The 113141-nt window shown below is 73.5% G+C and carries 104 protein-coding genes, 1 tRNA gene and 1 pseudogene (1 of these 106 only partly in view); 37 read left to right on the top strand and 69 right to left on the bottom strand.

What is annotated here, in order from left to right; all coding sequences use genetic code 11:
- The 7 genes from pheT to infC all read right to left on the bottom strand — a co-directional run.
- Positions 1 to 1648, bottom strand: partial view of a phenylalanine--tRNA ligase subunit beta gene (gene pheT / locus MUK52_RS25265; RefSeq protein WP_284580228.1) — the 5' portion only. 881 nt of this gene lie to the left of the window's left edge; 1648 of the gene's 2529 nt are visible here — the first part of the coding sequence; its start codon is at positions 1646 to 1648; its stop codon lies beyond the left edge, outside the window.
- A complete protein-coding gene (gene pheS / locus MUK52_RS25260; protein WP_114056845.1) occupies positions 1648 to 2778 on the bottom strand; it encodes a phenylalanine--tRNA ligase subunit alpha in 1131 nt (376 codons plus the stop codon). The genes pheT and pheS overlap by 1 nt, the downstream gene beginning before the upstream one ends.
- A 145-nt stretch (positions 2779 to 2923) precedes the next feature.
- Complete coding sequence (locus tag MUK52_RS25255; protein WP_114056846.1) at positions 2924 to 4141, bottom strand: sensor histidine kinase; 1218 nt, start codon at positions 4139 to 4141, stop codon at positions 2924 to 2926.
- Between the two features lie 56 nt (positions 4142 to 4197).
- Complete coding sequence (locus tag MUK52_RS25250) at positions 4198 to 5061, bottom strand: TrmH family RNA methyltransferase (RefSeq protein WP_114056847.1); 864 nt, start codon at positions 5059 to 5061, stop codon at positions 4198 to 4200.
- A gap of 136 nt (positions 5062 to 5197) precedes the next feature.
- Positions 5198 to 5590 carry a 50S ribosomal protein L20 gene (rplT, locus tag MUK52_RS25245; protein WP_114056848.1) on the bottom strand — a complete coding sequence of 131 codons (393 nt, stop codon included), beginning with the start codon at positions 5588 to 5590 and terminating at the stop codon, positions 5198 to 5200.
- A 102-nt stretch (positions 5591 to 5692) separates the two neighbouring features.
- On the bottom strand, positions 5693 to 5887 hold the full coding sequence (gene rpmI / locus MUK52_RS25240) for a 50S ribosomal protein L35 (RefSeq protein ID WP_114056849.1): 195 nt from the start codon (positions 5885 to 5887) through the stop codon (positions 5693 to 5695).
- A gap of 110 nt (positions 5888 to 5997) precedes the next feature.
- Entirely contained in the window at positions 5998 to 6690 is a 693-nt protein-coding gene (infC, locus tag MUK52_RS25235) for a translation initiation factor IF-3 (RefSeq protein ID WP_114056850.1), read from the bottom strand.
- Between the two features lie 356 nt (positions 6691 to 7046).
- On the opposite strand from infC, the gene MUK52_RS25230 reads away from it, so the two are divergent.
- Positions 7047 to 7424, top strand: coding sequence for a DUF1844 domain-containing protein (locus MUK52_RS25230; protein WP_114056851.1), 378 nt, complete (start codon positions 7047 to 7049; stop codon positions 7422 to 7424).
- Between the two features lie 93 nt (positions 7425 to 7517).
- Here MUK52_RS25230 and MUK52_RS25225 read toward each other — a convergent pair whose 3' ends face one another.
- Genes MUK52_RS25225 through MUK52_RS25215 form a run of 3 tightly spaced genes read right to left on the bottom strand, consistent with a single transcriptional unit; the run spans position 7518 to position 10218 of the window.
- Positions 7518 to 8258, bottom strand: coding sequence for an SseB family protein (locus tag MUK52_RS25225; RefSeq protein WP_114056852.1), 741 nt, complete (start codon positions 8256 to 8258; stop codon positions 7518 to 7520).
- 2 nt (positions 8259 to 8260) lie between these two features.
- A complete protein-coding gene (gene mycP, locus MUK52_RS25220; protein WP_114056853.1) occupies positions 8261 to 9478 on the bottom strand; it encodes a type VII secretion-associated serine protease mycosin in 1218 nt (405 codons plus the stop codon).
- Positions 9475 to 10218 (bottom strand): hypothetical protein, encoded by a 744-nt coding sequence (locus MUK52_RS25215; RefSeq protein ID WP_284580222.1) that lies wholly within the window; start codon positions 10216 to 10218, stop codon positions 9475 to 9477. The genes mycP and MUK52_RS25215 overlap by 4 nt, the downstream gene beginning before the upstream one ends.
- 1600 nt (positions 10219 to 11818) lie before the next feature.
- On the opposite strand from MUK52_RS25215, the gene MUK52_RS25210 reads away from it, so the two are divergent.
- The gene (locus MUK52_RS25210; protein ID WP_114056856.1) at positions 11819 to 13024 is read left to right on the top strand and encodes an amino acid deaminase/aldolase; all 1206 of its coding nucleotides are present in this window, start codon (positions 11819 to 11821) and stop codon (positions 13022 to 13024) included.
- Between the two features lie 28 nt (positions 13025 to 13052).
- Here the strand turns inward: MUK52_RS25210 and MUK52_RS25205 are convergent, their stop codons facing one another.
- Genes MUK52_RS25205 through MUK52_RS25195 form a run of 3 tightly spaced genes read right to left on the bottom strand, consistent with a single transcriptional unit; the run spans position 13053 to position 16639 of the window.
- Complete coding sequence (locus MUK52_RS25205) at positions 13053 to 13850, bottom strand: 3-oxoacyl-ACP reductase (RefSeq protein WP_284580219.1); 798 nt, start codon at positions 13848 to 13850, stop codon at positions 13053 to 13055.
- A gap of 4 nt (positions 13851 to 13854) precedes the next feature.
- On the bottom strand, positions 13855 to 15219 hold the full coding sequence (locus MUK52_RS25200; RefSeq protein ID WP_284580217.1) for an aldehyde dehydrogenase family protein: 1365 nt from the start codon (positions 15217 to 15219) through the stop codon (positions 13855 to 13857).
- Between the two features lie 55 nt (positions 15220 to 15274).
- Positions 15275 to 16639 carry a glutamine synthetase family protein gene (locus MUK52_RS25195; protein WP_114056859.1) on the bottom strand — a complete coding sequence of 455 codons (1365 nt, stop codon included), beginning with the start codon at positions 16637 to 16639 and terminating at the stop codon, positions 15275 to 15277.
- 77 nt (positions 16640 to 16716) lie between these two features.
- Here MUK52_RS25195 and MUK52_RS25190 point away from each other — a divergent pair, with 77 nt between their 5' ends.
- The 5 genes from MUK52_RS25190 (at position 16717) to MUK52_RS25170 (ending at position 20426) form a co-directional block, all read left to right on the top strand.
- On the top strand, positions 16717 to 17463 hold the full coding sequence (locus MUK52_RS25190; RefSeq protein WP_114056860.1) for a FadR/GntR family transcriptional regulator: 747 nt from the start codon (positions 16717 to 16719) through the stop codon (positions 17461 to 17463).
- A gap of 112 nt (positions 17464 to 17575) precedes the next feature.
- The gene (eat, locus tag MUK52_RS25185; protein ID WP_284580213.1) at positions 17576 to 19051 is read left to right on the top strand and encodes an ethanolamine permease; all 1476 of its coding nucleotides are present in this window, start codon (positions 17576 to 17578) and stop codon (positions 19049 to 19051) included.
- Positions 19052 to 19120: 69 nt separating this feature from the next.
- Positions 19121 to 19831, top strand: a complete 711-nt coding sequence (locus tag MUK52_RS25180; protein WP_284580211.1) for a gamma-glutamyl-gamma-aminobutyrate hydrolase family protein — start codon at positions 19121 to 19123, stop codon at positions 19829 to 19831.
- A gap of 68 nt (positions 19832 to 19899) precedes the next feature.
- On the top strand, positions 19900 to 20100 hold the full coding sequence (locus MUK52_RS25175; RefSeq protein WP_114056862.1) for a DUF5988 family protein: 201 nt from the start codon (positions 19900 to 19902) through the stop codon (positions 20098 to 20100).
- Positions 20101 to 20111: 11 nt separating this feature from the next.
- Positions 20112 to 20426, top strand: coding sequence for a DUF1876 domain-containing protein (locus MUK52_RS25170; RefSeq protein WP_114056863.1), 315 nt, complete (start codon positions 20112 to 20114; stop codon positions 20424 to 20426).
- A 34-nt stretch (positions 20427 to 20460) separates the two neighbouring features.
- Here MUK52_RS25170 and MUK52_RS25165 read toward each other — a convergent pair whose 3' ends face one another.
- Entirely contained in the window at positions 20461 to 21384 is a 924-nt protein-coding gene (locus MUK52_RS25165) for a LysR family transcriptional regulator (RefSeq protein WP_114056864.1), read from the bottom strand.
- A 70-nt stretch (positions 21385 to 21454) separates the two neighbouring features.
- Here MUK52_RS25165 and MUK52_RS25160 point away from each other — a divergent pair, with 70 nt between their 5' ends.
- The gene (locus MUK52_RS25160; protein WP_284580207.1) at positions 21455 to 22609 is read left to right on the top strand and encodes a TDT family transporter; all 1155 of its coding nucleotides are present in this window, start codon (positions 21455 to 21457) and stop codon (positions 22607 to 22609) included.
- 18 nt (positions 22610 to 22627) lie between these two features.
- Here the strand turns inward: MUK52_RS25160 and MUK52_RS25155 are convergent, their stop codons facing one another.
- Positions 22628 to 23353, bottom strand: coding sequence for a helical backbone metal receptor (locus MUK52_RS25155; RefSeq protein WP_284580206.1), 726 nt, complete (start codon positions 23351 to 23353; stop codon positions 22628 to 22630).
- 6 nt (positions 23354 to 23359) lie between these two features.
- The gene (locus tag MUK52_RS25150; RefSeq protein ID WP_114056867.1) at positions 23360 to 23971 is read right to left on the bottom strand and encodes a helix-turn-helix domain-containing protein; all 612 of its coding nucleotides are present in this window, start codon (positions 23969 to 23971) and stop codon (positions 23360 to 23362) included.
- Positions 23972 to 24222: 251 nt separating this feature from the next.
- Between MUK52_RS25150 and MUK52_RS25145 the strand changes: the two genes are divergently transcribed.
- The 3 genes from MUK52_RS25145 to MUK52_RS25135 all read left to right on the top strand — a co-directional run bounded on the left by MUK52_RS25145 (position 24223) and on the right by MUK52_RS25135 (position 27181).
- A complete protein-coding gene (locus MUK52_RS25145) occupies positions 24223 to 25128 on the top strand; it encodes a 5'-3' exonuclease (RefSeq protein WP_114058824.1) in 906 nt (301 codons plus the stop codon).
- A 49-nt stretch (positions 25129 to 25177) separates the two neighbouring features.
- Complete coding sequence (locus tag MUK52_RS25140) at positions 25178 to 26011, top strand: siderophore-interacting protein (protein WP_114056868.1); 834 nt, start codon at positions 25178 to 25180, stop codon at positions 26009 to 26011.
- 186 nt (positions 26012 to 26197) lie between these two features.
- On the top strand, positions 26198 to 27181 hold the full coding sequence (locus tag MUK52_RS25135; protein ID WP_284580203.1) for a pseudouridine synthase: 984 nt from the start codon (positions 26198 to 26200) through the stop codon (positions 27179 to 27181).
- Here the strand turns inward: MUK52_RS25135 and MUK52_RS25130 are convergent.
- From MUK52_RS25130 to MUK52_RS25070, 13 genes and pseudogenes are all read right to left on the bottom strand, one after another.
- Positions 27178 to 27858: a TetR/AcrR family transcriptional regulator gene (locus MUK52_RS25130; protein WP_284580201.1), complete on the bottom strand. Its 681-nt coding sequence runs from the start codon at positions 27856 to 27858 to the stop codon at positions 27178 to 27180. The genes MUK52_RS25135 and MUK52_RS25130 overlap by 4 nt on opposite strands.
- A gap of 90 nt (positions 27859 to 27948) precedes the next feature.
- Positions 27949 to 30786 (bottom strand): DEAD/DEAH box helicase, encoded by a 2838-nt coding sequence (locus MUK52_RS25125; RefSeq protein ID WP_114056870.1) that lies wholly within the window; start codon positions 30784 to 30786, stop codon positions 27949 to 27951.
- Between the two features lie 90 nt (positions 30787 to 30876).
- On the bottom strand, positions 30877 to 31764 hold the full coding sequence (locus MUK52_RS25120; RefSeq protein WP_284580198.1) for a diacylglycerol kinase: 888 nt from the start codon (positions 31762 to 31764) through the stop codon (positions 30877 to 30879).
- A 17-nt stretch (positions 31765 to 31781) separates the two neighbouring features.
- Complete coding sequence (tatC, locus tag MUK52_RS25115; RefSeq protein WP_114056872.1) at positions 31782 to 32747, bottom strand: twin-arginine translocase subunit TatC; 966 nt, start codon at positions 32745 to 32747, stop codon at positions 31782 to 31784.
- A 79-nt stretch (positions 32748 to 32826) separates the two neighbouring features.
- On the bottom strand, positions 32827 to 33120 hold the full coding sequence (gene tatA / locus MUK52_RS25110; RefSeq protein ID WP_284580194.1) for a Sec-independent protein translocase subunit TatA: 294 nt from the start codon (positions 33118 to 33120) through the stop codon (positions 32827 to 32829).
- Between the two features lie 211 nt (positions 33121 to 33331).
- Positions 33332 to 33532, bottom strand: coding sequence for a hypothetical protein (locus MUK52_RS25105; protein WP_114056874.1), 201 nt, complete (start codon positions 33530 to 33532; stop codon positions 33332 to 33334).
- A 26-nt stretch (positions 33533 to 33558) separates the two neighbouring features.
- Positions 33559 to 33834 (bottom strand): hypothetical protein, encoded by a 276-nt coding sequence (locus MUK52_RS25100; RefSeq protein ID WP_114056875.1) that lies wholly within the window; start codon positions 33832 to 33834, stop codon positions 33559 to 33561.
- 86 nt (positions 33835 to 33920) lie between these two features.
- A complete protein-coding gene (locus MUK52_RS25095; protein ID WP_114056876.1) occupies positions 33921 to 34889 on the bottom strand; it encodes a helix-turn-helix transcriptional regulator in 969 nt (322 codons plus the stop codon).
- A 160-nt stretch (positions 34890 to 35049) separates the two neighbouring features.
- Complete coding sequence (locus tag MUK52_RS25090; RefSeq protein WP_114056877.1) at positions 35050 to 36006, bottom strand: helix-turn-helix transcriptional regulator; 957 nt, start codon at positions 36004 to 36006, stop codon at positions 35050 to 35052.
- A 137-nt stretch (positions 36007 to 36143) separates the two neighbouring features.
- Positions 36144 to 36521, bottom strand: coding sequence for an FKBP-type peptidyl-prolyl cis-trans isomerase (locus MUK52_RS25085; RefSeq protein WP_114056878.1), 378 nt, complete (start codon positions 36519 to 36521; stop codon positions 36144 to 36146).
- Between the two features lie 66 nt (positions 36522 to 36587).
- Positions 36588 to 37538 (bottom strand): FKBP-type peptidyl-prolyl cis-trans isomerase, encoded by a 951-nt coding sequence (locus tag MUK52_RS25080; RefSeq protein WP_114056879.1) that lies wholly within the window; start codon positions 37536 to 37538, stop codon positions 36588 to 36590.
- Positions 37539 to 37640: 102 nt separating this feature from the next.
- Complete coding sequence (pafA, locus tag MUK52_RS25075; RefSeq protein ID WP_114056880.1) at positions 37641 to 39002, bottom strand: Pup--protein ligase; 1362 nt, start codon at positions 39000 to 39002, stop codon at positions 37641 to 37643.
- A 9-nt stretch (positions 39003 to 39011) separates the two neighbouring features.
- Positions 39012 to 40311: pseudogene (locus tag MUK52_RS25070) on the bottom strand (MFS transporter).
- Between the two features lie 136 nt (positions 40312 to 40447).
- Between MUK52_RS25070 and MUK52_RS25065 the strand changes: the two are divergent.
- Positions 40448 to 41455: a LacI family DNA-binding transcriptional regulator gene (locus tag MUK52_RS25065; RefSeq protein WP_114056882.1), complete on the top strand. Its 1008-nt coding sequence runs from the start codon at positions 40448 to 40450 to the stop codon at positions 41453 to 41455.
- Positions 41456 to 41563: 108 nt separating this feature from the next.
- On the opposite strand, the gene prcA is transcribed toward MUK52_RS25065, so the two are convergent.
- The 6 genes from prcA to arc form a co-directional block, all read right to left on the bottom strand.
- Entirely contained in the window at positions 41564 to 42328 is a 765-nt protein-coding gene (prcA, locus tag MUK52_RS25060) for a proteasome subunit alpha (RefSeq protein WP_114056883.1), read from the bottom strand.
- A 46-nt stretch (positions 42329 to 42374) separates the two neighbouring features.
- Entirely contained in the window at positions 42375 to 43214 is an 840-nt protein-coding gene (prcB, locus tag MUK52_RS25055; RefSeq protein WP_114056884.1) for a proteasome subunit beta, read from the bottom strand.
- Positions 43166 to 43579 carry an endonuclease VII domain-containing protein gene (locus MUK52_RS25050; protein WP_350206414.1) on the bottom strand — a complete coding sequence of 138 codons (414 nt, stop codon included), beginning with the start codon at positions 43577 to 43579 and terminating at the stop codon, positions 43166 to 43168. The genes prcB and MUK52_RS25050 overlap by 49 nt, the downstream gene beginning before the upstream one ends.
- Positions 43580 to 43802: 223 nt before the next feature.
- Positions 43803 to 44015 (bottom strand): ubiquitin-like protein Pup, encoded by a 213-nt coding sequence (locus MUK52_RS25045; RefSeq protein ID WP_045947082.1) that lies wholly within the window; start codon positions 44013 to 44015, stop codon positions 43803 to 43805.
- 205 nt (positions 44016 to 44220) lie between these two features.
- Entirely contained in the window at positions 44221 to 45732 is a 1512-nt protein-coding gene (gene dop / locus MUK52_RS25040) for a depupylase/deamidase Dop (RefSeq protein WP_114056886.1), read from the bottom strand.
- A gap of 249 nt (positions 45733 to 45981) precedes the next feature.
- Positions 45982 to 47748: a proteasome ATPase gene (gene arc / locus MUK52_RS25035; RefSeq protein WP_114056887.1), complete on the bottom strand. Its 1767-nt coding sequence runs from the start codon at positions 47746 to 47748 to the stop codon at positions 45982 to 45984.
- A gap of 265 nt (positions 47749 to 48013) precedes the next feature.
- Between arc and MUK52_RS25030 the strand changes: the two genes are divergently transcribed.
- Positions 48014 to 48343, top strand: a complete 330-nt coding sequence (locus tag MUK52_RS25030) for a ferredoxin (RefSeq protein ID WP_114056888.1) — start codon at positions 48014 to 48016, stop codon at positions 48341 to 48343.
- A 4-nt stretch (positions 48344 to 48347) separates the two neighbouring features.
- Here the strand turns inward: MUK52_RS25030 and MUK52_RS25025 are convergent, their stop codons facing one another.
- The 3 genes from MUK52_RS25025 to MUK52_RS25015 all read right to left on the bottom strand — a co-directional run bounded on the left by MUK52_RS25025 (position 48348) and on the right by MUK52_RS25015 (position 51293).
- The gene (locus MUK52_RS25025) at positions 48348 to 48944 is read right to left on the bottom strand and encodes a hypothetical protein (protein WP_284580179.1); all 597 of its coding nucleotides are present in this window, start codon (positions 48942 to 48944) and stop codon (positions 48348 to 48350) included.
- A gap of 219 nt (positions 48945 to 49163) precedes the next feature.
- Entirely contained in the window at positions 49164 to 50075 is a 912-nt protein-coding gene (locus MUK52_RS25020; RefSeq protein ID WP_114056890.1) for a tRNA (adenine-N1)-methyltransferase, read from the bottom strand.
- Between the two features lie 18 nt (positions 50076 to 50093).
- A complete protein-coding gene (locus tag MUK52_RS25015; RefSeq protein ID WP_246042647.1) occupies positions 50094 to 51293 on the bottom strand; it encodes a site-2 protease family protein in 1200 nt (399 codons plus the stop codon).
- A gap of 197 nt (positions 51294 to 51490) precedes the next feature.
- On the opposite strand from MUK52_RS25015, the gene MUK52_RS25010 reads away from it, so the two are divergent.
- Together MUK52_RS25010 and MUK52_RS25005 are read left to right on the top strand one after the other, a co-directional pair.
- Positions 51491 to 52405 (top strand): RecB family exonuclease, encoded by a 915-nt coding sequence (locus MUK52_RS25010; RefSeq protein ID WP_284581773.1) that lies wholly within the window; start codon positions 51491 to 51493, stop codon positions 52403 to 52405.
- A 68-nt stretch (positions 52406 to 52473) separates the two neighbouring features.
- The gene (locus MUK52_RS25005) at positions 52474 to 53148 is read left to right on the top strand and encodes a response regulator (RefSeq protein WP_114056892.1); all 675 of its coding nucleotides are present in this window, start codon (positions 52474 to 52476) and stop codon (positions 53146 to 53148) included.
- An 84-nt stretch (positions 53149 to 53232) separates the two neighbouring features.
- Here the strand turns inward: MUK52_RS25005 and MUK52_RS25000 are convergent, their stop codons facing one another.
- The 4 genes from MUK52_RS25000 to metH form a co-directional block, all read right to left on the bottom strand.
- A complete protein-coding gene (locus tag MUK52_RS25000; RefSeq protein ID WP_114056893.1) occupies positions 53233 to 54816 on the bottom strand; it encodes an ABC transporter substrate-binding protein in 1584 nt (527 codons plus the stop codon).
- Positions 54817 to 54887: 71 nt separating this feature from the next.
- On the bottom strand, positions 54888 to 56492 hold the full coding sequence (locus tag MUK52_RS24995) for an ABC transporter substrate-binding protein (protein WP_114056894.1): 1605 nt from the start codon (positions 56490 to 56492) through the stop codon (positions 54888 to 54890).
- Positions 56493 to 56959: 467 nt separating this feature from the next.
- Positions 56960 to 57661: an HAD family hydrolase gene (locus MUK52_RS24990; protein WP_114056895.1), complete on the bottom strand. Its 702-nt coding sequence runs from the start codon at positions 57659 to 57661 to the stop codon at positions 56960 to 56962.
- Between the two features lie 113 nt (positions 57662 to 57774).
- Positions 57775 to 61287, bottom strand: a complete 3513-nt coding sequence (gene metH / locus MUK52_RS24985; RefSeq protein WP_114056896.1) for a methionine synthase — start codon at positions 61285 to 61287, stop codon at positions 57775 to 57777.
- A gap of 253 nt (positions 61288 to 61540) precedes the next feature.
- Between metH and MUK52_RS24980 the strand changes: the two genes are divergently transcribed.
- From MUK52_RS24980 to MUK52_RS24960, 5 genes are all read left to right on the top strand, one after another.
- The gene (locus tag MUK52_RS24980) at positions 61541 to 62308 is read left to right on the top strand and encodes an IclR family transcriptional regulator (RefSeq protein ID WP_114056897.1); all 768 of its coding nucleotides are present in this window, start codon (positions 61541 to 61543) and stop codon (positions 62306 to 62308) included.
- Positions 62309 to 62624: 316 nt separating this feature from the next.
- Complete coding sequence (locus MUK52_RS24975) at positions 62625 to 63407, top strand: MIP/aquaporin family protein (RefSeq protein WP_114056898.1); 783 nt, start codon at positions 62625 to 62627, stop codon at positions 63405 to 63407.
- A gap of 79 nt (positions 63408 to 63486) precedes the next feature.
- Complete coding sequence (gene glpK, locus MUK52_RS24970; RefSeq protein WP_174250434.1) at positions 63487 to 65013, top strand: glycerol kinase GlpK; 1527 nt, start codon at positions 63487 to 63489, stop codon at positions 65011 to 65013.
- Between the two features lie 38 nt (positions 65014 to 65051).
- Complete coding sequence (locus MUK52_RS24965) at positions 65052 to 66659, top strand: glycerol-3-phosphate dehydrogenase/oxidase (RefSeq protein ID WP_284580169.1); 1608 nt, start codon at positions 65052 to 65054, stop codon at positions 66657 to 66659.
- Positions 66660 to 66785: 126 nt separating this feature from the next.
- Entirely contained in the window at positions 66786 to 67760 is a 975-nt protein-coding gene (locus MUK52_RS24960; protein ID WP_114056901.1) for a PAC2 family protein, read from the top strand.
- Between the two features lie 314 nt (positions 67761 to 68074).
- Here the strand turns inward: MUK52_RS24960 and mshC are convergent, their stop codons facing one another.
- The 6 genes from mshC to MUK52_RS24930 form a co-directional block, all read right to left on the bottom strand.
- Positions 68075 to 69304 carry a cysteine--1-D-myo-inosityl 2-amino-2-deoxy-alpha-D-glucopyranoside ligase gene (gene mshC, locus MUK52_RS24955; RefSeq protein ID WP_284580165.1) on the bottom strand — a complete coding sequence of 410 codons (1230 nt, stop codon included), beginning with the start codon at positions 69302 to 69304 and terminating at the stop codon, positions 68075 to 68077.
- A 110-nt stretch (positions 69305 to 69414) separates the two neighbouring features.
- Positions 69415 to 70281 (bottom strand): SCO1664 family protein, encoded by an 867-nt coding sequence (locus MUK52_RS24950; protein WP_284580160.1) that lies wholly within the window; start codon positions 70279 to 70281, stop codon positions 69415 to 69417.
- A complete protein-coding gene (locus MUK52_RS24945; protein WP_114056904.1) occupies positions 70245 to 70835 on the bottom strand; it encodes a DUF3090 domain-containing protein in 591 nt (196 codons plus the stop codon). Before MUK52_RS24945 ends, MUK52_RS24950 begins: the two co-directional genes overlap by 37 nt.
- An 87-nt stretch (positions 70836 to 70922) precedes the next feature.
- Positions 70923 to 71660: a histidine phosphatase family protein gene (locus MUK52_RS24940; RefSeq protein WP_114056905.1), complete on the bottom strand. Its 738-nt coding sequence runs from the start codon at positions 71658 to 71660 to the stop codon at positions 70923 to 70925.
- Positions 71661 to 71779: 119 nt separating this feature from the next.
- Entirely contained in the window at positions 71780 to 72559 is a 780-nt protein-coding gene (locus MUK52_RS24935; protein WP_284580157.1) for a ferritin-like domain-containing protein, read from the bottom strand.
- 220 nt (positions 72560 to 72779) lie between these two features.
- Positions 72780 to 73829, bottom strand: coding sequence for an LLM class F420-dependent oxidoreductase (locus tag MUK52_RS24930; RefSeq protein ID WP_114056907.1), 1050 nt, complete (start codon positions 73827 to 73829; stop codon positions 72780 to 72782).
- A gap of 100 nt (positions 73830 to 73929) precedes the next feature.
- Between MUK52_RS24930 and MUK52_RS24925 the strand changes: the two genes are divergently transcribed.
- Together MUK52_RS24925 and MUK52_RS24920 are read left to right on the top strand one after the other, a co-directional pair.
- Positions 73930 to 74922, top strand: coding sequence for an aldo/keto reductase (locus MUK52_RS24925; protein WP_284580155.1), 993 nt, complete (start codon positions 73930 to 73932; stop codon positions 74920 to 74922).
- The gene (locus MUK52_RS24920; RefSeq protein ID WP_502963595.1) at positions 74919 to 77291 is read left to right on the top strand and encodes a helix-hairpin-helix domain-containing protein; all 2373 of its coding nucleotides are present in this window, start codon (positions 74919 to 74921) and stop codon (positions 77289 to 77291) included. The genes MUK52_RS24925 and MUK52_RS24920 overlap by 4 nt, the downstream gene beginning before the upstream one ends.
- A gap of 73 nt (positions 77292 to 77364) precedes the next feature.
- On the opposite strand, the gene MUK52_RS24915 is transcribed toward MUK52_RS24920, so the two are convergent.
- Entirely contained in the window at positions 77365 to 78006 is a 642-nt protein-coding gene (locus tag MUK52_RS24915) for a hypothetical protein (RefSeq protein WP_114056909.1), read from the bottom strand.
- 47 nt (positions 78007 to 78053) lie between these two features.
- On the opposite strand from MUK52_RS24915, the gene MUK52_RS24910 reads away from it, so the two are divergent.
- Positions 78054 to 78242, top strand: coding sequence for a DUF5703 family protein (locus MUK52_RS24910; RefSeq protein WP_073774709.1), 189 nt, complete (start codon positions 78054 to 78056; stop codon positions 78240 to 78242).
- Between the two features lie 71 nt (positions 78243 to 78313).
- On the opposite strand, the gene MUK52_RS24905 is transcribed toward MUK52_RS24910, so the two are convergent.
- From MUK52_RS24905 to MUK52_RS24895, 3 genes are all read right to left on the bottom strand, one after another.
- Positions 78314 to 79123: a chaplin gene (locus MUK52_RS24905; protein WP_284580144.1), complete on the bottom strand. Its 810-nt coding sequence runs from the start codon at positions 79121 to 79123 to the stop codon at positions 78314 to 78316.
- A gap of 99 nt (positions 79124 to 79222) precedes the next feature.
- On the bottom strand, positions 79223 to 79456 hold the full coding sequence (chpH, locus tag MUK52_RS24900) for a chaplin ChpH (protein ID WP_114056911.1): 234 nt from the start codon (positions 79454 to 79456) through the stop codon (positions 79223 to 79225).
- Between the two features lie 129 nt (positions 79457 to 79585).
- A complete protein-coding gene (locus MUK52_RS24895; protein ID WP_114056912.1) occupies positions 79586 to 80911 on the bottom strand; it encodes a M20/M25/M40 family metallo-hydrolase in 1326 nt (441 codons plus the stop codon).
- A gap of 171 nt (positions 80912 to 81082) precedes the next feature.
- Here MUK52_RS24895 and MUK52_RS24890 point away from each other — a divergent pair.
- Positions 81083 to 81170 (top strand) — tRNA-Leu (locus MUK52_RS24890).
- A gap of 146 nt (positions 81171 to 81316) precedes the next feature.
- Here MUK52_RS24890 and MUK52_RS24885 read toward each other — a convergent pair.
- The 3 genes from MUK52_RS24885 to MUK52_RS24875 form a co-directional block, all read right to left on the bottom strand.
- Complete coding sequence (locus MUK52_RS24885; protein WP_114056913.1) at positions 81317 to 82753, bottom strand: amino acid permease; 1437 nt, start codon at positions 82751 to 82753, stop codon at positions 81317 to 81319.
- Positions 82754 to 82984: 231 nt separating this feature from the next.
- Positions 82985 to 84529, bottom strand: coding sequence for an APC family permease (locus MUK52_RS24880; RefSeq protein WP_284580138.1), 1545 nt, complete (start codon positions 84527 to 84529; stop codon positions 82985 to 82987).
- Positions 84530 to 84634: 105 nt separating this feature from the next.
- A complete protein-coding gene (locus tag MUK52_RS24875) occupies positions 84635 to 85582 on the bottom strand; it encodes a hypothetical protein (RefSeq protein WP_114056915.1) in 948 nt (315 codons plus the stop codon).
- A 230-nt stretch (positions 85583 to 85812) separates the two neighbouring features.
- On the opposite strand from MUK52_RS24875, the gene MUK52_RS24870 reads away from it, so the two are divergent.
- Positions 85813 to 86238, top strand: a complete 426-nt coding sequence (locus MUK52_RS24870; protein ID WP_284580136.1) for an ASCH domain-containing protein — start codon at positions 85813 to 85815, stop codon at positions 86236 to 86238.
- Between the two features lie 36 nt (positions 86239 to 86274).
- Here MUK52_RS24870 and MUK52_RS24865 read toward each other — a convergent pair whose 3' ends face one another.
- Positions 86275 to 87930: an FAD-binding dehydrogenase gene (locus MUK52_RS24865; RefSeq protein WP_114056917.1), complete on the bottom strand. Its 1656-nt coding sequence runs from the start codon at positions 87928 to 87930 to the stop codon at positions 86275 to 86277.
- A gap of 84 nt (positions 87931 to 88014) precedes the next feature.
- Between MUK52_RS24865 and MUK52_RS24860 the strand changes: the two genes are divergently transcribed.
- The 7 genes from MUK52_RS24860 (at position 88015) to MUK52_RS24830 (ending at position 93222) form a co-directional block, all read left to right on the top strand.
- Positions 88015 to 88545 (top strand): NUDIX hydrolase, encoded by a 531-nt coding sequence (locus tag MUK52_RS24860; RefSeq protein ID WP_284580133.1) that lies wholly within the window; start codon positions 88015 to 88017, stop codon positions 88543 to 88545.
- 93 nt (positions 88546 to 88638) lie between these two features.
- Entirely contained in the window at positions 88639 to 89040 is a 402-nt protein-coding gene (locus tag MUK52_RS24855; RefSeq protein WP_114056919.1) for a YidH family protein, read from the top strand.
- On the top strand, positions 89037 to 89366 hold the full coding sequence (locus MUK52_RS24850) for a DUF202 domain-containing protein (RefSeq protein WP_284580131.1): 330 nt from the start codon (positions 89037 to 89039) through the stop codon (positions 89364 to 89366). The genes MUK52_RS24855 and MUK52_RS24850 overlap by 4 nt, the downstream gene beginning before the upstream one ends.
- Before the next feature lie 89 nt (positions 89367 to 89455).
- Entirely contained in the window at positions 89456 to 89752 is a 297-nt protein-coding gene (locus MUK52_RS24845) for a hypothetical protein (protein WP_114056921.1), read from the top strand.
- A 102-nt stretch (positions 89753 to 89854) separates the two neighbouring features.
- On the top strand, positions 89855 to 90766 hold the full coding sequence (locus MUK52_RS24840; RefSeq protein ID WP_114056922.1) for an MBL fold metallo-hydrolase: 912 nt from the start codon (positions 89855 to 89857) through the stop codon (positions 90764 to 90766).
- A 183-nt stretch (positions 90767 to 90949) separates the two neighbouring features.
- Complete coding sequence (locus MUK52_RS24835; RefSeq protein WP_284580127.1) at positions 90950 to 91990, top strand: phosphotransferase family protein; 1041 nt, start codon at positions 90950 to 90952, stop codon at positions 91988 to 91990.
- Between the two features lie 11 nt (positions 91991 to 92001).
- Positions 92002 to 93222 carry an acyl-CoA dehydrogenase family protein gene (locus MUK52_RS24830; RefSeq protein WP_284580123.1) on the top strand — a complete coding sequence of 407 codons (1221 nt, stop codon included), beginning with the start codon at positions 92002 to 92004 and terminating at the stop codon, positions 93220 to 93222.
- 9 nt (positions 93223 to 93231) lie between these two features.
- Here the strand turns inward: MUK52_RS24830 and MUK52_RS24825 are convergent, their stop codons facing one another.
- From MUK52_RS24825 to MUK52_RS24815, 3 genes are all read right to left on the bottom strand, one after another.
- Positions 93232 to 93837, bottom strand: a complete 606-nt coding sequence (locus MUK52_RS24825; RefSeq protein WP_114056925.1) for a TetR/AcrR family transcriptional regulator — start codon at positions 93835 to 93837, stop codon at positions 93232 to 93234.
- A gap of 84 nt (positions 93838 to 93921) precedes the next feature.
- Positions 93922 to 95676 (bottom strand): class I adenylate-forming enzyme family protein, encoded by a 1755-nt coding sequence (locus MUK52_RS24820; RefSeq protein ID WP_502963594.1) that lies wholly within the window; start codon positions 95674 to 95676, stop codon positions 93922 to 93924.
- Positions 95661 to 96434: an SDR family oxidoreductase gene (locus MUK52_RS24815; protein WP_284581770.1), complete on the bottom strand. Its 774-nt coding sequence runs from the start codon at positions 96432 to 96434 to the stop codon at positions 95661 to 95663. The genes MUK52_RS24820 and MUK52_RS24815 overlap by 16 nt, the downstream gene beginning before the upstream one ends.
- A 95-nt stretch (positions 96435 to 96529) precedes the next feature.
- On the opposite strand from MUK52_RS24815, the gene MUK52_RS24810 reads away from it, so the two are divergent.
- From MUK52_RS24810 to MUK52_RS24800, 3 genes are all read left to right on the top strand, one after another.
- Positions 96530 to 97822: an exo-beta-N-acetylmuramidase NamZ family protein gene (locus MUK52_RS24810; RefSeq protein WP_114056927.1), complete on the top strand. Its 1293-nt coding sequence runs from the start codon at positions 96530 to 96532 to the stop codon at positions 97820 to 97822.
- 82 nt (positions 97823 to 97904) lie between these two features.
- Positions 97905 to 99320: an alpha/beta fold hydrolase gene (locus tag MUK52_RS24805; protein WP_284580119.1), complete on the top strand. Its 1416-nt coding sequence runs from the start codon at positions 97905 to 97907 to the stop codon at positions 99318 to 99320.
- 148 nt (positions 99321 to 99468) lie between these two features.
- The gene (locus tag MUK52_RS24800; RefSeq protein ID WP_114056928.1) at positions 99469 to 100146 is read left to right on the top strand and encodes a hypothetical protein; all 678 of its coding nucleotides are present in this window, start codon (positions 99469 to 99471) and stop codon (positions 100144 to 100146) included.
- A gap of 321 nt (positions 100147 to 100467) precedes the next feature.
- Here MUK52_RS24800 and soxR read toward each other — a convergent pair whose 3' ends face one another.
- On the bottom strand, positions 100468 to 100911 hold the full coding sequence (gene soxR, locus MUK52_RS24795) for a redox-sensitive transcriptional activator SoxR (protein WP_114056929.1): 444 nt from the start codon (positions 100909 to 100911) through the stop codon (positions 100468 to 100470).
- A gap of 98 nt (positions 100912 to 101009) precedes the next feature.
- On the opposite strand from soxR, the gene MUK52_RS24790 reads away from it, so the two are divergent.
- The gene (locus tag MUK52_RS24790) at positions 101010 to 101474 is read left to right on the top strand and encodes a MaoC family dehydratase (RefSeq protein ID WP_114056930.1); all 465 of its coding nucleotides are present in this window, start codon (positions 101010 to 101012) and stop codon (positions 101472 to 101474) included.
- A gap of 13 nt (positions 101475 to 101487) precedes the next feature.
- On the opposite strand, the gene MUK52_RS24785 is transcribed toward MUK52_RS24790, so the two are convergent.
- Entirely contained in the window at positions 101488 to 102117 is a 630-nt protein-coding gene (locus MUK52_RS24785; RefSeq protein ID WP_114056931.1) for a TetR/AcrR family transcriptional regulator, read from the bottom strand.
- A 60-nt stretch (positions 102118 to 102177) separates the two neighbouring features.
- Positions 102178 to 102366: a hypothetical protein gene (locus MUK52_RS24780; RefSeq protein ID WP_114056932.1), complete on the bottom strand. Its 189-nt coding sequence runs from the start codon at positions 102364 to 102366 to the stop codon at positions 102178 to 102180.
- 55 nt (positions 102367 to 102421) lie between these two features.
- On the opposite strand from MUK52_RS24780, the gene MUK52_RS24775 reads away from it, so the two are divergent.
- Positions 102422 to 103066: a TetR/AcrR family transcriptional regulator gene (locus tag MUK52_RS24775; protein ID WP_114058830.1), complete on the top strand. Its 645-nt coding sequence runs from the start codon at positions 102422 to 102424 to the stop codon at positions 103064 to 103066.
- Positions 103067 to 103102: 36 nt separating this feature from the next.
- On the opposite strand, the gene MUK52_RS24770 is transcribed toward MUK52_RS24775, so the two are convergent.
- From MUK52_RS24770 to MUK52_RS24740, 7 genes are all read right to left on the bottom strand, one after another.
- Positions 103103 to 104182 carry a Zn-dependent alcohol dehydrogenase gene (locus MUK52_RS24770; protein WP_284580113.1) on the bottom strand — a complete coding sequence of 360 codons (1080 nt, stop codon included), beginning with the start codon at positions 104180 to 104182 and terminating at the stop codon, positions 103103 to 103105.
- Positions 104183 to 104327: 145 nt separating this feature from the next.
- Positions 104328 to 105740, bottom strand: coding sequence for an aldehyde dehydrogenase family protein (locus tag MUK52_RS24765; RefSeq protein ID WP_284580111.1), 1413 nt, complete (start codon positions 105738 to 105740; stop codon positions 104328 to 104330).
- A gap of 102 nt (positions 105741 to 105842) precedes the next feature.
- Positions 105843 to 107351, bottom strand: coding sequence for a CitMHS family transporter (locus MUK52_RS24760; protein WP_284580108.1), 1509 nt, complete (start codon positions 107349 to 107351; stop codon positions 105843 to 105845).
- Positions 107352 to 107424: 73 nt separating this feature from the next.
- Positions 107425 to 109680 (bottom strand): molybdopterin-dependent oxidoreductase, encoded by a 2256-nt coding sequence (locus tag MUK52_RS24755; RefSeq protein WP_284580106.1) that lies wholly within the window; start codon positions 109678 to 109680, stop codon positions 107425 to 107427.
- A gap of 134 nt (positions 109681 to 109814) precedes the next feature.
- Entirely contained in the window at positions 109815 to 110435 is a 621-nt protein-coding gene (locus tag MUK52_RS24750) for a TetR/AcrR family transcriptional regulator (RefSeq protein WP_114056937.1), read from the bottom strand.
- 71 nt (positions 110436 to 110506) lie between these two features.
- Positions 110507 to 111772, bottom strand: a complete 1266-nt coding sequence (locus MUK52_RS24745) for a hypothetical protein (protein WP_284581769.1) — start codon at positions 111770 to 111772, stop codon at positions 110507 to 110509.
- Between the two features lie 137 nt (positions 111773 to 111909).
- Complete coding sequence (locus tag MUK52_RS24740) at positions 111910 to 112746, bottom strand: cupredoxin domain-containing protein (RefSeq protein ID WP_284581768.1); 837 nt, start codon at positions 112744 to 112746, stop codon at positions 111910 to 111912.
- Positions 112747 to 113141: the final 395 nt, after the last annotated feature.

The following is a 113141-nucleotide window of genomic DNA, read 5'->3' as shown; positions in this document are numbered from 1 at the left end:
CCCGGGAGGCGTCGTGCGCGGGCAGCTGGAGCTGGTCGAAGACCTGCTCGCCGATGAACGGGTAGTTCAGCGCCTCGACGTAGCCGGCGCCGGCCAGGGCGCGGCCGACCCGGCGGTGCAGCTGCTGCCGGGCGGTCAGGCCGCGGCCGGAGGGCACCTGGGGCAGCGTGGAGGGCAGGTTGGCGTAGCCCTCCAGCCGGATGACCTCCTCGGCGAGGTCGTTCGGCTCGGCGAGGTCGGGCCGCCACGAGGGGACGGTGACGACGAGCTCGTCCTGGCCGTAGACGTCGCAGCCGACCTCCTGGAGGCGGCGGACGACCGTCTCCCGGCCGTACGCGACGCCCGCCACCCGGTCGGGGTGGTCGGCGCGCATCGCGACGGTCCGCGGCGCGCCCGGCGCGGTCAGCTCGGTGACGCCCGCCTCGGCGGTGCCGCCGGCGAGCAGCACCAGCAGGTCGACGGTGCGCTGCGCGGCGGCCGAGGCGGCCTGCGGGTCGACGCCGCGCTCGAAGCGCTTGGAGGCCTCCGAGGACAGCCGGTGCCGGCGGGCCGTGCGCGAGATGGCGATCGGGTCGAAGTGGGCGGCCTCGATGACGACGTCCGTGGTGCCGGCGACCTGGCCGGTCTCCGGGTCGGCGGCGGCGTCGGCGATCTCCGTGTTCGCGCCGCCCATGACGCCGGCGAGGCCGATCGGGCCGCTGTCGTCGGTGATCACCAGGTCCTCGGCGTCGAGGGTGCGCTTGACGCCGTCGAGGGTGGTGAGGACCTCGCCCTGCTCGGCGCGCCGCACGCCGATCGCGCCGTCGAGGCGGGCGCGGTCGTAGGCGTGCAGGGGCTGGCCGAGCTCCAGCATCACGTAGTTGGTGACGTCCACGGCGAGGGAGATCGGGCGCATGCCGGCCTTCTGCAGGCGGCGCTTGAGCCAGATCGGGGACTTCGCCTCGGGGTCCAGGCCGGTGACGGTGCGCGCGGTGAAGCGGTCGCAGCCGGCCGGGTCGGAGACCTTGACGAGGTAGCCGTAGGAGTTCGGGGCGGGCACGTCGAGGAGCGCCGGGTCGCGCAGCGGCAGGCCGTACGCGGTGGCGGTCTCGCGGGCGACGCCGCGCATCGACAGGCAGTAGCCGCGGTCGGGGGTGACGGCGATGTCGAGGACCTCGTCGCGCAGCTCCAGCAGCTCGATCGCGTCGGTGCCGGCCTCGTGCTCCGGCGGCAGCACGATGATGCCGTGCGTGCCGTCGTCGCCCATGCCGAGCTCGTCGCCGGAGCAGATCATGCCGCTGGAGGTCCTGCCGTACGTCTTGCGCGAGGCGATCGCGAAGTCGCCGGGCAGGACGGCGCCGGGCAGGGCCACGACGACCTTGTCGCCGACGGCGAAGTTCCGGGCGCCGCAGACGATCTCCTGGGGCTCGCCGGTGCCGTTGGCGGTGCCGACGTCGACGGTGCAGAAGCGGATCGGCTTCTTGAACTCGGTCAGCTCCTCGATCGTCAGCACCTGGCCGACGACGAGGGGGCCGGTGAGGTCGGCGCCGAGCTGCTCGACGGTCTCGACCTCCAGACCGGCGTCGATGAGCTTGGCCTGCACGTCACGACCGGTTTCGCCCGCAGGCAGGTCGACGTACTCCCGCAGCCACGAAAGCGGGACCCGCATCAGATCTCCATCCCGAACGGCCGGGTGAACCGGACGTCACCCTCGACCATGTCTCGCATGTCTTCCACGTTGTGCCGGAACATCAGCATCCGCTCGATGCCGAAGCCGAAGGCGAAGCCGCTGTACTTCTCCGGGTCCACGCCGCAGGCGGTGAGCACCTTGGGGTTGACCATGCCGCAGCCGCCGAGCTCGATCCAGCCCTCGCTGGAGCAGGTGCGGCAGGGGCGGTCGGGGTTGCCCACCGACGCGCCGCGGCACACGTAGCACTGCATGTCCATCTCGGCGGACGGCTCGGTGAACGGGAAGAAGTTCGGGCGCAGGCGCGTGGTGACGTCGTCCCCGAAGAGCGACTTGACCATGTGGTCGATGGTGCCCTTGAGGTCGGCCATGGTCAGGCCCTCGTCGACGGCGAGCAGCTCGACCTGGTGGAAGACCGGGGTGTGCGTCGCGTCGAGCTCGTCGGTGCGGTACACGCGGCCCGGGCAGACGATGTACACGGGCGGCTCGCGGCGCTCCAGGAGCGAGCGGGCCTGCACCGGCGAGGTGTGGGTGCGCAGGACGACACCGGACTCGTCGCCCTCGACGCCCTCGGGGCCGCGGACGAAGAAGGTGTCCTGCATCTGCCGCGCGGGGTGGTCGGGCGTGAAGTTGAGGGCGTCGAAGTTGAACCACTCCGCCTCGACCTCGGGGCCCTCGGCGACCTCGTAGCCCATGGCCGTGAAGATGTCCGCGATGCGGTCCATCAGCGTGGTCAGGGGGTGGCGGGCGCCGGCCGGCACGCGGTCGTAGGGCAGGGTGACGTCCACCGCCTCCTCGACCAGTACCCGCTCGTCGCGCTCTGCCTCCAGCTGGGCGAGGCGCTCCGCGAACGCCTTGTTCACCGCGCCGCGGGCCTGGCCCACGCGCTTGCCCGCCTCGGCCTTGGCCTGCGGGGGCAGCGCGCCGATCTCGCGGTTGGCGAGGGCGAGCGGCGAGGTGCCGCCGGCGTGGGCGGTCTTCGCGTGCGCGAGTTCGTCGAGGTCGCCGGCGGCCGCGAAGGCGGCGAGCGCCTCGTCCCGCATGCGCTCGATCTCTTCCGGTTTCAGTGCCTCGACCTCGACAGGGTCGTACGACTTGTTCGGTGCCGACATCTCTTCCCGTGCTTCCGATGGGCTGGCTGGAGGTCCCCGCTCGACGACGAGCTCGACACAAGGACGCAAAGGTGCCAAAGGACGAGTCTACGGGCCGCGGGGGGCGGAGGAGCCCGTGGGCCGCCTGGCGAGACGCTCCGCAGGATTACTGCGAGAGGTACGCCGGCGCGCCGACGGGCAGGATAAATCGGAATTCCGCGCCGCCGCCGGGTCCGCGGCCGACGGTGATCGTGCCGCCGTGCGCCTCGACGATGCCCTTGACGATGTACAGGCCCAGGCCGGTGCCGCCGCGTTTGCTGCCCCGCCAGAAGCGGGTGAAGACGCGGCCCATCGACTCCTCGGGGATGCCGGGGCCCTCATCGGTCACGGTGACGGCGGTTCCTTTCTCGGTCTTGCCCGCTGTGTTCGTCAGGCTGGTCGGCGACACGTCGATGGTGACGGTTCCGTCGCCGTGGCGCACCGCATTTTCCAGCAGGTTGCCGAGGATCTGGTCGATCTTGTCGGGGTCGGCCCACAGGTCGGGCAGGGCGCGGCTGACGCGGACGAGGAACCGCTCGGGCGCCTGGCCGTTCGCGGTGAGCGCCTGGACGTGGCGGCCGACGGCGGTGGCGATGTCGACGGGCTGGCGGCGGACTTCGAGGCGGCCGGAGTCGATGCGCGAGATGTCGAGGAGCTCGGCGATCAGCCGGGTGACGCGGTTGGCGTCGGCGTCGACGGTCTCCAGCATGAGGCGCTTCTGGTCGTCGGTGAACCGCTCCCACTTGGCGAGGAGGGTCGCGGTGAAGCCCTTGACGGAGGTCAGCGGGGAGCGCAGCTCGTGGGCGACGGTGGCGATCAGCTCGGCGTGGCTGCGCTCGGTGCGGCGGCGGGCCTCGGTGCCGCGGAGCGTCACGACGAGGCGGCGGAGCGGGCCGGCGGGCTGGGAGCGGACGTAGCGGGCGGAGACGAGGACCTCGCGGCCGCCGGGCAGGAGGAGGTTCCGCTCGGGCTGGCCGCGGCGGGTGGCGAGCCCGCCGTAGGGGTCGGTCAGGGCCCACCAGCGGCGGCCGTCGAGGTCTTCCAGCGGCAGGGCCCGCTCGATGCGGGCGCCGAGCGCCTCGGCGGGGGCGAGGGCGGTGATGCGGGCGGCGGCGGAGTTGAAGCAGATGACCCGGCCGGAGTCGTCGGCGACGACGAGCCCGTCGGGCAGGTCGTCGGGGTCGATGCCGAGCGCCGCGAGGCCCGCCGGGTCGGCGGGGCCGGGCGTGCCCGGCGCTGCGGCTCCCGGGCCGGGCGGGCCCGGGAGCTGTGCGGGAACGGTCGCCAGGGACGGCGCCCCCGCCGCGTCCGCGGCCCCTGGCGAGCTGTTCGTACCGACGGTCATGTCCCCGTACCCCACATCTCCGAGTAGCGCAGTGGGCCCCCCGGGCCGCCACATTACTAGCTGGGGGTCACGGAGCGGCACCCTCCGGACGCCCGCTGTGCACGGGCGGAGGCGTAGAGGCACACGGCGGCGGCCGTCGCGAGGTTCAGGCTCTCGGCCTTGCCGTGGATCGGGACGCGTACGACGGCGTCCGCGAGGGCGCGGGTCTCCTCGGGCAGGCCCCACGCCTCGTTGCCGAAGACCCAGGCGGACGGGCCGCCCATGGTGCCTGCGTCGAGCTCGGCGTCGAGGTCGTGCTCGCCCGCCCCGTCGGCGGCGAGGATCCGCACGCCGGCCGCCCGCAGCCCGGAGACGGCCTGCTCGACGGGGACGCCGACGGCGACGGGGAGGTGGAAGAGGGAGCCGACGGAGGCCCGTACGGACTTGGGGTTGTACAGGTCGACGGAGGCGTCGGTCAGGACGACCGCGTCGGCCCCGGCGGCGTCGGCGCAGCGCAGGACCGTGCCGGCGTTGCCGGGGTCGCGGACGTGCGCCAGGACGGCGACGAGCCGGGGCCGGGCGCGCAGGATCTCCTCGAACGGCGAGTCGAGGAAGTGGCAGACCCCGACGAGCCCCTGCGGGGTGACGGTCTGCGAGACCTCGGCGAGGACCTCGTCCGAGGCGTGGTGGACGCGCGCGCCGGAGGCCCGGGCCTCGGCGACGATCTCCGGGTAGCGCTCGGCGGCCTCGGCCGTGGCGAACAGCTCGATCAGGGTCGGGCCGCCGGGGCCGCGGTGCCCGACCGCCTCGCGGACGGCCTGCGGCCCCTCGGCGAGGAAGCGGCGCTCCTTGGTGCGGAAGTTGCGCCGGGCGAGGCGCTTGGCGGCGGCCACCCGAGGGGATCGGGGGGAGATCGGCTCGGCGGGGGCGGGGGTACCCATGGGCGGTCGGCTCGCTTCCGTGCGTACTGCGGGTGTGACTGGGCGGGGCGGCGGCCACAACGCACGGACCCGCAGGCACGGGGCCTGCGGGTCCGGGCTGAAGCCTGTCGAGGGCTTGCTGCGCGAAGCGTGTCGCTTAGGCGGCAGCGGCGGCCTTCGGGGCGTTCACGTCGGCCGGGAGCGCCTTCTGGGCGACCTCGACCAGCGCGGCGAACGCGTTGGCGTCGTTGACGGCCAGCTCCGCGAGGATCTTGCGGTCCACCTCGATGTTGGCGGCCTTCAGACCCTGGATGAGGCGGTTGTACGTCATGCCGTTCTGGCGGGCAGCGGCGTTGATGCGCTGGATCCACAGCTGACGGAAGTCGCCCTTGCGCTTCTTGCGGTCGTTGTAGTTGTAGACCAGCGAGTGGGTGACCTGCTCCTTGGCCTTGCGGTACAGGCGCGAACGCTGACCGCGGTAGCCGGAGGCCGCCTCGAGGATCGCCCGGCGCTTCTTGTGGGCGTTTACTGCCCGCTTGACGCGTGCCACTTCTTGACTCCTTGTAGCGGGGCCGCGGGTGTCTTCACACGGCCCGGAAATTCGATGGGATCCCGGTCTTGGCGTCCCGCTCCCGGTGGGGGAGCGGCGACGTCAGATGCCGAGAAGCTTCTTGATCTTCGCGGCGTCGCCCGGGGCCATCTCGGCGTTGCCCGTGAGGCGACGCGTCAGCTTGGACGACTTGTGCTCGAGCAGGTGGCGCTTGCCGGCGCGCTCGCGGAGCACCTTGCCGGAGCCGGTGACCTTGAAGCGCTTCTTGGTACCGCTGTGCGTCTTGTTCTTCGGCATGGCGCCGTTATCTCCTCGTCGGTGGCGTTCCCACCGGTCCGGTACCGGACCGGCTTGCGGGAGCGTCATGTTGTGTCGGTGATCCGGGACCGGATGCCCCGGAACCAGGCCTAGGCCTGCGCCTCGGGAGAGGCGTCGCCGGCTTCGGCGGAGGCGACCCCGGTGTCCCCTTCGGGCGCTTCCTTGGCGGCAGCGTCCGCGGCAGCACCCTGGCGCTCGGCCTTGCGGGCGGCCTGCGCCTCGCGGGCTTCGGCCATCGCCTCGGTCTTCTTCTTGTGCGGACCGAGAACCATGATCATGTTTCGGCCGTCCTGCTTCGGGTTCGACTCGACGAAACCGAGGTCCTGGACGTCCTCCGCCAGACGCTGCAGCAGCCGGTAGCCGAGCTCCGGCCGGGACTGCTCGCGACCGCGGAACATGATCGTGATCTTGACCTTGTCGCCCTGCTTGAGGAACCGAACGACGTGACCCTTTTTGGTGTCGTAGTCGTGCGGGTCGATCTTCGGCCGGAGCTTCATCTCCTTGATGACCGTGTGCGCCTGGTTCTTGCGCGCCTCACGGGCCTTCATCGCCGACTCGTACTTGAACTTGCCGTAGTCCATGAGCTTGCAGACCGGCGGGCGTGCAGACGCTGCGACCTCGACCAGGTCCAGGTCGTACTCCTGCGCGAGTTCAAGCGCCTTCGCAAGCGGGACGATGCCCACCTGTTCGCCGCTGGGACCGACGAGTCGCACCTCAGGGACACGAATCCGATCGTTGATGCGGGGCTCGGTGCTGATGGATCCTCCTCGGTAGCACCACACGGCTGTCAGGTTCAGACAGCCGCTGACGTCTTTGTGTCACGGGGACCAACCGCGGCCGGGCACGAAAAATGCCCCACCGTTCACAGGCAGGGGCTCCAAAACAACCGGAGCACCGCCGGGCGCGAACCGCGGGGCGCAGCATCGGACGGCTTTCCATCATCCGTACGGAACGATGGATGCCGCCTGACCGGTGACCCGCCGCCCCGGAAGGCGGTCGGGTGGGAGAACGGAGCCTCCACTTGTGGGCCGGGGACATACGTCTCCGGCCGGTCGTCCCTCCAATATAGCAGTCCGCGCCGGGCGCGCTCGCCAGGAGCCGCGGCAGGCGCCTCCCGGGCCCGGCTTATCGTGGGGGCATGACTGACGCGACCCCCACCCCCGCCACCGCGGCCGACCCGGCCCCCGACTACGACGCCATGACGCGCGACATCGCGGACGTGCCCGCCGTCGAGGTGATCACCACGGTGGCCGTGCACCTGCTGAGCGCCGCGGCGGTCAACCTGGGCCTCGACAAGCCGGACTCCGAGCACAAGGACCTCGACGAGGCCCGCAAGCTGATCACCGCCCTTGCCGGCCTGGTGACCGCCAGCGCCACCGAGATCAGCTCCTTCCACGCCGCACCGCTGCGCGACGGCCTGAAGTCCCTCCAGCTCGCCTTCCGCGAGGCGTCCGTCGTCCCGGACGAGCCGGGCCAGGGGCCGGGCGAGAAGTTCACGGGACCGGTCTTCGGCTGACGGGCCGGGCGTACGGGAACGAACCGGAGGGCCGGGGCGGCAGCCGCCCCGGCCCTCTCGCGTACGCGCCCCCGGGCTCCGGGGGTCAGCGGGTCAGCGGGTGAAGAGGGCTTCGCCCGGCGGGGCCGGCGCCGACTCCGGGAGCAGCGCCAGGTCCAGCCCGCGCACCAGCCGGGCCCGCAGCGTCTCGTCCGCGGCGAGCGCCCCGGCCACGCTCCTGGCCGCGGCCCCGGGCTCCGCGCCGGCGGCCAGCACGATCGCGAGCGTGCCGTCGGCGTCGGGGCCGCCGGGCCCGAGGTGCGCCCGCAGCACCGCGGGCTCCGCGGCCACCGCGGCCCGTACGGCCTCGTGCACGGCCGGGTCGGTCAGCGGATCGGTGTCCGTGCGGCCCTCGGCGAGCGCGAGCAGCGCCCGGCCGGTGAGCTCGTACGCGACGGGGCCGGCCATGTCGAGGACGACCGTGTCGGCCTTCTCGTGCGCGGCGGCCGCCAGCGCCTGGTGGAGCGGGACCGCGACCGGCCGGGCCGCCGGGTCCCACAGCGCGAGCGAGGCGGTGGAGGTGAAGGCGGGCAGCGCCCGCCGGTTCCCCGCCTGAAGGGTGGGCACAGCCATGTCGCTGGTCTTCTCCCGCCTGAGCCCGGTCTCCGGATCGGTCTCGACCTCGCCGAGGACCGCGACCACCGGGACCAGGAGCCGGGCGCCCTTGAGCGCGGCCAGCACCTCCGGCTCCCTCTCCCGGTCCTCGGACCAGGCGGCCAGGGCCGCGCTCAGCCGGGGGTCGGCGGAGCCGTCGTCGTCGGAGTAGCCGGGGTCGGGGATGTTCTTGTTCGCCACAGTTACCCGACCCTATCCCCCTGGTCTGCGCTCCCGCGCGGCGGCCGGGCGGGGCGGCCGGACGGGCGCCGGGCCAGCACGGCCGCCAGCACCAGCAGCCCCAGCCCGGTGCCCGCCGCCGCGGGCAGCACCGGCCCGGCGGCGGCCGCGTCCGCCGGGGCCGGCTCCGGTCCCGGGCCGAAGTGCGCGCTGCCCGCGGCGGCGGGCCGGGGCACGGCGGGCTCGGGGCGCAGCGCATCCGCGGCCTGCAGCGCGGCGGCGGGATCGACCAGGCCGTGCCCGCGGGCGTCGTTCCGGCCGCCTGCGGGGGCGTCGGCGGCGGTGTCCTCCAGCAGCTTCTTGATCTGCGCCGGGGACAGCTCGGGGTGGGCGGCCCGGACGAGCGCCACCGCCCCGGAGACGAATGCGGCGGCCGCGCTGGTCCCCCAGCCCTCGTAGTAGGAGCGGTCGGGGTCGGCGATGACGATGTCGACACCGGGCGCGCAGACGCTGGCGTACCAGCTGCGCGTCGAGAACGGCGCCTTCCGGCCGCGGCGGTCGACCGCCGCGACGGCGATCACCCCCGGGTAGGCGGCCGGGTAGGAGGCGTGGTTGCCCTCCCGGCCGCCGTTGCCGGCGGAGGCGACCACGACGACGCCCTTCGCCAGCGCGTACTGCACCGCCTCGTCCTCGGCGGCCTCGTGGTGCGCGGAGTCGCTGTCGTCGCCGAGCGACAGGTTGATCACGTCCGCCCCGTGGTCGGCGGCCCACCGGATCCCCTCGGCGAGCGCACCGCCCTTGCTCTCCCGCGCCTCGGCCCGGCCCGGATCGCCCTCCTCCAGGATCACGCGGACCGGCAGGATCCGGGCCTGCGGGGCCACCCCGAGGACACCGGCCCTGCGGTGCCGGCCGTGGCCGTGCCCGGCGATGATCCCCGCCATGGCCGTCCCGTGCCGCGCCCAGGCCCGGTCGCCGGGGCCCGCGCCCATGCCGACCAGGTCGGCGCCTTCGAGGACCTGCCCGGCGAGGTCCGGGTGTCCGGCGTCGACACCCGTGTCGAGGACGGCGACGGTGACCCCGCCGCCCTGCGTGGTCCCCCACGCCTCCTCTGCGCGCAGCGCCGTCAGCCCCCACTGCCGGTCCCGTACGGCATCGGTGTCCGCGGCGGCGGGCGCGGCGGGCACCCCGACGGCCAGGACCGCGCCGATGACCAGGGCCGCACCGGCCTTGCCCCGCCTCACCGCGCGGACCCGGCCGGAACGGCGAGCGAGCTGAGGCCGGCCCGCACCAACTCCCCGACGGCCTTCGCCTCGTGGCCGAGCCCGGACTGCGCGACGGCCCCGGAGGCATCGGCGCGCACGGCCTCGTCGGCCGGGACGGGCGCGTCGAGGACGCGGCCGTCGGCGAATGCGGCGACCGTGTAGACGACGACGGGCCCCTCCGGCAGGACGGCCGCGGTCCAGGCAGCGCGGCGCTCGTCGGCGAACCCGAACCCGGGCGGCGCCCCGAGCCGCCCCTGCAGCCCGGCCATGGCGGACGCCTCGCCGGGGGTGAACACCATGCCTACGGCGACGAGGGAGCTGCGGGTGGCATCGGTGTACGAGGCCCGCAGCACGCGCGTACACCCGGTCCCGGCGAACGCCGCCTGCCACTCGGCGGCCAGCGCGGCCGCACAGTCGGCGTCGGGGGCGACGGCCACGCGGGTCCAGGTCCGGTCGGCCCCGCCGGGCCCGGCACCGGGTCCGGCGAGCACGGGCGGGAAGAGGGCGTCGACGGGGGCGTCCCGCCACAGCGAACCGGCCTTGCGGTAGGCGGCGTCGGCGGACGGCACCCGTCCGGCGGCATGCCGCTCGGCCCACCCCGTCAGAGCCGTCCCGGCGAGCAGGCCCGTCCCGACCACGGCGCACAACACGGCGACGAGCCGCTGCGGCTGCCCCCGCCGCCCGGCTCCCCGAGACGGAACCGACTCGGACTCGGCCAAAACCGCCTCATACGGCGCCGACGCACTCATCCGACGACTCCGCCCCCCGTTCCGTACGGCTGCCGCAGCTACTTTACGCGGAGGGCGGGGTGCGAGGCGTGGGCGGCGGGGTGGGCGGGGCCGGGATCGGGGTGGGGCCGTGGTGCTGTGCGCGGGGGTGGTGGTCGGGGCGGTGTCGGGGGTTGGTCGGGGTCGGGGTGGTGGCTGGGGGCGGGGTGGTGGCTGGGGGCGGGGTGGTGGCTGGGGGCGGGCCGCCAGTCCAGTGTCAGCGCGGGCCGGGGCGGGCCGTCAAGGGCGCTCCCGTTGGTCGCGTCGCTGCGCGATGGCCCTTCGGGCCACCCTTGACTGCCCGCCCCGTCCCGCACCGACAGAAGACTGTCGCCCCACCCCCAGCAGGAACAACGCCCAGGGGGACCCATACCGGGAAGGCCCCAGCCGCGCAGAGGACGACCACGGCTCCGCCACGGTCCTTTCCGTCCCGGCAGCATCAGGCGCCTCACCAGCCGCCCTGGGCGCCCGAGATCGCTACGCGGTTCCGCGGGGTTGGCGGCTGCGGCCTGCTCGTGCTTGCGGAGGCGCCTCAGATCGCTACACGGCCGGGCTGGGTGGGCGGCCGCGGACCGTGTGCGGCGGCAGCGAGGGCGCCTCAGATCACTGCGGGTGTCCGTGAGAGGGGGCGGGTGCGACACAGCCGGGGCGGGCGGGGTTGACGGGGTGGGGGAGGTGGCCTGTGGGGGCGGCAAGGGGACGTGTTGTGGGTAAACGACGCCCCAGACATCGTTTCGGCACACGAAGCCCCGTTCGCGCTCAGATTCCCTTGACTGCGAGCCTCCTGGACACGCAGGACCACTGTGGTCAGCCCGACTCCTACAGGCACCCCCTTCTGCGGCTTCCCACGGCTTCCTACGGCTTCCTGCGATCCGTCGTGCATCGGCCGGCACCAGACCGCCGACAGCCACCAACCGAGCGCCTCGTGAGGCTGGTTGCTGCGCATCGGCAACCATGGACGGGCTGAGGACGCCGACCTGGGGCAGCGCACGGTGGACAGGGGCGTTCGCCGGCCCCGGACAGCCGCAGTCGCCCACCCGGCCCAGCCGTGTAGCGATCTGAGGCGCCTCCGCAGGCACGGGCATGCCGCGGCCGCCTACCCAGCCCGGCCGTGTAGCGATCGGCGGCGCCCGGAGGGCTGACGGGGTGTGAGGTATGGCTGGGGTGGGAGGGCGTGGCGGAGCCGTGCCCGCCCTCTGCGCGGCTGGGGCCCTCCCGGTATGGGTCCCCCTGGGCGTTGTTCCTGCTGGGGGTGGGGCGACAGTCTTCTGTCGGTGCGGGACGGGGCGGGCAGTCAAGGGTGGCCCGAAGGGCCATCGCGCAGCGACGCGACCAACGGGAGCGCCCTTGACGGCCCGCCCCGGCCCGCGCTGACACTGGACTGGCGGCCCGCCCCCAGCCACCACCCCGACCCCGACCAACCCCCGACACCGCCCCGACCACCACCCCCGCGCACAGCACCACGGCCCCACCCCGATCCCGGCCCCGCCCCTGCCCCTGCCCTCCCCCGCACCCCTACCCCCCGGTATCCCCCCGTGGCAAGCTGCCGCCCATGACACCTACCCCCGGTCTCGATCGGGCTCGGTATGACCGGGCCACCGCGCATCTCGAAGCGCCCTTGGCCATCGTCGATCTCGATGCGTTCGACGCCAACGCCGACGATCTCGTGCGCCGGGCCGGCGGCAAGCCGGTGCGGGTGGCGAGCAAGTCGGTGCGCTGTCGGGCGCTGTTGGAGCGGGTGCTGGCGCGGCCCGGTTTCGCCGGGGTCATGTCGTACACGCTGGCCGAGTCCCTGTGGCTGGCCCGGTCCGGGTTCAGCGACGTGCTGCTGGCCTACCCGTCGGCGGACCGGGCCGGCTTCGCCGAGCTCGCGGGCGATCCGAAGCTGGCTGCGGCCGTGACGGTCATGGTGGACGACGTGGCGCAGCTGGAGCTGATCGATGCCGCTCGCGCGGGCGGCTCGCAGGAGGTGCGGGTCTGTCTGGAGCTGGACACCGGGTTGCGGCTGCTGGGCGGGCGGGTGCGGGTCGGTGCCCGCCGGTCGCCGCTGCGGGAGCCGGCAGCGCTGGCGGAGCTGGCGCGGGCGGTGGCCGCGCGGCCCGGGTTCCGGGTCGTGGGGGTGATGGGGTACGAGGGGCACGTCGCCGGTGTCGGTGACGCGGTGGCGGGGCGGCCGCTGAGGTCGCGGGCGATCCGGCTCATGCAGGCGGCGGCGCGGCGGGAGCTGGCGGTGCGGCGGGCGGAGGCGGTGCGTGCCGTACGGCAGGTCGTGCCGGGGCTGGAGTTCGTCAACGGCGGTGGGACGGGCAGTGTGCAGCAGACGGCCGCGGAGGATGCGGTGACGGAGGTCGCCGCGGGGTCGGGGCTGTACGTGCCGCGGCTGTTCGACAACTACACGTCGTTCCGCGGGCGTCCCGCGGCGCTGTTCGCGCAGCCGGTGGTGCGGCGGCCCGGGGTGGGGGTGGTGACGGTGCTGGGCGGCGGGTATCCGGCGTCGGGGGCGGCGGGTGCGGACCGGCTGCCGGAGCCGTATCTGCCGCGGGGGCTGCGGTACGACCCGTTGGAGGGGGCGGGTGAGGTGCAGACGCCGCTGCTGGGCGCGGCGGCGGACGATCTGCTGATCGGCGACCGGGTGTGGTTCCGGCATGCGAAGGCGGGCGAGCTGTGCGAGCGGTTCGACGTGCTGTACCTGGTGGAGGGGGACCGTGTCGCGTCGGCGGTGCCGACGTACCGGGGCGAGGGCCGCACGTTCCTGTAGCGGCGGCCCCCGCCCCGTGCGTGCCTTCCTACAGCGGCGTGACGTAGGCCCCGGAGATGCCGCCGTCCACCAGGAAGTCGGTGGCGTTGATGAAGGAGGAGTCGTCGCTGGCGAGGAAGGCGACGGCGGCCGCGATCTCCTCGGCTTCGGCGAAGCGGCCGAGCGGGATGTGGACGAGGCGGCGGGCGGCGCGCTCGGGGTCCTTGGCGAACAGCTCCTGCAGCAGCGGGGTGTTGACCGGTCCGGGGCAGAGGGCGTTGACGCGGATGCCTTCGCGGGCGAACTGGACGCCGAGTTCGCGGGACATGGCGAGGACGCCGCCCTTGGAGGCGGTGTAGGAGATCTGGGAGGTGGCGGCGCCCATGACGGCGACGAAGGAGGCGGTGTTGATGATGGAGCCGCGGCCCTGGCGCTGCATGTAGGGCAGGGCCGCCTTGCAGCACAGGTAGACGGAGGTGAGGTTGACGTCCTGGACGCGCTTCCAGGCGTCGAGGCCGGTGGTGAGGATGGAGTCGTCGTCGGGGGGCGAGATGCCGGCGTTGTTGAAGGCGATGTCGACGGAGCCGTAGGTGTCGTAGGCGGTCCTGAAGAGGGCTTCGACGTCTTCGGGGCTGGTGACGTCGACCTTGGCGAAGGTGCCGCCGACTTCTTCGGCGGCGGCCTTGCCGGCGGTTTCGTCGATGTCGCCGCAGACCACGTTGGCGCCTTCGGAGGCGAGGCGGCGGGCGGTGGCGAGGCCGATGCCGCTGCCGGCGCCGGTGACGACGGCGGTGCGGCCGACGAGGCGGCGGCAGACGATCTCTTCGGTGGTCCGGTCGGTGGTCATGGGTTCAGGCCTCCGTGCTGATGAAGACGTTCTTGGTCTCGGTGAATGCGGTGAGGGCGTCGGGGCCGAGCTCCCGGCCGAGGCCGGACTGCTTGTAGCCGCCGAAGGGGGTCCAGTAGCGGACGCTGCTGTGGGAGTTGACGGAGAGGTTGCCGGCGGCGACGGCGCGGGAGACGCGCAGGGCACGGCCGACGTCGCGGGTCCACAGGGAGCCGGAGAGGCCGTACTCGGTGGCGTTGGCGAGGCGGACGGCGTCGTCCTCGTCGTCGAAGGGGAGGACGACGGCGACGGGTCCGAAGACCTCTTCGACGGCGACGGGCGCGGTGGGGTCGGCGCCGGTGACGAGGGTGGGCGGGTACCAGAAGCCGGGCCCGTCGGGTGCGGTGCCGCGGACGGCGGTGAGGTCGTCGGTGACGTAGGACCGTACGCGGTCGAGCTGGGCCTGCGAGATGAGGGGGCCCATCTGGGTCTTCTCGTCGGCGGGGTCGCCGACGGCGACGCCTTCGACGAGGGGGGCGAGGAGGTCGAGGAAGCGGTCGTGGACGGTGCGCTGGACGAGGATGCGGGTGCGGGCGCAGCAGTCCTGGCCGGTGTTGTCGAGGAAGGACATGGGGGCGGCCGCGGCGGCGGCTTCGAGGTCGGCGTCGGCGAAGACGATGTTGGGGCTCTTGCCGCCGAGTTCGAGGGTGACGGGCTTCACCCGGTCGGCGCACTTGGCCATGATCTGCCTGCCGGTACGGGTGGAGCCGGTGAAGACGATCTTCGCGATGCCGGGGTGTCCGACGAGGGCGTCGCCGGCGGTGTCGCCGCGGCCGGGGAGCACCTGGAGGAGGTGTTCGGGGAGCCCGGCTTCGAGGGCGAGTTCGGCGAGGCGCAGGGCGGTGAGGGGGGTGGCCTCGGCGGGCTTGAGGATGACGGCGTTGCCGGCGGCGAGGGCGGGTGCGAGTCCCCAGGCGGCGATCGGCATGGGGAAGTTCCAGGGGGCGATGACGCCGATGACGCCGAGGGGTTCGAGGAAGGTGACGTCGATGCCGCCGGGGACGGGGATCTGGCGGCCGGTGAGCCGTTCGACGCCGCCTGCGGCGTAGTCGAGGAGGTCGCGGACGTTGGCGGCTTCCCAGCGGGCGTTGCCGATGGTGTGTCCGGCTTCGAGGACTTCGAGCCGGGCGAGCTCCTCGTTGTGGGCGTCGACGGCGGCGGCGAAGCGGCGCAGCAGGCGGGCCCGGTCGGCGGGGGCGGCGGCGGCCCAGGTGCGCTGGGCTGCGGCGGCCCGGGTGACGGCGGCGTCGACGTCGTCCCGTGTGGCGGCCGGGACGGTGGCGACGGTTTCGCCGGTGGCCGGGTTGAGGACTTCCAGCGCGTCGGACACGTGGTGCCTTTCGGAGGGGTTTCGGGGGTCGGGGGCGGGGCGTGGCCGGGGCGGGTCAGAGGCGTTCGAAGGAGCGGCGGCGCTCCCAGTCGGTGACGGCGGAGTCGTAGGCGTCGAGTTCGACGCGGGCCATGTTGAGGTAGTGGGCGACGACTTCGGGGCCGAAGGCGGCCTTGGCGATCTCGCTGTTGTCCCAGAGTTCGGCGGCTTCGCGCAGGGTGGTGGGGACGTGGGCGTAGCCGCCGGTGTAGGCGTTGCCGTGGCAGGGGTCGGGGAGTTCGAGGCCGTTCTCGATGCCGTGCAGGCCGGCGGCGACGAGTCCGGCGACGGCGAGGTAGGGGTTGACGTCGCCGCCGGGGAGGCGGTTCTCGAAGCGGGTGGAGCGGCCGTGGCCGACGACGCGGAGGGCGCAGGTGCGGTTGTCGTGGCCCCAGGCGACGGCGGTGGGGGCGAAGGAGCCGGGGCGGAAGCGCTTGTAGGAGTTGATGTTGGGGGCGTAGAGGAGGGAGAAGTCGCGGAGTGCGGCGAGCTGGCCGGCGAGGAAGTGGCGCATGAGGGGGGACATGCCGTCGGGGCTGTCGCCGGCCATGGCGTTGCGGCCCTCGGAGTCGGTGAGGGAGAGGTGGATGTGGCAGGAGTTGCCTTCGCGCGCGTCGAACTTGGCCATGAAGGTGAGCGAGACGCCTTCCTGGGCGGCGATCTCCTTGGCGCCGGTCTTGTAGACGGCGTGCTGGTCGCAGGTGGTGAGCGCCTCGTCGTAGCGGAAGGCGATCTCGTGCTGGCCGAGGTTGCACTCGCCCTTGGCGGATTCGACGGTCAGTCCGGCGCCCTGCATGTCGTTGCGGATGCGGCGGAGGAGGGGCTCGATGCGGCCTGTGCCGAGGACCGAGTAGTCGGTGTTGTACTGGTTGGCGGGGGTCAGCGCGCGGTAGTCGGCGTTCCAGGCCTGTTCGTAGGTGTCCTTGAAGACCATGAACTCCAGCTCGGTGCCGACCATGGCGGTGTAGCCGTGTCCGGCGAGGCGGTCGAGCTGGCGGCGGAGGATCTGGCGGGGGGCGGCCACGACCGGGGTGCCGTCGTTCCATGCGAGGTCGGCGAGGAGGAGGGCGCTGCCGGGGTGCCAGGGGATGCGGCGCAGGGTGGCGGTGTCGGGGCGCATGGCGAAGTCGCCGTAGCCGCGCTCCCAGGAGGACATCTCGTAGCCGTCGACGGTGTTCATGTCGGTGTCGACGGCGAGGAGGTAGTTGCAGCCCTCCGTGCCGTGTTCGAGGACCTCGTCGAGGAAGAACTGTGCGGCGAACCGCTTGCCCTGGAGGCGTCCCTGCATGTCGGGGAAGGCGAGGACGACGGTGTCGATCTCGCCGCTCGCGACGAGGGCGCGGAGCTCCTCGGGGGCGAGCGGCGGCGTGCGGTCTACCACGGGGATCTCTCCTTCGGTGAGCCGAGGGGGCCTAAGGTATTGAACAGAACCATTGCTTGGGAAGGGGAGGGGCCGAGATGGCCGACACGGCGAGCGGGGGCGGCGCGATGGCGCGGCTGAACCCGGTCCTGCGGCAGGTGCGGGCGGGCAGCGGCTTCGAGGAGGCGCTGGAGCAGATCCTGCAGGTGGTGCGGCTGGGCCTGGTGCCGGCCGGGGAGCGGCTGCCGCCGGAGCGGGAGCTGGCGGAGCGGATGGGCATCAGCCGGGTCACACTGCGCGAGGTGCTCAAGGTGCTCCAGGAGCAGGGGCTGGTGGAGGCGCGGCGGGGCCGGTACGGGGGGACGTTCGTCCTGCCGCGCCCGGACACCCCGGTCGGCGGCGGCGAGGACGAGCTGCGCCGGCGCGTCGCGGGGGTCGACCTGGAGGACGTGCTGCGCTTCCGCGAGGTCCTGGAGGTGGGGGCGGCCGGGCTGTGCGCCGCGCAGGGGCTGTCCGAGGAGGAGTCGGAACGGCTGCTGGCGGCGCTGGCGGCGACGCAGGACGCGCCGCTGGCGGACTACCGCCGCCGGGACACGCTCTTCCACCTGGCGCTGTGCGAGCTGGCGGGCTCGCCGACGCTGACGGCGCAGTACGCGGCCGTCCGGGCCGCCGTCAACGACCTGCTGGACTGCATACCCCTGCTGGTGCGGAACCTGGAGCACTCGCAGCAGCAGCACGCCGCCCTGGTGGAGGCGGTCCTGGAGCGGGACGCGGACGCGGCCCGCGAGGTGATGCGGGAGCACTGCTGCGGCACGGCCGCGCTGCTGCGCGGCTTCCTGGCCTGAGGGTGCGCACGCCCGGCCCGGCCCGCCTGTTTTGCGCGGGGGTCTTGCGCATCCCGCACTCCTACGGCAAAGGTACGCGGCACAACCATTGTCCTGGGCAGCGGGAGCGCACATGGCCGAAGACACCGGGGCACGGCTGGACACCGCCGTGCCGCAGACCGCCCGATCCGCCGCCGGGGGCGGCGACGCCTACCTGGAGCGCCGCACGCTGCGCCGCGGCAGCGCCGGCTGGCTGCTGCTGACCGGCCTCGGCGTCGCGTACGTCGTCTCCGGCGACTTCTCCGGCTGGAACATCGGCCTCGCCCAGGGCGGCTTCGGCGGCCTGGCCGCCGCCACGGTCCTGATGGGCGCCATGTACGCCTGCCTGGTCTTCTCCCTGGCCGAGCTGTCGGCCATCCTGCCGACGGCGGGCGGCGGCTACGGCTTCGCCCGGCGCGCCCTCGGCCCCTGGGGCGGCTTCCTGACCGGCACCGCGATCCTCATCGAGTACGTGCTCGCACCCGCCGCGATCTCCATCTTCATCGGCGACTACGTCGAGTCCCTGCACCTCTTCGGCCTGACCTCCGGCTGGCCCGTGTACCTGGCCTGCTTCGCCGTGTTCATCGGCATCCACCTGTGGGGCGTCGGCGAGGCACTGCGCTTCTCCCTCGTCGTCACCGCGGTGGCCGTGACCGCGCTCGTGGTGTTCGCCGTCGGCGCGTTCACCGAGTTCGACGCCTCGCGGCTGGACGACATCGCCGTGGACACCACCGCGTTCGGGGCCAACTCGTGGCTGCCGCTGGGTCTGCTGGGGATCTGGGCGGCGTTCCCGTTCGGGATGTGGTTCTTCCTCGGCGTCGAGGGGGTGCCGCTGGCGGCAGAGGAGGCCAAGGACCCGGTCCGGTCGATGCCGCGGGCGCTGTCGATCTCCATGGGCGTCCTGGTGCTGCTGGCACTGCTCACCTTCCTCGCCTCGACGGGGGCGCGCGGCGCCGACGCGATCAAGGACGCCGGGAACCCGCTGGTGGTGGCCCTGGAGGGCAACCCCGGACTGTCGTGGCTGAAGACGTTCGTCAACTACGCGGGCCTCGCCGGCCTGGTGGCCTCGTTCTTCTCCCTCATCTACGCCGGCTCGCGCCAGCTGTTCGCGCTGTCGCGGGCGGGCTACCTGCCCCGCTTCCTGTCGCTGACCTCCCGGCGCAAGGCCCCCTACCTGGGGCTGCTCATCCCGGGCGCGATCGGCTTCGCGCTGGCCGCGGCGACGGGCGACGGGCCGCGGATGCTGAACATCGCGGTGTTCGGCGCGACGATCTCCTACGCGCTGATGGCCCTGTCCCACATCGTGCTGCGGCGCCGCGAGCCGCACCTGGAGCGCCCGTACCGGACGCCCGGCGGCACGGCGACCTCGGCCACGGCGTTCGTCCTGGCGCTGGCGGCGCTCACGGCCACCTTCCTGGTGGACAGGGACGCCGCCTTCATCGCCCTGGGTGTGTACGCCGTCGCCCTCGCCTACTTCGCGGTCTACAGTCGGCACCACCTGGTGGCCTCCGCGCCGGAGGAGGAGTTCGCCGCGCTGGCCCGCGCAGAGGCCGAGCTGGCCCGGGACTGACCGCCGGTCCCCGGGTACCCCCACTCCCCCGCTCCCCCGTCGACCGACCCGCCACCGGAGGTTGCCCCCGTGCCCAGGCCGCTCATCGGCATCACGACCTACGTCGAGGAATCCGCCCGCTACCGCGTGTGGGACGTCGCCGCGTCCCTCGTGCCCTCCGGCTACTACGAGCTCGTCCAGGCGGCGGGCGGTGCGGCCGTGCTGCTCCCGCCGGACTGCGCCCCGGGGGCCGCGGCGGAGGTGCTGGGCAGGCTGGACGGCCTGGTCGTCGCGGGCGGCCCGGACGTGGACCCGGCCCGCTACGGCGCGCCGCGCGACCCGCGCACGGGCCCGGCCGGGACGGCGCGGGACGAGTGGGAGCTGGCCCTGATCGGGGCGGCCCTCGACGCGGGCGTGCCACTGCTCGGCATCTGCCGCGGCATGCAGGCGCTCAACGTCGCCCTCGGCGGCACCCTGGTCCAGCACATCGACGGACACCTGCACCAGCCGGGCGTCATGTCCTGGCACCCGGTCCGCCCGGTGCCCGGTACGCGCTACGCGGCGCTCGTCCCGGAGGAGGCGGAGGTGCCCACCTACCACCACCAGGCCGTCGACCGGCTGGGCCGGGGCCTGGTCGCGTCGGCGCACGCGGTCGACGGCACGGTCGAGGCGGTCGAACTGCCCGGCCCCGACCGGTGGGTGCTCGGCGTGCAGTGGCATCCGGAGCACGACAAGGACACCCGGGTGGTGGGGGCGCTCGTCGGGGCCGCGGCCGCCCGCACGCCCGTCGAGTCGCGCTGAGCGGCGGCCGGTCCGGCCGCCGCATGCGCCGACGTGCGGGCCGCCCGGCAGGTCGGAAGACTGGAGGCATGACGAACAAGGCTGTGCTGGAAGGCGGGCCGGCGGACCTGTCCGAGCGGGTCGTCGACGCCCCCTCTCCCGGCGAGGACGTGAAGGTCCCGCACCGCGGCGGGTACGAGCACTTCCGGGCCACGGCGCGCCGGCAGGACGGCCCGGAGGGCAGTCTGCCCGTGTTCGAGTGGTGGGAACGGACCGAGATCGCAGAGTGACGGGGCGCGCCATGACACACACCGCGGAATGGACGGTCGGAGTCTCGCTCACGGAGGAGGGCGGGACGACCCGTGCCCGCGCCGTGCTGGACACGGGGACGGCGAAGCTGGTCGGCCGCGGCTCGGCGCGCTGCAACCCGGAGGACGTCGAGGTTCCGGCGATCGGCGACGAGCTCGCGGCGAGCCGGGCCATGCGGGATCTGGCGGGGCAGCTGATGCGGGCCGCCGACCGGGACCTGGCGGCGATGGGCGCCGTACCGGAGCCGCCGCGCACCGGCTACGGGTGGCCGCAGGACGCGGACGACCCGACGCGGCGCGGCCGCTGACGCGCCCCCGGGCCGGTGCGTACGGGCCGGCCGGTCAGGGCCGGACGCGGGTGAGCGACAGCAGGTCCCGGGCCGGGCCGGCCGGGCGGGAGCCGGCGGGCCACACCGCCCGCAGGGCCCGCCCCAGGGCCGCGCCCGTGACGGGGACCTGGACCAGGCGGCGGGCGGCGAGCTCGTCGCCGAGGGCGAGCTCGGACAGGACGCAGGGGCCGGCGCCGCTTACGGCCGCGGCCTTGACGGCGGTCGTCGAGGCCAGTTCCAGCAGCGGCGCGGCGAGCCCGCCGCAGTCGGCCAGCGCCCCGTCGAGCACCTGCCGGGTACCCGAGCCGCGCTCGCGGAGGATGAGCGGGGTCGAGGCCAGTTCGGCCGCCTCCACGCCCTTGGTGCGGCGCGCCCACGGGTGCTCCGGGGCGACGGCGACCACGAGCCGGTCCTCGGCGATCACCGCCGCGTCCAGCCCGTCGGGGACGGTCAGGCCCTCGACGAAGCCGAGGTCCGCGTCGTGAGCGAGGACCCGCCGCGCGACCAGCGCCGAGTTCCCGGCCTGGAGGGAGACGGCCGTGCCGGGCCGCTGCCCGCGCAGGGCGATCAGCCAGCCGGGCAGCAGGTACTCGGCGATGGTCATGCTGGCGGCCACGCGCAGCCGCGAGTCGCGGCGCCCGCGCAGGGCCTGGGCGCCGGCGTCGAAGGCCTCGGCGGCCTCCACCACCCGGCGGGCCCAGTCGGTGACGAGCGCGCCCTCCGCGGTGAGGGTGGAGCCGCGGGGCGAGCGGTCGACGAGGGCGACGCCGAGCCGGGCCTCCATCGCGCGGATCCGGCTGCTGGCGGCGGGCTGCGTGATGCCCATGTGCTTGGCGGCGCCGCTGAGGCTGCCCAGGCGCGCGACGGCGAGCAGCAGCTCCAGCGCGCCCAGGTCCGGCACCCGGTGCACCAGCGGAACCCACTCCTCGTTACCCATAAAGTCAGTTTATGGCCTCATAGGTGTGCGGCCTCTGCCGCCCGGGGCTTTGCCGGGTGAGGCTGGGCCCATGGCCAGCACCACCGTCCCTCCCCGCGCGTCCGCCACCCGCACCGCGCCCGCCGCCGCTCCCGGGGCCCACCCGGCCCGCGCAGCGCGCCGGCCCCTTCCCGCCCTGCGCCACTTCGGCCCCAACTGGTACGCCTGCGTGATGGGCACGGCGATCATTGCCACCGCCGGGGCGGCGCTCCCGCACCAGCTGCCGGGGCAGCGCACGGCATGCGTCGCCGTGTGGGCGCTGTCCGTCGCGGTACTGGCGCTCGTCCTGGCCGCCCGGGCGGGCCACTGGCTGCACCACCGGGACCAGGCGCGCGCCCACCTCCTCGACCCGGCGGTCGCCCCGTTCCACGGCTGCCTGTCGATGGCGCTGCTGGCCGTCGGCGCGGGCACGCTCACCGTCGGGCGGGACGTGCTCGGGGAGCGGGCGGCGCTCGCCGCGGACGCGGTGCTCTTCGGCGCCGGCACGGTGCTCGGCCTGGCCACGGCCGTGGCGGTGCCGTACCTGATGGTGGTGCGGCACGAGGTGCGGGCCTCGCAGGCATCCCCGGTGTGGCTGCTGCCGCTGGTCTCCCCCATGGTGTCCGCGGCGGTCGGCCCCCTGCTGGTACCGCACCTGCCGGCCGGGCAGGCGCGGGAGGCGCTGCTGCTGGGCTGCTTCGCGCTGTTCGGGATGAGTCTGCTGGCGACGCTGCTGGTGCTGCCGCTGCTGTTCGGGCGGCTGCTGGTCGGCGGGCCGCTCCCGGCGGTGCTGACGCCGACCCTGTTCCTGGTGCTGGGGCCGCTGGGGCAGTCCACCACCGCGGCCGGGCAGCTCGCCGACGCGGCCCCGGGGGCGATCGGCGCCCCGTACGCCGGCGCGCTGGCCGGTTTCGCCGTCGTGTACGGAGTCCCCGTGCTCGGTTTCGCGCTGCTGTGGCTGGCGCTGGCCGGTGCGCTGCTGGTGCGGGCGGCCAGGAGGGGGATGGGGTTCGCGATGACCTGGTGGGCGCTGACCTTCCCCGTCGGCACCTGCGTCACCGGCGCGGCCGGACTGGCCCGGCACACGGGGCTGGCCGCGTACGGGTGGCTGGCCTGGGCGCTGTTCCTGTGCCTGGCGGCCGCCTGGCTGGCGGCCGCCGTGCACACGGTGCGCGGCCTGGCGGCGGGCCGCCTCCTCCCCCGCTGACGGCCGGGGCGGGGCGGTTCAGCGGGCCGCGGCCAGCTCCGCGGCCAGGACCCGGGGCGCCTCGGCGAGCGAGGGCCCGTACCAGGTGAGGTGGCGGCCGCTGACGAGCGCGGCCGGGCGGCCGGGGAACGCCTCCGGGCCGTCCTCGCGGGTGAAGGCGTACGGCTCGTCCGGCAGCACCACCAGGTCGCAGCCGGCGGCGGCCCGGTCCGCCGGATCCACCCGCGGGTAGCGCTCGGCGTGCCCGGCGTAGACGTTCTCCACGCCGAGCCGGGCCAGGAGGTCCCCGGCGAAGGTGTCCCGGCCGAGCACCATCCAGGGCCGCCGCCACACCGGTACGACGGCCCTCAGCGGCGCGGCCGGGCGCGGCAGGCCGGCCCATGCCCGCTCCGCCTCGTCGAGCCAGCGGGGCCGGGGCAGTCCGAGCGCCCCCGTCAGGAGCCGGTCCAGTTCGTCCAGCGCCTGCGGCAGCGTGCGCACCTCGGTGACCAGGACGTCGAGGCCCGCGGCGCGCAGGGCGTCGAGGTCGGGGGCCCGGTTCTCCTCCTCGTTGGCGATCACCAGGTCGGGGCGGAGCGCGGTGATCGCGGGGACGTCGGGGTTCTTGGTGCCGCCGATGCGGACCGCACCCCGCCGGTCGAGGCCGGCGGGGTGGGTGCACCAGTCGGTGACGCCGGCGAGCAGGCCGGGTGCGGTGGCCGCGACGGCCTCGGTCAGCGAGGGGACGAGCGAGACGACGCGCACGGCCGGTCAGTGTCCCGGCGAGGGCGGCTCGGAGGAGGCGTGGATGTGCTCCCCGACGGCGACGACGAGTATCCGGGTGTCCTCGGTGACGGCCCTCCAGCGGTGGCGGACGCCGCCGGAGAGGAACAGGGCGTCGCCGCACTCCAGGCGGTAGGCGCGGCCCTCGGCCTCGACCTGGCAGGCGCCGGAGACGACGTACATGAGCTCGTCGTTGCGGTGCTGGTACTCGCGGCCGGCGTCCTGGTCGCCGGTGAACTCCATGGCGTGGAGCTGGTGGTGTCCGCGCACGAGGGGGCGCACGCCGGGGAGCGGGGTCAGCCCGGACTCGTCGCCGGCGCGTACGAGGTCGACGGTGCGCGCCGTGTCGGAGGCCGCGAGCAGTTCGACGGCCGTGGTCTCCAGCGCGTCCGCGACCCGTTCGAGGGAGCGCATGCTGGGGCGGGCCCGTTCGTTCTCTATCTGGCTGAGGAAGGGCACCGACAGTCCGCTGCGCGCCGATACGGCGGCGAGGGTGAGGTGGAGGGCCCGGCGCCGCTTGCGCACGGCCACGCCCACCCGGAGCGGTTCCTTGGCGTCCTTGTCCCGTTCCTTGTCCTCCGAGCCGTCCCTGTCGTCCATGGCGGGGCTGCCCTCCCCTTTGTCAGGTCTGTCGGCGTACGTCGGCGTCCGTCGCACGGGAGTGTGCTGTAAGCACCTTACGCAGCAACCGCCCCCGGTTTCGCGTGCAGGAGCGGACGGGGCTACGCCGCGCGTGAAACCGGTGTTCGCCTCCCGGTCATGCGTGCGTCTCTTTCCGGTCTTTTCCGCCGCAGCCGCGCCCGTCGGCGGGGTGCGGCATGATCGCCGTCATGACGAGCACTCGACGGCTGATGCTGCTGGACACCGCCTCCCTCTACTTCCGCGCCTACTTCGGCGTACCGGAATCCGTGAAGGCCCCGGACGGCACTCCGGTGAACGCCGTGCGCGGGCTGCTGGACTTCATCGGGCGCCTGGTCCAGGACCACCGCCCCGACGATCTCGTGGCCTGTATGGACGCCGACTGGCGGCCGCACTGGCGGGTGGAGCTGATCCCCTCGTACAAGGCGCACCGCGTGGCCGAGGAGACGGCGGCCGGGCCGGATGTCGAGGAGACCCCGGACACGCTGGCGCCGCAGGTCCCGATCATCGAGGCGGCCCTGGACGCCTTCGGGATCGCCCGGGTGGGCGTGCCCGGGTACGAGGCGGACGACGTGATCGGCACGCTCACGGCGCGCGCCACCGGGCCCGTGGACATCGTCACGGGCGACCGGGACCTCTACCAGCTGGTGGACGACGGCCGGCAGCGCCGCGTGCTGTACCCGCTGAAGGGCGTCGGCACCCTCCAGGTCGCCGACGGGGAGTGGCTGCGGGCGAAGTACGGGGTGGACGGCCCCGGGTACGCGGATCTGGCCCTGCTGCGCGGCGACCCGAGCGACGGGCTGCCCGGGGTGCCGGGGATCGGCGAGAAGACGGCGGCGAAGCTGCTGGAGGCGTACGGGGACCTGGCGGGGATCGTCGCGGCGGCGGCCGACCCCGGGTCGAAGCTGACGCCGACGCAGCGCCGGCGGCTGCAGGAGGCCGGCCCGTACCTGGCGGTGGCGCCCAAGGTGGTGCGGGTCGCCACGGACGTGCCGCTGCCCGACTTCGACCCGGCGCTGCCGTCGGAGCCGGCGGAGCCGGAGCTCCTGGACGCGCTGGCGCGGAGGTGGGGTCTGGGCGGGGCGGTGGCGCGCCTGCGTGCGTCCCTGCTTGCCTGAGATGCTAACTTAGGCAATCCTAAGTTTCAGGTGAGTCAGGGGAGACGCCGTGGCAGAAGGACGCGCCCGCGAGGTAGGCACTGCAGTCGTCGTGCGTACCGAGCGGCTCACGCCGCACATGGTGCGGGTGGTTCTGGGTGGCGCCGGACTGGCCCGATTCAGCGCGGGCGAGTTCACGGACCACTACATCAAGCTGCTGTTCGCGCCGGAGGGGGTCACCTACCCGGCGCCGTGGGACCTGCAGCGGATCCGTGCGCAGTTCCCGCCGTCCGCGTGGCCGCGGCAGCGCGCGTACACGGTCCGCAGCTGGGATCCGGCGCACCTGGAGCTGACGATCGACTTCGTCGTCCACGGCGACGAGGGGCTCGCCGGCCCGTGGGCCGCGCAGGCGACGCCGGGCGAGCTGGTCCGCTTCCTCGGCCCCGGCGGCGCGTACGCGCCCGACCCGGCCGCCGACTGGCACCTGCTCGTCGGTGACGACAGCGCCCTGCCCGCCATCGCGGCGGCGATGGAGCGGATGCCGGCCGGCGCCCGCGTCCACGCGCTGGTGGAGGTGGAGGGCCCCGAGGACGAGCAGAGGTTCGCGACCCCCGACGGCATCGTCCCGGTGTGGCTGCACCGCGCCGGGCGCCCGGTCGGCCAGGCCCTGGTCGAGGCGGTGACGTCGATGGACTTCCCCTCCCGCGACGTGCACGCCTTCGTCCACGGCGAGGCCGGCTTCGTCAAGGAGCTGCGGCGCCACCTGCGCCTGGAGCGCGGAATCCCCAAGGAGCGGCTGTCGATCTCCGGGTACTGGCGCCTGGGCGAGACCGACGAGGGCTGGCGCGCGATCAAGCGCGAGTGGAACGCCCGCATCATCGCCGAGCAGGACGCCGCGGCCTGACCCCGGGGCCCGGCCGGCCGACGGGCGGGCCGGGCTGCCGGGCCCCACACCGGGCTCGTGCGCACCAGCCTCGCGCCCGCCGCGGCCGCACCGGTCGCGGCGGCGCCCGGCCCCCTCCCCCGCCCGGTCCGCAGCCGCACGGGCGCCTCGACCCGCCGGTGGCCGAGCGGCCGTAGCCTGGACGCGATGAGAAAGACCCGCATACCGCCCTCCCCGCTCCCCCAGGTCGCCGGCATCGACCCCGTCCGGCTGCGGCTGCCCGCCGACCGCGAGGGCCGCTGGCCCGACCTGGGCAGCTACCTCACCGAGCGGTACGCCGGCACCCGCGGCGCCGCATCCGTGCCCCGGCTGCTGGCCGCCGGCCGGATCCTCGGCGCGGGCGGGCGCGTCCTGCGCGCCGGCGACCCGTACGAGCCGCATTCCTACCTGTGGTTCCACCGGGACATGGACCCCGAGCCGGTGGTGCCGTTCCCGATCGGCGTCGTCCACCGCGACGCGCACCTGCTGGTCGTCGACAAGCCGCACTTCCTGGCGACCACCCCGCGCGGCAGCCACATCGTGCAGACCGCCCTGGCCCGGCTCCGCGCCGAGCTGGACCTGCCCGAGCTGAGCCCGGCGCACCGGCTGGACCGTCTCACCGCGGGACTGGTGATGTTCAGCATCCGCCCGCAGGACCGCGGCGCCTACCAGCAGCTGTTCGCCGAGCGGCGCGTCCGCAAGGAGTACGAGGCCCTCGCCGCCCACGACCCGGCCGTGGAGCTGCCCCGCACGGTCCGCTCCCGCATCGAGAAGGTCCGCGGGGTCATCGGCGCGAGCGAGGTCCCCGGCGAGCCGAACGCCGAGAGCACTGTCGAACTCACCGCCGCCCGCGGCGGGCTCGGCCGCTACCGGCTCACCCCGCACACCGGCCGCACCCACCAGCTGCGGGTCCACATGAACGCCCTGGGCCTGCCGATCCTCGGCGACCCGGTCTACCCCCAGATCACCGACCCGGCACCGGACGACTTCCGCCGCCCCCTGCAACTCCTGGCCCGCACGCTGGCGTTCACCGACCCGGTCACCGGCGCCGTGCACCGCTTCGAGAGCAGCCTGCGCCTCACCGCCTGGGACGACCGCGCCGCATGGGAGGCCGGACCGGGCGGCACCGCCCCGGACGCGGCCTCCGGCTAGAAGGCTGGGACGCCCGCGCACTCCCCCTCGCGCTCCGCACCGGCGATCCGCAGCGCGGCGTCCGCCACGGCCTCCGCGAAGGCCGCCACCGGCCGGGCCGGGTCCGACCGGCGGATCAGCATGGCGCCCTCGACCAGTCCGAAGACGAGGTCCCCCCGCAGGGCCAGGGCCGCCCGGTCCGCTGCGAGTTCGGCGCCTGCCGGAGTCGCGGCGAGCAGCGTGCCGTAGGCCTCGCGCAGCTCCGCGCGCATCCGCCGGAAGCGTGCGAACCGCGATCCGGCCACCTCGGGCAGCAGGTAGAGGGCGCCGAGGTGGTACGGGCCTCCGCACAGCAGCAGCACGTCCGAGCGGCACAGCTCCCACAGCCGCTGCTCGGCGGGCCGGGCGCGGTCCGCGAGGAGCGGCCGGGCCAGCCGCAGCGACGGGGCGACCGTCGACTCCAGCAGTTCGGCGAGGAGTTCCTCCTTGCCGCCGAAGTAGTGGTAGAGCGTGGCCTGGCGCAGCCCGGCCCGCTCGGCCACCGTCCGGGTGGTGGTGGCCGCGTACCCGCGAACGGTGAACAACTCGGCCGCCGCACAGAGGAGTTCCGCGCGCGGCGGCCGTCCCGTCTGTGGTCTCCGCCGGTCGGCGCGCGGCCGGCCGACCCGTCTCGGCCCCTCGCCGATCGCCCTGGTCATGGCTCGATCGTCGCACGGGGCCGTCCGGAAACGATCACGGCAGGAGATGAGATCCCGCCATCGCGTCTTCGGAGGAAGCCCCAAAAGGAGCTAGCCGACCGAGCTGTAGGCCACTACACCGCGCAGGAGTGCGTCGACGGCCTTGCGGGCGTTGCGCGCGACGGTGCTGCCGCCCTGTCCCGCGGGCGGCGCAGCCGCGGCGATCTGCCCGAGGACGTCGATGACCTGCTTGCACCAGCGCACGAAGTCGCCGGCCGGCATGTCGGCCTCGCGCAGCACCTCGTCCAGGCTCCGGTCCGACGCCCACTGGTACGCGGCCCACGCGAAGCCCAGGTCGGGCTCGCGCTGGCCCACGCCCTCCGCCTGGTTGATGCGGTGCTCCTCCTCCAGCGCGTCGAGGCGGCCCCAGATGCGGACCATCTCGCCGAGCGCCGCCTTCGCGGCCCCGCCCGGGACCTTCGGGGCGACCGCGTCGTCGGACTGGCGGGCCTCGAAGACCAGCGCCGAGACGCAGGCGGCCAGCTCCGCCGGGCTCAGGCCCTCCCACACGCCGGCGCGCAGGCACTCGGAGGCGAGCAGGTCGAGTTCGCCGTAGAGCCGGGCCAGGCGCCTGCCGTGCTCGGTCACCTCGTCCTCGCGGAGGTAGTCGAGCTCCGTCAGGAGCGCGTGGATGCGGTCGAAGGTGCGGGCGATGGTGTTCGTCCGGCCCTCGATGCGCCGCTCCAGGGCCTTGGTGTCGCGGGCCAGCCGCAGGTAGCGCTCGGCCCAGCGGGCGTGGTTCTCGCGCTCGTCGCAGCCGTGGCAGGGGTGCGCCCGCAGTGCGGCGCGCAGCCGGGTGATCTCCCGGTCGTCTGCGGCGGCGGAGCGGCCGCGGCGGCTGCGCTCGACGGTGACGTGCCCGGCCTTGGCACGCAGCGCGGACGCCAGGTCCCTGCGGGACTGCGGGGAGCGGGGGTTGAAGGTCCGCGGGATCCGCATCCGGTCGATGGGCTCGACGGGGACGGGGAAGTCGATGGAGGCGAGCCGCTTGACCTGCCGTTCGGCGGTCAGGACGAGCGGGCGCGGCCCTTCGGCGTACTCGTGGCCGCGGTGCCCGTGGACCCGCCCGGCCGGAACGCCCGGGTCGAGGACGAGGGCGAGCCCGGCGAACTTGCCGGTGGGGACGTGGATGACGTCGCCCGGCTTGAGCCGCTCCAGCGAGGACGCCGCCTGTGCGCGGCGCTGGGCTGCGCCCTGCTTGGCGAGTTCCGTCTCGCGGTCCTTCAGGTCGCGGCGCAGCTGCGCGTACTCCTCGAAGTTCCCGAGATGGCAGGTCATGCCCTCGCGGTAGCCGGCGAGGCCCTCCTCGTTGCGCTGGACCTGGCGGGAGATCCCGACGACGGAGCGGTCGGCCTGGAACTGCGCGAAGGAGGTCTCCAGGAGCTCCCGCGAGCGGTGCCGGCCGAACTGCTGCACGAGGTTGACGGCCATGTTGTAGGACGGCTTGAAGCTGGAGCGCAGCGGGTACGTGCGGGTGCCGGCGAGGCCGGCGAGCTGGGCGGGGTCCATGCCGCGCTGCCAGAGCACGACGGCGTGGCCCTCGACGTCGATGCCGCGGCGGCCGGCGCGGCCGGTGAGCTGGGTGTACTCGCCGGGGGTGATGTCGGCGTGCTGCTCGCCGTTCCACTTGACGAGCTTTTCCAGGATGACCGTGCGGGCGGGCATGTTGATGCCGAGGGCGAGGGTCTCGGTGGCGAAGACGGCCTTGACCAGGCCGCGGGTGAAGAGCTCCTCCACGACCTCCTTGAAGGTGGGCAGCATGCCGGCGTGGTGGGCGGCGATGCCGCGCTCCAGGCCTTCGAGCCATTCGTAGTAGCCGAGGACGTGCAGGTCTTCGGCCGGGATGGAGGCGGTCCGCTCCTCGACGAGGGTGCGGACCTTCAGCCGGGCCGCCTCGTCGTTCAGGCGGAGTCCGGCGAAGAGGCACTGCTGGACGGCGGCTTCGCAGCCGGCGCGGCTGAAGATGAAGTTGATGGCGGGGAGCAGCCCGTCGCCGTCGAGGCGGGCGATGACCTCGGGGCGGCCCGGGGTCCAGATGCGGCTGCGGGAGCGCCGTTCGCGTTCGCGGTCGGCCTCGCGGACCATCTTGCCGCGGCGCCGGTCCCGCGGGTTGTAGGTGCGGCTGTTCTCCTCGCGCGCCATGCGGAGCAGGTCGGGGTTGACCTCGCGGCGGGCGGAGCCGCGACCGCCGTGGTCGGTCTCCTCCTCGAAGAGGTCGTAGATGCGGCGGCCGGCCATGACGTGCTGCCACAGCGGGACGGGCCTCTCCTCGGAGACGATCACCTCGGTGTCGCCGCGGACGGTGTCGAGCCAGTCGCCGAACTCCTCCGCGTTGGAGACGGTGGCGGAGAGGGAGACGAGGGTCACCGACTCGGGGAGGTGGATGATGACCTCCTCCCAGACGGCGCCGCGGAACCGGTCGGAGAGGTAGTGGACCTCGTCCATGACGACGTAGCCGAGGCCGAGCAGCGACTGGGAGCCCGCGTACAGCATGTTGCGGAGCACCTCGGTGGTCATGACGACCACGGGCGCTTCGGAGTTGACGCTGTTGTCGCCGGTCAGCAGGCCGACCTTGTCGGCGCCGTAGCGCTTGACGAGGTCCGTGTACTTCTGGTTCGACAGGGCCTTGATCGGCGTCGTGTAGAAGCACTTGCGGCCCTGCCGCAGGGCCAGGTGGACGGCGAACTCGCCGACGATGGTCTTGCCGGACCCGGTGGGGGCGGCGACCAGCACGCCCTTGCCGGCTTCCAGCGCCTTGCAGGCGTCGACCTGGTAGCCGTCCAGGTCGAAGTCGTACAGCTCGCGGAAGGGGGCCAGCGCGGTGGCCTCTTCGGCGGCGCGGATCCGGGCGGCGGCGTACCGCTCGGCGGGTGAGAGTTCCTCGGTCATCTTGTAGTCGAGCCTACCCGTCGCCTCCGACAACAGTCGCGATCTTTATGCCCGCTCCGGGGCCTCCCGCACCCTCGGCGGCGGGCCCGGTCACGCGAGGACGCGGACGGCTCCGGGGACGCAGGCGGCGGTCACGGGCAGCGGGGCGACGGGCTCGCCGTCGGCCCAGGCGGTCAGGCCCGGGGACTCCAGGGTGACCTTGGCCGCGCGGTGCACGGTGACGGCGGGGTGGCCGAGGTGGGTGCCCCGGTAGACCTGGGGGAAGACGGTGAGGAGGGTGGTGCGGCTGCAGTCGCCGACGACCACGACGTCGAAGAGGCCGTCGTCGGGGGCGGCGTCCGCGCAGATCCGCATGCCGCCGCCGTAGGAGGGCCCGTTGCCGACGGCGACGAGGGTGGCCTCGGTCTCCAGGGCGGGGCCGTCGTCGAGGGTGATCCGGTACGGGAACGGCCGGAAGGCGGCGAGCTCGGCCAGCATGGCGAGGTCGTACTTGAAGCGGCCGGCGGGCAGCCGCATCCGGTTGCCGCGGTCGTTGACCCGCGAGTCGAAGCCGGAGCACAGCACGGTGGCGAACCAGGTGCCGGCGGCCCGGCCCAGGTCGATCTCGCGGAAGCGGCTCTCCTTCAGCGCCTCGGCGGCCAGCCGCCCCGCGCGGGCGGGCTCGCGGACGGGGAGCCCGAGGGAGCGGGCGAAGTCGTTGCCGGTCCCGACCGCGACGACGCCGAGCGGGACGAGCGTCCCGGCGAGGGCCTGGAGCGCGAGGGAGACCACCCCGTCGCCGCCGACGGCGACCACCGCGCCGGTGCCGCCGCGAACGGCGGTGCGCAGCCGGGCCAGGGCGTCCCCGGCGTCGGTGCCGACGACCGTGCGGACGTGGAACCCGGCGGACCGGAGCGCGGCGGCGGCCGGCTGCGCGGCGTGCGCGCCCCGGCCGCGCCCCGCGGCCGGGTTGACGAAGAGGGTGATCTCGGCGCTCACCCCGGTGAATGTACCTGTCAGGTCGCGTCGTCGTAACCGTTGACCCGGCGGGTGCCTCCGTCGGCCTGCTCGGGCAGGGCGGCCGGGGCCGGGACCGTTTCGACGGCGCCGATCGGGGCGGGGGTGAGGTCCAGGTCGGCGGCCTCGTCGTCGGAGAGCCCCGCGTCGGGGTCGTTGCGGCGCCGCCTGCGGTCGTTGACCAGGCAGACGCCGAGCGCGAGGAAGTACAGGGCGACGATCGGCGCGGCGAGGGAGAGCATGGTCAGCGGGTCGCCGGTGGGCGTCGCGAACGCGGCGAAGACCGTGATGCCGAGGATCATGCCGCGCCACCAGCCGGCGAGGCGCTTGGCGGTGACGACGCCGGTGAAGTTCAGCAGGATCAGCAGCAGCGGCAGCTCGAAGGCGAGGCCGAAGACGATGACCATGCGGGTGACGAGGTCGAGGTAGTCGTCGACCGGGAGCAGGTTGCGGGCGTGCTCGGGGGTGAAGTCGAGGAGGATCGTCGCGGTCTGCGGGAGCAGGCGGTAGGCGAGGACGGCGCCGGCGCCGAAGAGCGGCGCGCCGACGGCGACGAAGCCCATCGCGTACTTCTTCTCGTGGCTGTGCAGGCCGGGGGCGACGAACGCCCACAGCTGGTAGAGCCAGACCGGGGCGGAGAGGACCACGCCGGCCATGAGGGAGACCTTGAGGGCGATCGAGATGGGGGCGATGAGGCCGTTGACCGTCATGTCGGCGCAGGGGCGGCCGTTGCGCTGCGAGACCACGCCGTTGGTGCAGCCGACGGAGTCCAGCATCGGCTTCAGCAGGAAGTCGATGATGCCCTTGTAGAAGAAGGCCGCCACGATGGTGATCACGAGGATCGCCAGGACCGACTTCAGCAGGCGGTTTCTCAGCTCACGCAGGTGCTCGACCAGCGGCATGCGCCCTTCGGCGTCCTTGTGCTGCTTGCCTTGCTTGTCCTGCTTGCGGGCAGACTTGAGCAACCCACGTCCCTCGTCTCGCATCGATGACCGGTCGTCCCGTGATCGCGGCCCGGTCGTGACCGCGGCCGGTTCCGGAGGATCAGCCCTGGGCGGTGTGGTTCGGCTCGGCGACGGGGCGGGAGCTGGTCACGTCGCCGGGCGCGGCCTTGATGGTGCGCGGGGCGGCCTGCTGCGGCGCCGGGTCGGCGGTGCGCGCGGCGGCGGCGTCGTCGGCGGCGGCGTTCTCGTTCTTCATGGCCTTGGCCTCGCTCTTGAGGATGCGGGCCGACTTGCCGAGGGAGCGGGCCATCTCGGGAAGCTTCTTCGCGCCGAACAGCAGGACGATGACAGCGATGATCAGAAGGATCTCGAGGGGCTTCAGATTGCCGATCATGTGGTCTTCCTTCTCACCGGACGGCTGGTTGTGGTCGGGCGGACGCGCAGGGTGATCCGACACGGCCGCTGCAAGGATCGTAACCCCCTGGGGTTAACGTCCGGCAATCCCCCGGCGTATACCGTCTTGCGCACCGCTCCGACAGACGGTACGGGGCTGGTGCGTGCATGCCACGGGCCGCCGCCCCCCGGCCTTGCGGCCGCCGGCCGGGTCAGCGGCCCGCCGTCCGGCCCGCCCGGGCCAGGTCGGCTGCCGCCTGCTCCAGGTCCCCCGAGGCCTCGGCGATACGGCGGCTGGCCAGGGCGACCTGGCCGGACAGCCGGCGCACCTCGGCGAAGACCCGCAGGGCCAGGACGGCGAGGACGGTGAGCCCGAGGAACCCCAGGGCGATTGCGAGCATCGGCCACAGCATGGGACGAGCCTAGGCCACCGGCGGCGTCAGACGCTGCGCAGGGTGCTCACGCCGCCGCCGGTCAGGAGCTCGACGATCCGCTCCCCGGCCGGCTTGCGGACGGCCGATCCGCACCGGGGGCAGGTGAAGGAGTAGAAGGTGGTCCGCCGGCTGCCGCCGATGACCAGCCGCAGGGCGGCCGCGTCCAGCTCGAAGCGGGCCCGGCACTCGGTGCAGGCCGCCTTGAAGGCGACCGGCCCTGCGGCCGCGGCGGACCGGCCCGGCGACCCGGCACCCGCGTGCCCGCCCGGCGGCCCAGACATTGGCGACATCCTCGGCGCTCCCCTCACCCGTACGACTTCACTGAACCCCGGCCCCACCGCCCGCGCCGCCCCGCGGCGCGGGGTCCTCAGGCCGGTTCGCCGTAGCCGGCGAGCGCCTCGCGGGCCGCCTGCCGGGCGCTGTCGGCGAGGGCCTCGGGCGACACGATCCGGCCGTCGCGGCCGAGGCGCAGCGCGAGGCGGCGCAGCGAGGCCGGGTCGGGGCTGCGCAGGGTGATGCGCAGGCCGCCGTCGGGCAGCTCCTCGGCGCTGTCGTGGGGGTAGTACTCGGCGACCCAGCGGCCGGCCGGTCCGACCTCGACGACGACCTCGGGGTCCTCGGCGGCCGGCTGCACCAGCCCGACGGACAGGTCGCGCGGCTCGATGGCGGGCGGCTCGGAGCGCTCGTCGAGGAGGCGGATCTCGGCCACCCGGTCGAGGCGGAAGGTGCGGCGCGCCTCGGAGAGGTGGCACCAGCCCTCCATGTAGGTGTGCCCCACCGCGAAGAGCCGGATCGGGTCGACGGTGCGCTCGGTGAGCTCGTCGCGGGCGGGCGAGTAGTAGCGCAGCCAGAGCCTGCGGCGCTCGGAGATCGCCCGGTCGACGTCCGCGAAGACGCCGCCTTCGGCCTCGAAGGTCACCGAGAGCCGGGAGCTGGCCCCGGCGGCCTCGCCGGCCGCGGCCTCCAGCTTGGCGGTGGCGCGCAGCAGGGCGTCGCGGTCGCTCTCGCGCAGGCCGGGCAGGGTGGCGACGGCGCGGGCCGCGACGAGCAGGGCGGTCGCCTCGTCGGCGGCGAGGCGCAGCGGCTCGGCGGTGGACTCGCCGGAGGCGTCGGCGTTGTGCCACCAGATGCGCTCGCCGTCGGTGTCGATGTCGAGGAGGTCGCCGCCGCGGAAGCTGGTCCCGCACATGGGCAGCACGTCGAGGTCCGAGATCAGCTCGTCCTCGGTGATGCCGAAGGCGCGGGCGACGTCGGCGACGTGCGCTCCGGGGCGCTCGCGCAGGTAGGTCACCAGGGACAGCATCCGGCGGGTCTGGTCGATGGCGTTGGCGGCCATGCTGGTAGGTCTCCCCCTCAGGGCACCCCGCGGGAGGCGGGGTGCGGTGTGCGTACGGTGCGGGCGCGGGTGGCGGTGGGTGCGGCGGCCCGGCGCGCCTGCGGTCCGGGTCCCCGGCGCGGCCGGGCGGATCGGCCGGCCGCGGGCACCCGGGCGGTTGTCAGCCTGCGGCGACCGCGCGGAGCCGGTCCACGACGTCGGCCCGCAGGTCGGCCGGCTCCACCACCACGACGTCCGGCCCGAACTCGACGAGCCAGGCGTCGAGCCCGTGGCCGTACGGGATCTCCAGCTCGTCCCAGCCGTCGGCGCCCTCGCGGACGGCGGTGGCCTTGGCCCGCAGCGGGTAGCCGGCGCCTGCCCGGAGCCGGATGAGGGCGGACCGCTCCGCGCTCTCCCCCGCCCAGGCGGCGACGGTCTCGCGCACGGTGACCACGTCGGGCACGTCGGCGGTGTACTTGCCGACCCGGGAGCGGACCTTGCCGGTGATGCGGGAGAGCCGGAAGACGCGCTCCGCACCGCGGTCGCGGTCGTGGCCGGCGAGGTACCAGTGGCCGCGCCAGCATTCGAGCGCCCAGGGCTCCACCTGCCGGGTCTCGGGCCGGGCCGCGGTGGACTTGCGGTAGTCGAAGACGACAGGCCGGCGGTCGCGGCAGGCCAGCATGAGCGGCTCGAACGCCGCCTCGTGGACCGGGATGCGCGGCTCGATGGCGCTGTGCTGCCCCTCGAAGGGGTTGTCCGCCTCGGGCATGCCGCCCGCGCGCAGCTTCTGCAGGGCGCCGCTGGCGGCGCCGGCGAGGCGGGCCTGCTGCCACACCTTGGCCGCCAGGCCCAGCGCGGCGGCCTCCTCGGCGTCCAGGGAGACCGGCGGGAGGCGGTTGCTGTCGCGGCGCGCCAGGTAGCCGGTCTCGCCGTCGAGGTTCTCCACCGTCTCGATGACCAGGCCGAGTTCGCGCAGATCGTCCTTGTCCCGCTCGAACATGCGGTTGAAGGACTCGTCGTTGCCCGCTTCCATGTACGCCTCGATGGAACCGCGGAGCTCGCGCTTGCTCAGCGGCCGACGGGTCCCCAACAGGCACAGCGCCAGGTTCATCAGCCGCTCGGCCTTGGCAATCGCCATCGACGCCCTTCCGCCCTTCTCCTGCTCCCGCGTGGTGCGGGTTCCGTGACCGTTGACCGTACCGCCCCGGCGCTCCCGGGCAAAAGCGAGGGCCCCCGCCTCGCGGCGGGGGCCCCTGCTGTGCTGCGGGTGACGGGTCAGACGCCCATCAGGTCGCAGACGAAGATCAGCGTCTCGCCCGGCTTGATGGCCGGGGTCGGGCTGTGGTCGCCGTAGGCGAGGTGGGCGGGGATCGTCAGCTTGCGGCGGCCGCCGACCTTCATGCCCTCGACGCCCTTGTCCCAGCCCTTGATGACCTGGCCGATGCCCAGGATGAACTGGAGCGGGGCGCCGCGGTTCCAGGAGGCGTCGAACTCCTCGCCGGTGGAGAAGGCGACACCCACGTAGTGCACGGAGACCTTGGAACCGGCCGTGGCCACGGCGCCGTCGCCCTCCCAGATGTCCTCGATCACGAGGTCGGCCGGGGCCGGGCCCTCGGGGAAGTCGATCTCGGGCTTCTCGAGCTTGTCGCTCACGGAACTGCTCCTCAAAACGGTGAACGGGCCCCTCCAGCGGTGGCTGGAGGGACAACCGGGACAGTCTTACATCACTGCGAGGATGTCGAGGCTGAAGACGAGCGTCGAGTTCGCCGGGATCGTGCCCTGCTGCTTGTCGCCGAAGCCCTGGTCCGGCGGGATGACGAGGAGGATGCGGCTGCCGACCTTCTTGCCGACCAGGCCCTCCTTCAGGCCCTTGACGGAGATGTCGCCGATGGGCCACGTCACGGTCTGGTCGAGGGCGTACGTGCTCTCGAAGGTCTTGTCGTCCTTCCACGTCTTGCCGTGGAACTTCACGACGACGCTGTCGGAGTCCTTGACGGCCGGGCCGTCGCCCTCCAGCACGTAGTTCGAGACGAGCTTGGCCGGCGGCTCGGCGTCCTTCGGGACGGAGACGGAGACTTCCTTGCCGTCCGTGTTGGTGCCGATCTGCGGCAGGGCCTTGTCGCCCTGGGGGACCTCCTTGCCGGCGGCCGAGGCCGGGATGCTGGTGCCCTTGACGATGTCCACGACGAAGACGAGCGTGGCGCCGCCCTTGATCTTGGGCGGGGAGCCCTTCTCGCCGTAGCCGAGGTCCGGCGGGATGACCAGTTCGAGGCGGCTTCCGACCTTGCGGCCCTCCAGGCCCTGGTCCCAGCCCTTGATGACGGCGCCCGCGCCGATCGTGACCTCGAAGGGCTTGCCCTTGCCGAAGCTCTGGTCGAACGGCTCGGTGCCGTCCCAGACCTGGCCGAGGTAGTTGACCTGGGCGACGTCGCCCTTCTTCAGCGCGGGGCCGGTGCCCTCGCTGATGGTCTCCACCTTCAGCTCCTTCGGCGGTTGGCCCGCGCCCTTGGAGAGGGTCGGGGTCTCACCGAACTTGGCGCCCTTGGTGATCGCGGGCACCCCGTTCTTCATCTCGGCCTTGGTGTCGGCGGAGTCGGAGCCGCTGTCGCCACAGGCTGCTGTGGACAGCAGCAGAAGGGGTACGACCAGCAGGCCGGCAAGTCGGCGCACGTGTTCCTCAGATCTCAGACGGCAACGGTCGTCGCCACTCTAAGGCGTGCGCGGGGCCCCGTACGAGATCCGTACGGGGCCCCGGGCCGGATCAGTGATACGTCACATACCGGCGATCAGCTTCTCGACACGGTCGTCGACCGCCCGGAACGGGTCCTTGCACAGCACGGTCCGCTGCGCCTGGTCGTTCAGCTTCAGGTGCACCCAGTCCACGGTGAAGTCGCGCCGCTGCTCCTGCGCCCGGCGGATGAAGTCCCCGCGCAGCCGCGCCCTCGTGGTCTGCGGGGGGACCGACTTCCCCTCGAAGATCTTGAGGTCGTTGCAGATCCGCGCCGCCTGCCCCTTGCGCTCCAGCAGGTAGTACAGGCCGCGCCGGCGGTGGATGTCGTGGTAGGCGAGGTCTATCTGCGCCACCCGCGGGTTCGACATGGTCATGCCGTGCTTGGCGCGGTAGCGCTCGATCAGCTGGTGCTTCATGACCCAGTCGATCTCCGTCGCGATCCGGCCCAGGTCCTGCTCCTCGATCGCGTCCAGCGTGCGGCCCCACAGCTCGAGCACCTGCTCCACCGTGCCGGTGCGGATCCCGCGGCGCTCGGCGAAGTCCACCGCCTTGTCGTAGTACTCGCGCTGGATCTCCAGGGCGGAGGCCTCGCGGCCGCTCGCCAGCCGCACCTTGCGCTGGCCGGTGGTGTCGTGGCTCACCTCGCGGATCGCCCGGATCGGGTTCTCCAGGGTGAGGTCCCGCATGACCGTGCCCGCCTCGATCATGCGCAGCACGAGGTCGGTGGAGCCGACCTTGAGCAGCATGGTCGTCTCGGACATGTTCGAGTCGCCCACGATCACGTGCAGGCGGCGGTAGCGCTCCGCGTCCGCGTGCGGCTCGTCGCGGGTGTTGATGATGGGGCGCGAGCGCGTCGTGGCGGAGCTGACGCCCTCCCAGATGTGCTCGGCCCGCTGGCTGACGCAGTACACGGCGCCCCGCGGCGTCTGGAGCACCTTGCCCGCCCCGCAGATCAGCTGCCGCGTGACCAGGAACGGAATGAGGATGTCCGCGAGGCGGGAGAATTCCCCGTGCCGCGCCACCAGATAGTTTTCGTGGCAGCCGTACGAGTTGCCCGCCGAGTCCGTGTTGTTCTTGAAGAGGTAGACGTCGCCTGCGATTCCCTCCTCGTGCAGACGGCGCTCGGCGTCGACGAGGAGGCCCTCGAGAATGCGCTCGCCGGCCTTGTCGTGGGTGACCAGCTCGGTCACGTTGTCGCACTCAGGAGTTGCGTATTCCGGATGCGATCCCACGTCGAGGTACAGGCGGGCGCCGTTCCGCAGGAAGACATTGCTGCTGCGGCCCCATGACACGACACGGCGGAAGAGGTAGCGCGCCACTTCGTCAGGAGACAGTCGGCGCTGTCCCCTGAACGTGCACGTGACGCCGTACTCGTTCTCCAGCCCGAAAATGCGGCGGTCCATGACTGAACATTACGCCTTTGGACCTCTCCTGAAACCGGGTTCGAGAACGCCGTTTCGATCAATTGTCGACGAGCAGCGCCCCGCCGCCCTCCCGGACCGGCTCCGCGGAGCCCGTCACGGTCCGGGACCGGCCGGGAGCGGACAGGATCCGCTGAGTGGCCGTCAGCACCGCCAGGGCGGCCGCCCCCGCCCCGCAGGCGACCGCGAACCCGGACGTCACTCCGCCCAGTTCCACGGCCGGACCGGCCGCTGCCGTGCCCGCGGCCGCCCCCACGCCGAAGAAGGTCACCAGCCAGGAGAACGCCTCCGTCACCGTGCCCGCCGGGGCGTGCCGGTCGACGACGATGAACGCGCAGGCGATGGTCGGCGCCAGGAAGACGCCCGCCAGGGCCGTCAGCGCCGTCATGGCCACCGGACCGGGGGTCAGCAGCAGCGGCAGATAGCCCAGCGCGAGGAGGGCCACCAGCCACAGCAGCCGCCGCTCGGCCGGGCCGCTCCACTGCCGAGCCCCGTAGGCGACGCCGCCCAGCAGGGCGCCCAGGCCCAGCGCGGCCATCAGCCAGCCGTAGACGCCCTGGCCGCCGTGGCCGTCCGCGTACGCCATGGCGGCCACCGTGATGGAGCCGAGGGCCGTGCCCACGAAGAAGAAGGCGCCGAGCAGCGCCAGCAGGCCCCGGGAGCGCAGGGCGCCCAGCCAGTGGGCCTCGCGGGGCTCGGAGCGCCAGGTGCGGGAGGGCTCGCTGAGCACGACGGAGAGGGCGCCGAGGACGCCGAGGACGTTGATGGCCAGCAGGGCGCCGGCCGGGCTCCACAGGGCCACGGACAGCGTGACCAGCAGCGGTCCGACCGTGTACATGACCTCCTGGGCCACGGCGTCCAGGGCGTACGCGGCGTGCACGCGGTCCTCGCGGCCGCCGAGCACGGAGGGCCACAGGGCGCGCAGGCCGCCCTCCAGCGGCGGGGTGAAGAAGCCGGCGACCACCACGGCGCTGTACGCGGCCGCGGCCGAGCCGGTGCCGGCGAGGGCCAGCCAGGCCGTGCCCAGCGCGGAGACCACGGCGGCGGGGAACTGGACGCGGGGCTGCCCGAAGAGGTCGACGGCCCGGCCGAGCAGGGGCTGGCCCACCGCGTTCGCGACGCCGTAGACCGCGGCGAGGGCGCCCGCGAGGCTGTAGCTGCCCCCCTCGGCACGGACGAAGAGCACGATCGCGATCGCCGCGGTGGCGTTCGGCAGGCGGCCGACGAGCGTGCCCGCCAGCAGTCGCGCGGCGTGCCGGGTCCTGAGCAGCTCCGCGTATCCCGCGGCCATCTTCTGCCCCCTTCTGCCCGGATCCCGCCGGGGTAATACGTATAACTAGACCCGTCATACGTACCATGGCGGCAGCCCGCCGGTCCACCCGGACGACGGGCCGGACACCGCCGACCCCGTACTCCAGGAGCCCCGTGTGACGAGACCCACCAGCCGGGACGTCGCGAGCGCGGCCGGGGTCTCCCAGGCCACCGTCTCCCTCGTCCTCGGCGGGAAGTGGCGCGGCCGCGTCTCCGAGCGCACCGCGGGACTCGTCCGCGAGGCCGCCGCCGAGCTCGGCTACCGGCCCAACCTCGCCGCCCGCAACCTGCGCCTCGGCAGCACGCGCACCGCCCTGCTCGTCGTCCCCGCTCTGACCAGCGAGTTCTTCGCCCGCGTCTACACCGGCGCCGCCCGCGTCGCCTCCGAGCACGGCTTCGGCGTCGTCCTCTACCCCTCCCCCGAGGGCATCGGACCCGCCCGCGACCCCTTCCCCTCCGCCCGCGCCGCCCTCGACGGCGTCATCGCCTCCTCCATGGCCGCCGGGGCCCTCGACGCCATCGGCGGCGCCGAACTGCCCCTGGTCATGCTCGACAGCGACCCCGCCAACGGCAGGGCCGCCGCCCGCGTCAACCTCGCCATGGCCGACGGCGTCCGCCAGGTCGCCGAACACCTCCTCGGCCTCGGCCACCGCCGCTTCCTGCACTTCGCCGCCGACGTCGACAGCTGGACCTTCGACGTCCGCGCCCAGGCCCTCGCCGCCCTCCTGCCCCCGCAGGCCGAGCTGCGCACGGTCCGGGCCCCGCTGTCCGTCCCCGACGCCCGCACGGCCATGGAGGCCGCCCTGGCCGCCCCCGGGGACCGGCCCACCGCCGTCGTATGCGACGACGACCTCCTGGCCGCCGGCGCCTGCAAGGCCGCCCGCCGCCTCGGCCTGCGCGTCCCCGAGGACCTCTCCGTCACCGGCTTCGACGACCTCGCCCTCGCCACCGCCGTCGAACCGGAGCTCACCACCGTGCGGCTGCCCGCCGAGCAGGTCGGCGAGCAGGGCATGTCCGCCCTCCTCGCCGTGCTCGACGGCAGCGGCTGGGCCGCCCCCGACATCCCCGTCCAATTGGTCGTACGGGGCTCCACGGCCCCGCCGCCGGCTGCCGCCCGCCGCTGAGGAACGGAAGCGGGCCGCCCGGGTCCGCCCTCCTGCGAGGCGCACCCGGGCGGCCCGCGCCCGTACTCCCGTCGTCCCGCGCGGCCCGGAGGCCGCGGGGCCGCGCTCCTACTCCTCGGCGTCCTCGGGAGCCTCGTCGTTGGAGACGGCGTCGGCCTGCGCAGCCGCCGGAACGTCCGCCTCCAGCAGCCGCGACAGCTGCCGGCCCCGGATCCGCTTGAACTTCCGCTGCTGCGGGCGGGTGCGGTCCAGCACGGCGACCTCCAGCCGCTCGGCCGGAATGGTCTTCTCCGCACCGTTCGCCTGGCTCGACAGCGCCTGCACGGCCAGCTTCAGCGCCTCGGACAGGGTCATCCCGTCCCGGTGCCGCTGGTCGAGGAAGCCGCTGATCTGCTCCGCGTTCCCGCCGACCGCGACCGAGCCGTGCTCGTCCACGATCGAGCCGTCGTGCGGCAGCCGGTAGATCTGGTCGCCCGCGGCCGTCGTGCCGACCTCGGCGACGACCAGCTCCACCTCGTACGGCTTCTCGCCGGCGCTGGAGAAGATGGTGCCCAGCGTCTGCGCGTAGACGTTCGCGAGCCCACGGGCCGTCACATCGTCGCGGTCGTACGTGTATCCGCGCAGGTCGGCGTAGCGGACGCCGCCGATCCGCAGGTTCTCGTACTCGTTGTACTTGCCGGCGGCCGCGAAGCCGATCCGGTCGTAGATCTCGCTGAACTTGTGCAGCGCGCGGGACGGGTTCTCGCCGACGAACACGATGCCGTCGGCGTACTGCAGCACGACGAGGCTGCGACCGCGGGCGATGCCCTTGCGGGCGTATTCCGCCCGGTCGGCCATCGCCTGCTGGGGAGAGACGTAGAACGGAGTCGACACCGGCTGACCGTCCCTTTCTTCTGGGCTCCTGGAGGACTGTGGCGGATCAGAGCAGGGCGGCGCGCGGGCCGTCCGGCTCCTGGAGGCGGCGGTCGGTGACCCTGCGGGCGAGGTCCTGGGACTCGTCCTCGGTCAGCCGCCGGAAGCCCTCGTCGGTGATGACGGTGACGATCGGGTAGATGTTGCGGTAGAGGTCGGGGCCGCCGGTGGCCGAGTCGTCGTCGGCGGCGTCGTACAGCGCCTGGACGACCAGCGTGGTGGCCTGCTCCTCCGTCAGGTCCGGACGGTAGAGCTTCTTCATGGAGCCCCGGGCGAAGATCGAACCGGAACCGGTCGCGGCGTACCCGTGCTCCTCCGAGCGGCCGCCGGTCACGTCGTAGGAGAAGATGCGGCCCTTCTCCTTGCCCTCGTCGTAGCCGGCGAAGAGCGGGACCACGGCCAGGCCCTGCATGGCCATGCCGAGGTTGCTGCGGATCATGGTGGAGAGCCGGTTGGCCTTGCCCTCAAGGGAGAGGGTCGTCCCCTCCACCTTCTCGAAGTGCTCCAGCTCCAGCTGGAACAGCTTGACCATCTCCACGGCCAGGCCGGCGGTGCCGGCGATGCCGACCGCGCTGTACTCGTCCGCCGGGAACACCTTCTCGATGTCCCGCTGCGCGATCATGTTGCCCATCGTCGCGCGCCGGTCGCCGGCGAGGACGACCCCGCCGGGGAAGGTGGCGGCGACGATGGTCGTGCCGTGCGGCGCCTCGACGATCCCCTCCGGGAGCTTCCGGTTCCCCGGCAGCATCTCGGGCGCGTGCGCGCCCAGGAAGTCCATGAAGGAGGACGACCCCGGCGTCAGGAAGGCTGCCGGCAGACGCCCTGTGCCACGAGTGTTGGGTTCCACAGGTTTCCTTCCACGTAAGCGGCTGCACGTCTCATGACGTCCGGCCGATCCTTGAACTTCCCCAGAGCTGAGTTGCAGGCGAAGCACAGTACGCCTCGAACCCTACCCGTCTGATGATCGTGATCCACATGCTCTGCAGGGCCCTCTTTGCAGATCACGCAGACCCCGCCCTGAGCGGCGATCATCTCGTCGCGTTGGGCCTCGGTCATCCCGTAGGCCCGCTTCAGATGGCCTGCCCGGCCCTGAGCTGCCCGGCAAGCCTTGCAACGCGTGGACAAGCCGTCAGAGGCACTTGCGTTCTTGTGCCATTCACTGTGCGGCTTGACCTCACCGCACTGCCGACAGAGCTTCCACCCCGCCGGCACTTCCAAGCGCTCTCTGACGACCTTGCCCTTGGCTGCCTGACGGCGCCGGTAGTGCTCGGCGCCGTACGCCGCCACGCACCCCCGGCACCTGGGCTGCAGACCGTCCCCTCGGTTTCGATCTGCTGCGAACCCGCTCAGCGGTATGTCACGGTTACATCCACGACACCACTTTGATCCGTTGGACACGGATCACACACTGGCGGCTGCACCTTCGATTCGAAGGCTATTCGCCACCTTTTTGTACGAAACTCCGAACGAAGTCCTCGGCATTTTCCTCGAGTACATCGTCAATTTCGTCAAGTACGGAGTCGACGTCGTCGGAGAGCTTCTCCTGCCGCTCCTTGAGGTCGGACTGCGCTTCCGCGGCCTGCTCCTCGACCTCCTCGGTCGAGCGAGTGGCCTTCTGCTGTCCGCCGCCGGTGTCCTTGGTCGCCATGTCTACCTCACCCCGCTCGGTTCGCGCGCTCGTGACGAGGGACCCCTGGACCGGGATCCCTCAAGATCAGACCCTACGTCGGACCCTACAAGGCGGGCCCGGCGTTCGTCCCCGTACTTTCACAACGTCCGGGTGTCTCCATGATTCCCTGGAGCGGGGGATTTCAGCCCCCTTCCGGGCCCCGGGATCACCGGGACCCGGCCGTTCAGTTCCCGCTGAGCACCCGCACCAGGTCCTCCGCCGTGCGGCAGCGGTCCAGGAGCTCCTTCACGTGCTGGCTGGTGCCTCGGAGCGGCTCCAGCGTCGGGACGCGCTGGAGGGAGTCGCGCCCCGGCAGGTCGAAGATCACCGAGTCCCAGGAGGCCGCGGCCACGTCGTCCGCGTACTGCTCCAGGCAGCGCCCGCGGAAGTAGGCCCGGGTGTCCTCCGGCGGCTTGCCGACGGCCCGCTCCACGTCCTCCTCGGACACGAGCCGCTTCATCTTCCCGCGGGCCGCCAGCCGGTTGTACAGGCCCTTCTCGGGGCGCACGTCCGCGTACTGGAGGTCGACCAGGTGCAGCCGGGCTGCGTCCCAGTCCAGCCCGTCCCGCCGGCGGTAGCCCTCCAGGATCTCCCGCTTGGCGATCCAGTCCAGCTCCCCCGACAGGCTCATCGGGTCCCGCTCCAGGCGCCCGAGGACGTCCTCCCAGCGGGCCAGCACGTCCTTGGTCTGCTCGTCCGCGTCGGCCCCGAAGCGCTCCTCGACGTACTTCCGGGCCAGCTCGAAGTACTCCATCTGCAGCTGTACGGCGGTCAGGGTGCGGCCGCTGCGCAGCGTGACCAGATGGCGCAGGTCCGGGTCGTGGGAGACCTGGTGCAGGGTGCGCACCGGCTGGTCCACGGCCAGGTCGACGGTGATGAACTGGTCCTCGATCATGGAGAGGACCAGGGCCGTCGTGCCGAGCTTGAGGTAGGTGGAGATCTCGGAGAGGTTCGCGTCGCCGATGATCACGTGGAGGCGGCGGTACTTCTCCGCGTCGGAGTGCGGCTCGTCGCGGGTGTTGATGATGGGCCGCTTCAGGGTGGTCTCCAGGCCGACCTCGACCTCGAAGTAGTCCGCACGCTGGCTGATCTGGAAGCCGTGCTCGCGGCCGTCCTGGCCGATGCCGACGCGGCCGGCGCCGGTGACGACCTGGCGGCAGACGAAGAAGGGCGTCAGGTGGCGCACGATCTCCGAGAAGGGGGTCTCCCGCTTCATCAGGTAGTTCTCGTGCGTGCCGTAGGAGGCGCCCTTGTTGTCGGTGTTGTTCTTGTAGAGGTGGATCGGCTGGGCGCCGGGCAGCTGGGCCGCCCGGACGGCCGCCTCGGCCATGATCCGCTCGCCGGCCTTGTCCCAGAGCACCGCGTCGAGCGGGCTGGTGATCTCGGGCGAGCTGTACTCGGGGTGCGCGTGGTCGACGTAGAGCCGCGCGCCGTTGGTCAGGATGACGTTGGCCAGGCCGATGTCCTCGTCGGTCAGCTGGCTGCTGTCGGCGGCCTCGCGGGCGAGGTCGAAGCCGCGGGCGTCCCGCAGCGGGTTCTCCTCCTCGAAGTCCCAGCGGGCGCGTCGCGCCCGGTGCATCGCCGCCGCGTAGGCGTTGACGATCTGGGACGAGGTGAGCATGGCATTGGCGTTCGGGTGACCGGGGACGGAGATCCCGTACTCCGTCTCGATCCCCATTACTCGCCGTACGGTCATGCGGCCCTCCTTGCCCGGCGGCGCCCCCGTTCGGGAGCGGCGCTCAAGTACCGCTGGTGGTCCGGTGCGTGTGCGGTGCCCGTCACCGCACTGCTGTTGCGGATGCGGCGGTACGGACGAGCCTAGAACCACTCCACGCCGCTCGGGAGATCATTTCCGTCATCGGCTCCGCCCTGTCACGGCTGAAAAGCGGCCGGTAACGCAGTCGGCTGCGGGTGCCCGGTGGGGGCACCCGCAGCCGCCCTCCGGTCAGAGGTACTGACCGGTGTTCGCCACCGTGTCGATGGAGCGTCCGGTGTCGGCGCCCTGCTTTCCGGTGACGAGGGTGCGGATGAAGACGATCCGCTCGCCCTTCTTGCCGGAGATCCGGGCCCAGTCGTCCGGGTTGGTCGTGTTGGGCAGGTCCTCGTTCTCCTTGAACTCGTCCACGCAGGCCTGGAGGAGGTGGGCGACCCGCAGGCCCTTCTGCTTGTGCTCCAGGAAGGCCTTGATCGCCATCTTCTTGGCCCGGTCCACGATGTTCTGGATCATGGCTCCGGAGTTGAAGTCCTTGAAGTAGAGGACTTCCTTGTCGCCGTTGGCGTACGTGACCTCGAGGAAGCGGTTCTCCTCGGACTCCGCGTACATCTGCTCGACGACCGTCTGGATCATGCTGTGGACGGCGACCTCGGACGAGCCGGAGTGCTCGGCGAGGTCGTCGGCGTGCAGCGGCAGCGAGGCCTTGAGGTACTTCGCGAAGATGTCCTTCGCGGCCTCGGCGTCCGGGCGCTCGATCTTGATCTTCACGTCGAGGCGGCCGGGCCGCAGGATCGCCGGGTCGATCATGTCCTCGCGGTTGGAGGCGCCGATGACGATGACGTTCTCCAGGCCCTCCACGCCGTCGATCTCGGCGAGCAGCTGCGGGACGATGGTGTTCTCCACGTCCGAGCTGACGCCGGAGCCGCGGGTGCGGAAGAGCGACTCCATCTCGTCGAAGAAGACGATGACGGGGGTGCCCTCGCTCGCCTTCTCGCGGGCCCGCTGGAAGACGAGGCGGATGTGCCGCTCGGTCTCGCCGACGTACTTGTTGAGGAGCTCGGGGCCCTTGATGTTCAGGAAGTAGGACTTCCCGGCGGGCTGGCCGGTCACCTCGGCGACCTTCTTGGCAAGGGAGTTGGCGACGGCCTTGGCGATGAGCGTCTTGCCGCATCCGGGCGGGCCGTAGAGCAAGATGCCCTTCGGCGGCCGCAGTTCGTGCTCCTTGAACAGGTCCGGGTGGAGGTAGGGCAGCTCGACCGCGTCGCGGATCAGCTCGATCTGGTCGCCCAGGCCGCCGATCTTGTCGTAGTCGATGTCCGGGACCTCTTCGAGGACGAGCTCCTCGACCTCGCTCTTCGGGACGACCTCGTAGACGTAGCCGGAGCGGGGTTCGAGCAGGAGGGCGTCGCCGGGGCGGATGGTGGCGTCCAGCAGCGGCTCGGCGAGCCTGACCACCCGCTCCTCGTCGGTGTGCCCGATCACCAGGGCGCGCTCGCCGTCCTCGAGGATCTCCTTGAGGGTGACGATGTCCCCGGCCCGCTCGAACTCCATGGCCTCGACCACGTTGAGGGCCTCGTTGAGCATGACCTCCTGGCCGCGCCGGAGCTCTTCCGGGTCGACGCTGGGGCTGACGTTCACGCGGAGCTTGCGGCCCCCCGTGAAGATGTCGACGGTGCCGTCCTCGTTCGCCTGGAGGAAGACACCGAATCCGGCCGGCGGCTGCGCGAGCCGGTCCACTTCCTCCTTGAGCGCCACGATCTGGTCGCGCGCTTCACGGAGCGTATTTGCCAGTCGCTCGTTTTGTGCGGAGACGCCGGCCAGGTTTGTCTGGAGCTCGACGATCCGCTCTTCGAGAATCCTCGTGTGTCGCGGAGAGTCGGCGAGCTTACGTCGCAGGACGGCGATTTCCTGCTCGAGATAGGCAACCTGGCCGGCGGGGTCATCGGACCCCCGCCCCGGCCGGATGCCGCGGTTGATGTCGTCGTCGTGGGCTGCCACGGTCCTCACCTCCTCCAAGGGGAGCTGGACGCTTCCTGACCCTACCTGGGCTGGTGGTGATTGAAACCCCTAGATCACAAAGACGGTAGGGGTGTGTCCGATCTTCACCCTTGCGTACTCCCTCACGCCAGGGAAATACCCACCCTTCAACATCGGAAAGCGGCCGGTTGTAAGGTCGAAGTGTTCAACACCCGTCAGAGCTGGCGCGACTTGCCGGCGGCATGTGGCGGGAACGGGTCACTCAGGGCAGGGAACGGCAGGGGATATGACCGTGCAGCAGGAGGCAACCGCCGGTGGCGCAGGCGGCGCCGGGCAGGCGGGCGAGCCGCTCGAGGTCTGGATCGACCAGGACCTGTGCACCGGTGACGGCATCTGCGTGCAGTACGCGCCGGAGGTGTTCGAGCTGGACATCGACGGTCTGGCCTACGTGAAGAGCCCGGAGGACGAGCTCCTGGTGGACCCGGGGGCGACCACTCCGGTTCCGCTGCCGCTGCTCCAGGACGTGGTGGACTCGGCGAAGGAGTGCCCGGGCGACTGCATCCACGTGCGGCGCGTCTCGGACGGCGTCGAGGTGTACGGCCCCGACGCCGAGTGACGGTTCAAACACTCCCCGTGGAGATGTTCGTCAGCTCCTGGCGGAATTTCCCGCCGGTCCAGCGCCACTTGGCGAGCCGGTGGACGTCGGGGCTGGAGCGGGGGACCTCGGGCGAGGAGTAGCCGAGGAGCCGGGCGGTGACGGTGCCGTCCCGGACGGTGAGGTCGTCTGCGCTGGTGCGCGCGGCGGCCTCCAGCAGGGTCGCGACGATGCGCGGTGCGGCGCCGGGCTCCCTGCCGGGGGTGAGGACGTAGAGGGCGTGCGGCGGGGTGCCGGAGCCGGCGTCGCAGCGGACCGCGGCGACGGTCTCGGGCCGGCCGTCGCCGTCGAGGTCGCCCTGTGCGGTGGCGGTGACGGCCACGGGGGCGCCCTTGCAGTCGAGGGGGTAGGCGGCGGCCGCGGCGTCCGGGGCGGCGGCCTGCGGGGCCGGTGCGCCGCCGGGTGCCGTACGGGCCTCCGCGCCGGTCGCGGGTCCCGCGGCGGCGGGCTGGAGCAGCCCCGCGGCGGCGACGACGGCGGCCAGGGCGCAGGCCGTGGCGAGCCAGTGGACGGGCCTGCTGCTGCGGTGCGCGGGTTCCGGCGCGGCGGTGCGGTGCGGCACGCGGGGTGTCTCCTGAGCGGGGGATGACGGGGAGCCAGCATCGTGCCACACCTCACACCGGGACGGAACGGGCGGGTCCGGCCCGGCCGGTACCGGGGACCCCCGGGGCGGCGCGGGCCCGTCAGGACAACGGAAAGGCGCTGCGGCGCAGTTCCCGGTCGGTCCGGGGAACTGCGCCGCAGCGCCTGTGCGTTGTGAGGGTGCGGTCCCGTGCGGCGGTCAGCCGCGGTCGCCGGAGCCGCCCGAGCCGCTGCCCGGCCCCTCGTAGTCCTCGCCGTACGCGCCCTTGGCGGGGCGGCGGCGGCGCATCGGGGGCTCGACGCCGTCCGCGAGGCGGCGGGCGGTGACCAGGAAGCCGGTGTGTCCGATCATCCGGTGGTCGGGGCGCACGGCCAGGCCCTCGACGTGCCAGTTGCGGATCATCGACTCCCACGGCTGGGGCTCGGCGAAGCAGCCGATCTCGCGGATGGACTCGACGGTCTTGGAGAGCTGGGTGGTGGTGGCCACGTAGCAGCAGAGGATGCCGCCGGGCACGAGGGCCTTGGAGACGGCGTCCAGGCATTCCCAGGGGGCGAGCATGTCGAGGATCACGCGGTCGACGTCCGTGTCGGACAGGTTGTCCTGGAGGTCGCCGACGGTCAGCTGCCACGCGGGGTGCGGGCCGCCGAAGTAGCGCTCGACGTTCTCCTTCGCGATCTGGGCGAAGTCCGCCCGGCGCTCGTAGCTGTGGAGCATGCCCTGGTCGCCGACGGCGCGGAGCAGGAAGCTGCTCAGCGAGCCGGAGCCGACCCCTGCCTCCACGACGCGGGCGCCGGGGAAGATGTCGGCGAAGGCCAGGATCTGGCCCGCGTCCTTGGGGTAGACCACGGCGGCGCCGCGGGGCATGGACAGGACGTAGTCGGGGAGCAGGGGTCGCAGCGCGAGGTACGCGACGTTCCCCGTGGTACGGACAACACTGCCCTCGGGAGCGCCGATCAGCTCGTCGTGCGGGAAGGAACCCTTGTGGGTGTGGAAGTTCTTCCCGGCTTCGAGCGTGAACGTGTAGTGGCGTCCCTTGGGGTCGGTGAGCTGGACCTGGTCCCCGACCTTGAAGGGCCCGCGACGGCGGGCGGCACCGGTCGGTTCGGACATGTGACCAGTGTATTGGCTTCAGGGGCGGGGCCGTGCCATGGCCTTCACGAAGGCCTTCTCGACATCGAGGGTGGACAGGACGCCGTAGACCTCGCCGCCTGCCTCGACGACCAGGTACTCGGTGGCGGGGGTGGAGCGCAGGCGTTCGAGGAGTTCCTCGCCGGCGAGTTCTGCGGAAACCTTCATGCCGTCGGTGAGGTCCTGGGCGAGGGAGCTGACGGCGACCCAGGGGCGGCGGTGTTCGGGGACGGAGGCGATGGCGCTCTCGCGGACGATGGCGTGGGGCTCGCCCTGGCCGTCGACGACGACGATGGCGCGGGCGCCGTGGGCGTTGGCGCGGCGCAGGGCCTCGGAGAGCGGGGTGGCGTGCTCGACGGGTACGGCACGGCGGGTGAGGGCGCGGGCGCGGAGCTGGGGCAGGTGCTCGCGCAGGCGGGCCATGCGGAGGCTGTTGCCGGCGCCGGTCCAGATGATGGCGGCGAGGATCGCGGCGAGGAGGGCGTCCATGACGGTGCTCATGCCGCCGGCCTCTTCGCCGGGGGCGCCGAGGAGGCCCGTGTGGGTGATCATCGGGAGGCCGAGGAGTACGGCGACGGCGAGGCCTCGGCCGACCCAGGCGGCGGCGACGGTGCCGGCCATGGGCTTGCCGGTGATGCCCCAGATGACGGCGCGGAGCATGCGGCCGCCGTCGAGGGGCAGGCCGGGCAGCAGGTTGAACGCGGCGACGAGCAGGTTGGAGATCATCAGGCCGGCGAGGAGGACGCCGGGGACGGTGCCCGCTTCGACGGCGTTCATGCCGAGGTAGAAGGCGCCGGCGAGGAGGAGGGAGAGGAGGGGGCCGACGAAGGCGAGGACGAACTCGCGGCCGGGGGTCTCGGACTCCTTCTCGATCTCGGAGACGCCGCCGAAGAACTGGAGCTGGATGCGGCGCACGGGGAGCCGGAAGCGCAGGGCGGCGACGGTGTGGGCGAGCTCGTGGACGAGGACGGAGCCGTAGAAGGCGACCGCGAAGAAGAGGGAGACCAGGTAGCGGGCGGGGCCGAGGTCGGGCAGGACGCGGTCGAGCTGGTCGCCGAAGACCCAGGTGATGAGGGCGGCGACGAGGAACCAGCTGGGGGAGACGTAGACGGGGACGCCGAAGGGGCGGCCCATGAGGATTCCGCCGCCCGGTCCGGGGCGCTTGTCCGGGCGCTCGCCGGTGTGGTCGGTGTCTGCCACGGCTGTCCTTCGGTCGGTGCTGTCCGGGGCGGGGTGGCCCCCCGGCGGGTGCTCTCCAGTGTGGTCCACGGGCCGGGCGGGTGCGGCCGGGGCTGCGCGGTAGCGCGGTGTGATGCTCCGATCATGCAGTGCGAGGGGGCCCGGCGTCGATGGTATGCGCGTGGCTGTCCGCGGCGGGCCGTAGGGTTCTGTGCATGATGACGAGTCCCGGTCCCCTTCCCGGCGCTGCGGATGCCGGTGCGGCGCCGGGCGCCTCCGCCCCCGTTTCGCTGTCGCCCTCGCGGGCGGGCGACTTCATGCAGTGTCCGCTGCTGTACCGGTTCCGGGTGATCGACCGGCTGCCGGAGAAGCCGAGTGCGGCGGCGACGCGGGGCACGCTGGTGCACGCGGTGCTGGAGCGGCTGTTCGACCACCCGGCGGCGGAGCGGACGGCCCCGCGGGCGAAGGCGCTGGTTCCGGGGCAGTGGGAGCGGCTTCTGGAGGCGAAGCCGGAGCTGGCGGAGCTGTTCCCGGACGGGGACGGCGGCGAGGCGCTGGCCCGCTGGCTGGCAGAGGCCGAGGCGCTGGTCGAGCGGTGGTTCACGCTGGAGGACCCGACGCGGCTGGAGCCGGTGGAGCGGGAGTTCTTCGTGGAGGCGGAGCTGGAGTCGGGGCTCCGGCTGCGCGGGATCATCGACCGGGTGGACGTGGCGGCGACGGGCGAGGTCCGGATCGTCGACTACAAGACGGGCAAGGCCCCCCGTCCGGAGTACGCCGAGGGCGCGCTGTTCCAGATGAAGTTCTACGCACTGGTGGTGTGGCGGCTCAGGCAGGTGGTGCCGCGGCGGCTGCAGCTGGTGTACCTGGGCAGCGGCGACGTGCTGACGTACGACCCGGTGCCGGCCGACCTGGAGCGGGTGGAGCGCAAGCTGCACGCGCTGTGGGAGGCGATCCGGGAGGCGACGGAGACGGGCGACTGGCGGCCGCGGCCGACGAAGCTGTGCGGCTGGTGCGACCACCGGGCGGTGTGTCCGGAGTTCGGCGGCACTCCCCCGGTCTATCCGCTGCCGGTGGTGCCGCGCGCCGCGGTTCCGCGCCCGGCCGGGGGCCCGGACCGGCCGGCGGGGTCCTGATCATCCGATCAGGGCACAATGGGGGCGTCCGCGCCGAAGCCGCCCAACCGAAACACGAGGTGTCCCCTGTGGCGATCCGCGTCCTCCTGGTCGACGACCAGCCGCTGCTGCGCACCGGTTTCCGGATGATCCTGGAGGCCGAACCGGACCTGGCGGTGGTCGGCGAGGCCGGGGACGGGCTCCAGGCGCTGGACCAGGTGCGGGCGCTCCAGCCCGACGTGGTGCTGATGGACATCCGGATGCCGCGGATGGACGGCGTCGAGGCCACCCGGCAGATCACGGGGCCGGGCCGGGACGGCCCGGCGAAGGTGCTGGTGCTGACCACCTTCGACCTGGACGAGTACGTGGTGGAGGCGCTGCGGGCGGGGGCGAGCGGGTTCCTGCTGAAGGACGCGCCGGCGGTCGAGCTGGTGCAGGCGATCCGCGTGGTGGCGGGAGGCGAGGCGATGCTCGCGCCGAGCATCACGCGGCGGCTGCTGGACAAGTACGCGGAGCACCTGCCGTCGGGCGAGGAGCGTGTCCCGGACTCGCTCGGGACGCTGACCGAGCGGGAGGTCGAGGTGCTGAAGCTGGTGGCCAAGGGCCTGTCGAACGCGGAGATCGCGGCGGACCTGTTCGTCAGCGAGACGACGGTCAAGACGCACGTGGGCCACGTCCTGACGAAGCTGGGCCTGCGGGACCGGGTACAGGCGGCGGTGTACGCGTACGAGAGCGGCCTGGTCCGCCCGGGCGCCGCCCAGTAGCCCCTCGCCCGCCCCCGCAGACACGGCCGGCCCGTGCCGCCCCGGAAGGGGGCGGCACGGGCCGGCGGCGTTGCGCGAGGCTGGTCAGCCCTTGCTGATCTCCCAGAAGCGGAAGACGGTGGAGGCGTCGAGCGACCACTGCAGGCCGGTGACGTTCTGGCGGGTCACCGCGTACTGCTTGCTCTGCCACAGGGGCAGGAGCGGGATCTCGTCCGCGACGATGTCCTGGAGGCGGGTGTAGTCCGGCGTGGCCGCGCTGCGGTCGGCCTTGGCGGAGGTCGCCGGGATGATCGTCTGGGTGATCTCCTTGTTGTCGTAGTTGTTGTTCAGGACGTTGTTCGGCCCGAAGAACGGCTGCGTGAAGTTGTCGGCGTCCGGGTAGTCGGGCACCCAGCCGCGGATGTAGACGCCGTACTTGCCGGCCGCGATGTCCTTCTCGTACTGCTCGTACTCGACGGACTTCACGTCGGCCTCGAACAGGCCGCTGTCGTTCAGCTGCTTGGCGATGAGCGCCATCTCCTGGTCCGTGGCGGGACCGAAGCGGTTCGGCGTCGTGTACAGGGTGATCTTCACCTTGTCCTTGATGCCGGCCGCGCGGAGGACCGCCTCGGCCTTCTTCGGCTGCGGGCTGCCGCCGTAGCGGTCGAAGAAGGCGGTGTTGTGGGAGCCGATGCCGGCCGGGACGACCGAGTACAGGGAGGTCGCGGTGCCCTCGTAGACGTCCTTGACGAGCGCCTCGCGGTCCACGAGGAAGGCGATGGCCTTGCGGACGGGGAGCTTGCCGGCGACCTCGTCCTTCATGTTGAAGACGAGGTGCTGGACCTCGGCGCCGGTGCCCTGGACGACCTCGATGCTGTTGTCGCCGGTCTTGGACGAGGCGAGGCCGGCGATGTCCTTGGCGGCCAGGCCGCGGAAGGCGAAGTCGACGTCGCCGCTTTCGAGGACCTTCTTCAGCGCGGCCTGGTCCTGGTTGAAGAACTTCAGCGTGACGCCGGTGTTCTTCGGCTTGGCCTTGCCGGTGTAGGCCTCGTTGACCGAGAAGTTGGCGCTCTTGTCGTTGAACGAGTCGAGCTTGTAGACACCGGAGCCGATGGCCTTGCCGTCGGTGCGGAGCTTGTCGGCCGGGTACTCGGAGTGGTCCACGATGGAGCCGGCACCCGAGGCGATCTTGCTGGGGAAGGTCGCGTCGGGCGTCTTGAGGCGGAAGACGACGGTCTTGTCGTCGGGGGTGTCGATGCCCGCGATCGACGACAGCAGGACGGCCGGGCCGTTCGGGTCGTTGATCTTGAGCGTGCGCTCGAAGGAGAACTTCACGTCCTCGGACGTGAGGCGGTTGCCGTTGCTGAACTTCAGGTCCGGCTTCAGGGTGCACTTGTACACCTTGCTGTCGCCGCCCTCGAAGGCGCACGACTGCGCGGCGTCGGGCTCCGGGGTGGTGGCGCCCTTGGGGAAGCTCAGCAGCGACTGGAAGACGTTGTTGAAGAGCAGCCAGGAGCCCGGGTCGTAGCCCGCGGCGGGGTCGGTGGACTTCACCTTGTCGGATATGCCCATGACCACGCCCTTGCCGCCTTCGGCGGGCGAGCCGTCGGTCGAACCGCAACCGCTGAGCAGCGCTGCGGCGGTGGCTGCGCCGAGCGGGGCTGCCAACCACTGGTTACGTCTCATCACTCGAACGTCCTTCACAGTCTTGCTGAATCGATGCACCGGCCCGCGGACACCCGCCGCCGGTCCTGCCGGTCTCAGCCGCTGACTCCGCGGCCGAGTTCCCACAGCTGGAGGTCGGAGATGGCGTTGACCGACCACTCCACTCCGGTGATCCCGTCGCGTGCGGCGACGTACTGCTTGCCCTGCCACAGCGGCAGGACGGGCACGTCCTCGGCGACGATGTCCTGCATCTCCGTGATCGCGGGGGCGGCGACGTTGCGGTCGGCGGCCTTGCGCGACTCGGGGATGAGCTTGGTGCGCACCGTGCTGTTGGCGTACGGCGTGCCCAGGAAGTTGTCCTGCTCCAGGAAGGGAGCGAGGAAGTTGTCGGCGTCCGGGTAGTCGGGGAACCAGCCGAGCCCGTAGGCGGCGTAGTCGCCCTTCTTCTGCGCCGGGCGGAACTCGGCCCAGTCGGCGCCCTGGACGGTGATGTCGAACAGCTGCGTGGAGTTCAGCTGGTTCTTCAGGATCTCGAACTCGGCGGCCGTGCCGTCGCCGTAGTGGTCCGTGGTGTAGGTGAGCGTCAGCTTGACCGGCGTCTTGATGCCGGCGTCCTTCAGCAGCTGCGCGGCCTTGGCCGTGTTGGCCTCGCCGTACTTGTTGCGGAAGGAGTTGACGTGGCCCGTGACCGAGGTGGGGACCAGCGAGTACAGGGGCTGCGCGGACTTGCCGTACACCTTGGAGACGATCGCGTTGCGGTCGACGGCGGCGGCGAGGGCCTGGCGGACGGCCTTCTCCTTGACGACCGGCGCCTCGGTGTTGAAGCCGATGTAGCGGATCTCCAGGCCGGGCATCGGGACGATGCGGACGCCCTTGGGCGGGTTCGCCGAGAACTCGTTGATCTGGGTCGGCGACAGGGTGCGGGAGACCATGTGGATCCGCCCGTCGGTGAGCGCCTTGCCCATGGCGGCGCTGTCGTCGAAGGTGCGCAGCTCGACCTTGTCGTTCTGGAGCTTCAGGTCGCCCTTGTAGTGGGGGTTCTTGCTGAACACGGCGCGGACGAGGCGGTTGCCCTTGACCTCGGCCTTCATCGTGTAGGGCCCGGAGCCCTCGACGGTGAAGCCCTCGCGGAGCTTCCCCGCGTCGTAGGCCTTCTCGCTGACGATGGCCGCGGCCGGGGTGGAGAGCTTGTACGGGAACGTCGCGTCCGGGGTCTTCAGGTGGAAGACGACGGTGTCGGCGCCCTTGACCTCGACGGTGTCGAGGGTGGAGAGGAGCGAGGCGGGGCCGTTCTCGGCGTTGATGGCGCGGACGCGGTCGATGGAGAACTTGACGTCCTTGGCGGTGAGCGGCTCGCCGCTCGCGAACTTCAGGCCGGGGCGCAGGGTGCAGCGGTAGCTCTCGTTGCCCGTGTCGGTGAAGTGGCAGGCGGAGGCCGCTTCGGGGACGGGGCGGCCGCCGCCGCGGGGGGTGTGCATCAGGGTCTGGACGGTCTGCCGCAGGACGTTCCAGGCTCCGGCGTCGTAGGCGTACGCCGGGTCGAACGGTGCGGGGGCGTAGTCCGCCGCCTCGTACCGGTCGGTGGTGCCGACGACGATCGCTCCGGTTCCCGCTCCGCCGCCCGTCGCGCTGCCGCAGGCAGCGAGGGCGGGGGTGAGCAGTCCGGCCGCGGCCGTCAGCACCAGGGTCTTGCGGTTCATGCTGGAAGTACTCCCTTGACCGGCACTTGTTCAAAGCGGCGTAGAGGGCACTTCGCGGCGGTCGCCCGTTCTGGGCGGAACGATCGGGCCGGTTTTGTGACGATCGGTCCACACGTACCCGGCACAGGGGTGTGTGTCCGGGACTGCTGCGGTGCGGAGTGCCCGCGTCGACATTAGTGGCCTTGGACCGGTTGGCTTGAACTGGCCGGACTTGGGGTGTAATCGCACGGTGATGGGAGGAGACTGCCTGTCAGGGCCGGAGGCATCGCAGATGCGGTCAGGAGATCATCAATCCGGACACAAGGGAACCGGCGCGGAGGGCCCTAACGGTCCGTAAGGGGCGTTGCGGGTGACGAAGGTCACCCGGGCTCGCCGCCAGGGAATGGATGGGATTTCGGCGCGTCAGCCAAGGAACGGAAGACCGCTCTCGGGCTCACGCGCCGAGGATCGCCACGCAGTGTCGCGGATCAGTTCATCGGGGTGATGAGGGAGCGGAGGAAGGCGAGGTCGACGTCCTCCAGCGAGCCCACCACGGTCCGCCCGGGCGCGGGCGGGATCACCCCGACGGAGGGGACGGCGACGACGCGGCAGCCGGCCGCCTCCGCGGCGGCCACCCCGGTGGCGGTGTCCTCGATGACGGCGCACCGGGAGGGGTGGGCGCCGAGGGTGCGGGCGGCCAGCAGGTACGGGTCGGGGTGGGGCTTGGTGCGCGGCACGTCGTCGCCGGCGACGGTCAGGGCGAAGCGCTCGGGGCCCAGGGAGCCCAGGATGCGGTCGATGACGCGCCGGTGCGAGGCGGAGACGAGGGCGGTGGGCACGTTGTGCCGGGCGAGCTCGGAGAGCAGCTGCTCGGCCCCGGGCATCAGCGGCACCCGGTCGGCGATGCGGGCCTCGAAGCGCTCGTTCAGCAGGATGCTGAGCTCGCCGACGCCGATGTCGGCGCCGGTGGCCTCGATGAGGAAGCCGGCGCTGCGGGTCATGGGCCCGCCGACCACGATGTCGCGCCAGGACTCCTCCAGGCGGTGGCCGAGCTCGGCGAAGACGTCGACCTCGGTCTCCCACCAGAAGCCCTCGGTGTCGACCAGCGTCCCGTCCATGTCGAGCAGCACCGCCTGGAGGGCCGAGCCGTCGGCCGTACGGGCGATGGAGACGGGAACGGTACTGGTCATGCGCGCGCCTCTCGACGGGGACGAGAAGGCCGGTCGCCTGTTCCCGCGCGGGGCGCTCCCCGGGGAACAGGCGACCGGCCTGTTGGGGACCGACCAGTGTACGTCGGTCTGCGTCAGCGTGCGTTGAAATACTTCGCTTCGGGGTGGTGGATGACGATCGCGTCGGTGGACTGCTCCGGGTGGAGCTGGAACTCCTCCGACAGGTGGACGCCGATCCGCTCGGGCCGGAGCAGGTCGGCGATCTTGGCGCGGTCCTCCAGGTCGGGGCAGGCGCCGTAGCCGAGGGAGAAGCGGGCGCCCCGGTACTTCAGGGCGAACATGTCCTCGACGTCGGCGGGGTCCTCGCCGCCGAAGCCGAGCTCGGCGCGGACGCGGGCGTGCCAGTACTCGGCGAGGGCCTCGGCGAGCTGGACGGAGAGGCCGTGCAGCTCCAGGTACTCGCGGTAGGAGTCCGACGCGAACAGCTTGGCGGTGGCCTCGCCGATCCTCGAGCCGACGGTGACGACCTGGAGGCCGACGACGTCGGTCTCGCCGGACTCCTCGGGGCGGAAGAAGTCCGCGAGGCACAGGCGGCGGCCGCGGCGCTGGCGCGGGAAGGTGAAGCGGGTCCGCTCGTTGCCGGCCTCGTCGAGGATGATCAGGTCGTCGCCCTTGGAGACGCACGGGAAGTAGCCGTGGACGACGGCCGCCTCCAGCAGGTTCTCGGTGTGCAGCTTCTCCAGCAGGCCGCGCAGCCGCGGCCGGCCCTCGGTCTCGACGAGCTCCTCGTAGGTGGGGCCGCCGGCGCGGGCCTGCTTCAGGCCCCACTGGCCCTTGAAGAGGGCGCCCTCGTCGAGCCAGGAGGCGTAGTCCTTCAGCGGGATGCCCTTGACGACCCGCGTGCCCCAGAACGGCGGGGTCGGGACGGGGTTGTCGGCGGAGACGTCCGAGCGGCCCCCGGGCTCCTCCGGCTCGGCGGCCTCCGGCAGCGGGGTGTCGCGCCTGGGGACGCGGCGCTGCTTGAGCTCGGGCAGGGCGGCGCCGGGGACGCCGCGCTTGACGGCGATGAGGGCGTCCATCAGGCGCAGGCCCTCGAAGGCGTCGCGGGCGTAGCGGACCTCGCCCTCGTAGATCTCGTGGAGGTCCTGTTCGACGTAGGCGCGGGTGAGGGCGGCGCCGCCGAGGATGACCGGGTAGGTGGCGGCCAGCTTGCGCTGGTTCAGCTCCTCCAGGTTCTCCTTCATGATCACGGTGGACTTGACGAGCAGGCCGGACATGCCGATGACGTCGGCGCGGTGCTCCTGCGCGGCCTCCACGATCGCCGAAACCGGCTGCTTGATACCGATGTTGACGACGTTGTAGCCGTTGTTGGAGAGGATGATGTCGACGAGGTTCTTGCCGATGTCGTGGACGTCGCCGCGCACGGTGGCCAGGACGATGGTGCCCTTGCCCTCCGCGTCCGACTTCTCCATGTGCGGCTCCAGGTAGGCCACCGCCGTCTTCATGACCTCGGCGGACTGGAGGACGAACGGCAGCTGCATCTGGCCGGATCCGAAGAGCTCGCCGACGACCTTCATGCCCTCCAGGAGGGTGTCGTTGACGATGTCGAGGGCGGGCCGGGTCTGCAGGGCCTCGTCCAGGTCCGCCTCCAGGCCGTTCTTCTCGCCGTCGACGATGCGCTGCCGCAGGCGCTCCTCCAGGGGCAGCGCGAGGAGCTCCTCGGCGCGGCCGGCCTTGAGGGACTTGGTGTTGACGCCCTCGAAGAGGGCCATCAGCTTCTGCAGCGGGTCGTAGTCGCCCTCGCGGCGGTCGTAGATGAGGTCGAGGGCGGTGGAGACCTGCTCGTCGTCGAAGCGGGCGATGGGCAGGATCTTCGAGGCGTGGACGATCGCCGAGTCCAGGCCGGCCTTGACGCACTCGTCGAGGAAGACGGAGTTCAGCAGGACGCGGGCGGCCGGGTTGAGGCCGAAGGAGATGTTCGACAGGCCCAGGGTCGTCTGCACCTCGGGGTGGCGCCGCTTGAGCTCGCGGATGGCCTCGATGGTGGCGATGCCGTCCTTGCGGGACTCCTCCTGGCCGGTGCAGATGGTGAAGGTGAGGCAGTCGATGAGGATGTCGGACTCGTGGATGCCCCAGTTGCCGGTGAGGTCCTCGATCAGCCGCTCGGCGATGGCGACCTTGTGTTCGACGGTGCGGGCCTGGCCCTGCTCGTCGATGGTGAGGGCGATCAGGGCCGCGCCGTGCTCCTGGGCCAGGCGGGTGACCTTCGCGAAGCGGGAGTCGGGGCCGTCGCCGTCCTCGTAGTTGACCGAGTTGATGACGGCGCGGCCGCCGAGGGCCTCCAGGCCGGCCTGGATGACGTCGACCTCGGTGGAGTCCAGCACCACGGGCAGGGTGGAGGCGGTCGCGAAACGGGCGGCCAGCTCGCGCATGTCGGCGACGCCGTCGCGGCCGACATAGTCCACGCACAGGTCGAGCATGTGCGCGCCCTCGCGGATCTGGTCGCGGGCCATCTCGACGCAGTCGTCCCAGCGTGCCTCCAGCATGGCCTCGCGGAACTTCTTCGACCCGTTGGCGTTGGTCCGCTCGCCGATCGCCATGTACGAGGTGTCCTGGCGGAAGGGCACGGTCTGGTACAGCGAGGAGGCGCCCGGCTCGGGGCGCGGCTCGCGGACGGCCGGGGCGAGGCCGCGGACCCGCTCGACGACCTGCCGCAGGTGCTCGGGGGTGGTGCCGCAGCAGCCGCCGACCAGGGAGAGGCCGTACTCGCGGACGAAGGTCTCCTGGGCGTCGGCGAGCTCGCCCGCCGACAGCGGGTAGTGCGCGCCGTCCTTGCCGAGGACCGGCAGGCCCGCGTTCGGCATGCAGGAGAGGGGGATGCGGGCGTTGCGGGCGAGGTAGCGCAGGTGCTCGCTCATCTCGGCCGGGCCGGTGGCGCAGTTCAGGCCGATCATGTCGATGCCGAGCGGCTCCAGGGAGGTCAGCGCGGCGCCGATCTCGGAGCCGAGCAGCATGGTGCCGGTCGTCTCCACGGTGACGGAGCAGATGAGCGGGACCGAGACGCCGAGGGCCTCCATGGCGCGGCGGGCGCCGATGACCGAGGCCTTGGTCTGCAGGAGGTCCTGGGTGGTCTCGACGAGGAGGGCGTCGGAGCCGCCGGCGATCAGGCCCTCCGCGTTGGCCTGGTAGGCGTCGCGGAGGGTGGCGTACACGATGTGGCCCAGGGTCGGCAGCTTGGTGCCGGGTCCGATGGAGCCCAGCACCCAGCGCTGCTGCCCGCTGGCGGCAGTGGCGGCGTCGGCGGCCTCGCGGGCGATGCGGGCGCCGGCCTCGGAGAGCTCGTGGATGCGCTCGGGGATGTCGTACTCGCCCAGCGCGGAGTGGTTGGCGCCGAAGGTGTTGGTCTCGACGCAGTCGACGCCGACGGCGAAGTAGGCATCGTGGACGGAGCGCACGATGTCGGGGCGGGTGACGTTGAGGACCTCGTTGCAGCCTTCGAGCTGCTGGAAGTCCTCCAGGGAGGGCTCCTGTGCCTGGAGCATCGTTCCCATGGCCCCGTCGGCGACGACCACGCGGGTCGCGAGCGCCTCGCGGAGGGCATCGGCCCGGTTCTGGGTGTCGGCGGGCGGGTTCGGCAACGAGGCCATGAAGAGCTCCCTGGGATGCGACGGCTGTCGGCTTTGCACCCTTGCCGTTCCAAGGGTGCACGCGGTCAGGGTAACCGCGCGGCGGGAGCCCCGGTGCGGGTGTCCCACGTGGCGGACTGCATGCTGTCCGCGGGGGTCGGCGGGGCGGGTCCAGGACACCTTGCGGCTTGAACACGTCGCCTGACCATGCGCAAGGTCGGCATGAGCCGATAGTGTTCAGCATTGTCGAACTACGTCAGCAGGAGGCTGCGCCATGGCACGGAACATCCAGTCGCTCGAACGAGCCGCTGCGATGCTGCGGCTCCTGGCGGGCGGCGAGCGCCGCCTGGGCCTGTCGGACATCGCCTCCTCGCTGGACCTGGCCAAGGGCACGGCGCACGGGATCCTGCGCACCCTGCAGGCCGAGGGCTTCGTCGAGCAGGACGCCGCCTCGGGCCGCTACCAGCTGGGCGCGGAGCTGCTCCGGCTCGGCAACAGCTACCTGGACGTGCACGAGCTGCGGGCGCGGGCGCTGGTGTGGACCGACGACCTGGCCCGGGCGAGCGGCGAGAGCGTCTACGTGGGCGTGCTGCACAAGAGCGGGGTGCTGATCATGCACCACGTGTTCCGCCCGGACGACAGCCGTCAAGTGCTGGAGGTGGGCGCCATGCAGCCGCTGCACTCGACCGCCCTGGGCAAGGTGCTCTCCGCGTACGACCCGGTCGCGCACACCGAGGCCGTCGAGGCGGAGCGGGAGGCGTTCACGCCCCGCACGGTCACGGACGCGGCCGGCTTCGAGGAGGTCCTCGACCTGACCCGGGCGCGCGGCTGGGCGGCCGACGTGGAGGAGACCTGGGAGGGCATCGCCTCCGTGGCGGCGCCCATCCACGACCGGCGCCGGATGCCGGTGGGCGCGGTGGCGGTCGCCGGCGCGGTGGAGCGGGTGTGCGGCGAGGGCGGCGAGCCCCGGGCCGCGCTGGTGGCGTCCGTACGGGACTGCGCGCGGGCCGTTTCGCGCGACCTCGGCGCGGGCCGCTTCTAGCCGCCCCCCGACCCTTTTCAGGCCACTTCGTGGCCGCTTTCTGCCCTCTTTTCGCCATATTCCGGCCGAAGAGTGGCTTGATGTGGTCGATCCCACGGCGCGGTAACGATCCGGCATTTGGCCTGGCCAACCCTTGACGCGTTCTTCACCCGGGCGGAAAACTGCCGTTCATCGGTCGGCATTGTCGAACACCTACCGGCAATACGCGCTAGGGTGTGGGCAAGGCCAAGGACCGGTGAAGCACTCACCGAGTGCGCGGACGACGGGCGGGACCCCGTGTCCGCCCACCCCTGGACGCAAGACAAAGGAGTCGCGGGTGCCCAGCTCCGACATCTTCCTCGGCGAGACCATCGGTACCGCCCTGCTCACCCTGCTCGGCGGTGGTGTCTGCGCCGCCGTCACGCTCAAGAGCTCCAAGGCCCGTAACGCAGGCTGGCTGTCGATCACCTTCGGCTGGGGTTTCGCCGTACTGATCGCCGCCTACGTCTCCGCGCCCCTCTCCGGCGCGCACCTGAACCCGGCGGTCACCGTCGGCCTGGCCGTCAAGAACGGCGAGTGGGGCGACGTCCCCGTCTACTTCGCGGGACAGCTCCTCGGCGCGATGCTCGGCGCCGTCCTGATGTGGATCACCTACTACGGCCAGTTCCGCGCCCACCTCGCGGACCCCGAGCACATCCGCGACGCCAAGCTCGGCCCCGAGGACCCCCACCCGCACGACCAGGCGGGCCCCGTCCTCGGCGTCTTCTCCACCGGTCCCGAGATCCGCAACGTGGTGCAGAACCTCACCACCGAGATCATCGGCACCGCCGTCCTCGTCCTGGCGATCCTCACCCAGGGCCTCCAGGACGACGGCAAGGGCCTCGGCGTCATAGGCGTCCTGATCACGTCCTTCGTCGTCGTCGGCATCGGCCTCTCCCTCGGCGGCCCCACCGGCTACGCCATCAACCCGGTCCGCGACCTCGGACCCCGCATCGTCCACGCCCTGCTGCCGCTCCCCAACAAGGGCGGCTCCGACTGGGGCTACTCCTGGATCCCGGTGGTCGGCCCGCTCGTCGGCGCCGTGCTCGCCGGCGGTCTCTACAACATCGCGTTCGCCTGATCGCCACGGCCCCGCGCTCGTAGGATCCGCACCGCCCCACTGAATCCGCACTCCTCACGACCTGCCAGGAGCAGCCACCATGACCAGCAGCACCGGCCCCTTCATCGCAGCGATCGACCAGGGCACCACCTCCTCCCGCTGCATCGTCTTCGACCGCGACGGCCGCATCGTCGCCGTCGACCAGAAGGAGCACGAGCAGATCTTCCCCAAGCCCGGCTGGGTGGAGCACGACGCCACCGAGATCTGGGCCAACGTCCAGGAGGTCGTCGCCGGCGCCATCGCCAAGGCGGAGATCACCTCCGCCGACGTCAAGGCGATCGGCATCACCAACCAGCGCGAGACCACCGTCCTGTGGGACAAGAACACCGGCGAGCCGGTGCACAACGCGCTCGTCTGGCAGGACACCCGCACCGACGCCCTCTGCAAGGAGCTCGGCCGCAACGTCGGCCAGGACCGCTTCCGCCGCGAGACGGGCCTCCCGCTCGCCTCGTACTTCGCGGGCCCGAAGGTCCGCTGGCTCCTCGACAACGTCGAGGGACTGCGCGAGCGCGCCGAGGCCGGCGACATCCTCTTCGGCACCATGGACTCCTGGGTCATCTGGAACCTGACCGGCGGCACGCAGGGCGGCGTCCACGTCACCGACGTGACCAACGCGTCCCGCACCATGCTGATGAACCTGCACACGCTCGCCTGGGACGAGCGCATCGCGGAGTCCATGGACGTCCCGCTCGCGGTCCTCCCCGAGATCCGCTCCTCCGCCGAGGTCTACGGCCACGTCAAGGAGGGCGTCCTCGCGGGCGTGCCCGTGGCCTCCGCTCTCGGCGACCAGCAGGCCGCCCTGTTCGGCCAGACCTGCTTCTCCGAGGGCGAGGCCAAGTCCACCTACGGCACCGGCACGTTCATGCTGATGAACACCGGGGACAAGATCATCAACTCCTACAGCGGCCTGCTGACCACCGTCGGCTACCAGATCGGCGACCAGAAGCCGGTCTACGCCCTGGAGGGCTCCATCGCCGTCACCGGCTCGCTCGTCCAGTGGATGCGCGACCAGATGGGCCTGATCAAGTCCGCGGCCGAGATCGAGACGCTGGCCTCCTCCGTCGAGGACAACGGCGGCGCCTACTTCGTCCCCGCCTTCTCCGGCCTGTTCGCCCCCTACTGGCGCGCCGACGCCCGCGGCGTCATCGCCGGCCTGACCCGGTACGTCACCAAGGCGCACATCGCCCGCGCCGTCCTGGAGGCCACCGCCTGGCAGACCCGCGAGATCACCGACGCCATGACCAAGGACTCCGGCGTCGAACTGGCCGCCCTGAAGGTCGACGGCGGCATGACCTCCAACAACCTGCTGATGCAGACGCTCTCCGACTTCCTGGACGCCCCCGTGGTCCGTCCGATGGTCGCCGAGACCACCTGCCTCGGCGCCGCCTACGCCGCCGGCCTGGCCGTCGGCTTCTGGCCCGACACCGACGCCCTGCGCGCCAACTGGCGCCGCGCGGCCGAGTGGACCCCGCGGATGCCCGCCGAGCAGCGGGACCGCGAGTACAAGAACTGGCTCAAGGCCGTCGAGCGGTCCATGGGCTGGATCGACGAGGAAAACGCCGGCTGACCGCACCAGCCGACGAACCGATGAGGAGCTGAAGAGACATGAGCACCCTGCAGAGCGTCCCCGCCCTGGGAACGCACCCGACCGCCGGCTCGAACCCGGGCCGCGCCGAGACCCGTGAGCAGCTGGCCAAGGCCACGTACGACCTGCTGGTCATCGGCGGTGGAATCCTGGGCACCTCGGTGGCCTGGCACGCCGCGCAGTCGGGCCTGCGGGTCGCCATGGTGGACGCCGGCGACTTCGCCGGCGCCACCTCCTCCGCCTCCTCCAAGCTCGTCCACGGCGGCCTGCGCTACCTGCAGACCGGCGCGGTCAAGCTGGTGGCCGAGAACCACCACGAGCGGCGGGTGCTGGCCAAGGACGTGGCCCCGCACCTGGTCAACCCGCTCACCTTCTACCTGCCGGTCTACAAGGGCGGCCCGGTGGGTGCGGCCAAGCTGGGCGCGGGCGTCTTCGCCTACTCCGCCCTCTCGGCCTTCGGCGACGGCATGGGCAAGGTCATATCCCCCGCCCGTGCCGTCGCCGACAACCCCGGCCTGAAGACCGACAACCTCAAGGCCGTCGCGGTCTACTACGACCACCAGATGAACGACTCCCGCGTCGCCGTCATGACGGTCCGCGCGGCCGTCGAGTCCGGCGCGGTCGTCCTCAACCACGCCGAGGTCACCGGCCTGCGCACGACGCGCGGCCGGGTCTCCGGCGCCGAGCTCAAGGACCGCCTCGACGGCACCGAGTTCGGCATCGACGCCCGCGTCGTGCTCAACGCCACCGGCCCGTGGGTGGACCACCTGCGGCGCATGGAAGACAAGCACGCGCTGCCGTCGATCCGCCTGTCCAAGGGCGCGCACATCGTCATGAAGCGCAAGTCGCCGTGGAAGGCCGCCATGGCCACCCCGATCGACAAGTACCGCATCACCTTCGCCCTGCCGTGGGAGGACCAGCTGCTGCTGGGCACCACCGACGAGGTGTACGAAGGCGACCCGGCCGACGTCCGCGCCACCGAGAAGGACATCCAGCAGATCCTGGACGAGGCCGCCTTCTCCGTGAAGGACGCCGACCTCGACCGCTCCCTGATGACGTACGCGTTCGCCGGCCTGCGCGTCCTGCCCGGCGGCCCCGGCGGCGTCGAGAAGGCCAAGCGCGAGACCGTCGTCTCCGAGGGCGCGGGCGGCATGCTGTCCGTGGCCGGCGGCAAGTGGACCACGTACCGCCACATCGGCCGCGTCGTCATGGACAAGCTGGCCAAGCTGCCCGGCAGCCCGCTCACCGACGACATGGAGCCCGTCAAGTCGCTGGTCCGCCGGGTCCCGCTGCCCGGCGTCGCCAACCCGAACGCCGTCGCCCACCGCCTGCTCGTCGACCGCGAGCCCGGCGCCCGCATGGACCCGCTGACCGCCCGCCACCTGGCCTCCCACTACGGCTCCCTTGCCTTCGACGTGGCCCGCCTCGCCAACGAGGACCCGGCCCTCGCCGAGCGCATCCACCCGGACGGCCCGGAGATCTGGGCGCAGGTCGCCTACGCCCGCGACTTCGAATGGGCCGAGACCGCCGACGACGTGCTGCGCCGCCGCACCACGGTGACCATCCGCGGCCTCGACAGCGCCGAGGTCCGCGGCCGCGTCGAGGACATGCTGGGCCGCAAGGCATAGCCTCCCCCGCAGTGGGGAAGAGGGGCGGTTCCGAGGGGAACCGCCCCTCCGTCGTGGGCTGTGGCAGCCGTCCCCGCAAGCCTTAGGCTGACCCACGTAGGCAAGGAACTTCGGAAGGAGACCTGGGTGATCGAGCTTGAGGGCGTGCCCGAGCTGATCGACCCGGTCATGGTGGCCGCGTTCGAGGGCTGGAACGACGCGGGCGACGCGGCGTCCGGTGCGGTCGCGCACCTGGACCGGGAGTGGAAGGGCGAGGTCTTCGCGGCGCTCGACGCAGAGGACTACTACGACTTCCAGGTCAACCGGCCCACCGTGTGGCTGGACAACGGCGTCCGGAAGATCACATGGCCGACGACGCGGCTGTCCGTGGTGCGGATCGGCGGCGCCAAGCCGCGCGACCTCGTACTCGTGCGGGGTATCGAGCCGTCCATGCGGTGGCGGTCGTTCTGCAACGAACTCCTCGGCTTCGCCCACGAGCTGGGCGTCGAGATGGTCGTCATCCTCGGCGCCCTCCTGGGCGACACCCCGCACACCCGTCCGGTCCCGGTCAGCGGGGTCACCTCCGACCCCGACCTGGCCCGGACGATGCACCTGGAGGAGACCAAGTACGAGGGCCCCACCGGCATCGTCGGCGTCCTCCAGGAAGCCTGCACGCACGCCGGGGTGCCCGCCGTGTCCCTGTGGGCGGCCGTCCCCCACTACGTCTCCCAGCCGCCCAACCCGAAGGCCACGCTGGCCCTGCTGAACCGCCTCGAAGACCTCATCGACGTACGGATCCCGCTCGGCGAGCTGCCCGAGGACGCGCGGGCCTGGCAGCTCGGGGTGGACCAGCTCGCCGCCGAGGACAGCGAGGTCGCCGAGTACGTCCAGACGCTGGAGGAGGCGCGGGACACGGCCGACCTGCCGGAGGCGTCGGGGGACGCCATCGCCCGGGAGTTCGAACGCTACCTCCGCCGCCGGGACCCCTCGGCGGAGCCGGGCCCCGCGCCGGGCGGCGACGCCTCGTACCTCCGCGACCCCTCCCCGGGCCGCCCCCGCCCCCGCAGGTCCCCGGACCCGGAGGAAGACCCGGGCGAAACCCCGGATCCCCCCCAGCCGTAGCCGCCGAGGCCGGGGGAACGGGCTCCGGCCGGGCTTCGGGGCCGCTGCGCGGAGCCGGTTCCCCTCCCCGCCCCTTCCCGAAACCGGGGGCGAAGCCCCCGGCCCCCGAAACGGGCGCTCCGCGCCCGTGCGCTCAAACGCCGCGCGGGCTTGATATACCCCCACCGGCACATCCAGCCCCGCCGGGCACTTCAGCCCCGCCGGCGTTTGAGGCGCAGGGGCACGCGGGCAGCGCCCCCGGAACCAGCCGCGCCCCGACCCCCGCGGGCGCAGACGGCTTGGCGGGGGTCGGGGCGCGGCACGGCGCGGCGGGGTTACAGGGCTACGCCCAGGAGGGCGTCCACCGTGCGGGAGACCACGCCCGGAGCGGTGGTGTCGTCGCCGTCGGCGGCGTTCTGGGCGTCGACCCAGCGGTCCACCGCGGCCAGCGCAGCCGGCGCGTCGAGGTCGTCGGCGAGGGCGGCCCGCACCTCCTCGACCAGGGCATCCGCCGGGAGGCCGTCCGGCCGGGACACGGCGGCACGCCACCGCGCGAGCCGCGCCTCCGCCTCGGCGAGGACCGCGTCCGTCCACTCCCAGTCCTCGCGGTAGTGGTGGGCGAGCAGCGCCAGCCGGATGGCCGCCGGGTCGACGCCTGCCCGCCGCAGCGCAGAGACGAAGACCAGGTTGCCCTTGGACTTCGACATCTTCTCGCCGTTCAGGGCGACCATCCCCGCGTGGACGTACGCCTTGGCCATCGGGAACTCGCCGGTGAGGGCCTGCGCGTGCGAGGCGCCCATCTCGTGGTGCGGGAACGCCAGGTCGGAGCCGCCGCCCTGGATGTCGAAGCCCATCCCGAGGTGGTCGAGCGCGATGGCGACGCACTCGATGTGCCAGCCGGGCCGGCCGGGGCCGAGCGAGGCGCCGTCCCAGCTGGGCTCGCCCGGGCGGGCGGCCATCCATAGCATGGGGTCGAGGGGGTTCTTCTTGCCGGGGCGGTCCGGGTCGCCTCCCCGTTCGGCGGACAGCAGCCGCATGGCTTCCGCGTCGAGGTGGGACACGCCGCCGAAGTGGGGGTCGGACTCCACGGAGAAGTAGACGTCGCCGTCCAGCTCGTACGCGGCGCCCGCGTCCCGCAGCCGTTCGACGAGGGGCACGATGCCCGGTATGGCCTCGACGGCGCCGATGTACTGCTGCGGCGGCAGGATCCGCAGCGCGGTCATGTCCTCGCGGAAGAGTGCCGTCTCGCGCTCCGCGAGCTCGGTCCAGTCGTGGCCGTCGCGCAGGGCCCGCTCCAGGAGGGGGTCGTCGACGTCGGTGACGTTCTGGACGTAGTGGACCTGGCGCTTGGTGTCGAGCCACACGCGCTGCACGAGGTCGAACGCGTTGTAGGTCGCCGCGTGACCGATGTGGGTCGCGTCGTACGGGGTGATGCCGCAGACGTAGATGCGGGCGACGGGACCGGGGTCGAGGGTGATCTTCCCCTGGGTCGCGGTGTCGTGGATCTGGAGGTCGCGGCCCTTGCCGGGCAGGGCGGGGACCTCAGAAGCGGGCCAGGCATGCATGTCTCGAGCCTAACCGGACGGGTGTTCCGGAAACTAACCGGACCAGCACTGTTGGCCGGATGACCGCTCTTGCGCTGTGGCCGGTTCTGTGCGTCCCCGGCAGTGCCGGTTCAGACCGGCGGCCACGGGATGGACGGCCACTGCCCGGACGGCTCGGGGTGCACTCCGGTGCGCAGCAGACGGGCCACCCGGGCCCGTACGGCGGCCAGCTCGGCCGTGGTGATCAGTTCGGCCAGCCGGGTGGCGAGGGGCTCGCCGTCGGCGAGCTGCCGCTCCAGCCGGGCCAGGACCTCGCGGGCCTCGGCGGTCAGGGTCTCGCCGGCCCAGCCCCAGAGCAGGGTGCGCAGCTTGTCCTCGACGTGGAAGGTGACGCCGTGGTCGATGCCGTAGAGGCGGCCGCCGGGGGCGGGCAGCAGGTGGCCGCCCTTGCGGTCGCCGTTGTTGATCACGGCGTCGAGTACGGCGAGCCGCTGCAGCCGCGGGTCGTCGGCGTGCACGAGGAGGGCGGTGCGGCCCTCTCCGACCTCGGCGAGCGCGACCGGCTTCCAGCCGTCGCCCGCCTCCTCGCCCTCGACGAGGGCCAGCAGCCCGGCGGCGTCGGCGCCGCCGCTGCCGTCCTGCGCGGTGTCGGGCCCGGCGGCGTCGATCCACTGCTGGACCATGCCCTCCCCGTACGGCCCGTCCCGCAGCACGGTCGGCGGGACGAGGCCCCAGCCGGTGGCCTCGGAGACCAGGTAGGCGGCGACCTCGCGGCGCGCCAGGTTGCCGTCGGGGAAGTCCCACAGGGGGCGCTCCCCCTTGACCGGCTTGTAGACGCAGTCGGTGCGGGCTCCGCCGCGGGCGGCGGAGCACAGCAGGACGGCGTTCGACGCGCCGGGGATCCGCCCGACGACGGTCAGCTCGCCCTCGGCGAGCAGTTTCTCCACCTCCCCCGCGGTGTTCACACCTGGCGCCGGTAGCCGTTCTGGCGGGGGCACACGTGGCCCTCGGGGTCCAGGGGCAGGCTGCACAGCGGGCACGGCGGCCGGCCGGCGTTGACGACGTCGAGGGCGCGCTTGGCGAAGGCCCGGGCCTGGGCTCCGGTGAGGCGGACCCGCAGCATGGGCGGGCCGTTCTCCTCGTCCTGGAGGAGCCGCTCCTCCGCCTCGGCGAGGTCCTCCTCGGAGTCGGCGTCGAGTTCGACGAGCGCCTGCGCTTCGACGATCATGCGCTGTTCCTCGCCGTCCCAGGCCAGGGCCATGGTGCCGACGCGGAACTCCTCGTCGACGGGGACGTCGAGGGGCGCGGTGTCAGCGGCCTCGGCGGGCGCGACGGCCGGGACGGCGGCGTTGCCGCCGCTGCGCCGCACGACCTCGTCCAGCAGTTCGTCCATCCGCTCCGCGAGCGCCGCCACCTGGGTCTTCTCCAGGGAGACGCTGGTGATGCGGGGGCCGGCGGAGGCCTGCAGGAAGAACGTACGGCGCCCCGGCAGACCGACCGTGCCGGCCACGAAGCGGTCCGGCGGGTCGTAGAGGAACACCTGACGGGGCACGTCCAGTCTCCAAGTCTCTGCTGCGGGGGCGTCGGCGGGGCGTGGCCGCGCCGCGGGGTGGCCCATCCACCCTACTGCGCCGTTCGATCACGCCGCGCCCGCACCGCCTCCCACGACCGCGTTCCCGCCGTCCTCGGTGGCGGCTTCGAAGGTCTCGGTCTCGGACGCGGCGGGGTCGGGTGCGCGGGCGGGGCGCGGCGCGAGGGAGGCGAAGTCGCCGGTGTCGCCGAGCCGGAGCAGGAACGGGCGGGTCGGCGTGTAGCGGACGGCGGTGACGGAGCAGGGGTCGACGTGGATGCGCTGGAAGAGGTCCAGGTGCATGCCGAGGGCGTCGGCGACGACGGACTTGATGATGTCGCCGTGCGAGCACATGAGGAAGACGGCGTCGGCGCCGTGCTCCTCCTCGACGCGGGCGTTCCAGTCGCGTACGGCGTCGACGGCGCGCGCCTGCATCGCCCGCATGGACTCGCCGCCGGGGAAGGCCGCGGCGGAGGGATGCTGTTGCACGATCTTCATCAGGGGTTCTTCGGCGAGTTCGGCGAGTCTGCGGTTCGACCAGTCGCCGTAGTGGCATTCGCCGATCCGCTCGTCGGTGTGCAGCGGCAGGTCGGGGCGCGCGGCGAGCAGGGGCTCCAGGGTCTCCCGGCAGCGCTGGAGCGGGCTCGTGACGGCCGCGGCGAGCGGTACGCCGGCGAGCCGTGCGGGCAGCGCGCGCGCCTGCTCCGCGCCGCGCTCGTCGAGGCCGACGCCCGGGGTCCATCCGGCGAGCAGCCCTGCGGTGTTGGCGGTGGACCGCCCGTGTCGTACGAGGATCAGCGTGGCCATGGGCGCAAGCCTAGTGCTGTGGCCGGGAAGGTTCACCGGGTCGCAGCACTAGGCGGCGGCGCGCGGTGCGGACACCGGGAGTTGGGGGACAGGGGCCGCGCGGTGTGCGCGGGCGGCCGCTACGCCGGTGCCGGGGCGGGGCTGCCGAGGGCGTCGAGGCGTTCCGGGATACGGAGGGCGACCATGCGGTGCCAGCCGGCGAACCGCTCGTACGCGTACACGGTGTGGATGCCGGCGGCGAGGGCGGCCGACTTGGCGGCGGGCCAGCGCAGCAGCCGCCCCATGTGGTCCATGACGGCGAGGCTGACGTCGCGGTAGACGGCGATCTCGGCGAGGGCGCATCGGCGCAGGACGCGCTGGATGGTGCGGCCGTGGCCGCGGCGGGCGAGGCGCAGCAGCTCCTCGTGGCAGTAGGCCAGGTGGTTGTCCTCGTCGCGGCTGATCATGCGGACGGCCCTGCCGACCTCGGGGTGGTCGCCGAAGTGCCGGACGAGCAGGGCCATCTGCTCGGCGGCCCGCTGTTCGGTGACGCGGCTGTGCGCGAGGTAGACGACGATGTCCTGCTCGGTGAGCGGCTCGTCGGCGCGCAGCCTGGCGTGGGCGAGGCCGATGCCGCGCCGCTCCAGCAGCATCGTGTAGTCGGTCTCGGGCGGGACGGGGACGGGCGGCAGTCCGCGTCTGCGGAGCAGGGCCCGGAAGATGCGGCCGTGCTTGTCCTCGTCGGCGCCGTGGCGGGCGGCCTTGGGGGCGAGGTCGCGCAGGCCGTCGGGGACGAGGGCGGCGATGCGGGCGTTCTCCCAGCCGCCCTGGGCTTCGCCGCCGGCGGCGATGGAGCAGAAAAGCCGGAAGGAGTCCTCGTCGTCGAGGATCTCCTGGAACAGGCTGCGGGCCGAGAGCATGCTCCGAGTCAACGGCGGGCCCCGCGGGCGGGCAACCGCGGGGATGTTCCCGTTCCTCCGTTCGGGCGACGGCGGGGGCGGCCGGGACATGCGTAACCCCGGGGGTGCCGCGCGCGTTGTTGCGGGTGTCGGCCGTGGCGGGGAAGACCCCCGAGCCCCCACCACGGCCGCAGGCTTCCGGGCCCCGGATCCCTCCGGGGCCCTCCCCTTGTGCCGTCCGTCAGGCGAGGCCGGCGTGCTCCAGGGCCCGGGTGCCGGCGCGGAGGGCGGTGAGCCGCTCCTCCAGGGTGAATCCGGCCGGGGCGAGGGTCAGGGTGGTGACGCCGGCCTCGGCGTAGGCCCGCATGCCGTCCGCGATGCGCTCGACGGAGCCGAGCAGGGTGGTGGAGTCGATGAGGGAGTGCGGGACGGCGGCGGCCGCTCCCGCCTTGTCGCCGGCCAGGTACTTGTCCTGGATCTCCGCGGCCTCCTTCTCGTATCCCATGCGCTGCGCGAGCTGGTTGTAGAAGTTCTGCTTCCGGCTGCCCATGCCGCCCACGTAGAGGGCGGTGTAGGGGCGGAACATGTCGGCGAGGCCGGGTACGTCGTCGCCGACGGCGAGCGGGACGGTCGGGCAGACGTCGAAGCCGTCCATGCCGAGGCCGGCCTTCTCGCGGCCGGCCCGGATGTGGCGCAGCGCGGTGGCCTCCAGGTGTTCGGCCGCGGGGAAGATCAGCAGGGCGCCGTCGGCGATCTCGCCGGTCTGCTCCAGGTTCTTCGGGCCGATGGCGGCGATGTAGAGGGGGATGCGCTCGCGCTCGGGGTGCACGGTGAGCTTGATCGGCTTGCCGGGGCCGCCCGGCAGGGGCAGGGTCCAGTGCTCGCCCTCGTAGGAGAGGCGCTCGCGGGTCATGGCCTTGCGGACGATCTCGACGTACTCGCGGGTGCGGGCGAGCGGCTTGTCGAACTTCACGCCGTACCAGCCCTCGGAGACCTGCGGGCCGGAGACGCCGAGGCCGAGGCGGAAGCGGCCCTTGGTGAGGGAGTCGAGGGTGGCGGCGGTCATCGCGGTCATCGCGGGCTGGCGGGCCGGGATCTGCATGATCGCGGAGCCGACGTCGATGCGCTCGGTCTGGGCGGCGACCCAGGACAGGACGGTGGGAGCGTCGGAGCCGTACGCCTCGGCGGCCCAGCAGACGTCGTAGCCGAGGCGGTCCGCCTCCTGGGCCACCGCGAGGTTGTCCGCGTCCATGCCGGCGCCCCAGTAGCCGAGATTGATGCCGAGCCGCATGTGTCGTCCCCTTACCGGTGTACCGATCAGTAACGTTGGTCTGGGCGGACTGTAGCGCGCCAGGGTCCGCCGCGTCAGTGCCCCAGTAGTCTCAGCGCTCATGGAGCAGAGGCATCTCGGCCGCACCGGCCTGCGCGTGTCCCGGATCGGCCTCGGCACCCTGACGTGGGGCCGTTCCGAGGACGGGCCGGACGAGGCGGGCGCCGCGGAGCAGTTGAAGGCGTTCTGGGAGGCGGGCGGCACGCTCGTCGACACCGCCGACGTGTACGGCGGCGGCGAGGCCGAGTACCTGCTGGGCCGGCTGGTGGGCTCGGTCGTGCCGCGCCGGGACCTCGTCATCGCGACGAAGGCGGGCAGCGTGCCCGACCCCGACCGGCGCTTCGACGGCTCGCGCGGGCACCTGCTGGCCGCGCTGGACGACTCCCTGGAACGCCTCGGCACGGACCATGTCGACCTGTGGCAGGTCCACGCCTTCGACCCGGCGACGCCGCTGGAGGAGACGCTGCAGGCCCTGGACCAGGCCGTGGGCAGCGGGCGCGCCCGGTACGCCGGGGTGTCGAACTTCAGCGGCTGGCAGCTGGCCAAGGCGGCCACCTGGCAGCTGGCGGCGCCGGGCGGGCGGACCCGGCTGGCGAGCACGCAGATGGAGTACTCGCTGCTCCAGCGGGGCGTGGAGCGGGAGGTGCTGCCCGCGGCCCGCGACCTGGGTGTCGGGCTGCTGCCGTCCTCGCCGCTGGGTCGGGGGGTCCTGACGGGCAAGTACCGGACGGGCACCCCGGCCGACTCGCGGGGCGCGTCCCCGGCCATGGCGGGCTTCGTCGAGCCGTACCTCGACGAGGGGGCGGCCGGCATCGTGGACGCCGTGGCGACGGCCGCGCACGGCCTGGCGGTGACGCCGCTGCAGGTCGCGCTGGCGTGGGTGCGGGACCGGCCGGGGGTGGTCGCGCCGATCGTCGGCGCGCGGACGTCCGCGCAGCTCGCGGAGGCCCTGTCGGTGGAGGAGCTTACGCTTCCGGAGGAGATCTGCCGGGCGCTGGACGACGTGTCGGCGCCGGTGCACCGCTACCCCGACCAGGACTGGAGCACGCTGTGAGCACGGACCGCGACACCGAGGCCGCTGCCGCGGAAACCCCGACGCCGCCCGCCGGCCAGGAGCCGCCCGGCACCCCGCCGCCCGCCGCACCGGCCGAAGCCGCGGCCGGCGAGGGCGGCGGGCGCCCGCCGGCGGAGGAGGACGGGGCGGCGGAAGACCCCGCAGGCCCGGGGCCCGGTGCGGCCGGCGGCAGCGCCGCGGAGCCGGTGGCTCAGGCCGAGGGCGGGGCCGGAGAGGACTCCGCGGGCGGCGGCCGGGAGTCCGGGGACCCGCAGGCCGCGGCCGACGGCGACGCTCCGGAGGCCGCGGCTCCGGCGGCCTCGGCTCCGGACGGGGCGGCCGCCGGGGACGCCGGCGGGGACGGGGCGGCGCAGCCCAGCGAGGCCGAGGCCGAGCTCGCGGCGCAGCGGTACGAGCGGGAGCGGATCGCGCGCCGCAAGGCGGAACGCCAGGCCCCGGTGGAGGCGGGCGGCAAGCTGAGCGGCAGGGCCGCCGATCTGCTGGCCGCCGTACGGGCCGTGGAGAGCGGGAAGCCCGCGCCGGCGTACTTCGACGACGCCCCGGCCGTCCCGCGCCGGACCGCACCGCAGGCCCCCGCAGCCCGCGCCCCCGAGCCTGCCCCGCAGCCGCCGCGGCCGCGCCCGGAGGCCGCGGCGCCCGCCGCGCCGCCCGCGGAGCGCGTCGAGGCCGTCCGGGCCGTGCTCGCGCGCGGCGGCGCCCCGGCGGAGCTGGCCGCTCCGGCGGCGGCCGCGCTCGGCGAGGACGCGGCCGGGCAGCTCGCCGAGGACCCGTGGCGGCTCCTCGCCGTCGCGGGCGTCCGACCGAGCCAGGCGGACGGGTTCGCGCGCGCCCTGCTCGGCCCCGGCGCCGGTCCGGCCGACGAGCGCCGCGCCGCAGCGCTCGTCGGCTGGCTGCTGGAGCAGGCCGCGCTCAAGGGGCACACCGCCCTGGAGGCCGCCGCCCTGGAGGCCGCCCTGGCCGGCTACGGGGTCCCCGCCCCAGCCGAGGCGCTCGGCCAGGCCATCGCCGAGGGCCTGGTCCTCGTGTTCCACGAGCCGGTGGCCGAGTCGGCCGCCCGCGCCGCGCAGCCCGCGGACCCCGAGGCAGACGCCGACGCCGGGCAGCCCGTACGCGTCCTCGTCGGCCTGGAGGGCCACGCGCTGGCCGAGGAGAGCCTGGCCGACGGCCTGGCCCGGCTGACCGGCACCTTCACCGGCGAGGGCGCCGCCGCCTGGGACCCGTCCACGGCCGGCGCCGGCGCCGAGCTGGTCCGCGCCGCCGCGGCGCACGGCCTCGTCGTGCACACCGGCGGCGAGGCCGCCCGCGCCGAGCCGCTGGCCCTGGCGGCGGCAGCCCGGGAGCACGGCCTGCGCACCTGCCTCGCCGCGCACGCCCCCGCGCCGGGGGCCGTCACCGTGGCCGGGCTGCTCGCCGGGGCGGAGGGACCCGAGCGGGACGCGGACGGCCGGTTCGCACTGGACCTGCTGGTCGTGCTGGACGCGCCGCAGCTCGACGTGGAGACCGCGGCAGCCCTGGTGGAGTCGGTTCCGGACGGCGCGCGCCTGGTGCTGTCCGGGGACCCCGCGGTCCTGGGCTCGGCGGGCCCCGGCCGGGTGTTCGCGGACGTCCTCGCGGCCCGTGTCTGCCCGCAGGTCGCCTCCCGTGTCCCGGACCCGGGCCCGATCGGCGAGCTGGTCTCGGGCATCGGGATCGGCGAGCTGAACCAGGTGGACGCCCCCGGCCGGGAGGTCGTGATCGTTCCCGTCCGCGATGCCGGCGAGGCGGTGCACCGCACGGTGCAGCTGGTCGCCGAATCCGTGCCGCGGGCCTTCGGCATCGGGGCGGACGGGGTGCAGGTCATCACCCCGGGCCACGGCGGCTCGGCGGGCACGCGCGCGCTGAACGCGGCCCTGAAGGAGCGGCTGAACCCGGGCCCGGGCCGCTTCGGCGGCTTCGACCCCGGCGACCGCGTCGTCCACGTGCCGTCGCCCGGGCGGGCCGTCCCTGCGCGGGTGGTGTCGGCGGACGCCGCGGGACTGCACCTGGACGCCGCGGGCGCGCGGGTCGTCGTACCGAAGGAGCTGGTGGAGTCGCGGGTGCGGCACGGCTGGGCGGTCACGGCGCACCAGGCCGTCGGCGCGCGCTGGCCGGCGGTGGTCGTCGTCCTGCCGGGGGACGCGGTGCCCGCCCTGTCGCGGGACTGGGTGTACACGGCGTTCGGGCGGGCCGAGCGGCACCTGTCGGTGGTGCACGGCGTCGACCAGGCGCTGCCGCGCGCGGTCGCAGAGGTGCTGCCGAAGCCGCGGACGACGCGGCTGGCGGGCCTGCTGCGGGGCCTCGCGGCCGCGGCGCAGGAACAGCCGCAGTAGCAGCGCGGCCAGGCGGCCGGCCTCCCGTCCCGTTGCGGGCGGGGGCCGGCCGCGGCTGCGGCACGGGGCCGGGTCAGGCGGGCGTCAGGCCGGGCTCCGCGGCCTCGTCGTCCTCCTCGTCGTCGTCGAAGACGGAGCTGACGTCGAACCGGTGCAGGACGTCCTGCGGGTCCGTGCTGCCGAACGGCGCGGCGAGCCACTCCCCCGGCTCCGGGATCTCGTGGGACGCGGCGATCCACAGTGTCGAGTCGCCCTCCTCCAGGCCGAAGTCCTTGGCCCGGGCGGCGATTTCGTCGGGCTCGTACTCCCCGAAGAGGACGCCCAGCGCTCCGGCCGTGCCCCCGTCGTGGACGAGTTCGGCGTCGCGGTCGTGCGCGGCGACCCGGTCCGCCTGGGCGACGAGCCGCCCCGGGTGCACGACGGCGTAGTCGCGGCGGATGAGCACGCTGAAGGCGGCGGGCTCGGCGGGTCCGGCGTACGGGGCTCCGTCCTCGGGGGTGGGGATCTCGAACGGGGTGACCTCGTCGTAGCGGTCGTAGAGGAGTTCGTCGTACTCCTCGGCTGCGGCGGCGAGTTCGTTGAAAGCGGCGTAGACGGCCGGGTCCTCGTCCCCGACCCTGCTCTCGACAGCGGCGAGGTGGCGGTCGATGGCGGCCTTGACGGCCTCGGCGGCGGCGCGAACCTCGGCAACAGTGGGCAGAGCGGCATCAGACATAGGGCAGACGCTATCCGTAGCGGGGCGGTGCCCGCACAATAGATGCGATGCCGGAATACGAATTCGTCGACGTGTACGTGCCTCGCGGGGTCCCCCGCAAAGAGGCGACCCGACTGCTGACCGACCACGCCGAGTACGGGAACTGGGAGCTCGACCGGCTGAGCCTGCACCGGGACGGAAGCCGCAGGGTGCGGCTGCGCCGCAGGATCATCCGTCAGGTCCGGGCGACCTGGTGACGGGCTGACCTGGCGGCATGGCGCGGGCCCCGCTCCCGGGAGGGCGGGGCCCGCGCTGTGACGGCGCCGCGTCAGGCCGCGGCGCGGGCCCGCCGGTAGAGCACGGCTCCGGCCAGGAGCGTGCCGGCGGCCAGCGGCAGTGCGACGCCGAGGACGTCGCCGGCGCCGGTCGCGGCAAGCCCGGCCTGCCGGGGCGGCGCGATCCCGGCCCCGGGCCCGCCGGGCCCGCCCCCGGGCGTCACCGAACCGCCGTCGGGGCTGCCCGGGGTGCCGGGCTGGTTCGGAGTGCCGGGCTGGCCCGGGGTGCCGGGGTTACCCGGGGTGCCGGGGTTACCCGGGGTGCCGGGGTTACCCGGGGTGCCGGGGTTACCCGGCTGCCCAGGATTACCGGGGTTCTCGGGGTTGCCGGGGTTGCCGGGGTTGCCGGGGTTGCCGGGGTTGCCGGGCTGCCCGGGCTGGCCCGGCCCCTCCTCCTCGTCACACGGTTCGTCCGGGACCTGCGGACCGCCCGGATTGCCCGGCTGACCGGGGTTCCCCGGCTGGCCCGGGTTACCGGGATCGCCCGGCTGGCCCGGGGTGCCGGGGTTCCCCGGCTGGCCCGGACTGCCCGGCCGGCCGCCGCCGTTGGTGCAGCCGTTGCCGAACGCCGGGTTCAGCAGCCCGATGACGTCGATCGTGTTGCCGCAGACGTTCACCGGCGCGTCCACCGGGGCCTGCACGTTGTTGCCGGACAGCACGCCCGGCGAGCCGGCGGCCTGCCCCGACGCCGCGGCTCCGGTGCCGCCGGCCGCCTGCGCGTACCCCCCGCCCAGGGCGAGGACGCCCCCGGCCGCGGCCATCGTGATCAGGGTCTTCCTCGCCGCCGCTGCCTGTCGTCGCATCTCTTCCATCCCCCTGCCGTATACAAGAACACCGGGCCCGAAAGCCCGGCGGCCCCGGAGCGCTGGATTGCGCTCCGGGGCCCCAAGACCTCAGGTGCGTCAGGCGTTGACGCAGGTGTTGCCGAAGGCCGGGTTCAGCAGGCCGACGACGTTGATGGTGTTGCCGCAGACGTTCACCGGGATGTGGACCGGGACCTGGACGACGTTGCCGGACAGGACGCCGGGGGAGCCGATGGCCGCACCCTGCGCACCCGCGTCGGCAGCCGCCACGCCCGCACCCGCCAGAACCAGACCACCGGTGGCAGCGGCAGCGGCCACAACCTTCTTCAGCATTGTTCCTCCTAGTAGGCAATGCGGTCCCAGCCGCGGACCGCACCACCTGTAACGAGGAGGGATCACCGGGGCTACGAGCGTATGAGCGCATTCACTCTTCCCGGTGGTCTGTGCACACCTTCGCGATTCTCAGCAGTTGTCAATGAATCGGTCGAGGACCCGCACGCCGAACTTCAGCCCGTCGACCGGCACCCGCTCGTCCACGCCGTGGAACATGCCGGCGAAGTCCAGCTCGGGCGGCAGCTGGAGCGGCGCGAAGCCGAAGCAGCGGATGCCGAGGTCGTCGAAGGACTTGGCGTCCGTACCGCCGGAGAGCATGTACGGGACGGCGCGCGCGATCGGGTCCTCCGCCTTGAGTGCGCCCTGCATGGCATCCACGAGCCGACCGTCGAAGTCGGTCTCCAGGGCCCGGTCCCCGTGGACGTCCTCCCGCTTCACACGAGGCCCGAGGATGCGGTCGAGGTCGGCGAAGAACTCGTCCTCGTAGCCGGGCAGGAAGCGGCCGTCGACGTGCGCGGTGGCCTGGCCGGGGATGACGTTGACCTTGTAGCCGGCGCCGAGCATCGTCGGGGCGGCCGAGTTGCGCAGCGTCGCGCCGACCATTTTCGCGATGCCGCCCAGCTTGGCGAGGGTGGCGTCCATGTCGTCCGGGTCGAGGGGGGTGCCCAGCGCGTCGGACAGCTCGTCCAGGAAGGACCGCACCGTCTTGGTGACGCGGACCGGCCACTGGTGCCGGCCGAGCCGCCCCACGGCCTCGCACAGCTCCGTGATCGCGTTGTCGGTGTTCGTCATGGAGCCGTGGCCCGCGGTGCCCTCCACGGTCAGGCGCATCCAGTGCATGCCCTTCTGGGCCGTCTCGACGAGGTAGAGGCGCAGGTTCTCGTTGACGGTGAAGGAGAAGCCGCCGACCTCGCCGATCGCCTCGGTGACGCCCTCGAAGAGCCCGGGGTGGTGGTCGACCAGGTGGCGGGCGCCGTACACGCCGCCCGCCTCCTCGTCGGCGAGGAACGCGAGGACGATGTCGCGCGGCGGCTTGCGGCCGCTGCGCAGGCGGTCGCGGACGACGGCCAGCGTCATCGCGTCCATGTCCTTCATGTCGACGGCGCCGCGGCCCCAGACGCAGCCGTCGGCGATCTCCCCGGAGAACGGGTCGTACGTCCAGTCGGCGGCGTTGGCCGGGACGACGTCGGTGTGCCCGTGGATCAGCAGGGCGGGCCGCGAGGGGTCCTCCCCCTCGATGCGGGCCACGGTCGAGGCCCGGCCCTTGTGGGACTCGAAGATCTGCGGCTCCAGGCCGACCTCCGCGAGCTTCTCGGCGACCCACTCGGCGGCCTTGCGCTCACCGGGGCCCGAGTGGTCCCCGTAGTTGCTCGTGTCGATCCGGATGAGGTCCCGGCAGAGGTCGACGACCTCGTCCTCTCCGGAGACGGTCCTGCCCGCGCTCGACTCGCTCACGCTGCTTCCTCCCACTGATCAGTACCGACGGCTGCGCCTCCCCATCCTCCCGCGCCGGCCCGCCGCACCCAAGGGCGATCCCCGGCCGCAGGGGGTGTGATCGGGCCCCCTGAATGTTTGGTAATGTTTTCCACGTCGGAACGGCCGAGCGGCCGGGAAGACAGACACCTTGTCCGGGTGGCGGAATGGCAGACGCGCTAGCTTGAGGTGCTAGTGCCCTTTATCGGGCGTGGGGGTTCAAGTCCCCCCTCGGACACCACGGGAAGACCCCCGCTTCGGCGGGGGTCTTCTTTCTGTTGTTCCGGGGTCGGCGGACGGGGAGAGCCCGCGTGCGGCAGGCGGGGACGCCGGCCTGCAACGCGGAAGGACCCCGCCGTCGGGCGGGGTCCTTCGGAGGCGGGGGTGTCAGCGGCCGGCGGCGATCTTCGCCACGCGGCGGCGGACCAGGAACCAGCCGACGACCAGCATCGCGCCGATCACCGGGACGCACATGACCGTGGTGCGGCCCACGCCGCCGTCGCACCACATCAGCACGAGCACGGTGAACAGGAACACCAGGGTGATGATCTGGGTGTACGGGGACCAGGGCAGGCGGTAGGCGGGCCGCTCGACCAGGCCCTGCCGGGAGCGCTGCCAGAACAGCAGCGAGCAGAGCATGACCATGCCCCAGGTGCCGAGGATGCCGAGCGAGGCGAAGTTCAGGACGAGCTCGAAGGCGTCCTTCGGCATCAGGTAGTTCAGGCCGACGCCGGCGAGGCCGAAGGCCGCGGTGAACAGGACGCCGCCGTAGGGGACCTTGCCCTTGTTCATGCGGCCGGTGAACTTCGGGGCGGAGCCGGACATGGCCATCGAGCGCAGGATGCGGCCGGTGGAGTACAGGCCGGAGTTCAGGCTCGACAGGGCGGCGGTCAGCACGACGAGGTTCATGATGCCGGCGGTGCCGGGGATGCCGAGCTTGTCGAAGACCGTGACGAAGGGGCTCTGGTCGGCGGAGTACGCGGTGTACGGCAGGAGCATCGCCAGCAGGACGACCGAGCCGACGTAGAACAGGCCGACGCGCCACATGATCGAGTTGATCGCCTTCGGCATGATCTTCTCGGGGTTCTCGGTCTCGCCGGCGGCGACGCCGCACAGCTCGACGGAGGCGTACGCGAAGACGACGCCCTGGACCACCAGGAGCATCGGCAGGACGCCGGACGGGAAGAGGCCGCCGTTGTCGGTGATCGTCGACAGGCCCGGGGTGTGGCCGCCGATGTCGTGGCTCGTGGCGACCAGGTAGATCGCGACGATCAGGAAGATCACCAGGGCTGCGACCTTGACCAGCGAGAACCAGAACTCCATCTCGCCGAAGTACTTCACCGAGATCAGGTTCGCGGTCAGGACGACGGCGAGCGCGATGAGGGCGAGCACCCACTGGGGGACGGAGGTGAACATCGACCAGAAGTGCGCGTAGGTCGCGGCGGCCGTGATGTCCGCCACGGTGGTGGTCGACCAGTTCAGGAAGTACAGCCAGCCGGCCGTGTAGGCGCCCTTCTCCCCCATGAACTCGCGCGCGTACGAGACGAACGCGCCGGAGGACGGGCGGTACAGGACGAGCTCGCCGAGCGCGCGGACGACGAAGAACGCGAAGATGCCGCACACGGCGTAGGCGATGGCCAGGGACGGTCCCGCACCGGCGAGCCTGCCGCCCGCGCCGAGGAACAGGCCGGTGCCTATCGCCCCGCCGATGGCGATCATGTTGATGTGGCGGGACTTGAGGTCCTTGCTGTAACCCTCGTCACCTGCGTCGACGTGACTGGAGGACGCCGTGGCCGGGGCCTCGGTCAAGGTGCGGTCACTCATATGGGACTTCGCCTTCGTGGGTGGGACAGGCATGGCGGACCGCCCCACAAGGGACTCGGGTGGTGTCACCTGTGCGGGGGTCCGGGAGTTTTTGTCGCCATAGGAGACCATGAGCGTCGGCCGTGGCCAAAACCAGGCCCCGCAGACGAAGGCCCCCGACGACCTTGGAAACGGTCGTCGGGGGCCTTGTGCAGGGCTGAAAGCGAGGGCGCCAGGCCCTGCGGAGCGGGATCAGGTGCGGGACGCCGTCCCGGCCGCCTGGTCGAGGCGGAAGGCCTCGTTGCCGAGGCCGATCCGGGCGTGCACCTCGGGGCGGCGTACGCGCAGCACGGCGCCGTACACGAGGCCGCCGACGGCCGCGAGGCCGATGACCGCGGGCAGCAGCCAGCCGAGGACCGAGCCCTCCCCGGCGCCGACGAGGACGCCGAAGTCCTTCACCGTGTACACGGCGATGCCGAGCAGGGCGGTGCCGGCGAGCCCGGCGGCGACGAGCCGCCACAGCTGGGCGCCCGCGGTGCCCCGGCGGACGAAGAAGGCGATCACGGCGAACGAGGCGGCCGACATGAGGAGCGTCACACCGAGGGCGCCGACGCTGCCCATCCACGTGAACAGGTGCAGCACCGGCGCGGTGGGGTCGCCGACCGGGTTGTCGTCGGTGACGGCGAAGGCGAGGACGACGAGGGCGGCCACGACGGTCTGCATCAGCGAGCCGGTGGCGGGCGCCCCGGTGCCGGGGTTGGTCCGGCCGAAGGCGGCCGGGAGCAGTCCCTCGCGGCCCATGGCGAAGGCGTAGCGGGCGACCACGTTGTGGAAGCTGATCATGGCCGCGAAGATGCCGCTCACGAACAGGACGTGCAGGACGTCGGTGAAGGTGCCGCCGAGGCGGGCCTCGGTGAGCTGGAAGAGCAGGCCGGGCCCGGCCTCCGCGGAGGCCTTGACGACCTCGGAGGGGCCGGTGGCGACGGTGAGGGCCCAGGAGCTCACCGCGAAGAAGAGGGCGACGAAGCCGACGGCGAGGAACATGACGCGGGAGACGACGATGTGCGGCCGGCTGGTCTCCTCGGCGTAGACCGGGGACTGCTCGAAGCCGACGAACGCGGCGATGCAGAAGCACAGGGCGGTGCCGAGGCCCGCCCCGCCGAGGGCGGCCGGGTCGAAGGCGTGCAGCGAGACGCCCTCGGGGCCGGGCTCGGCGAGGGCGGCGACGTCGAAGATGACGACGAGGACGCACTCGATCAGAAGCAGGGCGCCGAGGACGCGGGCGTTCAGGTCGATCTTCAGCCAGCCGAGCCCGCCGGTCACGGCGACGGCGGCCAGGGCGGGGATCCACCAGGCGAGCTCGGTGTCCAGATAGGTGGCGAAGAGGCCGGAGACCTCGAAGCCGAGGATGCCGTAGACGCCGACCTGCATCGCGCTGTACGCGATGAGGGCGACGAGCGAGGCGCCGGTGCCTGCGGTGGGGCCGAGGCCGCGGGCTATGTACGCGTAGAAGGCGCCGGCGTTGTGGACGTGCCGGCTCATCTCCGCGTAGCCGACGCTGAAGAGGGCGAGCACGAGGCCGAGGATCACGAAGAGCAGCGGCTGTCCGACGATGCCCATCACGCCGAACGTGGTGGGCATCACGCCGGCGACGACCATGAGCGGGGCGCTCGCGGCCAGTACGGAGAGCAGCAGGCCGGCGGTGCCGAGGCGGCCGGCGCGCAGGGCGCGGTCCTGGCCCTTGTAGGTCCGGATCTCGGGCGGGGTGCCGAGCGCGGTGGATCTGCCCGTCGCCATGCGGGTGTCCTTTCGGGGGGAAGGTCGAGCAGGGGGGGTCGAGCGGGGCCGTGCAGGGTGGTGCGGTGCGCGGGGGTGGTGGTGCGGCGCGCCCGGCGGGGGTGGTCAGGCGGTGCCGAGCGCGGCGCTGCGCGCCGCGAGGAAGGCTTTCTGCGGGTCGAGGTCCGGGTAGGACCAGGGGGCCGGGGTGGCGTGGCTGCCGATGCGGTGGAAGAGGGCGGCGGCCTCGGCGGGCCGGCCCTCGCACAGCTTGGCGTGGGCGAGGAAGTTCAGGTCGACGCGGTTGCGGGGGTGGTCCTCCCGCTCCCATTCCAGCCACCAGTCGAACGCGGAGCGCAGCACCTGGCGGGCCCGGCGGTTCGACCAGTGCGCGGCGGCGCTGTCGGGGCCGGCGCCGTGGACGGCGGCCAGGACCCGGTAGCGCTCGGCGTGCGCGATGACCGGGAGGACGGCCAGCGGGGAGTCGGCCGGGGACTCCTCGGCGGCCCAGGCCGCGAAGTCGTACACCTCGTGGAGGGGGTCCTGTCCGGCGGCCGGTGCGTGCTCGGCGAGGCGGGCGACCATGAGGTGGTGGGCGTGGTGGTGCTCCCGGTGGCGGGCGCGCACCTGGTCGAAGTGGCGGCTGAACTCCTCCTGGGAGCCGTAGGCGCGGGAGAGCATGAGCAGCCCGAGCCAGGGCGTCGGGTCGGCCGGCAGGAGTGCGGCGGCGCGGTGGCAGGCCTCCTCGGCGGCCTCCGGGGTGCCCTTGCGGCGGAGGGCGGCGAAGACGGAGGCGCAGGCGAGGAGGGTGGCGGCGTCGGCGCTCTCGGGTTCGGCGAGCAGCCATTCGCGGGCCCAGGCCAGGGCGGCGGGGGTCTCGGCGAGGACGACGACGCGGTGGCCGCGGCGGTCCCAGTCGTCGCCGGTGCCGGCCAGGAGGGCGCGTGCCTTGGCCCACCTGCCCTGGGTGAACCGGGCGCGGACGTCGACCAGTTCGGTGTCGCAGAGGGCCGGGTCGAAGAGCTGGGCGTCCCGCTTGCGGGTGCGGCCGAGGGGCGGCGGAGGCGGGGACATCCGCGGATTTCCCTCCAGGACACGGGCGCGGTGACGGGCTGACGGACGGTGGACGTGACGGGAACGGCTGGAATGATCACGCACAGCAAACCGGTAGGCACAGCTCCGAGTCAAGGTCCGGTCCGCCGGGTGGCGTGTTTCAACTGGTGCGGTGCGGCCGATAGTTGGGGGCGGACCGGCGCGGTCCGGCGCGGTCCGGCCGGACGGCGGGCGGGCCGTAGGGTGGGCCCATGGAGACGCATGAGGGGCTGCCCCCGTACCTGCTCGGGTTCCCCGGGCCGCTGCGCGACGCGCTGGTGGCGGCCGTGCTGAGCGGGGCGAAGACCACGACGACGGGGCTGCTGGCCGCGTACGAGGCGGAGGGCGATCCCCTTCCCGCGGCGGGCGACCGGGCGGTCCTCGTCGACTCCGGCGAGCGCCCGGTGGCCGTGGTGGAGGTGGCGGAGGTGCGGGTGCTGCGGCTCGCCGACGTGGACCTGCGGCACGCCGCGGACGAGGGCGAGGGGTACGGGTCAGTGGCCGAATGGCGTGCGTCCCACGAGCGGTTCTGGCACGGCGAGGAGATCCGTACGGTGCTGGGCGACCCGGACTACGCGGTCGGCGACGACACCCTCGTCGTCGCCGAGCGGTTCCGGGTGGTCTCCCGCCTGTCCTGACCCCCGCCGCGGCGGTCGGCCCGGCAGCCCGGGGGGTCAGCCCACGGCGGCGGCCGCCGCCCGGCCGGCGGCGCGGCCCGAGAAGAGGCAGCCGCCGAGGAAGGTGCCCTCCAGGGCACGGTAGCCGTGGACGCCGCCGCCGCCGAACCCGGCCGCCTCCCCGGCCGCGTACAGGCCGGGCAGCGGCTCGCCGGAGTCGGTGAGGACGCGCGAGGACAGGTCGGTCTCCAGGCCGCCGAGGGACTTGCGGGTCAGGATGGACAGGCGTACGGCGATCAGCGGGCCTGCGGCGGGGTCGAGGATGCGGTGCGGGGCTGCGGTGCGGACCAGCCGGTCGCCGAGGTACCTGCGGGCGCCGTGGACGGCGGTGACCTGGAGGTCTTTGGTGAAGGGGTTGGCGATCTCCCGGTCGCGGGCGGTGACCTCGCGGCGGACGGTGTCCTCGTCGAGCAGGCCGAGGCCGGTGACGGCGTTCATGCCGCGCACGAGGGCGGGCAGGCTGCGCTCGACGACGAAGTCCGCTCCGCGGTCCATGAAGGCCTGGACGGGCCCCGGTACGGCCTGCCGGGCCCGGTCGACGACACCGCGCACGGACCTGCCGGTCAGGTCGGGGTTCTGCTCGGAGCCGGAGAGGCCGAACTCCTTGCCGATGATGCGGCGGTTGAGGACGAACCAGGTGTGGTCGTGGCCGGTCCGCATGATGTGGTCGAGGGTGCCGAGGGTGTCGAAGCCGGGGAAGAGCGGTACGGGCAGCCGCCGGCCGGTGGCGTCCAGCCAGAGCGAGGAGGGGCCCGGGAGGATGCGGATGCCGTGGCGGGCCCAGATCGGGTCCCAGTTGGCGATGCCCTCGGTGTAGTGCCACATGCGGTCCTTGTTGACGTGGCGGGCGCCGGCGTCCTCGGCGACGCCCAGCATCAGGCCGTCCACATGGGCGGGGACGCCGCAGAGCATGCGCTCCGGCGGGGTGCCGAGCCGGTCCGGCCACTGCTTGCGGACGAGGTCGTGGTTGCCGCCTATCCCGCCGCTGGCCACGATCACCGCCTGGGCGCGCAGCGAGAAAGCGCCGACCGGCTCGCGGCTGCTGGCGCAGCCCCGTGCGGCGGAGGACGGCTCCAGGATCTCGCCGGTGACGGTGTCGAGCGCGCCGGCGGTGCGGGAGAGCCCGGTGACGCGGTGGCGGAACAGCATCCGGACCCGGCCGCGGGCGGCGCCCTCGCGGACGCGGCGCTCGAAGGGCTCGACGAGGCCGGGGCCGGTGCCCCAGGTGATGTGGAAGCGGGGGACGGAGTTGCCGTGGCCGAGGGCGCCGTAGCCGCCCCGTTCGGCCCAGCCGACGACGGGGAAGAAGCGGACGCCGAGGCGGTGCAGCCAGGGCCGCTTCTCCCCGGCCGCGAAGTCGACGTACGCCTCGGCCCAGCGGCGCGGCCAGGCGTCCTCCTCGCGGTCGAATCCGGCGGTGCCGAGCCAGTCCTGGAGGGCGAGTTCGCGGCTGTCCTTGATGCGCATCCGGCGCTGTTCGGGGGAGTCGACGAGGAACAGGCCGCCGAAGGACCAGTGGGCCTGGCCGCCGGCCGACTGCGCGGGCTCCTGGTCGAGCAGGATCACGCTGCGGCCCGCGTCGGCGAGTTCGGCGGTGGCCGCGAGGCCCGCGAGGCCCGCCCCGATCACGATCACGTCTGCGTCGTACGCCATGCGAAGTCGCCCTCCGGTCGCCGGTGGGGCCGATCCTTTGCCACGGGGCGGCAAGCCGTCAATGGCGGTGCTTGGATGGGCCGCATGGGTGCTGCAGACGAGGTGCTGGACGTGGTGGACCGCGACGACCGGGTGACCGGCCGGGCGCCGCGCGGCGAGGTGTACGCGCGGGGCCTGCTCCACCGGTGCGTGTTCGTGCTGGCCAGGGACGACCGGGGGCGGGTCTTCGTGCACCGGCGGACGGCGTCGAAGCTGGTCTTCCCCTCCCGCTACGACATGTTCGTGGGCGGGGTGCTCGGGGCGGGCGAGGACTACGCCTCGGCCGCGCTGCGGGAGGCGGAGGAGGAGCTCGGGGTGTCCGGGCTGGCCCGGCCGGAGCCGCTGTTCAAGTTCCTGTACGAGGGGCCGGGCGGGGGCTGGTGGTCGTACGTGCACGAGGTGCGCTGCGGCGGGCTGGAGGTGCGGCCGCAGGAGTCGGAGGTGGCCTGGCATGCCTGGCTGCCGGAAAACGAGCTGGAGGGCCGGATCGCGGACGGCTCCTGGCCGTGGGTGCCGGACGGGCTGGAGGCGTACCGGCGGCTGCGCGCCTTCCGGGAGGGCGGGGAGCGGGGCTGACGGGCGGGGCGGGGAGTGGGGCGGGCCGGGGGCCTGCGGCGGGCGGGGCCCGTGGCGCGCGGCGGTCCGGGGGCGGGACGTAGATTTGGCCGGGTGATCGATTTCGGGAGGGCGGCCCGCCTGTGGTGGGCGCCGCAGCGGGTGCGCGAGGAGGGCGAGCAGCCCGACTACCGGTTTTCCCTGGCCAACGAGCGGACGTTCCTGGCCTGGGTCCGGACCGCGCTCGCGCTGATCGGCGGCGGCTTCGCCGTGGACCAGTTCCTGCCGGACCTGCGCTGGGGCGTGCGCGTCGGCATGGCGCTCGCCCTGCTGGCCGTGGGCGCGGCGTGCGCGCTGCGGGCTGTCAACCACTGGCTGCGGTGCGAGGCGGCGATGCGGCGCGGCGAGGACCTGCCGGTGTCCCGGTTCCCCGTGCTGCTGGGGGTGGGCGTCGGGCTGGTCGCGGCGGTGATGGTCGTGGTGGTGCTGTTCGGCTGGACGGACGGCGGGGCGTGAGCCCCGTACGCCCCTCCCCCGCCGCGGAGCGCGATGCGGGGCTCCAGCCGGAGCGGACCCGGCTTGCGTGGCGGCGTACGACGCTGGCCTGCTCGGTGGCGGCGGTCCTCGGGGTGCGGCAGGCGCTGCGCGGGGGCGGGGCCGCGGGGGAGGCGGCCGAGGCGGTGCTGATCGTGCTGGTGTGGCTGGTGTTCCTGGTGGTGGCGCATCGGCGGATGCGGGAGCTGGCCGCGGCCCGGCCGCCGGGGCTGGCGCCGCGCGCGGCTTCGGGGGTGGTGGCGTGCACGGTGGCGCTGGCTGCGCTGGCGGTGGCGGTCGTCCTCTGAGGCGCCGGGACCGTCCGGTCGGCGGATCACACCCACGCCGTTGCGGACATAACGGGCAATAGTCGACTTTCAGGGCTAGCCTCAGCGGCATGACCACCCTGCACCACGAGCACATCGAGCACGCCCACGCCCACGGGCCGGGCTGCGGGCACACCGCCGTCGAGCACGGCGACCACCTCGACTACGCGCACGACGGGCACCTGCACCGCGAGCACGCCGGCCACTGGGACGAGTGCGAGGCCCGCGGCCACACCCCGCACGACGGCCACGAGCACGCGCACGGCGCGGAGTGCGGGCACACCGCCGTCAGACACGGCGACCACCTGGACTACCTGCACGACGGCCACCGCCACGCCGCGCACGACGGCCACTACGACGACCACTGACGGACGAAACCCCCCGCACCGCTGCGCACCTCTCCCTCCCCCGGCCGCCGGGCGGCTGGCAGGATGCCGACTGCCCGTCACCGCGACCAGGGGAGAGCGCACATGACCGCCGAACCGCCCTACACCGTCCGCCTCGCGGACGGCGTGTACGCCTACGTACAGCCGGACGGCGGCTGGTGCCTGAACAACGCCGGCTTCGTCAGCGGCGGCGGCCGCACCCTGCTCGTCGACACCGCCGCCACCGAGCGGCGGGCGCTGGCCCTGCGGGACGCGGTCGCCGCCGCCGGGGTGCCGCTGCCGCGCACGGTGGTCAACACCCACCACCACGGCGACCACACCTACGGGAACGGCGTCTTCGCCCCGGAGGCCCTCGTCCTCGGCCACGACAGTGCGCGGACCGAGCAGCTCGCCGCCGGGCACCAGCTGGAGCTGATCTGGCCGGGGACCGACTTCGGCGCCGTGGAGATCACCCCGCCCGACCTCACCTACAGCGACCGGATGACCCTCCACCTGGGCGAAACGGAGGTCCGGGTCATCCACCCCGGAGTCGCGCACACCACCGGCGACTCGGTCGTCTGGCTGCCGCGGCAGGGCGTGGTCTTCACCGGCGACCTGGTCTTCGCCGGGGGCACCCCCTTCCTGGCGATGGGTTCGCTGGCCGGATCGCTGCGGGCGCTGGAGCTCCTGCGCTCCCTCGGCGCGCAGACCGTCGTACCGGGGCACGGGCCGCTGACCGACCCGTCGGCGTACGACGCGACCGAGCGCTACCTGCGGTATGTGGAGGAGCTGGCCCGGGAGGGCCTGGCAAGGGGGCTCACCCCGCTGGAGGCCGCCCGGGAGGCGGACCTGGGCGAGTTCGCCGCCTGGCGGGAGGGCGAGCGCCTGGTGGCCAACCTGCACCGGGCGTACGCGGAGCTGGCCGGCGAGCCGGAGGGGGCGCCGCTGGACATCGTGGCGGTACTGACGGACATGACGGTGATGAACGGCGGGACGCCGATTCTCTGCCACGCCTGATCCAGGCCGGGGGGCGGCCCGGCGCCGCCCCCGAGTTCCGGGGGGTCCTGGGGGTCCTGGGGGTCCTGCACACTGGACGGCATACCGACTGGTCGGCATGATGGCTTCCGGCGATCACGGCCGCCCCGCCGCCGGCGCGGGCCGCCGTCCTCATCCGTCCCTCTCCGCACGGAGGTGCGCACCATGAGCCCAGCACCCGCCGGAGCCGCCCCCCGCGGCCTCGACCCGGAGCGGCTGCGTGCCCGCCTGGACCGCGACCTGCCGGGGCTGCTCTGCGGTCCGCTGCGGGGCCGGCTGACCGAGGGCGGCCGGTCGAACCTCACGTACGAGGTCACCGACGGTGCCTCCCGCTGGGTGGTGCGCCGTCCGCCGCTGGGGCATGTCCTGGCCACGGCCCACGACATGCGGCGGGAGCACCGGGTCATCGCGGCCTTGCACGGCACGGCGGTCCCGGTGCCCGAGCCGCTCCTGCTGTGCGAGGACGAGTCGGTGCTGGGCGCCCCGTTCTATGTGATGGAGTTCGTCGAGGGCGTCCCGTACCGGAGCGCGGAGCGGCTCGCCGCGCTCGGCCCGGAGCGCACCCGGAGCCTCGTCCTCGGCCTGGTCGACACGCTCGTCGACCTGCACGCGGTGGACCCCCGGGCGGTGGGCCTGGAGGACTTCGGCCGGCCGGAGGGCTTCCTGGAGCGGCAGCTGCGCCGCTGGGGCAGGCAGCTGGAGGCCTCCCGGGGGCGCGAGCTGCCCGGGATCGACGAACTGCGCGGCGCGCTCGCCCGCACGCTGCCCGGCTCCCCCGCGGCGACGGTGGTGCACGGGGACTTCCGCCTGGACAACGTGCTGGTCGGGGAGGACGGCGGCGACGTCCGGGCGGTCCTGGACTGGGAGATGTCCACGCTCGGCGATCCCCTGACCGACCTCGGTCTGCTGGTGATGTACAGCACCGACCTCGGGCTGGGTGACTCCCCCGTCAGCACGACGAGTTCCGCGCCCGGGCACCCCTCGCCCGCGGAGCTGGTCGAGCGGTACGCGGCCCGCTCCGGCCGGGATGCCGGCGCGATCGGCTGGTACACGGCGTTCGCCTGGTTCAAACTCGCCGTGATCCTCGAAGGCATCCACCGCCGCTACACGCTGGGGCAGACGGTGGGCGGGGGCTTCGACCGCATCGGCGAGCTGGTGCCGGTGTTCGTCGAGCACGGTCTGACCACACTCGACGAGGAAGGCTGAGGCACTCCCGCATGGATTTCGCATTCGACGCCCGGACCGAGGAACTCCGGACGCGGCTCCTCGCGTTCATGGAAGAGCACGTGTACCCGGCGGAGCCCGTTGCCGCCGAGCAGCGCGCGCGGCTGGCCTCGCCCTGGGACACCCCGCCCGTCTTCGGCGAGCTGAAGGCCGAGGCGCGCCGCCGCGGGCTGTGGAACCTCTTCCTGCCCGACGGGAAGTACGGGGCAGGGCTGACCAACCTCCAGTACGCCCCGCTGGCGGAGATCACCGGGCGCAGCCCGCACCTGGCGCCCATGGCGGTGAACTGCGCCGCCCCGGACACCGGGAACATGGAGCTGCTCGCGCAGTTCGGCAGCGAGGAGCAGCGCAGGCAGTGGCTGGAGCCGCTGCTGGCCGGGGAGATCCGGTCGGCGTTCGCCATGACGGAGCCGGAGGTCGCCTCGTCGGACGCCTCCAACATCGAGACCCGCATCGAGCGCTCGGCGGACGGCTCCGCATACACGGTGACGGGTCGGAAATGGTACATCTCGGGCGCCATGAACCCGGACTGCAAGGTGTTCATCGTGATGGGCAAGACCGACCCGGACGGGCCCGACCCGCGCCGCCGGCAGTCGATGCTGCTCGTCCCCCGCGACACCCCGGGCGTCGAGGTGCGGCGCGCCATGACGGTGTACGGGTACGCGGACCACGACCACGGCGGGCACGCCGAGGTCGTCTTCGACGGGGCCCGCGTACCGGCCGCGAACCTGATCGGCGAGGAGGGGGCCGGCTTCGCCATCGCCCAGGCCCGGCTCGGGCCCGGCCGCATCCACCACTGCATGCGGCTGATCGGGATGGCGGAGCGGGCGATCGAGCTGATGTGCCGGCGCGCGGTGGGGCGTACGGCCTTCGGCGGGGAGCTGGCCTCGCAGGGTGTCGTGCGGGGCTGGATCGCGGACGCCCGGGTGGCGGTGGAGCAGCTGCGGCTGCTCGTCCTGAAGACGGCCTGGCTCATGGACACCGTGGGCAACCGCGGCGCGCACACCGAGATCCAGGCCATCAAGATCGCGACGCCGCGGGCGGTGGTGCGCATCCTGGACGACGCGGTGCAGTTGCACGGCGCGGGCGGCGTCAGCCAGGACTTCCCGCTGGCCGAGCTGTGGGCGGCGGCCCGGACGCTGCGGCTGGCGGACGGGCCGGACGAGGTCCACCAGCGGTCGCTGGCACTGCGCGAGCTGAAGCCGTACCGCTGACCGGACCCGTCAGGGGCGCAGGGCCCGCAGCAGCAGGTCGGCGAGGTGGTCGGCGACCTGCTGCGGGGTGAGCGGCCCGTCGGCCCGGTACCAGGTGGACAGGTGGTGGACTGAGCCGAAGTGGTAGTCCACCACCAGGTCGGCGGGGGTGGCGGTGGAGAACACCCCGCTGCGCTGCCCCTCCTCGACGAGCGCGCGGAAGCGCTCGTGGTAGCGGCGGCGCTCGGCCCGCACCTGCTTGTGCTTCTCCGGGCTGAGCTGGTGCATCGACCGGAAGAAGATGGCCGCGTCGTCGAGGTTCTCGATGGTGGTCACGACGACGTCGGCGGCGGCCGCCCTCAGCCGCTCCTCGACGGGGGCGTCGGAGTCGGCGACGGCGTCGAGGCGCTGCTGCTGGAGGCGCAGCATGCGCGCGTACACCTCGTGCAGCAGGTCGTCCTTGGAGCCGAAGTAGTGGTAGAGGGCGCCCTTGGTGACCCCGGCCGCCTCGACGATCTCCTGGACGGAGGTCCGGTCGTAGCCGCGCTCGGCGAACAGCCGGGTGGCCACCGCCAGCAGCCGCTGCGGCACCGGGGTGTCGTGCATGCCCTCGGGCTCCGTCGTCCTGGCGGCCATGGCGCCGTCCTTCCTTCCTGTGTTCCGCGGCCGGTGCGGCCGGTGCGGCCGGTGCGGCCGGCAAGAGCCCGCCCTCGTGCGACCCTACGACTGTTTCCGGCCGCGGTCGCGCAGCTCCCGACGCAGGATCTTGCCACTCGTCGTCTTCGGCAGGACGGGCAGGACCTCCACTTCGCGCGGGTACTTGTAGGCGGCGATGCGGGCGCGGCAGTACGCGGACAGCTCGGCCGGCTCGGCGACGGCGCCGGGCAGCAGGCTCACGTACGCCTTGACGGTCTCCCCGCGGTAGGCGTCGGGAACGCCGACGACGGCGGCCTCCCGGACGGCCGGGTGCGTGTGGAGCACGTCCTCGACCTCCCGGGGCCAGACCTTGAACCCGGAGGCGTTGATCACGTCCTTCTTGCGGTCGACGACGTACAGCCAGCCGTCGGCGTCCATGAAGCCGACGTCGCCGGTGCGCAGCTCGCCGCCGGGGAAGGCCTCGGCGGTCGCCTCGGGGCGCCCCCAGTAGCCGTGCGCGAGCTGGGGACCGCGTACGGCGATCTCGCCGATCCGGCCGAGCGGGACCTCGGCACCGCTGCCGTCGACGATGCGGACGGCGGTGTCGGCGCCGGGCAGGCCGACGGAGAGGGTGCCGGAGGCCGGGTCGACGGGTGCGTCGAGGTGGACGGGGACGGAGGCGACAGCGGCGGTCGACTCGGTGAGGCCGTAGCCGTTGCGCAGCCGGATCCCGAAGCGGGCGCGGAGCCGCTCGACCAGGGCGGGCGGGACGGGGGCGCCGCCGGAGGAGACCACCTGGAACGAGGCGAAGTGGTCCCGGGTGGCGGAGGGGTGGGCGGCGAGCGCCGTGAAGGCGGTGGCCGGGCCGATGGTGTAGGCGGGGCGGTGTTCGAGGAAGGCGTCGAGGACGACTCCGGGGTCGAAGCGGTGGGCGAGGACCAGGGTGCCGGCGTTGGCCAGGCAGGCGCCGAGCTCGCACACCATGCCGGTGATGTGGAAGAGGGGGGCGAGGGCGAAGTAGGCGGCGCCCTCCGGGAGGGGGTGGCCGACGACCTGGCGGCGGGCGTTGTGCGTGAGGGCGCCGTGCGGGTTGACGGCGCCCTTGGGGGTGCCGCTGGTGCCGGAGGTGTAGCTGATGAGCGCGGGGTCGGCGGCGGTGAGGCCGGGGTCGGGCGGGGCCGGGAGGCCGCGGCGGGCCGTATGCGCGAGGTCCGCGACGGCGGGGGCGGGGGCGGCTGCGTCGGGGGCGGCTGCGTCGGGGGCTGTGCCGAACACGCGGGCGTCGTCGCGGGACTGGAAGTCGCGGTCGCGGGCGGTCAGGACGGTGGTCACCGCGGTGTCGACGGCGGCAGCGCGCAGCTCGGCCGCCCAGGCGCTGTCCCCGCACACCAGGGCGGCGGCGCCGGAGTCGCGCAGGACGTGCCGCGCCTCCGCCTCCTTGTACATGGGGTTGACCGGGACGACGACGGCGCCGGCCTTCCAGGCGGCCAGGACGGCGAGCACGAAGTGCGGGGTGTTCTGCAGCGCGACGGCGACGCGGTCGCCGCGGCTGATGCCGCGGGCGGCGAGGTGGCCGGCGAGGGAGTCGCTGAGCGCGTCGGCCGCGGCGTAGTCGATGCGGCCGTCGAAGTAGGCGAGCGCCGTACGGCCGGGGGCGCGACCGGCCGCGGTACGGAACGCGTGCAGCAGGGTCGGCGGCGCGTCCAGCGGGGCGCGCTGGGCCGGGCTGAGCAGCCGCACCCAGGGGCGCGCGGCGTACGCGGAGGCCGGCGGCGTCGGCACGGCGGCCGGGGGGCGGGGTGCGGCGGTGGCGCGGGGTACGGTCACCGCTGCTCCCATGTCCGCTGGAGCCGGTTCATGCCGCGCAGCCAGCGGTCGGGGTCGGCGGCGCGTCCGGCGGCGTGCTGCGCCACCTCGGGGTGCGGGAGGATCAAGAACCGGCCCTTCTCCATGCCGTCGAACAGGGCGTCCGCGACCGCGTCCGGCTCGATCGCGGTCGGCGCGAGGACGAGTTCGCCCGCCGAGCCGGCGGCGGCGAGCATGTCGGTGCGGACTCCTTGCGGGCAGATGGCGTGGACGCGGACGCCGCGGTGGCGGTAGGTCAGCGAGAGCCACTCCGCGAAGGCGAGCGCACCGTGCTTGGTGACACTGTACGGGGCCGCTCCGATCATGGTGAGGAGACCGGCGGCGGAGACGGTCGAGACGAAGCGGCCGCTGCCGCGCTCCAGCCAGTGCGGCAGCAGCAGCCGGGCGGCGCGGACGTGGGCCATCACGTTGGTGTCCCAGGCGGCCTCCCACACGCCCTCGTCGGCGAAGGCGTCGCCGCCGGCGGCGATCCCGGCGTTGGCGCAGTAGACGTCCACCTCGCCGCCGAGGGCCTCGCGGGCTTCAGCGGCGACGGCCGACGCGTCGCCGGGCAGGGCGGTGGCGCGGTCGCCGATCGATGCGGCCACGGCGGCGGCCCTGTCCGAGTCGAGGTCGTTGACGACGACGGTCGCGCCGCGGGCGGCGAACCCGCGGGCGAGGGCGGCGCCGATGCCGCCGCCCGCGCCGGTGACGACGACTCGCTGGTCCTGGTACGCGCTCGCAACGCCCATGCTCACGGGATCACCTTTCACGGCCTGCCGGACATCCGGCAGACTAACCGGTCGGTATGTCGAGGTGGAAGGTCGCCGGGTCCTAGCGTGGCGGGATGAATCAGAGGCCGGGGCTGTCACGACGGGGGCTGTTGGGGCTGGCGGGAGCCGCGGGCGCGGGTGCGGGCGCGGCCCTCGTGCCTGGTGCCGGACCGGCCGGGGCGGTGGGGGCGGATGCGCGGGCGGCTCGGCGAGCCGAGCGGGTGCAGACGGGTTTCGAGCGGCTCGCCGCGGACGGCTACGCGCTCCTCGCCGGGCAGCGCGTGGGCGTGGTCACGAACCCCACCGGGATCACCGCCGACGCCCGCCACCTGGTGGACGTCCTGCACGCCGACGCGCGGGTCCGGCTCGTCGCCGTGTTCGGGCCGGAGCACGGCTTCCGCGGCACGGCGCAGGCGGGCGGCTCCGAGGGGCCCGGCCGCGACCCGGCGACCGGGCTCCCGGTGTACGACACGTACGGCGCGAGCGGGCAGCAGCTCGCCGACCTGTTCACGGCGGCCGGCGTGGACACCGTCGTCTTCGACATCCAGGACGTCGGGGCACGGTTCTACACCTACATCTGGACCCTGTACGACTGCATGCGCGCCGCCGCGCTGGCAGGCAAGGCGGTGGTCGTGCTGGACCGGCCCAACCCGGTCGGCGGGCGGCGGGCCGCGGGGCCGGTGCTGGAGCGGGCGTACGCCGGCTTCGTGGGGCGTGAGCCGATCGCGCTCGCGCACGGCATGACGGCGGCCGAGCTGGCGCTGCTGTTCAACGGGGAGTTCCTCGCGGCCTCTCCGGCCCGGCTGCACACGGTGCGGATGTCGGGGTGGCGGCGGGAGTCGTTCTTCGGGGAGACCGGGCTGCCCTGGCTTCCGCCGAGCCCGAACATGCCGACGCCGGACACGGCACTCGCGTACGCCGGGACCTGCCTGTTCGAGGGCACGAACCTGTCGGAGGGGCGCGGTACGGCCACTCCGTTCGAGGTGGTGGGCGCGGAGGGCGCGGACCGCCGGTGGGCGGAGGCGGCGGACGCGCTGGGGCTGCCGGGCGTGTGGTTCCGGGAGGCGTACTTCACACCGACCTTCTCCAAGCACGCGGGGAAGGTGTGCGGCGGGGTGCGGCTGGTGGTGCACGACCGGTCCGCGTTCGATCCGGTGCGCGCGGGCATCGGGCTGCTGGTGACGGCACGGCGGACCGTGAGCGGGTTCGCGTGGCGCGCGGACCACTGGATCGACCGGCTGGCCGGCTCGGACCGGGTCCGGCGGATGGTGGACGCCGGCGCCGGCGTCGAGGAGATCGCCGGCGACTGGGCGGCGGGGCTCGCCCGGTTCACGGCGCAGCGGGAGCAGTACCTCCTCTACCGCTAGGCCGTCGGCTGCACGGGTCTGGCCGGTGCGGGCGCGCGGCAGGATGCTGGACGCACCAACCAGCGGCGCGGAGGGGGCACCCATGGCGGCGGAAACGGAACCGGGAGCGGTAGCGGGGCGCCGAGCGGGGACGGCGGCAGCGGCAGCGGCAGCGGCAGCGGCGCACACGTACGAGGACGGCCACGCGGCCTCGCCGGGGAGGGCGCTCGCGGCCGCCGCGGTGGGCGTGTCCCCGTACGCGGAGCTCGTCTTCGACGCCCAGGGCGACCCCGATCCGGGCGGACTGCGGGCCGCGGCGGGCATCGACGCCACCGATCTGCTGGTCTTCGCGCACGGCTGGAACAGCGACCGGTCCACGTCGGTCCGCCTGTTCGACCGCTTCTACGCTCCCTTCCCGGGGCTGGTGCGGCCCGGGGTACGGCTGGGGTACGCGGGAGTGGTCTGGCCGTCGATCCGCTTCCCGGACGAGCCGATCCCGGACTTCGAGTCCCTGATCGCGCCCGACGCACCCGGCCCCGGCCCCGCCGCCGGCTCGGCCCTGGACTTCGCGGCGCGCAGAGCCCTCGCGGATTTCTGGCCCGGACACGGGGCGCAGCTGGACCGGGTGGCAGAACTGCTGGCCGCGCGGCCGGAGTCGGAGGAGGCCCTCGCCGAGTTCGGCCTGCTCGTACGGCAGCTGGCCGGGGTCGCCGGGACGGGGGCCGGCGACGCACCGGACCGCGGGGTCCCCGCCATTTTCGCCGAGGACGTACGCGAGGTGTGCCGGGCCCTCGCGGACGGCCTGGCGGAGGCGGCCGCGGGCCCGCCCGCACCGGGGCTCTCGGCGGCGGGCGACCGGCGTGCCCTGTGGGACGGCGCGAAGGAGCTGCTCCGGCAGGCGACGTACTACGAGATGAAGAAACGGGCCGGCGCGGTCGGCGAACGGGGGCTCGGGCCGGCACTCACCGAACTGGCGGCCCGAAGGCCGGGGCTGCGCGTCCACCTGATCGGCCACAGCTTCGGCGCCCGGGTGGCGGCGTTCTCCCTGCGCGCCGTGCCTGCCGGGGCCCGCCACGTGAAGTCGCTGACCCTGCTGCAGGGCGCCTTCTCGCACTACGCGTTCGCCGACCGGCTCCCCCACGACACCCGGCGCGGCGGCGCCCTGCGCGGCCTGCAGCGCCGGGTCGACGGCCCCGTGGTGGCCTGCCACTCGAAGCACGACGCCGCGCTGCGGGTCTTCTACCCGCTGGCCTCCCGGATGGCAGGTGATTCGGCCGGTCTGCTCGGGTTCGACGCGCGGTGGGGCGCGATCGGTCACGGCGGGGTGCAGGCCGTCCCCGGAGCGGTGCGGCTCACCCTCGCGGCCGCCCTGCGGTCGGGGGTGCCGGCGTCCGGTTGCGTCAGCGTGGACGCCGCGTCGGTGGTCCGGCGCGGCGGTCCTCCTGCGGGGGCGCACAGCGACGTCTGCCACGCGGAGCTGGCACGCGTGGTGGTGGCCGCGGGGCGCATGGGGCGCTGACTTCCGGCCATGTGCCACCCGCACGCCTCGTCCGCCCCCGCATGCGCCTGCACCTGCCGGGGCATGTTGGGCACATCCCACGGTGCGTCGTCGTTCGAGGAGGTACGGCGCCGCGGTGTGGACGGCGCGAGGCGGAGGTGAGGGTGTGATGGCAGGTTTCCGGAGCCTGGCTTACCAGGTGCGTGATGCGCGCAACGACCTTGCCCTGCGGCGCCATTCGCTGCGCCGCTGCCTGGAGCGGTTCGCACCGTACGGGCACAGGGCGACCTGGTGGCATCTGTGCGACCGGCACGGGATCGCACCGGAGGACCGGGCGGCGGACCCGCAGCGGCTGGTCGCGGCGCTGGAGGAGCTGGAGGAGGCGCGGGCGGTCTGGCTCGCGTACGAGCGCCAGTTCGCGGAGCGGCGCCGGCGCGAGAAGCACGACGGGCTGCGCCGCCCCGAGTGGGCGTGGGGCGGCAGCGGGGACGCGGTGGTCCGGTGCGCGGACCCGGACGTGCGGCCGGCCGGGACGCTGGCGGAGGTGCTGCGGCGGCTGGTCGCGGCCCTGGAGTCGGAGCCGGGGACGTCCTGCCCGGTCTGCGGCGAGCGGGAACTGCACTGGCCTGCGCCGGTGCCCGCCCCGAGACGGGGGCGCGGGGCGGGCCGCGGTGCGGCGTGCGGGCGGCAGCCGGCGGGCCGCGGCAGCGGCCGCAGGCCCTGGGAGGGAGCATGGGCCTGGGACGGCCCGGTCTGCGCAGGCTGCGGCATCGTGGTGCCCAGACCCGCGCTCGCGGACTCGACCTGGGCCGCACCGCCGGCTTCCGCAGCGGCAGGAGCGGCGTAGGGCAGCCCTGGGGGCGGTGCCGGCCGACGCGAGCGGGTTACGCACCTGCGGACGCCGGGCGGGCGGAGGGGGCGATGCGGGGCGCGGGGGTCTCCGCACCGCCCGCGGTGCGCACAGACACACCGGCCAATACGAACCCGCCGAACCGCCGTACCCAGCCCGTGAGCACCCGGCCCGCGCGCACCCAGCCCGGACGAACGCGCCGGCGAGCACCCGGCTCATGAGCACCCAGCCGGCGCGGGTCCAGGCCGCGCGGCGCCTGAGCGCAGACGGCCGCGCAGCGCCGGGACTCCCTGCGGGCGGCACCCGGCAGGGGCGCGGCTACAGCCGGGAGCCGGTGAGCTTCTCGCCGAAGACGTCGTCGGGGTTGGACAGCGCGCAGTTCTGCAGCGAGAGGCAGCCGCAGCCGATGCAGTCCGCGAGGTGGTCCCGCAGCCGCAGCAGCTGGTTGATCCGCTCTTCGAGTTCGCCGCGCCACATCTCGGAAAGCCGCGCCCAGTCCTCACGGTTGGGGGTCCGCTCCTCGGGGAGCTGGGCGAGGGCGTCGCGGATGGCGGCGAGCGGGATCCCGACGCGCTGGGCGGCCCGTACGAAGGCGACGCGGCGCAGTGCGTCGCGGCTGTAGCGGCGCTGGTTGCCGGGGGTGCGCCGACTGCTGATCAGGCCCTTGGACTCGTAGAAGTGGAGGGCGGAGACGGCCGCGCCGCTTCGGGCGGAAAGCTGGCCGACGGTGAGTTCGTGGATTTTCTCGGGAATCTGCGGCACCCGGCAGAGGGTAGTCGGCCACGCCGCGCTCCGTTGACATATACATGCGGTCCCGGAATGCTGAGCAAGCGCTTGTTCGCCACGCGAGAGGGAGAGGCATGTCCGATCCGAGGGTCTTCACGTCCGCCGAGGAACTGCGCGCCGGGATCGGCGAGCCGCTCGGGCCGAGCGGCTGGCTGGAGGTGGACCAGAAGCGGATCGACCTCTTCGCGGACGCCACCGGCGACCGCCAGTGGATCCACGTGGACCCGGAGCGGGCCGCGTCCGGGCCCTTCGGATCGACCATCGCGCACGGCTACCTGACGCTGTCGCTGCTCCCGAGCCTGGTACCGCAGGTCATGCGCGTCGAGGGCATGCGGATGGGCATCAACTACGGCACGGAGAAGGTGCGTTTCCCGGCGCCGGTGCCCGTCGGGTCCCGGCTGCGCGCCACCGCCGTGATCACGGCGGTCACGGACACGGCGGACGGCGGCGTCCAGGTTGCGGCGACCGTCACCGTGGAACGGGAGGGCGGCGACAAGCCGGTGTGTGTGGCGCAGTCGCTGTCGCGCTACTACTTCTGAGGCGGGCCGCGGCTCAGGCGGCCGGCGCCGCGCCGACCATGCGCAGGACGAGGTCGGCGTAGAGGTCGCCGACCTCTTCCGGGGTGCGCCGCCCGGCCGCGTTGAACCAGCGGGCGACGTCGATGCAGAGGGACAGGACGGCGAGGGTGGTCCCCGGCACGTCGGGCACGTGGAACTCGCCCGCGGCGACCCCGTCGCCGAGGATGCGCCGCACGACGGCGTCGCTCTGGCGGCGCAGCTGCACGATCTCGTCGCGGTGCTCCGGGGCGAGGGCGTCCAGCTCGTACTGGACCACGCGCGCGGTGGTGTGGTGGGCGGCGTGCCACAGCACGAACGACCGGACGGCCGCTCCGAGCCGGTCGGCCGCCGAACCGGGGCCGGCGGCGGCCGTCTCCAGGATGTCCAGGGCCTTGTCGTGGCCTATCCGGCTGATCCGGTGGAGCAGCTCTTCCTTGGTCTTGTAGTGGATGTACAGGGCGGCCGGGCTCATGCCCGCCCGGCCCGCGATGTCCCGGGTCGTGGTGGCGTGGTAGCCGCGCTCCGCGAACGCCTCGACGGCGGCCACGAGCAGCCGCCGAGCGGCGTCGGGGGTGACTTCCGACCACGGCCGGTAGCCGCCGGCCGTCTCCTCCGCGCTGCCCATCGTTCGCCCACCTTTTCGTCACTGTCGGAAGGAACACCTTACCGGAGGGTGAGCAAGCGCTTAGACGCCGGAGCGGGAGATGGCCGCGCGGGGTCGGGCCTTCGGCCGGAAGGGGTCGTGGCCGGCGGGGATCTTCTCCATGCGCGCCTCGTCGACGCGGCTGACGATGCCGGTGGGCTCCTGGCGGTCGCGGACGACCTTGGCGAGCGTGAGGGGCAGGCGGCCGGCGCCCTCCCGTCCGACCGGCACCTGTGGCGTTCGACCAGCACCTGTGTGACAGTGCGGCAGGCCTACCATGTGGCGCATGGCCAGACCGCGCAAACCGCTCCTCAGCCGGGACCGCATCGTCGAGGCGGCTGGAGCGCTGGTGGACGCGGAGGGGCTGGAGGCGGTGTCGACGCGGCGGCTCGCGGCCGCGCTCGGCGTGAGCGGGCCGTCGCTGTACAACCACTTCCGCACCAAGGACGAGATCCTGGACGCCGTGGCCGACGCGGTGAGTGCGCGGGTCGACCTGTCGATGTTCGAGGCGGGGTCCGGCCGGGACTGGCGGGAGGCCCTGCACGCCTGGGCGCACTCCTACCGGGATGCCCTGGCCGGCCACCCGAACCTCGTGCCGGTGCTGGCGCGCGGCCCGGGGCGGCGCCCGGCGGGGCTGCGGCTGGCGGACGCGGTGTTCGGGGCGATGACGGCGGCCGGCTGGCCGCCGGCCCAGGCGACGCGGATCGGCGCGCTGATGCGGTATTTCATCCTCGGCTCGGCGGTGGGCTCGTTCGCCCGTGGTTTCGTGGACGACCGGGAGGCATACGACCCGGCCGACTACCCGCACCTGGGCAGGGCACATTTGCTGGCCGAGCGGCAGCGCGAGGTGGACGAGGGCGCGTTCGAGACCGGGCTGACCGCCCTTCTGGACGGCCTCTCCCTCCAGTACGCGGCCCTGCGGCGCCCCTGAAGGCGCCCGCGGGCCCGCTGCACACGACGGCCGGGGTCAGAAGACGACGAGCGAGCGACCGCCCTTGCCGGCCTGCATCGCCTCGAAGGCGCCCGGGATGCCGTCGAGGGTGATCCGGTCGGTGATCATGGCGGTGAGGTCCAGGCGGCCGGCGCGCACGTGCCCGGCGAGGACCGGCAGGTCGCGGGCCGGGTCGCAGTTGCCGTAGACGCAGCCGGTGAGGGTGCGGGCGAAGCGGAAGATGTCCATCGCGCTGAAGGCGACCTGCTGGTCCTTGCCGCCGATGCCCACGACGGTGGTGCGGCCGCCCCGCCGGGTGGAGTCCCACGCGGCGCGGATGGACACGGCCCGGCCGGCGCACTCGACGGCCGCGTCCGCCCCGCGGCCCCCGGTGGCCGCCCGGATGTCCTCGACCGCGCTGTCGGAGGCGAGGACGAAGTCGGTGGCGCCGGCCTCCCGGGCCAGTTCCTCCTTGGCCGGGGAGACGTCGACGGCGACGATCCGCTCCGCCCCCGCGATCCGCGCGGCCTGCACGGCGGCCAGACCGACGCCGCCGATACCGAAGACGGCGACGGACTCCCCGGCCCGGACGCGGGCGCTGTGGTGGACGGCGCCGTAGCCGGTGAGCACCGCGCAGCCGAGGAGAGCGGCCTCGGTGAGCGGGATCCCGGCGGGCGCGGGCACCACGCAGGCGGCCGCGACGACGGTCTCCTCGGCGAACGCCCCCACGTTCAGCCCCGGGTGCAGCGGCGTGCCCGCGGAGTCGTGGGCGTGGACCGCGCCGACCCCGGCCAGGGCCTTGGCGCACAGCCACACCTCGCCGATCGTGCAGTGGTGGCACCGGCCGCACGAGGGCGACCAGTTGAGGACCACCCCGTCGCCCGGGGAGACGTGGGTGACGCCCCCGCCGACCGCCAGGACCGTGCCGGAGCCCTCGTGGCCCAGCACGGCGGGGACGGGGACCCGGACCGTCCCGTCGCAGACGGAGAGGTCGGAGTGGCACACCCCAGCGGCGGCGAGGCGGACCCGGACCTGCCCCGGCCCGGGGTCGGGCAGGACGACCTCCCGTATCTCCAGCGGTGCTCCGACGGCTGGCAGGACTGCGGCGCGGACCATGGTCGATCCCGTCTCTCGGGCCCTCACCCGGCGGGCCGGGCCTGGGCGGGGGCGGAAGGGCGTACCGGGCAGCGGACGGACCGGACGGCGTACGGGCCGAACCGGGCCGACCGGGTGAGCGGGCCCGCCCCGTCCAGGGCGGGTGTCAGAACTGGAGCGACTTCGTCTGGAGGTACTCGGCCAGGCCGTGCGGCCCGAGTTCGCGGCCGACACCGGACTGCTTGTACCCGCCGAACGGCGCGAGGGGGTTGAAGCGGCCGCCGTTGATGTCCACCTGGCCGGTGTCCATGCGCCGGGCGAACGCGACGGCCGTCTCCTCGTCCGCCGCCCAGACGGCGCCGCCGAGCCCATACACCGTGCCGTTGGCGATGCGCAGCGCCTCGTCCTCGTCCCCGTAGGCGATGATCGACAGGACGGGGCCGAAGATCTCCTCCTGCGCGATCACCATGTCGGGGGTGACGTCGGCGAAGACGGTCGGGGCGATGTAGTAGCCGCGGGGGTGCGGGGCGTCGGGGCCTCCGGCGACGAGGCGGGCGCCCTCCTCGATGCCCTTGGCGATGTACGCGCGCACGCGGTCGCGCTGCTTGGCGTTGACGACCGGGCCGAGGCGGGTGCCCGGCTCGCGGGGGTCCCCGGCGGTGTACGGGGCGACGGCGGCGGCCGCGAGGGAGACGGCCTCCTCGTACTGGTCGCGGTGGACGAGCATCCGCGTGAGCGCGTTGCAGCTCTGGCCGGAGTTGTTCATGACGTGGCCCACGCCCGCCGCGACGGCCTTGGCCAGGTCGGCGCCGGGCAGGATGACGTTGGCCGACTTGCCGCCGAGTTCGAGGGCGACGCGCTTGACGGCGGCGCCGGCCGCGGCCCCGATCAGCCGGCCCACCGCGGTGGAGCCGGTGAAGGAGACCAGGTCCACGCCTTCGTGCGCGGCGAGGGCCTGCCCGGCGACCGGGCCGGTTCCGGTCACCAGGTTGAACACGCCGGCCGGGATGCCCGCCTCGTGCACGGCTTCGGCGAAGAGCTGTGCGGTCAGCGGGGTGTCCTCGGCGGGCTTGAGGACGAGGGTGCAGCCGGCGGCGAGAGCGGGTGCCACCTTGGCAACGATCTGGTGCAGCGGGTAGTTCCAGGGCGTGATGGCCCCGACCACGCCGACCGGTTCGAGGAGCACGGTGGAGTTGCCGATCCGCTCCTCGAAGGCGTACGAGGCGGCGAGCTCGGCGAAGGAGGCGGACACGGCGAGCGGCGCCCCCACGTGGACGCGCTCGGAGAAGCCGGTCGGGGAGCCCAGCTCGGCGGTGACGACCTCGGTGAACTCGGCCTTCCGGGCAGCCATCGCATCGCGCAGAGCCCCGATCAGGGCGGCCCGCTCCGTCGGCGGCGTGGCGGCCCAACCGGGGAAGGCGGCCCGGGCGGCGCGCACCGCCGCGTCCACGTCCTCCGCGGTGCCGGCCGGTACGTCGGCGATGACCTGCTCGTCGGCCGGGTTGACGACCTCGATGCGGTCGCTTCCGGCGGCGGGCCGCCATTCGCCGGCGATGTACATCCCGTCGTGGGACTTCATGGCGCTTCCTCCCCCGAACGCGCACGGTTGTGCGGACCTGGTCTGGTGGCCCCACCCTACAAACCGGCGCCGCCGCGCCGCGGGGCTGCCCGGCCGCCGCGGTCAGATGATGCCGAAAAGCATCCCCGCCGCGAGGACGGCGAGCGAGGTCAGCGCCGCCCATTTCACGGTGAAGCGGGTGTGGTCGCCGAACTCGACGCCGGCCATGCCGACGAGGACGTACACGGCCGGAACCAGCGGGCTGGACATGTGCAGGGCCTGGCCGACGAGCGAGGCGCGGGCGATCTCCAGCGGGGAGACGCCGTGCGCGGCGCCGGCCTCGGCGAGGACGGGAAGCACGCCGAAGTAGAACCCGTCGTTCGACATGAAGTAGGTGAGCGGCAGGCTGAGGAGGCCGGTCACCAGCGCCATGTGCGGGCCCATGCCCTCGGGGATCGCGGCGACGAGCCAGTCGGCCATGTGCTTGACCATGCCGGTGCCGCTGAGGACGCCGGTGAAGACGGCGGCGGCGAAGACCATGCCGGCGACGTTGAGGACGTTGTCGGCGTGGGCGGCGATCCGTGCCTTCTGGTCGGGCATGTGGGGGAAGTTGACGGTGAGGGCGAGGGCGGCGCCGAGGAGGAACAGCACCGGGATGGGCAGCAACTCCATGATCATCGCGGTCAGCAGGGCGGCCGTGAGGCCGGCGTTGAACCAGTACAGCCGCGGCCGCAGCGTGGGCCTTCGCGGGTCGAGCCCCTGGAACCCGGCGGCGGCCGCGCCGGCGGCCGGCGAGGCGGGACCGGAAGCCGGCGAGGCGGGACCGGAAGCCGGCGAGGCGGGACCGGAAGCCGGCGAGGCGGGACCGGAAGCCGGCCCGGCCGCGGCGTCGGTACGGGACTCGTCACGGTGACCGGCGGCCGGAGCCGTGTCGGCGGGGCCGGCTGCGGCAGGGGCGGCGGGGCCGGCTGCGGCGACGGCGACCGGCTGCGGCTCGGCGCCGCCGGGCAGCGCGAGCGTGCCGAGGCGGCGGCGCTCCTTCAGCCCGAGGGCGTAGGCGAGGGCGAACACGCACAGCAGGCCGACGGCCAGGGCCGGGATCATCGGGACGAACACGTCGCCGGCGTCCAGTTTCAGGGCGGTGGCGGCGCGCGCCGTGGGGCCGCCCCACGGAAGGGTGTTCATGACGCCGTTGGCGGTGGCCGCGACTCCGGTCATGACGACGAGGCTCAGGCCGAGCCGCTTGTAGAGCGGGTACATGGCCGAGACGGTGATCATGAAGGTGGTGGAGCCGTCGCCGTCGAGGGAGACGACCGCGGCGAGGACGGCGGTGCCGACGACGACGCGCACCGGGTCCGCCTTGCAGAAGCGGAGGATGCCCCGGACGATCGGGTCGAAGAGCCCGACGTCGATCATCACCCCGAAGTAGACGATGGCGAACATCAGCATGGCGGCGGTCGGGGCGAGTTTGCCGACGCCGTCGATGACGTAGTCGCCGAGGTGGGCGCCCTGCCCGGCGAACACGCAGAAGAGTGCGGGGATGAGGACGAGCGCCGCGATGGGCGACATTTTCTTCATCATGATCAGGACCAGGAAGGTGGCGATCATGGCGAAGCCGAGGAAGGTCAGCATGCAGGGAACGTAGGGGGCCCGCGGAGGGCCCAACAAGACGTCCGGACGTGAGCAATACGAGCAAAACCCCAGCTCAGGGCAGGGGTGCCAGCTCGACGGGGAAGCCGTTGAGGACTGCCGTGCCGGACAGCGGGTCGAGCCGGGAGCCATCGAGGAGCTGGTTGACGTTGGCCCCGGGCGAGGCGGCGGCGACGGACAGCCGGGCGCCGTCGCGGTCGTGGCCCCAGCCGTGCGGGAGGCTGACCACTCCGGCGCGCACGGTGTCCGTGACCTCGACGGGCACGTCCAGGCTGCCGCCGTCGGCGGTGACCCGGGCCCGGCCTCCGTCGGTGAGGCCGAGGCGCTCGGCGTCCTGCGGGTGGACGTGGAGGGTGCAGCGGTTGGAACCTCCGGCAAGGGCCGGGACGTTGTGCATCCAGCTGTTGTTGGACCGCAGGTGGCGGCGGCCCACGAGCACCAGGGCGGCGGGGCGTTCGGCGAGGGCGCTGCGCAGCCTGGGGAGTTCGGCCGCGATCGGGTCCGGCAGGAGCTCGATGCGGCCGCTGCGCGTCTTCAGCACGTCCGGGAGGCGGGGCTGCAGCGGGCCCAGATCGATGCCGTGCGGCCGGTCGAGGAGCCGCGCCAGGGTGAGCCCTCCGCCGGCTCGCGCGTCGTGGCCGGCGCCGAACAGGTCGCCGTACGGGCCGAGCCGGAGCATCAGGTCGAGCCGCCGCTCGGGGCCGCTGGCGCCGGTGAGCAGGCCGGCGAGTCGGCCCGGGTCCTGCCCGTGCAGCGGCGAGTCCGGGTCGGCGGTCTCCTTGGCGAGGGCGGCCCGGATGACGGGCTCGTCGACGGCTTCGGCCGCGTCGGGTACGGCGGGGCCGTGCAGCCCGGCTGCCGCGAGGACGAGGCGGGCGTGGATCTCGCACTCGTCGAGAAGCCCTTCCTGGAGCGGGACGGCGGGCCGGGTGTAGCGCACCTGGTTGCGTACGGCGAACCCGTTGAAGGCGAAGTCGTGGTGCGCGCTCTGTGCGGGCGGCGGAGGCGGCAGCACGACGTGTGCGTGGCGGGATGTCTCGTTGAGGTACGGGTCGACGCTGACCATGAAGTCGAGGCCGGCCAGTGCCGCGTCGAGGCGCCGACCGTCGGGGGAGGACAGCACCGGGTTCGCGGCGATGGCGACGAGGCCGCGGATCCGGCCCTCCCCCGGCGTCTCGATCTCCTCGGCCAGGGCGGCGAGCGGCAGCTCGGACTTGGCCTCGGGGTGGCCGCCGACCCGGCTCTGCCAGCGGCCAAGGGTGAAGCCCCTGCCCGGTCCGCCGGGACGGGGCCGGGGGCCGGCGGCCGGGAGCGGGAACAGGGCGCCGCCCGGCCGGTCGAGGTTGCCGGTGAGGATGTTGAGTACGTCGACGAGCCAGCTGGCGAGGGTGCCGTACTCGACGGTGCAGCTGCCGATCCGCCCGTAGACAGCGGCGGTGGGGGCGGCCGCGAGGTCGCGGGCGAGGTCGCGGATCTCGGCGGCCGTGATGTCGCAGGCCGGGGCGACGGCCTCGGGGGTGAAACGCGCGAGGGCCTCGCGGAGTTCCCGGAGCCCGTGGAGGCGGTCCGCGAGTTCCGGCGGCAGCGTGGGGCGGTGGTCGGCGAGCAGGGTACGGGCGAGCGCGGCCAGCAGCAGGGCGTCGCTGCCGGGGCGCGGTGCGAGGTGCCGGTCGGCGAGGCGCGCGGTGCGGGTGCGGCGGGGGTCGACGACGACGAGGGTGCCGCCGCGGGCGCGCAGCGCCTTCAGCCGGCCCGGGAAGTCGGGGGCGGTGCACAGCGACCCGTTCGATTCGACCGGGTTGGCGCCGATCAGGAGCAGGAAGCCGGTGCGGTCGAGGTCGGGGACGGGGATGGCGAAGGGGTCGCCGAACAGGAGGCCGCTGGAGACGTGCTTGGGCATCTGGTCGAGGGTGCTGGCGGTGAAGAGGTTGCGCGTGCCGAGCGTCCTCAGGAGCAGCGGCGGGTAGAGGGCGCCGGCCATGGTGTGGACGTTCGGGTTGCCGAGGACGACGCCGACGGACTGGGCGCCGTACTCCGAGACGAGCGCCGGGAGCGCGGTCGCGACGGCTTCGAAGGCTTCGTCCCAGCCGGCCTCCCGCAGCCGGCCGCCGCGCCGGACGAGCGGCGTGCGCAGCCGGTCGGGGTCGGAGTCGAGCGCGCCGAAGGCCGCCCCCTTGGGGCAGATGAAGCCGCGGCTGAAAACGTCCTCGCGGTCGCCCCGGGCGCCGGTGACGGTTGCGCCGTCGACGGTGAGCGTGAGGCCGCAGGTGGCTTCGCAGAGGGGGCAGATGCGCAGGGCGGTGCGGGGCATGGGCCCTCCCGGGCGGCAGGCCGGCAGGCGGCGGGGACGTCGGCGTGGTACGGCGGCACGAGCATACCGACCGGTACGCATGTCGGGGAGGGTGCGGGGCGGAAGGGCGCGGCGGGGGGCTTCCGGTCTCGGGGTCAGTCCAGGACGCGGGCGAGGTACGCCTGCATCATGGCCCGGATCTCCTCCACGATCGCCGGGTCCCCCGCCGGGTCGGTCCGGAACGCCAGCTTGGTCAGCGCGTCCGTGGCCTCGACGGCGACCAGGACGGCCCGCTCCAGGGCAGCGTCCGGCGTGCGGCCGAGGTGCGTGGCGAGGAGTTCGGTGAGGCGTGCGGCGACCGTCCGGTTGGGGTCGGCGGCCGGGCCGTCCTCAGGCGGCGAGGGCACGCCGAAGTCGACGAGCGCGAAGCCGGGCACCGTCCGCTTCATGGCCAGGTACTCGTCCAGGACCACGTCGGCCACAGGCCGCCAGCCGGAGTCCGGGAGGGCGGCGAGGCGGTCCGCGATGGCGTCGGTGTAGCGGTCCAGGTTGCGGTGGGCGAGGGCGATGGCCATGGCCCGCTTGTTGCCGAAGAAGCGGTAGACCGATCCGATGGGCACGCCTGCGCGTGCGGCGACGGCCCGGGTACTGAGGTTCTCGTAGCCCGATTCGCCGAGGAGTTCGGCGCAGGCCTCGAGGATCCGGGCGAGCCGGTCGGCGCTGCGCTGCTGTACGGGCGCACGACGCAAGGAATGGGTGGCGGGCACGGGGTCCATCATGCCGCTCCGGGCGGGCGGTTTCAGCCGCCGGCCGCGACAGGCGCGCGGGGCCGGCGGACGGCGGCGGGTCAGTTCAGGAGGAGGGCGATGCCTCCGAGCGTGTAAGTGATCATCAGCGCCAGCATCGGGAGCTGTCCGGCGAGGGCGCGGGCCGGCGGGAAGAGGCGTACGGAGCGGTCGTGGGCGGCGATGACACCGAGGACGTGCCCGGCGACGACGGACACGACCTGGAGGGCGGCGAGGCCCCCGGGACCCAAGGGGGACAAGGCCTCGGGCCGATTGTCAGTGCCGAATGCCATGATTACTGTGCGTGGTCCTTCGGTCACGAGAAGGGAGAAGTAGTGGGCGATGAGATAGCCGAGGGCGATCGGCACGAGTGAGTGCGCGAAGGCCGTCAGCGGGCCGGGGTGAGGACCGCTGACGAGGCGGGTGGCCGCCGCGCACAGGCAGTACAGGGTGGCGACGAGGGCGACGGAGGCGAGCAGTCCGAGTGTGGCCGTGGGGGTGCGGCCGAGAGGGGAGGTCTGGAGGGTGGTGATCCAGGAGGGGTTGTCGCTGAAGCCGTCGTAGGCGGTGGAGCCGAGCAGGACGCAGACGGTGGCGACGAGTCCGGGCCGCTCGGGCGTCGCGTCGAGTCCGTGGAAGGGGTTGCGCAGGACGAGGAGGCCGTCGGCGCGGCGGCCGAGGGGGGAGAGCCTGGCCAGGAGGGCGGAATACGCCTCGAAGGCGTCGCCTTCGGCGAACCAGCGCTCGCCGAAACGGGCGGCGAGCGCAAGATGGGCGGCGCCGTACAGGGAGAGGGCGATCAGGAGGGTGGTGGTGGATGCAGGATCCGGAGAGGCGAGCTCCAGCCAGGTGAAGCCGAACAGCCCGACCGCGGCGGGCCATTGGCCGATCCGGGCCGGAAGCGGGGCCGGCCGCGTGCGCAGGGAGCGGGGCAGCAGGCGGTACAGGGTGCGGAGCGGGTTCAGCAGTCCCCAGACGGGGCCGAGGAGGAGGGAGGCGGGCACGAGGCCGACCCAGAAGAGGACGTAGACGGCGCCGGGGCCGGGGTTGCGGGCGGGGTCGTCGGGACCGAGGAGGAGGGAGGCGAGGACGGCGAGTGCGGCGGCGAGGCCGAGGGCGCGCAGGGCGGCGCGGGTGGCGGGCGCGTCGGCGGTCCGCTGGAGGGCGGCCGGCAGGGCGGTGCCGGACCGGTCTCCGCGGAACCGGGAGGAGGACCAGAGCAGGCCGAGGACGAGAAAGGAGGCGAAGAGTGCGGTGAAGGCGCCGGCGAACGCGTAGAAGGGAGAGATCGGCAGGTCGTGCTGGGATCCGATGCCGTGCGCGAGCACGGTGAGCGGGTGGTCGGCGGCGGCCGCGCCGGCCGGGTCGGGGACCGCGCCCCGGTCGGCGGCGGCAGCGCCGAAGTCGGCTGCCGGGGAGCCCGCTACGGGGTCCAGACCGCTGCCCGGCCCGTGGGGCGGCGGCGTCACCGGACCAGCAGCTGGGTCAGGACGAGCCGGGAGGTGTGCGTCTCGACCTCGAACAGGCCCGTGCGGTCGGCGGTGAGGACCAGGGTGGCCTCCTGGCCTGCCGGGAGGGCGAGTTCCCTGTCGTAGCCGTGGACGTGCAGGGTGTCGGAGCGGTCGCTGGTGACGCGCAGGGCGACGCTCTGCCCGCGCTTCAGCTCGGTGCGGCCGGGAGGGGGCGTCACCTTCCCGTCCTTCACGGCGATGGTGACCGTGCGGTCGGCGGCGGGGGCCGGCGCGGACGGCTGCGCCTGCGGCGGCTGCGGGGCATGGGGTGAGGCGGGCCCGCCGTGGCTGTGGCTGCCGTGCGCGCCGCCGGCCGGGGCGGACAGGGCGGTGCCGGCTTCGACCGCCTTGCCGCCGACGGCCCACACGGTGTGGTCGTCGGCGTAGAGGCGGGCGGTCAGGATGTGCGCGCCCTCGGGGACCTGCGCCGCGGGCAGGTGGAACCAGGGGCCGTACAGCCGGGCCACCTTGCGGCCGTCGAGCTCCAGGTGGGCGTGGCCGGTGCCGGGGATGGCGGCACCGCCGGCGCTGCCCGGGGTGAAGCGGAAGTTCTGCACCGACAGTTGGACGTTCCAGCCGTCCTCGCTGTCGGGGCGGACGCTGATGCCGACCTGCGGGGCACTTGCGGCGGGGACTTCGCGGAACCGGTGGCCGGCGCTGTCGCGGGCGTCGAGCAGTGTCCCGGCGCTGCCGGAGGCCTGCTCGTGGCTGGTGCCCGGCTTGTGGTGGGTCGTGGGCCGGCCGCCGCAGCCGGCCGCGGAACCGCCGAGCAGCAACACGGTGGCGAGCAGGGCGGCAGCCCGCTCCCGCCGGCGCAGCCGCCTGCCCGCGAGCGGCCCCCCGCCGGGGGCGGGTGCGGCCGGGCCGGGCCCGCCGGGCGCGCCACCCCAGCCGGCGGCGGCGGGCCCGTACCGGCCCTCCGCGCCGGATCCCGGGCTGAGCCCCGGCACGCTCTCGCCCGGCCCGGCCTGGGCGGATCGGGCCGAGGCTGCGGGCCGGTCCGACGCCCGCGGAGGCCGGGCCGGCACGGCACTGCGCACCGGTGCGTGCGCGGGGTCGGCCGCGGTCCCGGGGCCGGCTGACGCCTGCGCGGGGTCGGCCGCGGTCCCGGGGTGGATCGGGGCCTGCGCGGGGCCAGCCGCATTCCCCGCACGGGCCGGGGCCTGCGCGGGGTTGGTGGTCCCGG

Source organism: Streptomyces sp. 2P-4 (assembly GCF_030167965.1).
GTDB classification, from domain to species: Bacteria; Actinomycetota; Actinomycetes; order Streptomycetales; family Streptomycetaceae; genus Streptomyces; species Streptomyces globosus_A.
Note: the sequence above shows the minus strand (reverse complement) of the source record. Positions and strands in the feature narration are given on the sequence as shown.

Coding starts and splice junctions, on each gene's coding strand:
- pheS (WP_114056845.1), bottom strand. CDS start 2,778: ATGTCGGCACCGAACAAGTCGTACGACCCTGTCGAGGTCGAGGCACTG.
- MUK52_RS25255 (WP_114056846.1), bottom strand. CDS start 4,141: ATGACCGTCGGTACGAACAGCTCGCCAGGGGCCGCGGACGCGGCGGGG.
- MUK52_RS25250 (WP_114056847.1), bottom strand. CDS start 5,061: ATGGGTACCCCCGCCCCCGCCGAGCCGATCTCCCCCCGATCCCCTCGG.
- rpmI (WP_114056849.1), bottom strand. CDS start 5,887: ATGCCGAAGAACAAGACGCACAGCGGTACCAAGAAGCGCTTCAAGGTC.
- MUK52_RS25230 (WP_114056851.1), top strand. CDS start 7,047: ATGACTGACGCGACCCCCACCCCCGCCACCGCGGCCGACCCGGCCCCC.
- MUK52_RS25210 (WP_114056856.1), top strand. CDS start 11,819: ATGACACCTACCCCCGGTCTCGATCGGGCTCGGTATGACCGGGCCACC.
- MUK52_RS25205 (WP_284580219.1), bottom strand. CDS start 13,850: ATGACCACCGACCGGACCACCGAAGAGATCGTCTGCCGCCGCCTCGTC.
- MUK52_RS25190 (WP_114056860.1), top strand. CDS start 16,717: ATGGCCGACACGGCGAGCGGGGGCGGCGCGATGGCGCGGCTGAACCCG.
- eat (WP_284580213.1), top strand. CDS start 17,576: ATGGCCGAAGACACCGGGGCACGGCTGGACACCGCCGTGCCGCAGACC.
- MUK52_RS25175 (WP_114056862.1), top strand. CDS start 19,900: ATGACGAACAAGGCTGTGCTGGAAGGCGGGCCGGCGGACCTGTCCGAG.
- MUK52_RS25170 (WP_114056863.1), top strand. CDS start 20,112: ATGACACACACCGCGGAATGGACGGTCGGAGTCTCGCTCACGGAGGAG.
- MUK52_RS25165 (WP_114056864.1), bottom strand. CDS start 21,384: ATGGGTAACGAGGAGTGGGTTCCGCTGGTGCACCGGGTGCCGGACCTG.
- MUK52_RS25160 (WP_284580207.1), top strand. CDS start 21,455: ATGGCCAGCACCACCGTCCCTCCCCGCGCGTCCGCCACCCGCACCGCG.
- MUK52_RS25150 (WP_114056867.1), bottom strand. CDS start 23,971: ATGGACGACAGGGACGGCTCGGAGGACAAGGAACGGGACAAGGACGCC.
- MUK52_RS25145 (WP_114058824.1), top strand. CDS start 24,223: ATGCTGCTGGACACCGCCTCCCTCTACTTCCGCGCCTACTTCGGCGTA.
- MUK52_RS25135 (WP_284580203.1), top strand. CDS start 26,198: ATGAGAAAGACCCGCATACCGCCCTCCCCGCTCCCCCAGGTCGCCGGC.
- MUK52_RS25130 (WP_284580201.1), bottom strand. CDS start 27,858: ATGACCAGGGCGATCGGCGAGGGGCCGAGACGGGTCGGCCGGCCGCGC.
- MUK52_RS25125 (WP_114056870.1), bottom strand. CDS start 30,786: ATGACCGAGGAACTCTCACCCGCCGAGCGGTACGCCGCCGCCCGGATC.
- tatA (WP_284580194.1), bottom strand. CDS start 33,120: ATGATCGGCAATCTGAAGCCCCTCGAGATCCTTCTGATCATCGCTGTC.
- MUK52_RS25105 (WP_114056874.1), bottom strand. CDS start 33,532: ATGCTGTGGCCGATGCTCGCAATCGCCCTGGGGTTCCTCGGGCTCACC.
- MUK52_RS25100 (WP_114056875.1), bottom strand. CDS start 33,834: ATGTCTGGGCCGCCGGGCGGGCACGCGGGTGCCGGGTCGCCGGGCCGG.
- MUK52_RS25095 (WP_114056876.1), bottom strand. CDS start 34,889: ATGGCCGCCAACGCCATCGACCAGACCCGCCGGATGCTGTCCCTGGTG.
- MUK52_RS25090 (WP_114056877.1), bottom strand. CDS start 36,006: ATGGCGATTGCCAAGGCCGAGCGGCTGATGAACCTGGCGCTGTGCCTG.
- pafA (WP_114056880.1), bottom strand. CDS start 39,002: ATGGACCGCCGCATTTTCGGGCTGGAGAACGAGTACGGCGTCACGTGC.
- MUK52_RS25045 (WP_045947082.1), bottom strand. CDS start 44,015: ATGGCGACCAAGGACACCGGCGGCGGACAGCAGAAGGCCACTCGCTCG.
- dop (WP_114056886.1), bottom strand. CDS start 45,732: ATGACCGTACGGCGAGTAATGGGGATCGAGACGGAGTACGGGATCTCC.
- MUK52_RS25030 (WP_114056888.1), top strand. CDS start 48,014: ATGACCGTGCAGCAGGAGGCAACCGCCGGTGGCGCAGGCGGCGCCGGG.
- MUK52_RS25020 (WP_114056890.1), bottom strand. CDS start 50,075: ATGTCCGAACCGACCGGTGCCGCCCGCCGTCGCGGGCCCTTCAAGGTC.
- MUK52_RS25010 (WP_284581773.1), top strand. CDS start 51,491: ATGACGAGTCCCGGTCCCCTTCCCGGCGCTGCGGATGCCGGTGCGGCG.
- MUK52_RS24995 (WP_114056894.1), bottom strand. CDS start 56,492: ATGAACCGCAAGACCCTGGTGCTGACGGCCGCGGCCGGACTGCTCACC.
- MUK52_RS24990 (WP_114056895.1), bottom strand. CDS start 57,661: ATGACCAGTACCGTTCCCGTCTCCATCGCCCGTACGGCCGACGGCTCG.
- metH (WP_114056896.1), bottom strand. CDS start 61,287: ATGGCCTCGTTGCCGAACCCGCCCGCCGACACCCAGAACCGGGCCGAT.
- MUK52_RS24980 (WP_114056897.1), top strand. CDS start 61,541: ATGGCACGGAACATCCAGTCGCTCGAACGAGCCGCTGCGATGCTGCGG.
- glpK (WP_174250434.1), top strand. CDS start 63,487: ATGACCAGCAGCACCGGCCCCTTCATCGCAGCGATCGACCAGGGCACC.
- MUK52_RS24965 (WP_284580169.1), top strand. CDS start 65,052: ATGAGCACCCTGCAGAGCGTCCCCGCCCTGGGAACGCACCCGACCGCC.
- mshC (WP_284580165.1), bottom strand. CDS start 69,304: ATGCATGCCTGGCCCGCTTCTGAGGTCCCCGCCCTGCCCGGCAAGGGC.
- MUK52_RS24940 (WP_114056905.1), bottom strand. CDS start 71,660: ATGGCCACGCTGATCCTCGTACGACACGGGCGGTCCACCGCCAACACC.
- MUK52_RS24935 (WP_284580157.1), bottom strand. CDS start 72,559: ATGCTCTCGGCCCGCAGCCTGTTCCAGGAGATCCTCGACGACGAGGAC.
- MUK52_RS24930 (WP_114056907.1), bottom strand. CDS start 73,829: ATGCGGCTCGGCATCAATCTCGGCTACTGGGGCGCCGGCATGGACGCG.
- MUK52_RS24925 (WP_284580155.1), top strand. CDS start 73,930: ATGGAGCAGAGGCATCTCGGCCGCACCGGCCTGCGCGTGTCCCGGATC.
- MUK52_RS24915 (WP_114056909.1), bottom strand. CDS start 78,006: ATGTCTGATGCCGCTCTGCCCACTGTTGCCGAGGTTCGCGCCGCCGCC.
- MUK52_RS24910 (WP_073774709.1), top strand. CDS start 78,054: ATGCCGGAATACGAATTCGTCGACGTGTACGTGCCTCGCGGGGTCCCC.
- MUK52_RS24905 (WP_284580144.1), bottom strand. CDS start 79,123: ATGCGACGACAGGCAGCGGCGGCGAGGAAGACCCTGATCACGATGGCC.
- chpH (WP_114056911.1), bottom strand. CDS start 79,456: ATGCTGAAGAAGGTTGTGGCCGCTGCCGCTGCCACCGGTGGTCTGGTT.
- MUK52_RS24885 (WP_114056913.1), bottom strand. CDS start 82,753: ATGAGTGACCGCACCTTGACCGAGGCCCCGGCCACGGCGTCCTCCAGT.
- MUK52_RS24880 (WP_284580138.1), bottom strand. CDS start 84,529: ATGGCGACGGGCAGATCCACCGCGCTCGGCACCCCGCCCGAGATCCGG.
- MUK52_RS24875 (WP_114056915.1), bottom strand. CDS start 85,582: ATGTCCCCGCCTCCGCCGCCCCTCGGCCGCACCCGCAAGCGGGACGCC.
- MUK52_RS24870 (WP_284580136.1), top strand. CDS start 85,813: ATGGAGACGCATGAGGGGCTGCCCCCGTACCTGCTCGGGTTCCCCGGG.
- MUK52_RS24865 (WP_114056917.1), bottom strand. CDS start 87,930: ATGGCGTACGACGCAGACGTGATCGTGATCGGGGCGGGCCTCGCGGGC.
- MUK52_RS24860 (WP_284580133.1), top strand. CDS start 88,015: ATGGGTGCTGCAGACGAGGTGCTGGACGTGGTGGACCGCGACGACCGG.
- MUK52_RS24845 (WP_114056921.1), top strand. CDS start 89,456: ATGACCACCCTGCACCACGAGCACATCGAGCACGCCCACGCCCACGGG.
- MUK52_RS24840 (WP_114056922.1), top strand. CDS start 89,855: ATGACCGCCGAACCGCCCTACACCGTCCGCCTCGCGGACGGCGTGTAC.
- MUK52_RS24835 (WP_284580127.1), top strand. CDS start 90,950: ATGAGCCCAGCACCCGCCGGAGCCGCCCCCCGCGGCCTCGACCCGGAG.
- MUK52_RS24830 (WP_284580123.1), top strand. CDS start 92,002: ATGGATTTCGCATTCGACGCCCGGACCGAGGAACTCCGGACGCGGCTC.
- MUK52_RS24825 (WP_114056925.1), bottom strand. CDS start 93,837: ATGGCCGCCAGGACGACGGAGCCCGAGGGCATGCACGACACCCCGGTG.
- MUK52_RS24820 (WP_502963594.1), bottom strand. CDS start 95,676: ATGGGAGCAGCGGTGACCGTACCCCGCGCCACCGCCGCACCCCGCCCC.
- MUK52_RS24815 (WP_284581770.1), bottom strand. CDS start 96,434: ATGGGCGTTGCGAGCGCGTACCAGGACCAGCGAGTCGTCGTCACCGGC.
- MUK52_RS24810 (WP_114056927.1), top strand. CDS start 96,530: ATGAATCAGAGGCCGGGGCTGTCACGACGGGGGCTGTTGGGGCTGGCG.
- MUK52_RS24805 (WP_284580119.1), top strand. CDS start 97,905: ATGGCGGCGGAAACGGAACCGGGAGCGGTAGCGGGGCGCCGAGCGGGG.
- MUK52_RS24800 (WP_114056928.1), top strand. CDS start 99,469: ATGGCAGGTTTCCGGAGCCTGGCTTACCAGGTGCGTGATGCGCGCAAC.
- MUK52_RS24790 (WP_114056930.1), top strand. CDS start 101,010: ATGTCCGATCCGAGGGTCTTCACGTCCGCCGAGGAACTGCGCGCCGGG.
- MUK52_RS24785 (WP_114056931.1), bottom strand. CDS start 102,117: ATGGGCAGCGCGGAGGAGACGGCCGGCGGCTACCGGCCGTGGTCGGAA.
- MUK52_RS24775 (WP_114058830.1), top strand. CDS start 102,422: ATGGCCAGACCGCGCAAACCGCTCCTCAGCCGGGACCGCATCGTCGAG.
- MUK52_RS24770 (WP_284580113.1), bottom strand. CDS start 104,182: ATGGTCCGCGCCGCAGTCCTGCCAGCCGTCGGAGCACCGCTGGAGATA.
- MUK52_RS24765 (WP_284580111.1), bottom strand. CDS start 105,740: ATGAAGTCCCACGACGGGATGTACATCGCCGGCGAATGGCGGCCCGCC.
- MUK52_RS24760 (WP_284580108.1), bottom strand. CDS start 107,351: ATGCTGACCTTCCTCGGCTTCGCCATGATCGCCACCTTCCTGGTCCTG.
- MUK52_RS24755 (WP_284580106.1), bottom strand. CDS start 109,680: ATGCCCCGCACCGCCCTGCGCATCTGCCCCCTCTGCGAAGCCACCTGC.
- MUK52_RS24750 (WP_114056937.1), bottom strand. CDS start 110,435: ATGGACCCCGTGCCCGCCACCCATTCCTTGCGTCGTGCGCCCGTACAG.